Origin of the sequence: Streptomyces sp. CA-181903 (genome assembly GCF_050937075.1) — a bacterium.
Classification (GTDB): Bacteria; Actinomycetota; Actinomycetes; order Streptomycetales; family Streptomycetaceae; genus Streptomyces.
Map to the genome: position 1 here is coordinate 4118394 of NZ_JBNJLY010000001.1, position 114095 is coordinate 4232488.

The 114095-nt window shown below is 72.4% G+C and carries 97 protein-coding genes, 1 tRNA gene and 8 pseudogenes (2 of these 106 cut by a window edge); 54 read left to right on the plus strand and 52 right to left on the minus strand.

The genetic code is table 11. The annotated features are described in order from the left end of the window. Both ACQEVS_RS18435 and ACQEVS_RS18440 read right to left on the minus strand, forming a co-directional pair. Positions 1 to 1026, minus strand: partial view of a methyltransferase gene (locus ACQEVS_RS18435; protein WP_433021732.1) — the 5' portion only. It extends 21 nt beyond the left edge of the window; the window shows 1026 of its 1047 coding nt (coding positions 1-1026); it begins with the start codon at positions 1024 to 1026; its stop codon lies off the left edge, out of view. 1 nt (position 1027) lies between these two features. Continuing rightward, complete coding sequence (locus tag ACQEVS_RS18440; RefSeq protein ID WP_433021734.1) at positions 1028 to 1915, minus strand: phytanoyl-CoA dioxygenase family protein; 888 nt, start codon at positions 1913 to 1915, stop codon at positions 1028 to 1030. Positions 1916 to 2119: 204 nt separating this feature from the next. On the opposite strand from ACQEVS_RS18440, the gene ACQEVS_RS18445 reads away from it, so the two are divergent. Next, complete coding sequence (locus ACQEVS_RS18445; protein WP_433021736.1) at positions 2120 to 3577, plus strand: NAD(P)/FAD-dependent oxidoreductase; 1458 nt, start codon at positions 2120 to 2122, stop codon at positions 3575 to 3577. 186 nt (positions 3578 to 3763) lie between these two features. On the opposite strand, the gene ACQEVS_RS18450 is transcribed toward ACQEVS_RS18445, so the two are convergent. Together ACQEVS_RS18450 and ACQEVS_RS18455 are read right to left on the minus strand one after the other, a co-directional pair. After that, a complete protein-coding gene (locus tag ACQEVS_RS18450; protein ID WP_433021738.1) occupies positions 3764 to 4696 on the minus strand; it encodes an NAD-dependent epimerase/dehydratase family protein in 933 nt (310 codons plus the stop codon). 220 nt (positions 4697 to 4916) lie between these two features. After that, positions 4917 to 5414 (minus strand): annotated as a pseudogene (locus ACQEVS_RS18455) (HAD family hydrolase); the annotation flags it as partial. Between the two features lie 198 nt (positions 5415 to 5612). Between ACQEVS_RS18455 and ACQEVS_RS18460 the strand changes: the two are divergent. Beyond that, on the plus strand, positions 5613 to 6365 hold the full coding sequence (locus ACQEVS_RS18460) for a phytanoyl-CoA dioxygenase family protein (RefSeq protein WP_433021740.1): 753 nt from the start codon (positions 5613 to 5615) through the stop codon (positions 6363 to 6365). A gap of 47 nt (positions 6366 to 6412) precedes the next feature. Here ACQEVS_RS18460 and ACQEVS_RS18465 read toward each other — a convergent pair whose 3' ends face one another. From ACQEVS_RS18465 to ACQEVS_RS18580, 24 genes are all read right to left on the minus strand, one after another. Next, positions 6413 to 7441: a glycosyltransferase gene (locus tag ACQEVS_RS18465; protein ID WP_433021742.1), complete on the minus strand. Its 1029-nt coding sequence runs from the start codon at positions 7439 to 7441 to the stop codon at positions 6413 to 6415. Further along, positions 7438 to 8478 (minus strand): glycosyltransferase family 2 protein, encoded by a 1041-nt coding sequence (locus ACQEVS_RS18470; protein ID WP_433021744.1) that lies wholly within the window; start codon positions 8476 to 8478, stop codon positions 7438 to 7440. The genes ACQEVS_RS18465 and ACQEVS_RS18470 overlap by 4 nt, the downstream gene beginning before the upstream one ends. Positions 8479 to 8495: 17 nt before the next feature. Beyond that, positions 8496 to 9458 (minus strand): alpha-ketoacid dehydrogenase subunit beta, encoded by a 963-nt coding sequence (locus tag ACQEVS_RS18475; RefSeq protein ID WP_433021746.1) that lies wholly within the window; start codon positions 9456 to 9458, stop codon positions 8496 to 8498. Continuing rightward, positions 9458 to 10435, minus strand: a complete 978-nt coding sequence (locus ACQEVS_RS18480; RefSeq protein WP_433021748.1) for a thiamine pyrophosphate-dependent dehydrogenase E1 component subunit alpha — start codon at positions 10433 to 10435, stop codon at positions 9458 to 9460. Before ACQEVS_RS18480 ends, ACQEVS_RS18475 begins: the two co-directional genes overlap by 1 nt. 60 nt (positions 10436 to 10495) lie before the next feature. Next, on the minus strand, positions 10496 to 11293 hold the full coding sequence (locus ACQEVS_RS18485; protein WP_433021750.1) for an ABC transporter permease: 798 nt from the start codon (positions 11291 to 11293) through the stop codon (positions 10496 to 10498). Further along, positions 11290 to 12261 (minus strand): ATP-binding cassette domain-containing protein, encoded by a 972-nt coding sequence (locus tag ACQEVS_RS18490; RefSeq protein ID WP_433021752.1) that lies wholly within the window; start codon positions 12259 to 12261, stop codon positions 11290 to 11292. The genes ACQEVS_RS18485 and ACQEVS_RS18490 overlap by 4 nt, the downstream gene beginning before the upstream one ends. Further along, positions 12258 to 13448: a twitch domain-containing radical SAM protein gene (locus tag ACQEVS_RS18495; protein WP_433021754.1), complete on the minus strand. Its 1191-nt coding sequence runs from the start codon at positions 13446 to 13448 to the stop codon at positions 12258 to 12260. The genes ACQEVS_RS18490 and ACQEVS_RS18495 overlap by 4 nt, the downstream gene beginning before the upstream one ends. Beyond that, positions 13445 to 14278 (minus strand): class I SAM-dependent methyltransferase, encoded by an 834-nt coding sequence (locus ACQEVS_RS18500; protein WP_433021756.1) that lies wholly within the window; start codon positions 14276 to 14278, stop codon positions 13445 to 13447. The genes ACQEVS_RS18495 and ACQEVS_RS18500 overlap by 4 nt, the downstream gene beginning before the upstream one ends. Beyond that, a complete protein-coding gene (locus tag ACQEVS_RS18505) occupies positions 14275 to 15201 on the minus strand; it encodes a phytanoyl-CoA dioxygenase family protein (RefSeq protein WP_433021758.1) in 927 nt (308 codons plus the stop codon). Before ACQEVS_RS18505 ends, ACQEVS_RS18500 begins: the two co-directional genes overlap by 4 nt. Before the next feature lie 10 nt (positions 15202 to 15211). Then, complete coding sequence (locus ACQEVS_RS18510; RefSeq protein ID WP_433021760.1) at positions 15212 to 15892, minus strand: FkbM family methyltransferase; 681 nt, start codon at positions 15890 to 15892, stop codon at positions 15212 to 15214. Between the two features lie 74 nt (positions 15893 to 15966). After that, entirely contained in the window at positions 15967 to 16689 is a 723-nt protein-coding gene (locus ACQEVS_RS18515; protein ID WP_433021762.1) for a class I SAM-dependent methyltransferase, read from the minus strand. Next, positions 16686 to 17699 carry an SDR family NAD(P)-dependent oxidoreductase gene (locus tag ACQEVS_RS18520; protein ID WP_433021764.1) on the minus strand — a complete coding sequence of 338 codons (1014 nt, stop codon included), beginning with the start codon at positions 17697 to 17699 and terminating at the stop codon, positions 16686 to 16688. The genes ACQEVS_RS18515 and ACQEVS_RS18520 overlap by 4 nt, the downstream gene beginning before the upstream one ends. After that, entirely contained in the window at positions 17696 to 18988 is a 1293-nt protein-coding gene (locus tag ACQEVS_RS18525; protein ID WP_433021766.1) for a nucleotide disphospho-sugar-binding domain-containing protein, read from the minus strand. Before ACQEVS_RS18525 ends, ACQEVS_RS18520 begins: the two co-directional genes overlap by 4 nt. Before the next feature lie 47 nt (positions 18989 to 19035). After that, positions 19036 to 19707 (minus strand): phytanoyl-CoA dioxygenase family protein, encoded by a 672-nt coding sequence (locus ACQEVS_RS18530; RefSeq protein ID WP_433021768.1) that lies wholly within the window; start codon positions 19705 to 19707, stop codon positions 19036 to 19038. A gap of 46 nt (positions 19708 to 19753) precedes the next feature. Further along, positions 19754 to 20470 carry a class I SAM-dependent methyltransferase gene (locus tag ACQEVS_RS18535; protein ID WP_433021770.1) on the minus strand — a complete coding sequence of 239 codons (717 nt, stop codon included), beginning with the start codon at positions 20468 to 20470 and terminating at the stop codon, positions 19754 to 19756. A gap of 57 nt (positions 20471 to 20527) precedes the next feature. Continuing rightward, entirely contained in the window at positions 20528 to 21556 is a 1029-nt protein-coding gene (locus ACQEVS_RS18540; RefSeq protein ID WP_433021772.1) for an NAD-dependent epimerase/dehydratase family protein, read from the minus strand. Between the two features lie 119 nt (positions 21557 to 21675). Then, positions 21676 to 22728, minus strand: a complete 1053-nt coding sequence (gene rfbB / locus ACQEVS_RS18545) for a dTDP-glucose 4,6-dehydratase (RefSeq protein WP_433021774.1) — start codon at positions 22726 to 22728, stop codon at positions 21676 to 21678. 29 nt (positions 22729 to 22757) lie between these two features. Continuing rightward, positions 22758 to 23825, minus strand: a complete 1068-nt coding sequence (locus ACQEVS_RS18550) for a glucose-1-phosphate thymidylyltransferase (RefSeq protein WP_433021776.1) — start codon at positions 23823 to 23825, stop codon at positions 22758 to 22760. Positions 23826 to 24016: 191 nt separating this feature from the next. After that, complete coding sequence (locus ACQEVS_RS18555) at positions 24017 to 27796, minus strand: type I polyketide synthase (RefSeq protein WP_433021778.1); 3780 nt, start codon at positions 27794 to 27796, stop codon at positions 24017 to 24019. Positions 27797 to 27866: 70 nt separating this feature from the next. After that, positions 27867 to 28901, minus strand: coding sequence for a ketoacyl-ACP synthase III family protein (locus tag ACQEVS_RS18560; RefSeq protein ID WP_433021780.1), 1035 nt, complete (start codon positions 28899 to 28901; stop codon positions 27867 to 27869). Positions 28902 to 29059: 158 nt separating this feature from the next. Continuing rightward, positions 29060 to 30478 (minus strand): cation:proton antiporter domain-containing protein, encoded by a 1419-nt coding sequence (locus ACQEVS_RS18565; protein WP_433021782.1) that lies wholly within the window; start codon positions 30476 to 30478, stop codon positions 29060 to 29062. A gap of 13 nt (positions 30479 to 30491) precedes the next feature. Next, positions 30492 to 31712: a class I SAM-dependent methyltransferase gene (locus ACQEVS_RS18570; protein ID WP_433021784.1), complete on the minus strand. Its 1221-nt coding sequence runs from the start codon at positions 31710 to 31712 to the stop codon at positions 30492 to 30494. Then, positions 31709 to 32326 carry an NAD(P)-dependent oxidoreductase gene (locus ACQEVS_RS18575; RefSeq protein WP_433021786.1) on the minus strand — a complete coding sequence of 206 codons (618 nt, stop codon included), beginning with the start codon at positions 32324 to 32326 and terminating at the stop codon, positions 31709 to 31711. Before ACQEVS_RS18575 ends, ACQEVS_RS18570 begins: the two co-directional genes overlap by 4 nt. Positions 32327 to 32399: 73 nt before the next feature. Beyond that, on the minus strand, positions 32400 to 32810 hold the full coding sequence (locus ACQEVS_RS18580; RefSeq protein WP_185942343.1) for a cupin domain-containing protein: 411 nt from the start codon (positions 32808 to 32810) through the stop codon (positions 32400 to 32402). Between the two features lie 489 nt (positions 32811 to 33299). Between ACQEVS_RS18580 and ACQEVS_RS18585 the strand changes: the two genes are divergently transcribed. Further along, positions 33300 to 33641: a response regulator transcription factor gene (locus ACQEVS_RS18585; protein ID WP_433021788.1), complete on the plus strand. Its 342-nt coding sequence runs from the start codon at positions 33300 to 33302 to the stop codon at positions 33639 to 33641. A gap of 319 nt (positions 33642 to 33960) precedes the next feature. After that, positions 33961 to 34296, plus strand: coding sequence for a response regulator transcription factor (locus ACQEVS_RS18590; protein WP_433021790.1), 336 nt, complete (start codon positions 33961 to 33963; stop codon positions 34294 to 34296). An 89-nt stretch (positions 34297 to 34385) separates the two neighbouring features. Here the strand turns inward: ACQEVS_RS18590 and ACQEVS_RS18595 are convergent, their stop codons facing one another. Then, complete coding sequence (locus tag ACQEVS_RS18595) at positions 34386 to 35456, minus strand: GDSL-type esterase/lipase family protein (protein WP_433021792.1); 1071 nt, start codon at positions 35454 to 35456, stop codon at positions 34386 to 34388. Positions 35457 to 35627: 171 nt separating this feature from the next. On the opposite strand from ACQEVS_RS18595, the gene ACQEVS_RS18600 reads away from it, so the two are divergent. Continuing rightward, on the plus strand, positions 35628 to 36512 hold the full coding sequence (locus ACQEVS_RS18600; protein WP_433021794.1) for a glycosyltransferase: 885 nt from the start codon (positions 35628 to 35630) through the stop codon (positions 36510 to 36512). A 39-nt stretch (positions 36513 to 36551) separates the two neighbouring features. Here ACQEVS_RS18600 and ACQEVS_RS18605 read toward each other — a convergent pair whose 3' ends face one another. After that, complete coding sequence (locus ACQEVS_RS18605) at positions 36552 to 37520, minus strand: NAD-dependent epimerase/dehydratase family protein (protein ID WP_433021796.1); 969 nt, start codon at positions 37518 to 37520, stop codon at positions 36552 to 36554. Positions 37521 to 37778: 258 nt separating this feature from the next. Here ACQEVS_RS18605 and ACQEVS_RS18610 point away from each other — a divergent pair, with 258 nt between their 5' ends. Then, a complete protein-coding gene (locus ACQEVS_RS18610) occupies positions 37779 to 38531 on the plus strand; it encodes an rRNA methyltransferase (RefSeq protein ID WP_433021798.1) in 753 nt (250 codons plus the stop codon). Positions 38532 to 38632: 101 nt separating this feature from the next. Further along, positions 38633 to 39664: a glycosyltransferase family protein gene (locus ACQEVS_RS18615; protein WP_433021800.1), complete on the plus strand. Its 1032-nt coding sequence runs from the start codon at positions 38633 to 38635 to the stop codon at positions 39662 to 39664. Here ACQEVS_RS18615 and ACQEVS_RS18620 read toward each other — a convergent pair. The 3 genes from ACQEVS_RS18620 to ACQEVS_RS18630 form a co-directional block, all read right to left on the minus strand. Continuing rightward, the gene (locus ACQEVS_RS18620) at positions 39622 to 40479 is read right to left on the minus strand and encodes an RNA methyltransferase (RefSeq protein WP_433021802.1); all 858 of its coding nucleotides are present in this window, start codon (positions 40477 to 40479) and stop codon (positions 39622 to 39624) included. The genes ACQEVS_RS18615 and ACQEVS_RS18620 overlap by 43 nt on opposite strands. 127 nt (positions 40480 to 40606) lie before the next feature. Then, positions 40607 to 40683 (minus strand) — tRNA-Thr (locus ACQEVS_RS18625). A gap of 168 nt (positions 40684 to 40851) precedes the next feature. After that, the gene (locus ACQEVS_RS18630; protein WP_433021804.1) at positions 40852 to 42444 is read right to left on the minus strand and encodes an alpha/beta hydrolase; all 1593 of its coding nucleotides are present in this window, start codon (positions 42442 to 42444) and stop codon (positions 40852 to 40854) included. A gap of 675 nt (positions 42445 to 43119) precedes the next feature. Between ACQEVS_RS18630 and ACQEVS_RS18635 the strand changes: the two genes are divergently transcribed. Both ACQEVS_RS18635 and ACQEVS_RS18640 read left to right on the plus strand, forming a co-directional pair. Next, on the plus strand, positions 43120 to 43449 hold the full coding sequence (locus tag ACQEVS_RS18635) for a hypothetical protein (RefSeq protein ID WP_433021806.1): 330 nt from the start codon (positions 43120 to 43122) through the stop codon (positions 43447 to 43449). 112 nt (positions 43450 to 43561) lie between these two features. Further along, entirely contained in the window at positions 43562 to 44089 is a 528-nt protein-coding gene (locus tag ACQEVS_RS18640) for a hypothetical protein (protein WP_433021808.1), read from the plus strand. 119 nt (positions 44090 to 44208) lie between these two features. On the opposite strand, the gene ACQEVS_RS18645 is transcribed toward ACQEVS_RS18640, so the two are convergent. Then, positions 44209 to 45369: a GDSL-type esterase/lipase family protein gene (locus ACQEVS_RS18645; RefSeq protein WP_433021810.1), complete on the minus strand. Its 1161-nt coding sequence runs from the start codon at positions 45367 to 45369 to the stop codon at positions 44209 to 44211. Between the two features lie 329 nt (positions 45370 to 45698). After that, positions 45699 to 46486: pseudogene (locus ACQEVS_RS18650) on the minus strand (SDR family oxidoreductase). A 101-nt stretch (positions 46487 to 46587) separates the two neighbouring features. Here ACQEVS_RS18650 and ACQEVS_RS18655 point away from each other — a divergent pair. Next, entirely contained in the window at positions 46588 to 47478 is an 891-nt protein-coding gene (locus tag ACQEVS_RS18655) for a sigma-70 family RNA polymerase sigma factor (RefSeq protein ID WP_433021812.1), read from the plus strand. Positions 47479 to 47576: 98 nt separating this feature from the next. Here ACQEVS_RS18655 and ACQEVS_RS18660 read toward each other — a convergent pair whose 3' ends face one another. Further along, complete coding sequence (locus ACQEVS_RS18660) at positions 47577 to 49109, minus strand: IucA/IucC family protein (RefSeq protein WP_433021814.1); 1533 nt, start codon at positions 49107 to 49109, stop codon at positions 47577 to 47579. Positions 49110 to 49151: 42 nt separating this feature from the next. Here ACQEVS_RS18660 and ACQEVS_RS18665 point away from each other — a divergent pair, with 42 nt between their 5' ends. The 4 genes from ACQEVS_RS18665 to ACQEVS_RS18680 all read left to right on the plus strand — a co-directional run bounded on the left by ACQEVS_RS18665 (position 49152) and on the right by ACQEVS_RS18680 (position 54503). After that, the gene (locus ACQEVS_RS18665; RefSeq protein WP_433021816.1) at positions 49152 to 51044 is read left to right on the plus strand and encodes an IucA/IucC family protein; all 1893 of its coding nucleotides are present in this window, start codon (positions 49152 to 49154) and stop codon (positions 51042 to 51044) included. Positions 51045 to 51547: 503 nt separating this feature from the next. Continuing rightward, positions 51548 to 51820, plus strand: a complete 273-nt coding sequence (locus ACQEVS_RS18670) for a DUF1876 domain-containing protein (protein ID WP_433021818.1) — start codon at positions 51548 to 51550, stop codon at positions 51818 to 51820. A 344-nt stretch (positions 51821 to 52164) separates the two neighbouring features. Beyond that, positions 52165 to 53373 (plus strand): cytochrome P450, encoded by a 1209-nt coding sequence (locus ACQEVS_RS18675; protein WP_433021820.1) that lies wholly within the window; start codon positions 52165 to 52167, stop codon positions 53371 to 53373. Positions 53374 to 53384: 11 nt separating this feature from the next. Beyond that, positions 53385 to 54503, plus strand: coding sequence for a type III polyketide synthase (locus ACQEVS_RS18680; protein WP_433021822.1), 1119 nt, complete (start codon positions 53385 to 53387; stop codon positions 54501 to 54503). A 90-nt stretch (positions 54504 to 54593) separates the two neighbouring features. On the opposite strand, the gene ACQEVS_RS18685 is transcribed toward ACQEVS_RS18680, so the two are convergent. Then, on the minus strand, positions 54594 to 55049 hold the full coding sequence (locus ACQEVS_RS18685; RefSeq protein ID WP_004940336.1) for a tellurite resistance TerB family protein: 456 nt from the start codon (positions 55047 to 55049) through the stop codon (positions 54594 to 54596). Positions 55050 to 55204: 155 nt separating this feature from the next. After that, the gene (locus ACQEVS_RS18690) at positions 55205 to 56239 is read right to left on the minus strand and encodes a rod shape-determining protein (RefSeq protein ID WP_433027678.1); all 1035 of its coding nucleotides are present in this window, start codon (positions 56237 to 56239) and stop codon (positions 55205 to 55207) included. 328 nt (positions 56240 to 56567) lie between these two features. On the opposite strand from ACQEVS_RS18690, the gene ACQEVS_RS18695 reads away from it, so the two are divergent. From ACQEVS_RS18695 to ACQEVS_RS18705, 3 genes are all read left to right on the plus strand, one after another. Next, a complete protein-coding gene (locus tag ACQEVS_RS18695) occupies positions 56568 to 56921 on the plus strand; it encodes a UBP-type zinc finger domain-containing protein (RefSeq protein WP_433021825.1) in 354 nt (117 codons plus the stop codon). Positions 56922 to 57176: 255 nt separating this feature from the next. Beyond that, positions 57177 to 58061 carry an NAD(P)-dependent oxidoreductase gene (locus ACQEVS_RS18700; protein WP_433021827.1) on the plus strand — a complete coding sequence of 295 codons (885 nt, stop codon included), beginning with the start codon at positions 57177 to 57179 and terminating at the stop codon, positions 58059 to 58061. Between the two features lie 422 nt (positions 58062 to 58483). Then, on the plus strand, positions 58484 to 58723 hold the full coding sequence (locus ACQEVS_RS18705) for a DUF397 domain-containing protein (RefSeq protein WP_433021829.1): 240 nt from the start codon (positions 58484 to 58486) through the stop codon (positions 58721 to 58723). A 13-nt stretch (positions 58724 to 58736) separates the two neighbouring features. On the opposite strand, the gene ACQEVS_RS18710 is transcribed toward ACQEVS_RS18705, so the two are convergent. Beyond that, entirely contained in the window at positions 58737 to 59225 is a 489-nt protein-coding gene (locus tag ACQEVS_RS18710) for an ATP-binding protein (RefSeq protein ID WP_433021831.1), read from the minus strand. A 316-nt stretch (positions 59226 to 59541) separates the two neighbouring features. On the opposite strand from ACQEVS_RS18710, the gene ACQEVS_RS18715 reads away from it, so the two are divergent. From ACQEVS_RS18715 to ACQEVS_RS18725, 3 genes are all read left to right on the plus strand, one after another. Further along, positions 59542 to 60405 carry a helix-turn-helix domain-containing protein gene (locus tag ACQEVS_RS18715; protein WP_433021833.1) on the plus strand — a complete coding sequence of 288 codons (864 nt, stop codon included), beginning with the start codon at positions 59542 to 59544 and terminating at the stop codon, positions 60403 to 60405. A gap of 81 nt (positions 60406 to 60486) precedes the next feature. Next, positions 60487 to 61953 (plus strand): aldehyde dehydrogenase family protein, encoded by a 1467-nt coding sequence (locus tag ACQEVS_RS18720; protein WP_433021835.1) that lies wholly within the window; start codon positions 60487 to 60489, stop codon positions 61951 to 61953. Positions 61954 to 62052: 99 nt separating this feature from the next. After that, positions 62053 to 62604, plus strand: a complete 552-nt coding sequence (locus ACQEVS_RS18725) for a DinB family protein (protein WP_433021837.1) — start codon at positions 62053 to 62055, stop codon at positions 62602 to 62604. 128 nt (positions 62605 to 62732) lie between these two features. On the opposite strand, the gene ACQEVS_RS18730 is transcribed toward ACQEVS_RS18725, so the two are convergent. After that, positions 62733 to 63101, minus strand: coding sequence for a YbjQ family protein (locus tag ACQEVS_RS18730; protein ID WP_004940357.1), 369 nt, complete (start codon positions 63099 to 63101; stop codon positions 62733 to 62735). Positions 63102 to 63380: 279 nt separating this feature from the next. Here ACQEVS_RS18730 and ACQEVS_RS18735 point away from each other — a divergent pair. After that, positions 63381 to 64060: pseudogene (locus ACQEVS_RS18735) on the plus strand (DedA family protein); the annotation flags it as partial. Between the two features lie 786 nt (positions 64061 to 64846). Then, a pseudogene (locus ACQEVS_RS18740) lies at positions 64847 to 66537 on the plus strand (threonine/serine ThrE exporter family protein). Between the two features lie 120 nt (positions 66538 to 66657). Here the strand turns inward: ACQEVS_RS18740 and ACQEVS_RS18745 are convergent. Further along, on the minus strand, positions 66658 to 67155 hold the full coding sequence (locus ACQEVS_RS18745) for an inorganic diphosphatase (protein ID WP_004940362.1): 498 nt from the start codon (positions 67153 to 67155) through the stop codon (positions 66658 to 66660). 86 nt (positions 67156 to 67241) lie between these two features. Between ACQEVS_RS18745 and dacB the strand changes: the two genes are divergently transcribed. From dacB to folE, 6 genes and pseudogenes are all read left to right on the plus strand, one after another. Then, a complete protein-coding gene (gene dacB / locus ACQEVS_RS18750) occupies positions 67242 to 68705 on the plus strand; it encodes a D-alanyl-D-alanine carboxypeptidase/D-alanyl-D-alanine endopeptidase (RefSeq protein ID WP_433021840.1) in 1464 nt (487 codons plus the stop codon). 263 nt (positions 68706 to 68968) lie between these two features. After that, the gene (locus ACQEVS_RS18755; RefSeq protein ID WP_433021842.1) at positions 68969 to 70096 is read left to right on the plus strand and encodes a zinc-dependent metalloprotease; all 1128 of its coding nucleotides are present in this window, start codon (positions 68969 to 68971) and stop codon (positions 70094 to 70096) included. A 194-nt stretch (positions 70097 to 70290) separates the two neighbouring features. Beyond that, positions 70291 to 71317: pseudogene (tilS, locus tag ACQEVS_RS18760) on the plus strand (tRNA lysidine(34) synthetase TilS). A gap of 118 nt (positions 71318 to 71435) precedes the next feature. Continuing rightward, positions 71436 to 71975 (plus strand): hypoxanthine phosphoribosyltransferase, encoded by a 540-nt coding sequence (hpt, locus tag ACQEVS_RS18765; protein WP_004940393.1) that lies wholly within the window; start codon positions 71436 to 71438, stop codon positions 71973 to 71975. A gap of 302 nt (positions 71976 to 72277) precedes the next feature. Next, complete coding sequence (ftsH, locus tag ACQEVS_RS18770) at positions 72278 to 74290, plus strand: ATP-dependent zinc metalloprotease FtsH (RefSeq protein WP_433021844.1); 2013 nt, start codon at positions 72278 to 72280, stop codon at positions 74288 to 74290. Between the two features lie 155 nt (positions 74291 to 74445). Next, on the plus strand, positions 74446 to 75054 hold the full coding sequence (gene folE, locus ACQEVS_RS18775) for a GTP cyclohydrolase I FolE (protein ID WP_433021846.1): 609 nt from the start codon (positions 74446 to 74448) through the stop codon (positions 75052 to 75054). Between the two features lie 74 nt (positions 75055 to 75128). Here folE and ACQEVS_RS18780 read toward each other — a convergent pair whose 3' ends face one another. Then, complete coding sequence (locus ACQEVS_RS18780) at positions 75129 to 76241, minus strand: alpha/beta hydrolase (RefSeq protein ID WP_433021848.1); 1113 nt, start codon at positions 76239 to 76241, stop codon at positions 75129 to 75131. Positions 76242 to 76411: 170 nt separating this feature from the next. Between ACQEVS_RS18780 and ACQEVS_RS18785 the strand changes: the two genes are divergently transcribed. The 6 genes from ACQEVS_RS18785 to ACQEVS_RS18810 all read left to right on the plus strand — a co-directional run bounded on the left by ACQEVS_RS18785 (position 76412) and on the right by ACQEVS_RS18810 (position 81710). Further along, complete coding sequence (locus ACQEVS_RS18785) at positions 76412 to 78262, plus strand: phosphatidylglycerol lysyltransferase domain-containing protein (protein ID WP_433021850.1); 1851 nt, start codon at positions 76412 to 76414, stop codon at positions 78260 to 78262. Between the two features lie 111 nt (positions 78263 to 78373). Then, positions 78374 to 79261, plus strand: coding sequence for a dihydropteroate synthase (gene folP / locus ACQEVS_RS18790; protein WP_433021852.1), 888 nt, complete (start codon positions 78374 to 78376; stop codon positions 79259 to 79261). Further along, positions 79258 to 79767 carry a nuclear transport factor 2 family protein gene (locus tag ACQEVS_RS18795; protein WP_433021854.1) on the plus strand — a complete coding sequence of 170 codons (510 nt, stop codon included), beginning with the start codon at positions 79258 to 79260 and terminating at the stop codon, positions 79765 to 79767. The genes folP and ACQEVS_RS18795 overlap by 4 nt, the downstream gene beginning before the upstream one ends. A gap of 427 nt (positions 79768 to 80194) precedes the next feature. Next, complete coding sequence (gene folB, locus ACQEVS_RS18800) at positions 80195 to 80554, plus strand: dihydroneopterin aldolase (RefSeq protein WP_185942274.1); 360 nt, start codon at positions 80195 to 80197, stop codon at positions 80552 to 80554. Continuing rightward, positions 80551 to 81144, plus strand: a complete 594-nt coding sequence (folK, locus tag ACQEVS_RS18805; protein ID WP_433021857.1) for a 2-amino-4-hydroxy-6-hydroxymethyldihydropteridine diphosphokinase — start codon at positions 80551 to 80553, stop codon at positions 81142 to 81144. The genes folB and folK overlap by 4 nt, the downstream gene beginning before the upstream one ends. A gap of 77 nt (positions 81145 to 81221) precedes the next feature. Further along, positions 81222 to 81710, plus strand: a complete 489-nt coding sequence (locus ACQEVS_RS18810; protein WP_040888119.1) for a DUF3180 domain-containing protein — start codon at positions 81222 to 81224, stop codon at positions 81708 to 81710. Between the two features lie 28 nt (positions 81711 to 81738). Here ACQEVS_RS18810 and ACQEVS_RS18815 read toward each other — a convergent pair whose 3' ends face one another. Next, the gene (locus ACQEVS_RS18815) at positions 81739 to 82917 is read right to left on the minus strand and encodes an ABC transporter ATP-binding protein (RefSeq protein WP_433021859.1); all 1179 of its coding nucleotides are present in this window, start codon (positions 82915 to 82917) and stop codon (positions 81739 to 81741) included. A gap of 139 nt (positions 82918 to 83056) precedes the next feature. Here ACQEVS_RS18815 and ACQEVS_RS18820 point away from each other — a divergent pair, with 139 nt between their 5' ends. The 4 genes from ACQEVS_RS18820 (at position 83057) to ACQEVS_RS18835 (ending at position 86988) form a co-directional block, all read left to right on the plus strand. Further along, complete coding sequence (locus tag ACQEVS_RS18820) at positions 83057 to 83812, plus strand: ABC transporter permease (RefSeq protein WP_433021862.1); 756 nt, start codon at positions 83057 to 83059, stop codon at positions 83810 to 83812. Next, complete coding sequence (locus tag ACQEVS_RS18825) at positions 83812 to 84549, plus strand: ABC transporter permease (protein ID WP_433021864.1); 738 nt, start codon at positions 83812 to 83814, stop codon at positions 84547 to 84549. Before ACQEVS_RS18820 ends, ACQEVS_RS18825 begins: the two co-directional genes overlap by 1 nt. Before the next feature lie 155 nt (positions 84550 to 84704). Next, positions 84705 to 85691, plus strand: coding sequence for an ABC transporter substrate-binding protein (locus tag ACQEVS_RS18830; protein ID WP_433021866.1), 987 nt, complete (start codon positions 84705 to 84707; stop codon positions 85689 to 85691). A 97-nt stretch (positions 85692 to 85788) separates the two neighbouring features. Further along, a complete protein-coding gene (locus ACQEVS_RS18835; protein ID WP_433021868.1) occupies positions 85789 to 86988 on the plus strand; it encodes a hypothetical protein in 1200 nt (399 codons plus the stop codon). Positions 86989 to 87247: 259 nt separating this feature from the next. Here the strand turns inward: ACQEVS_RS18835 and ACQEVS_RS18840 are convergent, their stop codons facing one another. Next, entirely contained in the window at positions 87248 to 88390 is a 1143-nt protein-coding gene (locus ACQEVS_RS18840; protein ID WP_433021870.1) for an NADH-quinone oxidoreductase subunit D, read from the minus strand. Positions 88391 to 88402: 12 nt separating this feature from the next. Then, on the minus strand, positions 88403 to 89422 hold the full coding sequence (locus tag ACQEVS_RS18845; RefSeq protein ID WP_433021872.1) for an SAM-dependent methyltransferase: 1020 nt from the start codon (positions 89420 to 89422) through the stop codon (positions 88403 to 88405). 161 nt (positions 89423 to 89583) lie between these two features. Here ACQEVS_RS18845 and ACQEVS_RS18850 point away from each other — a divergent pair, with 161 nt between their 5' ends. Continuing rightward, positions 89584 to 90789 carry a DUF7134 domain-containing protein gene (locus ACQEVS_RS18850; protein ID WP_433021874.1) on the plus strand — a complete coding sequence of 402 codons (1206 nt, stop codon included), beginning with the start codon at positions 89584 to 89586 and terminating at the stop codon, positions 90787 to 90789. A 65-nt stretch (positions 90790 to 90854) separates the two neighbouring features. Continuing rightward, positions 90855 to 91538: a response regulator gene (locus ACQEVS_RS18855; RefSeq protein WP_433021876.1), complete on the plus strand. Its 684-nt coding sequence runs from the start codon at positions 90855 to 90857 to the stop codon at positions 91536 to 91538. A gap of 224 nt (positions 91539 to 91762) precedes the next feature. Here the strand turns inward: ACQEVS_RS18855 and ACQEVS_RS18860 are convergent, their stop codons facing one another. Continuing rightward, positions 91763 to 92635, minus strand: coding sequence for a LysR substrate-binding domain-containing protein (locus ACQEVS_RS18860; RefSeq protein ID WP_433021878.1), 873 nt, complete (start codon positions 92633 to 92635; stop codon positions 91763 to 91765). A gap of 111 nt (positions 92636 to 92746) precedes the next feature. Between ACQEVS_RS18860 and ACQEVS_RS18865 the strand changes: the two genes are divergently transcribed. Next, complete coding sequence (locus tag ACQEVS_RS18865; RefSeq protein ID WP_433021880.1) at positions 92747 to 93349, plus strand: short chain dehydrogenase; 603 nt, start codon at positions 92747 to 92749, stop codon at positions 93347 to 93349. Between the two features lie 71 nt (positions 93350 to 93420). On the opposite strand, the gene ACQEVS_RS18870 is transcribed toward ACQEVS_RS18865, so the two are convergent. Beyond that, the gene (locus tag ACQEVS_RS18870; protein WP_433021882.1) at positions 93421 to 94545 is read right to left on the minus strand and encodes a DUF5937 family protein; all 1125 of its coding nucleotides are present in this window, start codon (positions 94543 to 94545) and stop codon (positions 93421 to 93423) included. Positions 94546 to 94644: 99 nt separating this feature from the next. Between ACQEVS_RS18870 and ACQEVS_RS18875 the strand changes: the two genes are divergently transcribed. The 11 genes and pseudogenes from ACQEVS_RS18875 to ACQEVS_RS18925 all read left to right on the plus strand — a co-directional run bounded on the left by ACQEVS_RS18875 (position 94645) and on the right by ACQEVS_RS18925 (position 103556). Beyond that, positions 94645 to 94887, plus strand: coding sequence for a hypothetical protein (locus tag ACQEVS_RS18875; RefSeq protein WP_433021884.1), 243 nt, complete (start codon positions 94645 to 94647; stop codon positions 94885 to 94887). Positions 94888 to 95303: 416 nt separating this feature from the next. Further along, positions 95304 to 96269, plus strand: a complete 966-nt coding sequence (locus ACQEVS_RS18880) for a Rossmann-like and DUF2520 domain-containing protein (protein ID WP_433021886.1) — start codon at positions 95304 to 95306, stop codon at positions 96267 to 96269. Then, on the plus strand, positions 96266 to 97144 hold the full coding sequence (panC, locus tag ACQEVS_RS18885; RefSeq protein ID WP_433021888.1) for a pantoate--beta-alanine ligase: 879 nt from the start codon (positions 96266 to 96268) through the stop codon (positions 97142 to 97144). Before ACQEVS_RS18880 ends, panC begins: the two co-directional genes overlap by 4 nt. Beyond that, a pseudogene (locus ACQEVS_RS18890) lies at positions 97141 to 98790 on the plus strand (L-aspartate oxidase); the annotation flags it as partial. The gene panC and the pseudogene ACQEVS_RS18890, both read left to right, overlap by 4 nt. Positions 98791 to 98860: 70 nt before the next feature. Further along, positions 98861 to 99874 carry a carboxylating nicotinate-nucleotide diphosphorylase gene (nadC, locus tag ACQEVS_RS18895; RefSeq protein WP_433021890.1) on the plus strand — a complete coding sequence of 338 codons (1014 nt, stop codon included), beginning with the start codon at positions 98861 to 98863 and terminating at the stop codon, positions 99872 to 99874. Continuing rightward, a complete protein-coding gene (locus ACQEVS_RS18900; protein ID WP_433027683.1) occupies positions 99874 to 100671 on the plus strand; it encodes a type III pantothenate kinase in 798 nt (265 codons plus the stop codon). Before nadC ends, ACQEVS_RS18900 begins: the two co-directional genes overlap by 1 nt. A 159-nt stretch (positions 100672 to 100830) precedes the next feature. Then, positions 100831 to 101679 carry a hypothetical protein gene (locus ACQEVS_RS18905; protein ID WP_433021892.1) on the plus strand — a complete coding sequence of 283 codons (849 nt, stop codon included), beginning with the start codon at positions 100831 to 100833 and terminating at the stop codon, positions 101677 to 101679. Positions 101680 to 101763: 84 nt separating this feature from the next. Next, positions 101764 to 101946: a hypothetical protein gene (locus ACQEVS_RS18910; RefSeq protein ID WP_398279856.1), complete on the plus strand. Its 183-nt coding sequence runs from the start codon at positions 101764 to 101766 to the stop codon at positions 101944 to 101946. A 164-nt stretch (positions 101947 to 102110) separates the two neighbouring features. Continuing rightward, the gene (locus ACQEVS_RS18915) at positions 102111 to 102506 is read left to right on the plus strand and encodes a BlaI/MecI/CopY family transcriptional regulator (RefSeq protein WP_433021894.1); all 396 of its coding nucleotides are present in this window, start codon (positions 102111 to 102113) and stop codon (positions 102504 to 102506) included. 9 nt (positions 102507 to 102515) lie between these two features. Continuing rightward, positions 102516 to 103052: an amino-acid N-acetyltransferase gene (locus ACQEVS_RS18920; protein WP_433021896.1), complete on the plus strand. Its 537-nt coding sequence runs from the start codon at positions 102516 to 102518 to the stop codon at positions 103050 to 103052. A 165-nt stretch (positions 103053 to 103217) separates the two neighbouring features. Then, complete coding sequence (locus tag ACQEVS_RS18925) at positions 103218 to 103556, plus strand: histone-like nucleoid-structuring protein Lsr2 (protein WP_004949517.1); 339 nt, start codon at positions 103218 to 103220, stop codon at positions 103554 to 103556. On the opposite strand, the gene ACQEVS_RS18930 is transcribed toward ACQEVS_RS18925, so the two are convergent. Further along, positions 103487 to 104320 carry an SCO3374 family protein gene (locus ACQEVS_RS18930; RefSeq protein ID WP_433021899.1) on the minus strand — a complete coding sequence of 278 codons (834 nt, stop codon included), beginning with the start codon at positions 104318 to 104320 and terminating at the stop codon, positions 103487 to 103489. The genes ACQEVS_RS18925 and ACQEVS_RS18930 overlap by 70 nt on opposite strands. Positions 104321 to 104820: 500 nt before the next feature. Between ACQEVS_RS18930 and ACQEVS_RS18935 the strand changes: the two genes are divergently transcribed. Next, entirely contained in the window at positions 104821 to 107346 is a 2526-nt protein-coding gene (locus ACQEVS_RS18935; protein WP_004949520.1) for an ATP-dependent Clp protease ATP-binding subunit, read from the plus strand. 76 nt (positions 107347 to 107422) lie between these two features. Here the strand turns inward: ACQEVS_RS18935 and ACQEVS_RS18940 are convergent, their stop codons facing one another. Further along, positions 107423 to 110698 carry an NACHT domain-containing protein gene (locus ACQEVS_RS18940; RefSeq protein ID WP_433021901.1) on the minus strand — a complete coding sequence of 1092 codons (3276 nt, stop codon included), beginning with the start codon at positions 110696 to 110698 and terminating at the stop codon, positions 107423 to 107425. Continuing rightward, positions 110695 to 111045 (minus strand): trypco2 family protein, encoded by a 351-nt coding sequence (locus ACQEVS_RS18945; RefSeq protein ID WP_185942249.1) that lies wholly within the window; start codon positions 111043 to 111045, stop codon positions 110695 to 110697. Before ACQEVS_RS18945 ends, ACQEVS_RS18940 begins: the two co-directional genes overlap by 4 nt. A 343-nt stretch (positions 111046 to 111388) precedes the next feature. On the opposite strand from ACQEVS_RS18945, the gene ACQEVS_RS18950 reads away from it, so the two are divergent. Next, positions 111389 to 112105 (plus strand): M23 family metallopeptidase, encoded by a 717-nt coding sequence (locus ACQEVS_RS18950; RefSeq protein WP_433021903.1) that lies wholly within the window; start codon positions 111389 to 111391, stop codon positions 112103 to 112105. Positions 112106 to 112173: 68 nt separating this feature from the next. On the opposite strand, the pseudogene cseC reads toward ACQEVS_RS18950, so the two are convergent. Continuing rightward, positions 112174 to 113474, minus strand: a pseudogene (gene cseC / locus ACQEVS_RS18955) (two-component system sensor histidine kinase CseC). An 86-nt stretch (positions 113475 to 113560) separates the two neighbouring features. Next, positions 113561 to 114095 (minus strand): annotated as a pseudogene (gene cseB, locus ACQEVS_RS18960) (two-component system response regulator CseB); it runs 175 nt beyond the window's last position.

A 114095-nucleotide genomic window follows, 5' to 3' on the forward strand; every position in this document is an offset into this window, starting at 1 on the left:
GACGGCCTCGATCAGCCAGAGGTCGGTGCCGTCCAGCGGCGTGAACGCGCCGGCCGTCAGGCCCGCCGCCGCGCAGAGCCGCCCGAAGTCGCCGCGGGTGCGCTCCAGCCCGTTGCCGTTGACGAGCAGGTTGAGGTCGTTGAGGTACGTCGTGGGCACCGCGTCGGCGGGCACGGTGTCGGGCAGCACGTGCTCGACCATGACGACGCGGCCGTGCGCCGGCAGCGCCCGGCGGCAGTGCGTCAGGATCGCCGCGGCCCGCTCGTCCTCCCAGCCGTGGACGACGCTCTTGAGCAGGTAGAGGTCACCGCCCGCGGGCACGGCGGCGAAGAAGTCGCCGGTCTCCACCGCGGAGCGGTCCGCTACGCCCTCCGCCGCGAGCACCTCGTCGGCCCGGGCGGCCCCGGCCGCCGTGTCGTACAGCACGCCGCGCAGCGAAGGGTGCGCGCGCAGCACCGCGGCCAGCAGCGTCCCGTCCCCGCCCCCGACGTCCACGACGGTGCGGACGCCGGAGAAGTCCTGCCGCGCCGCGACCAGGCCGGCGATGCCGCGGGTGCCCTGGCTCATCGCGGCGTTGTAGAGCCCGGAGAGGTCGGGGTCGTCCGCGAGGTGGGCGAAGAAGTCGCGGCCGAAGACCCGGTCGAAGGCCGGGCCGCCGGTGCGGACGCTGTGGTCCAGGTGCTGCCAGGCCGTCGCGACCGCGGGGTCGGTGAGCATCCGGGACAGAGCGTGGAAGGACGGCGTCCGGTCGGCGCGCAGCAGTTCTCCGACCGGCGTCAGCTCGAACACCCCCGGCTCGGACTCGCGGAGCACCCCGAGCGCGGCCAGGCCGCGCAGCAGCCGGTTCATGGCGGCGGGTTCGCCCTCGAAGCGGGCGGCCAGCTCCGCGGTGGTCCGTTCGCCCGCCGCGATCGCGTCGGGCAGCCGGAGCCGTACCGCCAGGCCCACGACCTGGGTGGCCATGCCGCCGAACACCAGCCGGATCAGGTCCGTCCAGGGGGCCGGCGCGTCTCGCTGCTCTTCCATGTCACCGGATCTCTCGTCGGGGAAAGCCCATGCGCCGCGGACCGTCCGTGGCCCGCGGGTCGTCCTTGCCCAGGCCCCGGCGCACGGCTCGTTCGACCGGGGTGTACCGGCCGTCGGACCGGTCGAGTTCGAGCCGCCCCACGGGGAGCAGGTTCGGCTGGGCCATGAACCGCGGGCGGGTGCCGGTGTTGGCCACCGGCGTGTGCACCAGGAAGGGGTGGCACAGATAGGCGTCCCCGGCCTTGCCCGTCGCGGACGCGAGCGGCCGGTCCCGGCCCACCTCGCCGGCCTCCAGGTAGGTGCCCTCCGCGCCGTACGGCGCCAGCAGCGGCGGTACGTCCAGGTGGGACCCGACGCGGAGCAGCGTGGGCGCGTCCTCCTCGCCGGTGTCGGAGAACAGCAGCAGGAGCAGCAGCGCCCGGCCGCGGGACCACACGTTGTACCGGAAGACCTTGTCGTAGTCCGGCGGGACGACGTCCAGCTCACCGGACCAGTCCCGGTCGGCGTCGGCGCCCTCGGCGAGGAAGCTGGCGTCGATGTGCCAGCCGTAGTCCTCGGTCTCCTCCGGCCGCTTCGTCACGGGGAACCGCACCGGGAACGTGCCGACGCGGGTCAGCGGCTGCCAGCGGCCCTCCCCGGCGAGCTGGTCGTAGGCGGCGTGCAGCCTCGGCGTGTTGGCGGCGCGGACGAACACGTCGTCGTCGCGCACCCCGAGCCGGACCACCTCCCGCGTCCAGGTGCTCCGGTCGTCGGGGTCCATGTCCAGCTGCCGCCACAGCAGGGCGCGCGCCTCCTCGGCGAGCTCCCCGGGGAACGCATCCGGCAGGTGGACGAAGCCGTCGGAGACGAAGCCGTCGAGCTGCGCCTCGGTCAGTACGCGGGTTCCCATCACGCTCCTTTGCAGGACGATCGCCGAGCTCGGCACTAATCCCGGAGCGGATGCTACATAGCCGGGCGTGAAGAAGGACTAGAGATTCCACTAGAGCGTCGCCACTACACTCGGAGAAGTATTTCGAAATTGCCCGTTCCCGGCGTCGGCAATCCGTCCGCGACGCGCCGCCATGTGAAACCCGAATTGTTCAGGGGGAACTCGATGCCCAAAAAAGTGCTCGTAATCGGCGGTGGTCCGGCAGGTTCCACCGCGGCCTCCTTGCTCGGCAAGGCCGGAATGTCCGTCAAGCTGCTGGAGCGGGAGACCTTCCCCCGCTACCACATCGGCGAATCGATCGCCTCTTCCTGCCGCACCATCGTCGATCTGGTCGGCGCACTGGAGGAGGTCGACTCCCGCGGTTACACGGTCAAGAACGGTGTGCTGCTGCGCTGGGGCAAGGAGGACTGGGCCATCGACTGGCCGAAGATCTTCGGCCCGGACGTCCGCTCCTGGCAGGTCGACCGCGACGACTTCGACCACGTGCTCCTGAAGAACGCGGTCAAGCAGGGCGCCGAGGTCATCGAGGGCGTCACGGTCAAGCGCGTGCTGTTCGACGGCGACCGCGCGACCGGGGCGGAGTGGACGGACCCGGACACCGGCGAGCTGGTCCGCGAGGAGTTCGACTACGTCATCGACGCCTCCGGCCGGTCGGGCGTCATCTCCCGGCACCTGAAGAACCGCCAGCCGCACGAGATCTTCCGCAACGTGGCGATCTGGGGTTACTGGCAGGGCGGCTCCCTGCTGCCCACCTCGCCCACCGGCGGCATCAACGTCATCGGCGCCCCGGACGGCTGGTACTGGGTGATCCCGCTGCGCGACGACCGGTACAGCGTCGGATTCGTCTGCCACCAGGACCGCTTCCTGGAGCGCCGCAAGGAGCACGACGACCTGGAGGGGATGCTGGCGGCGCTGGTCCAGGAGTCCCCGACCGTCCGCGACCTCATGGCGGAGGGCGAGTACCAGCCGGGCGTCCGGGTGGAGCAGGACTTCTCGTACGTCGCCGACAGCTTCCACGGCCCCGGCTACTACCTCGCCGGCGACGCCGCCTGCTTCCTCGACCCGCTGCTGTCCACCGGCGTCCACCTGGCGCTCTACAGCGGCATGCTGGCCGCGACGTCCGTGCTCGCCACGGTGAACGAGGACGTCACGGAGAAGGAGGCCGGCGCGTTCTACGAGTCCCTCTACCGCAACGCCTACCAGCGGCTGTTCACCCTGGTCTCCGGCGTGTACCAGCAGCAGGCCGGCAAGGCCGCGTACTTCGGCCTGGCCGACGCGATGGTCCCGGAGCGGGCCACCGAGGAGTACGAGCAGGTGGACGGCGCGGTGGCCTTCGCCGAGCTGGTCGCCGGCCTCGCGGACATCCACGACGCCGTCACCGGGACGCACGAGGACCACGCCCACCAGGCGCACGCCCAGGCCGGCGCGCTGCCGGAGGACAACTCCGTCCGCCAGCTGCTCGCCGCGGCCGAGAACGCCCGCCTGATGGCGGAGGCCGGCACGCCGAGCGCCCCGGTCAGCGAGGCCCCCGGCAAGATGGACGCCCACGACCTCTACGACCCCGCCACGGGGCTGTACCTGGTGACCAGCCCGACCCTGGGCATCGGCCGCTCCAGGTCCTGACCGGGCGGTTCCGGGCCGCGGGGCTCGGCGTCGTACGAGACGGCGCACGAGACCGGGGCCCGGAACCACGCCGCGCGCCCCGGGCCCGGGGCGGAGAATGCGAACGGCCTGTGGGGGCCGTTCCGTTCTCCGCCCCGGGCCCGGGGCGCGCGTGGATCGTCCACCGGAACGTCGGGGCGGGACCGGTCAGAGCGTCGAGACGGAAGGCGCCCGCCCGGCGTCCTCCAGCACGTGCGCCCAGCACCGCCGGACGCCCTCCGCCAGCGGGATCTCGGCACGCCAGCCGAACTCGGCGTCGGCCCTCGTGACGTCCAGCCAGTTGCCCTGCCGGTCGAAGGAGCGTCCCCGCTCCCAGCGCACCGCGACGGAGCCGCCGGTCACCTCGGACACGATGTCCAGCAGGCCGCTCAGCGAAGTGGGCACTCCGGAGCCGACGTTCACCACGTCGGGCAGCCGGCCGCCGCCGGCCCGGGTGCGCAGCGCCAGCAGGAACCGGGTGACGTCGTCGACGTTGACGTAGTCCCGGACCACGTGCGGATCGCCGAACACCCGCACGGGCTCACCCCGGACGGCCGCCCGCAGCCAGTGCGGCAGCACGCCGAACCCGCGGACGGGGCGCTGGCCGGGACCGTAGACGTTGCTCAGCCGCGCCACCACGGCGCGGACCGCGTCCTGGCGCCGGAACAGCTCGCGTTCGAGGCGGAGTTTGGCGCGTCCGTAGGCGGAGTCGGGCCGGGCCGGGGTCGTCTCCCGGTACGGCGGCGCGACCTCGGGCGCGTAGACCGCGCCGCCCGAGCCGGCCAGGACGAACACCGGGCGGCGGCCCGCCGCGGCCAGCGCGTCCAACACCTCGACCAGGAGCCGGCGTTCGGCCTCCACCAGGTCGGGCCGCCGCTCGGCCAGGATCGGGCTCAGCCCGGCGGCCAGGAAGTAGACGATGTCGGCCTCGACCAGTCCAGGGGCCGCGCGGCCGCCGGCCACCGGCGGGAACGCCCGGTTGAAGGCGGCCGGGACGCGGGCGTCCTCGTCGGTGAGCGCGGCCGTCAGCCGGGAGCCGATGAAGCCCGTCGCGCCGATCACCGCCGTACGGCCGCCGGGCAGCGGGTCCGCCGTCGTCACAGCGCACCGAGGCGCGCCAGGGGCGACGCGGCCAGCTCGGCGAGGGAGGCGGCCCGCGGCACGTCGTCCCCCGGGGCGCGGTGCGGACCGTGCGCAGCGCGCGGTAGGCCCGGACGATGTCCGGGTGGACGCCGGGTGGCACGCGGTAGCCGTCCTCCGGCAGCACGAACACCGCCGGGCAGCCCAGGGCGCGGGCGGGCGCCACGTCGTGATCGGCGCGGTTGCCCACCACCAGCAGTTCCCCGGCCGGTATGCCCAGCCGGTCCAGGGCGATGCCCAGCAGCCGCGGGTCGGGTTTGGCGACGCCTTCGAAGCAGTCGAGGACCACCGTCTCCAGGACGGCGGTCAGCCCCCACGCGGCGAGCACGCCGGCGCACTCGGGCGGCTGATTGGCGACCACGGCCGTCGGTATTTCCCGGGCGAGCGCCTTCGTCGCCGCAATGGCGCCGGGAATCTCCTGGGCAAGTTCTCCCCAGGCCCGCAGGATGCGGACCCAGCTCTCGTCGGCGGCCGCCGAACCGAGAATGTCCGGCCGGCCCGCGGGGACTTTTCCGCCCAGATAGAAACGCTCGGTGTCCTCGATGAATTCTCGGAGGGTGAGGCTCGGATCAGCGGTGACCGCGAGGTCGAAGGTCCCCTGAAGCCAAGCCAGTTCGAAAGGCTCGTCGTAGTAGATGACGCCTCCGACATCCAACGCAATCGCACTGTGTCCAGTCATAGCAACCCGCTCCCGTATTTCACATACGTCGCGCCGAGAGTATTGCACGCGTTTCGCCGGGGTCGCCGCCGACGGCCGGGGGAATTGCCGTCGGCGGCCAGAGTCTAGTCAATTCACTATTCTCCGGCCAAAGGCGATGCCCTATTCCGGGAAGGAACGTATCGTACTCGTCGAATACCTGACGAAAGGAGCCGCCGTATGGGGGCCGTGGAAACCGTGATCGACGAGGAACTCCTCGCAGCCTTCCGGGACGACGGATTCGCGGCGCTGCCGCGGCTCGTGGACGACGCGGAACTGGAGTGGCTGCGCGGCGTCTACGACCGGCTGTTCTCCGAGCACGCCGACTTCGCGACGGGCGACTACTTCGACATAGCCGCCCGGCAGGATTCCGACGGGCCGGCCCGGCTGCCGCAGATCGTGCGCCCGGAGAAATTCGCGCCCGAACTGGTCGAGAGCGAGCACTTCAAGCGCTGCCGGGCCATCGCCGCACGGCTGCTGGACGTTCCCGAGGACGAGCTCGACTTCTACGGGCACGCCATCCTGAAGCCGCCGAACTACGGCGCGGAGACGCCCTGGCACCAGGACGAGGGCTACATGGACCCGCGCTGGCACCGGCGCGGACTCAGCGTGTGGACCACGCTGGACGAGGCCACGGTGGACAGCGGCTGCCTGCACTACCTGCCCGGCGGCCACCTGGGCCCCGTCCAGCCGCACCGGCACATCGACGACGACGACCGCATCCGCGGGCTGGTGACCGACGCGGTGGACCCCGCCGCCGGGGTGGCCGTCCCGCTCGCCGCGGGCGAGGCCGTGGTGCACACCCTGCGGGCCCCGCACTACGCGGGCCCCAACCTCACCGGCCAGACCCGGCGGGCCTACGTGCTCGTCTTCATGGGGCCGGTCGAAGAGGTGGCCGACCCCGAGCCGCGCCCCTGGCTGGACGCGCGCTGACGACGCGCCGGGGTCCGGGCGGCATACCCGCTCCGGACCCCGGCACCTCACGTCCAGGTCACCCCGGAGAGCAGCCTGCGGTACTGCTCCACATACCGGCCGGCGATCTCCACATGGCCCCACAGCCGGACCGCCGCGCGCCGGACCTCGCCGGGCGACGGCAGTCCGTCCAGGATCCGGCGGGCCTCGTCGGGCGCGAAGTCCGTGCCGTACCCGACGACCCGGCCGACCGCCGGCACGATCTCCGCCAGGCAGCCGTTGTGCGTGCCCACGACGGGGGTGCCGCTCACCGCCGCCTCGGAGACCACCGTCGCGCCCGGTTCGCACCAGGTGCCGCCCCACGGCCCTTCGACCGCCTGGGACATGGCCAGCACCGCGTGCGCGGAGGCGAGCAGGTCGAGCCGCCGCTCGGCGCCCACCTCCCCGATCGGCTCGACGGCCGAGCCGTACCGTGAGGTGATCTCCGCGAAGTAGTCCGGCTCCCAGGCGGGTCCGGCCAGCACCAGGCGCCGGCCGCACGCCGCCGCGAACGCGGCCGCCTCCAACGCCCCCTTGTGCGGCGAGATCCGGCCCATGAAGAGGAGGAAGTCCTCCTTGGGCACCGCGTCCGCCGCCGTCCGGTAGCGGGCCGGGTCGACGGGGATCGGGATGACGGGCGCGTCGGCGCCGCCCCCGCAGTGCGCGCGCTGCGCCCGTGAACTGTACGTACAGCCCGCCGGGTTGACCGGCCGGGTGGTGAAGTGGTGCGAGCTGATGAACGCGGTGCCCGGACGCAGCCCGGCCGGGCCGATCAGGCCGCCGCTGTGGTCGTGGACCACGTCGACGTCCGACTCCCGCAGCCACCGCTGGATCTCCTCCGGCTCGCCCACCGGCACGACGGTCAGCCCCGGCGCTCCCGCCGGGCTGCCCGGGGCGCCCAGCAGGAACACCTCGTGGCCCAGTTCGAGCAGCCCGTCCATCAGGTTGGCGACGACCCACTGGATCCCGCCGTACCCCTGCGGCGGCACGGTGATCCATTCGTCGCCCCCCGGGACCCGGAGCGGGATGTTGACCAGCGCGACCTTCAACGGTCTCATCGGGACGCCCCCTTTGCGCTGTTCCGACCGCCGCGGGCCCGCAGCACGCGGTGGCTCCGGCGCCGGGACCGCATGGTCGGCACCCGGCCGGCGAGCCAGCGCAGCGCCTCGGCCGTCTCCCGCGCCCCCGTCGCCGCCGGGACGCGGCCGACGACGCTGTGGCCCATGAGGTCCGCCACCAGCCAGCGCCCGGCGAGCCGGGCGGCCTTCGCGGGGTGCCAGTCGATGTCCGTCAGGAGGTAGTAGTAGCGGTTGCGCCGCATGTGGACCCGGCTGTACGTGCTGGGTACGGCGGCACCGCCGCCGCCCCGGTGCTGGATGCCCAGGTCCAGGTGGAGCGCCACCCGCCAGCCCGCCCAGCGGGCCCGGCGGCACAGGTCGGTCTCCTCGTAGTAGGTGTGCAGCACCTCGTCGAAGAGCCCGGTCTCGCGGAGCATCGCGGTCCGGGCGAAGAGCGCCGACCCCTGGACGTAGGCGTGCTCCAGCGTCCGCGGGGCCCGGCCTTCGGCGGGGCCGGCGGTGGAGGGGTGGGCGATGCCGTCGCCGGCGAAGGCGTGCTGCTCGCCCAGCCACAGGACCGTGTGCGTCCAGTCGTTGAACTCGTCGAGCGCCGTGGAGTCGCAGTCGTAGCGGTACTGCAGCGGGCCGAGGATGCCGTACTCCGGCCATTCCTCGGCCACTTCGGTGAGTCCGCGCACCAGGCCGGGCGGCGTCCAGGTGTCGGGGTTCACGAGGAACACGTAGTCCGCGCCGGACTCCAGGGCCCGGCGCATGCCGACGTTGTTCGCCCCGGCGAAGCCCAGGTTGCGGTCGTTGCGGATGACCGTCGCCCGCGGGTACTTCGCGCGCACGTGCTCGACGCTGCCGTCCGCCGAGTCGTTGTCGACGTAGCAGACCTCCAGGTCGATCCCGGTGGTGTCGCTGTCCAGCAGGGAACCGAGGCACCGGTCCAGCCAGCGCAGCTCGTTGGTCCCGACGGTGATCGTCACGACCTTCGGCCGGCGCTCGGCGTCCATCTTCTCTCCCGTTCTCGTCACGGCCCGGTCCCGTCCGGTCACTTCAGGACGGCGCGGATCGCGTCGGTCAGCTGGTCCCCGTTGGGCAGCAGCGCCTGGTCGAGCACCAGTGCGTAGGGGATGACCGCGCCGTCCGGCCGGGTCACCCGCCGGGGCGGGGCCACCAGGTCGAACTGCTCGGCGGCGGTGGCCAGGACCTCGCCGGCGAAGCCGCTCATCCGGTTGGCGTCGTCGATCACGACCAGTCGGCCGGTCTTCTCGGCCGAGGCCCGGATCGTCTCCCAGTCCACCGGGTAGATGGTGCGCGGGTCGACCACCTCGATCGACACCTCGTCCGCCATCGCCTCCGCGACGGCCAGGGCGGTGTGCACGCACTGGCCGGTGGCGACGACGGTCACGTCCTCGCCCGCGCGGTGGATCCGGGCGGAGCCGAGCGGCACCGGGCCGAGCTCGCCGGTCACCTCCTCGACCGTGCCCATCAGCGCGCTCGGCGCGAAGACGGCCACCGGGTCGGGGTCGCGGAGCGCCGAGAGGAGCAGGCCGTAGGCGTCCGAGGCGGTGGCGGGCAGCACGGTCTTGATGCCGACGTGGGCGAAGAGGCTGTAGGGGTGGTCGGAGTGCTGCCCGGCCATGCCGGACCGCGAACCCGAACCCGGCACCAGATAGGTGACGGGGACCTCCACCTGCCCGCCGGTCATCAGCGAGAACTTGTGCGCCTGGTTGGCGATCTGCTCGAAGACCAGATACAGCAGCGACGGGATCTGGTACTCCACGACCGGCCGCTGCCCGGCCATCGCCGCGCCGGTGGCCAGGCTGGTGAACGCCTGCTCCGACAGCGGCGTGTCGACGACGCGGCCGTCGCCGAAGCGCTCGTGCAGGCCCTTGGTGGTCTGGGTCAGCCCGATCCGGACGTCCTCGCCGAAGACGCAGACGCGGTCGTCGCGCGCCATCTCGTCGTGGAGCGCCTGGTTCAGCGCGGTGATATACGCAAGTGCACCCATCAGATCATCACTCCGGGCCGTGTCGTCGTGCCGTCGGCATACAGGTGGTCGAGCGCCTCGTGGGGCTCGGGGGCGCGGCCCGCGCGGGCGAACTCCACGGCCTCGTCGATCAGCGTGGAGATCTCGGCGTCGACGGCGCGGACCGTCGCGGCGTCCACCCGGGTGCTCTGGGTGCGCAGCGGGTCGCGGGCCCGCCAGTCGCCCACCTCGGCGTCGTCGCGGTAGTTGAGCGCCACCTGCTCCTCGTAGGAGTGGTGGCCGTGGAACCGGTAGGTCCGGCACTCCAGGTAGGCCGGGCCGCCGCCCGCGCGGCAGCGCTCGACGGCCTGGGCGGCCGCGTCGGCGACGGCCTCGGCGTCCATCCCGTCGACCGCGCGCGCCGCGAGGCCGAACGCGGCCGCCCGCTCCACCGGGTCGCCGGCCAGCGCCCGGCCGACCGGCAGGCTGGTCGCGTAGCCGTTGTTCTCGCAGACGAACACCACCGGGAGCCGCCACAGGGCCGCGAGGTTGAACGCCTCCAGCACCACGCCCTGGCTGAGCGCGCCGTCGCCGAAGAAGGCGACGGCCACCCGGTCCTCGCCGCGCTGCCGGAACGACCAGGCCGCGCCGGCCGCGATGGGCGCGCCCGCGCCGACGATGCCGTTGGCGCCGTAGACGCCGAGGCCGACGTCGGCGGCGTGCATCGAGCCGCCGCGGCCGCGGTTGAGGCCGTCGGTGGTGCCGAGCAGCTCGGCCAGCATCCGCTTGGGGTCGGCGCCCTTGGCGAGGACGTGGCCGTGCCCGCGGTGGGTGCTGGCGACGACGTCGTCCTCGGTGAGCGCGGAGCAGACGCCGGCGGCCACCGCCTCCTGGCCGATGTAGGGGTGGATGCCGCCGACGATCTCGCCGGTGAGCGACATCGCGAGGCAGCGTTCCTCGAATTCTCTGATCAGGCGCATCGTCCGGTAGAGCCGGACGGCACGTGACTCGGCGCCCATCGCCGGTCCCCCTTTTTTTCTCGTGGTCGGCGGCTGAGCGTCGTCATCCGCCGGGCGTGGTCAGCGGCTGAGCGTCCGGTAGCGGCGGACCGACAGCGGCATGAAGATCACCAGCAGCACTACGGGCCAGGCGACGGCCAGGGCCACGGCGTGGTCGGTGACCCAGGAGTCGCCCCCGACGCCCGGGTTGCCGAACAGCTCGCGGCAGGCGGACACCGTGGACGACAGTGGGTTCCACTCCGCGATGTGGCCCAGCCAGCCGGGCATCTTCTCGGGCGAGACGAAGGTGTTCGCCAGCATGGTCAGGGGCAGCAGCGGCACGTACGCCGCTCCGGCGGCGTCCGGGGGCAGCAGCAGGCCCAGGTAGATCCCGACCCAGATGAGCGAGTAGCGCCAGAGCAGCAGCAGGCCGAGCGCGGCCAGCGCCTTGCCGGGGCCCTCGTGCCAGCGCCAGCCGACCAGCAGGCCGCAGACGAGGAGGATCGTCAGCTCGATCACGGAGCTGAACATGTCGGCGAAGCTGCGGCCCATCGCGACGCCCGACTGGGCCATCGGCATCGAGCGGAACCGGTCGGTCACCCCCCGGGAGACCGCGCTGGTGACGGCCAGCATGCTCGTCACGACGCCGAACATCATCGCCTGCCCGAACAGGCCGGGCATCAGGAACGCGCGGTAGTCCCCGCCGCCCTCGACCGACATGGCGCTGCCGAAGACGTAGCCGAAGACCACCGTCATGATCGGGAACATCATGCAGTAGAAGATCAGTCCGGGGTTGCGGCGCCAGTTGATCATGTTGGCGCGGCCGACCACCCAGCCATCGGTGACGGCCCACCGGGCCCTTCCCAGCACGGCCCTCATCCGACCGGCTCCTTCCTTCGACCGGCACGGTTGGTCACGTGCAGGAACACGTCGTCCAGCGTCGGGCGGCGCAGCGACACGTCCGCCACCTCGTGGCCCCGGTCGCGCAGCGTCCGCACGATCTCCACGAGGTCGCCGACCCGGTCCCGTACCGCCGCGTCGACGCGGCGGGCCTCGGTGTCCACGTCGGGCTCGGTGTCCGTGAGGCGGGCGATCTCGGCCGCGGCGGCGGGCAGGTCCGCGCCGGCCGCCAGGGTCACCACGATGCGGTCGCCGCCGACGAGGGACTTCAGGGTCTCGGGCGTGCCCTCGACGACCCCGCGTCCCGCGTCGATGACCGAGATGTGGTCGGCGAGCCGGTCGGCCTCCTCCAGGTATTGCGTGGTGAGCAGCACGGTCGTGCCCTGCCCGACCATCGAACGGACCATCTTCCAGACCTCGTTGCGGTTGCGCGGGTCGAGGCCGGTGGTGGGCTCGTCCAGGAAGAGGACCTTGGGGAGGGTGAAGAACCCGGCGGCCAGGTCGAGCCGGCGCCGCATGCCGCCCGAGTAGTGCTTGAGCCGCTTGTCGGCGGCGTCCGTCAGGTCGAACAGCTCCAGCAGTTCGTCCGCGCGGCGCCGGGCCTCCTTGCGGCCCACGTGGTACAGGCGGCCCCACATCTCCAGGTTCTCGCGGCCGGTCAGGATCTCCTCGACGGCCGGGTACTGGCCGGTGACCCCGATGTTGCGGCGCACCTCGGCGGGCTCGCGGGTCACGTCGTGGCCGGCCACCACGGCACGGCCGCCGTCCGGCTTGAGCAGGGTGCTGAGGATGCGCACGGCGGTCGTCTTGCCCGCGCCGTTGGGGCCGAGCAGGGCGCACACGGTGCCCTCGGGCACGACGAGGTCGAACCCGTCGAGTGCCGTGCCGGTCGGGTAGGTCTTGCGCAGGCCCTCGGCGACCAGGGCGGCGTCGGCCGAGCCGCTCATGCTCCTCCTTCGGGGATCAGTCGGGACGGGTCGGCGGCGTTCATGAACGCGCTCAGCGCCCGCAGGTGCTTGGCGGGCTTGGCCCAGTCCAGGCTGTCGCACCACTCGGCCAGGTCGGCCAGTTCGACGGTCGCCCGCCGCTTCTCCTCGTCCGGGAGGTTGGCGACGGAGTAGTCGTCGGGCCACTGCACGACGTTGGCGAGGTCCGCGTCGAGGCCCTCCTCGCGGGCGAAGCGCAGCAGGTCCCGCAGCCCCCACAGGTTGAGCCGCTGGGGCGCGACCTGGAGCCAGAGGTTCACCTCGGTCTTGGCCCGGCGGAGGTTGGCGACGAACACGTCCCACTTCGCGGGTTGCCGGATGCGCTCGAAGACCTCGCCGACGCCGTCGCAGGACGCGCCGATGCCGACGCTCTTGAAGTGCGGGAAGCGGTCGAAGACCTTCTCCGGGAGCACCGTGAGGTTGGAGTTGTAGACGATGTCGACGTTGCCCGCGTTGCCGGTCTCGATCAGCAGGTCGAGCAGCGCGAAGTGGCCCGGCTGCATGAACGGTTCACCGCCGGCGAAGTACAGCCGGCGGATGAGGTGGGCGTTCTCGCGGAGCGTCGCCCACAGCTCCTCGTCCTCGCGGTACGGGTCGATCACGGCGGACGACCACGACGGCCGCTTCTTGGCGCCCCACCCGGAGCTGACCGGGTAGGCGCACATCACGCACCGCAGGTTGCAGGTGTTGCCGAAGCGGATGTCGAGGAAGAACGGGAACTCGTCGAACGAGCCGTCGGGAGCGGTCCGTTCGGCGAGGTCCGCGAAGTCCACCGTGTCGGCGAACCGCTCGTTGATGCTCTGCCGGTACGAGGTCGCGCCCCGGTCCTCGCGGTGGTAGCAGTAGTCGCACGCGGACACGCGCTCGCCGGCCAGCATCTTCAGCCGGGTCCGCCGCATGTTGGGGCTGTTGAACGCCTCGGTCAGCCCGCGCACCTCGTCCGGGTTGTCCTTGGCGTAGCGCGAGTTGGGGGCGCAGCCGAGGGCGTCGGCGTTGAGCTTGAAGACGGGCTCCTCCACGGAGTCGTACAGCTCGTTGTGGTACATGGAGTCGTCCACGCAGCACCGGCCGTAGACGCCGTCGATGGAGGCGCACTGGTGGATCCACGGCAGCACGCACATGGTGGGGCTGGGCGGGGGCTGGGTCATTTCGCGTCCCTCTCCGGCGTCTCCGGTGCGCTCGGCTTGGTGGCGGTCAGCAGGATGTCCAGGTAGAAGGGCTCGGCCGGGCCCTCGACACGGCCCAGGCCGCCGAAGACGCGGTCGAGGTAGTCGTCGACGAGGCGCGGGCGCAGCCGGTCGGCCAGCGTGAGGGTCCGCAGCAGCAGGCCCACCGGCCCGCCGGCCGGCCAGCCGTGCTGCCGGCCGTGGTGGCGCAGCAGGAGCAGCAGGCCGCGGGGGCCGCAGGTGAGCTTGACCGCGCGGTCCACGGTGAACCCGGACCGCTCGGCCTGGGCCGCGAGTCCGTCGGCCGTCCAGCGCCACAGATCCTGGCCGCCGTGCTCCTCCCACACGCCGTGCGTGGAGAGCACCAGCCTGCCGCCCGGCCGGAGCAGCCGGAGGGCCTCCCGCAGGTGGGTGTCCGGGTCCGTCACGTGCTCCAGGACCTGGGTGGAGAGGATGCCGTCGAACGAGCCGTCCGGCAGGGAACTCATGCCGTCCGCGTCGAGCTCGTGGTCGGCGGTCAGGTCCTCGCCGCCGCGCATCTCGGCGGTCTCCAGCCGGGCGCCCGGGAGCAGGCCGCGGTAGGGCGAGGTGCCCGCGCCGAAGTCGAGCCAGCGGCCCGACGCCCCGCGGAGCTCCTCGGCCAGCGCGTCGCGGAGGTCGAGCAGGTGGGCGTAGGCCCAGTCGCCGGGGCGCGGGTCGGTCCGCTCGCGGTAGCGCTCGGCGACGACCTCGTCATGGGTGGGTTCGCGGCGCGGGCGGGCCGGGGCCCCGGTCAGGGCCCCCAGCAGCGGCAGCCGGTTCAGCAGGTTCACCACCGCCAGTACTCCTCGTGCGGGAACCGCAGGCCGGAGATGGCGGGGGACTCGTCCCACAGCCGGTACGACTCCGCCGGGCGGTACGCGAAGGGCTCCTCGCCCCGGTGCTCCTCGGCCGCGGCGCGCTGCTCCAGGCAGGAGCGCAGCACCTGCTGCTTGAGCCCCACGTACTCGGGCGTGTGCGGGCCCAGTTGGCGCTCGACCTCGCCGGGCCGGTACTCGTAGTAGACGACCCGGCGCTGCTTGCCGACCACCGCGGGGGCGCCGTGCAGCGTGAGGATGTTGTGGAACAGGGCGTCGCCCGGCTCCATCACGGCGGGGACGGCCCCGGTGGTGTCCCACTCGGTGGCGTTCATCCGGTCGGCGGTCTCGGTGATCCGCTCGTCGTCCCAGTAGTTGGACTGCGGGATGGCCCAGACGCAGTTGTCCTCGGGCGCGGGGTCCAGGTAGACGCCCACGTCGATCACGCGGCCGCCGCCGGTGACGGCGACGGCGTCGCGGTACATCTGGCCGTCGCGGTGCCAGGCCAGCCGGGGCGCGCCGGCCGGGGTCTTGAACACCATGCTGTCCCAGGTGGGGATGAAGTTGGGGCCGACCAGGGACTCCATGGCGCCCAGCAGCAGCGGGTGGCCCGCGAGCCGGGCCAGCACCGGGGACTTGTCCATGACGTACTCGATGCGGACCGGGGCCGCGTCGGGGTCCTCGGGCTCCAGCGTCCAGATGGTGTCGTGCGGGGACCGGGTGCGCCAGGCGTCGTCGATCAGGCCGGCCGCCGCCTCCTGCGCCGCCGCCAGCTCGGCGGGGGTCAGCAGGCCGCGCACGGCCAGCACGCCCTCGCGCCGGAAGGCGGTGATGTGCTCGGGGAGCAGGCCGGTCTCCCGGATGTGGCATTCGGGGACCGCTGGGGTGGTGTCGGTCACGGCGGTTGCACTACTCCTCGGGGGTACGGGCGGACAGGGGCCCGCGGGCGGCGACGAAGTACCACTGCGTGCGCAGCTCCTCGGCGAAGGCGGCCCGGTCGAGGCCGGGCTCCGCGGCCAGCCAGCCCGCCAGGGTGTGGATCGTGTAGCCGAGGTCGTCGACCAGCAGTGCCCACAGGTCGTCGCTGGTGGTGCCGTAGTCGCGCATCGCGTGGTCGCCGCCGTGCTCGAAGACGACGACGGGGGACTCCCGGCGGAGCAGTTCGGCCGCGCCGCGCAGGGCGCCCACCTCGCCGCCCTCCACGTCCACTTTCACCAGGTCGACGCGGGCGTCGGCCGGGACGACGTCGTCGAGGCGGACGGTGTCCACCGCGATCTCCACCAGCGTCTCGTCGGCGCGGTCGTACGGCCGGCGGCGCAGGCCGCTGTAGCCGGGGTTGGAGACGACGTGGACGAAGCTGTCCCGGCCCTCGGTGGCGGCCGCGGCGGCCTGCCACACCGTGACCTCGGGGAAGTCCCGGCGCAGTCCCTCCGCGTAGTGCGGCAGTGGCTCGACGGCGAAGTGCCGGCCCGGGGGGCGGCCCGGCGCATGTGCGCGAGGATCTCGCCGCCTCCGGCGCCGATGTCGAGGCAGCCGGAGTCGGGGGCGCAGACCCGCTCGATGATCTCGACGGTGAGTTCGTCGTACCACTCGTTGAGCCGGTCGACGGGTATGTGCTCAGCCACGGTGGGCCCCCCGCGTGCGCGTCCGCGCGGTGCGGGGCTTCACGCGGCCTCCTCTTCTCTGCGCAGGGTGAGGAAGCAGACGCCGCCCTGGTCGTCGAGCGACCCGGGGACGGGCGTCAGTCCGGCCTCCGCCGCGAGCTTGCCGACCACGTCGGTGCCGAGCCAGGACATGAACCCCTTCACGGCGACCGGGTGGGCGCCCGGGTAGCTCGCCACGTACTCGTGGAACTGCGGCCTGGTGACGTCGCCGAAGTCCAGGTAGTTGAAGAGGAACCGGCCGCCGGGGCGCAGCACGCGGCGGATCTCGCGCAGGTAGAGGAAGACCTCGAAGGCGTTCAGGTGGATGAACACGTTGAGCGCGAACCCGGCGTCGAACGAGGCGTCCGGCAGTCCGGCCAGATAATCGTTCTGGATGTGGTGGTAGTCGACGTTCGGGATCCCCGCGCAGGTGGCGCGGGTCTTGTCCAGGAACGACTGGCTGACGTCCGCGCACAGCAGGCTGTTGACCCGGGGCGCCAGCTCGCGGGCCATGACGCCCTCGCCGCTGCCGATCTCGAACAGGTCGACGCCCTGGTGTAGGGAGAGCGCCTCCGTCAGCTGCCCGATCCGCTCGGCGCGGTCGCGCAGGTACTCGTCGCGCGGCTGGTAGCCCGCGAGCCGCACCTGCATGCCCTCGGCGTCGTCCCATTCCCAGACGACGTTGAGGTCCTCGACGCTCCGCGGCATGCGCACGCCCTTGCCGGCCGGTGTCTCGCTTGTCATGCCGCCTCACTCCTGATGTCGCTCGAACCATTCACGCCGTCGCGGGCGGTGTCCCGCGGGTAGGCGGTCTGCCACCAGTCGAGGGTGCGCTTGATGCCCTCGGCGAGCGGCACTTCGGGCCGCCAGCCCAGCTTCGTCCTGGCGGTCTCGATGTCGGGGCGGCGCCGGCCCGGCTCGTCCTCCGTGGGCGGGCGGTATTCGGTCCGCAGCTCCACCCCGGCGTGCGCGGCGATCGCCTCCGCGATCTCGCGGACGGTCATCTCCACGGTCGCGCCGATGTTGACCGGGCCCGGGAAGGACGACTCCATCAGGGCCAGCAGCCCCCGCACGGTGTCCTCGACGTAGCACAGCGAACGGGTCTGCTCGCCGCTGCCGTTGATGGTGAGCGGCTCCCCCGCGAGCGCCTGGTCGATGAAGGTCGGCACCACCCGCCCGTCCTCGCGCCGCATCCGCGGACCGTAGGAGTTGAACAGCCGGGCGATGCCGGTGTCCGCGCCCAGCGTGCGGGCGTAGGCGGCGGTCAGCGCCTCGGTGAACCGCTTGGCCTCGTCGTAGACCGACCGCGGGCCGATCGGGTTGACGTTGCCCCAGTAGGTCTCGGGCTGCGGGTGCTCCAGGGGGTCGCCGTAGACCTCCGAGGTGGAGGCGACCACGAAGCGGGCGTCGTGCTCCAGCGCCAGCCGCAGCGCGTTCTCGGTCCCGGCCGAGCCGACGCGCAGCGTCTCCAGCGGCAGCGCCAGGTAGTCCAGGGGGGACGCCGGCGACGCCAGGTGGACGACGTGGTGGACCGGCCCGTCGACGTGGAACGGCTCGGTCACGTCGGCCACCAGCAGGGTGAACCGCTCCTCGCCGGCCAGCGCCTCGACGTTGGCGGCCCTGCCGGTCGACAGGTTGTCCACGGCGACCACGAACAGGCCCCGCTCGACGAGCCGTTCGCACAGGTGGGAGCCGATGAATCCGGCACCCCCGGTGACCACGGCCCGCTGGCCCTTCTCCAGTCCGATCGTCACGCGACCCTCCGAAGCTCGTTGGCGTTCCCCACGGCCTCGGCGACGTCCTCCGCCGAGAGTCCGCCGTCGGCCACCAGGCGTTCCAGCAGTCCGGCGATCACGGCGGGCGAGGGCGCCCGCTCGACGCCGTCCCGCAGCTTCTCCGCCGCCAGGCGGTAGCGGTGGTCGAACAGCACGCCACGCAGCGCCTCGTCGATCTTCTCGGCGGTGGCCTCCAGACCGGAGAGGGTCACCGTCGCGCCGGTGGGGTCGACGCGCCGGCCGCAGACCAGCGTGTCGTAGTTGAGGGCGAGGGAGAGCTGGGGGATCCCCGCCACGATGCCGTTCATGTAGCAGTTGGCGCTGCCGTGGTGGATGAGCAGGTCGCAGTACGGAAGGATCAGCTCCAGCGGGCAGTTGCGCAGCACGCGGACGCCGTCGGGCAGCGATCCCAGCTGCTCCACCTGCTCCGGCGGCGCCGTGAGAACGACCTCCGCGCCCTGGCGCACCGCCGCGTCGATGGCGTGCCGCAGTGCCGGGACGTCGGAGCCGAAGATGCCCGACGCCGAGTTGCCCCAGACCACGCAGACGCGCTTGCCGCGGACCGGCCCGAGCTGCCAGGGGTCGGCGCCCTGGGCGCCGTTGTACGGCACGTAGCGCATCGGCAGCCGCAGCGCGTCGCCGAGCGGCGGGATCGCCGAGTCCGGCGAGGGGTCCACCGCGTACCGGATCCGGTCGCGGCCCCAGTCGACCCCGTACTTCTCGAAGCACGACAGCGGGTCCGCCGAGACCAGGTCGAGGCCCGGCTCGGTCTCCACGGTCCCGATGAACCCGGGGGAGACGTAGACGCTGGGCACGCCCCGGAGCGCGGCGACCAGCGCGCCCTCGACCGCCATGATGTCGTGCACCACCAGGTCGGGCTTCCAGTGGTCGCCGAAGCTCACCGCGTTGTCGTAGCTGCGCTGCACCGCGTCGATCGACTTCTGCCAGAAGTCGCGCAGGTCGGAGGCGTCGAAGTCGTTGAGCGACTCCATCCGCTCCCCGGTGAACGGGTGCAGCGGCAGCGGCCGCGGGCCGGACTGCGGTGGCGTGTACATGGCCTGTACGTAGAACGCCAGCCGCGCGCTCTCCATCATGTCCGGCGCGTCGAGCACCGGGACCGGCATCAGGCCGGCCGCGGCGACCCCGCGCACCTGCGACGGCGGGCACGCCACGCGGATCTCGTGCCCCGCGCCGCGCAGCGCCCAGGCCAGGGGCACCATGCACATGTAATGTCCCGCCCAGTTCGAGGCGGTGAACATAATCCTCATCCGAAAGACTCCCTGACCTGCCGTTCGATGTCTGCCTGGCCTGCGGCTCAGGGCGCCGGCGGTGCGGCCGGGTCGGCGTACTCGATGACGATGGTCCGCCGCCAGCGGCCGCCGGCGTTCGGGCCGGAACCGTGGACGAGCCGCACGTCGTGCACCACCACGTCGCCCTGGCGCACCGGGACGTGGGCGACGGGCCCGGCGGCCCGGACCTCCGCCACCACCGCGTCGTCGGGGAGCAGGTGCGACCCCGGGACCGCCGTCAGACAGCCGTTCTCCGGGCTCGCGTCGTCCAGGCAGATGCTCAGGTTGCAGACCCTGTGCGGGCCGACGTTGACGCGGTCGCGGTGCCAGGGCACCTCGGCGGCCCGGTACGGCTCCTTGAGGACGAGCGCGTAGGCGGTGGGGACGACCGGGCCGTCCACGAACGCGGCGGCGAGCGCCGCCAGTTCCTCGCTGTGGAGCAGGCCCCGCTCCGGGGCCCAGTCCTGCTTCTCCAGGTTGTGCACGCGGTAGAGGACGGGGCGCTCGTCGCCCTCGACGGGGAAGTTCCAGTAGTCGTCGGAGCGCAGGCCCTCGTCGGTGAAGCGGGCGATGAGCCGCTCGGCTCCCGCCTTGAGGCGGTCGATCGCCTCCGGTTCGAGGACCGGGCCCGCGTTCGCGAAGCCGTCCCGCCGGAACCGTTCGATCGCCGAGGCGCGGTCGTGCGTCGCCGTGGTCATGGGGTCATCCGTCCCTTCGCTCCGTCCTCGCCTCGTCCTCTTCGCGTCACGGGCGGGGCACGCCGGGCTTGCGGGCGGCCGCGACGATGTTGCAGACCTCGGGGGTGACCCGCTCCTGGAGGATTTCGACGTCGGTGAAGCCCGCCCGCTCCAGGGCGCGCATCAGCGACGGCCGGTCCAGCCAGCGCACGTCGACGCTGAGACCGCGGGCCTGCGGCTCGGGGTGGTCCTCGCGGACGGGGTGGAACGCGTAGCCGTCGACGACGTCCAGGCCCTCCGAGCTGCCCCAGTAGTGGGTGGAGAGGTAGAGGCAGTCGGAGACGGAGCCGATGTCCGCGAGCAGCTCCCAGGGGCGCCGCACGTGGTAGAGGAGGCCCGCGCACAGCGTGGCGTCGAAGTGGCCGAGGGCGGCGAAGTCCATGGACTCCACGTCAGCGAGGCGCAGTTCGACGTTGGAGACGCCGTGCAGCTCCATGACGAACTCGGCGCGGCGCAGGTTCTCCTCGCGGCCCTCCAGGGCGAGGATCTCGACGCCGTCCTGCCCGGCCATGGCGAGAGTGTCCGCGCCTTCCAGCGCACCGAGCTCCAGGACGCGCTTGGCCTGCGGGAACGCGCGGAAGAAGGCGTCGGCCCGGTCCTGCGGCGGCTGGCTCAGCAGGTAGTCGCGGGTGGACGCGGTGGCGTACCGGACCCCGTTGTAGACGAAGTCGCCGACCCACGGCTCGAGTTCGGTCACCCGGCGCTGGATCTCAAGGTCGTTCACTGCGGTGTTCCTCCACTGTCAGGTGCGTTGCGGCGCGGGACGGGCTGGGGCGGGGGTTCAGCGGCCGGCGGCGCTCAGCCGGTCGGCCACGCACTGGGCCCACTCCGGGACGTGCTCCCCGCCGATCTCGAGGGCGAACGAGGGGCTCAGCTCGGCGGGGCCGACGGAGGCGGCCCAGGCGGCGGTCCGGGCGAGCCCGTCCGCCAGCGGGGTGTCCGCCCAGTCGCCGAAGACCTCGCGGGCCTCGTCGGTGGCGGTGTAGGCGACCATCACCTCGTCGCGGGCGGGCAGGTGCGCGATGGGGTGGTCGGGGGTGCCGGCCGCCCGGCGCACGGCCTGGGCGAGCTCCAGCACGGTGTTGGTGCGGGACGAGCCGACGTTGAAGGCCCGGCCCCAGGCCGCCTCGGTCTCGGGGGCGCGGACGATGACGTCCACGATGTCCTTCACATAGCTGAACGCCCGGACCTGGCCGCCGTCGCCGTAGACGGAGATCGGCTCTCCGCGCAGGATCTGGTTGAAGAAGATGGCGACCGCGTTACGGTACGGATCGCGCATGTTCTGCCACTCGCCGTACACGTTGTGCATCCGGAACGCCGTGAAGGGCAGGCCCTGGGTGCGCATGGTCGTTTCCAGCTCGCGCTCGACCGTGAGCTTGGCGTTGCCGTAGCTGTCGGCCGGCACCGGGATCGACGACTCCCGCATCGGGGTCTCGCCGTGGCCGTACACCGCGACCGAGGACGCGAAGCAGAAGAAGGAGACCCCGTGGTGCAGGGCGGCGTTGACGAGGTTCACGCTGCCCATGACGTTGGTGCCGTAGTTGAGGCTCTTCACCGAGTGGCTGATGGCCTCGGCGGCGAACGCCGCGAAGTGGAAGACGCGGTCGAACCGCTGCTCGGCGAAGAGCTTGTCGACCAGCTCCGCGTCGGTCACCGAGCCGACGAACAGCTCCGCACCGTCGGGTACGCGCTCGGCGGTGCCGCCGCTGAGGTCGTCGAGGACCGACACCCGGTGCCCGAGGCCGAGCAGGGCCTCCGCCACGTGCGAGCCGATGAAGCCGGCTCCGCCGGTCACCAGACAGTGCGCCATCAAAAACTCCTGGATGTCACGCGAAAAGGGGGATGGGGTCAGGGAAGGGGTGGCGGTTTTTATGCGAACCGGTTGTACGCGGGCCGGTTGTACGCGGGCCTTTTTTACGCGGGCCGTTTCTACGCGGACTGGCCGGCGACGGCCGGCGCCGCGGCCTCGGACCGGGCGCGCTCGGCGAGCGGCTCCCACCAGTCCCGGTTCTCGGCGTACCAGCGCACGGTGTCGGCCAGGCCCTGCTCGAAGGGCACCCGCGGCGTGTAGCCGAGCGCGCGGAGCCGGGCATCGGAGAGCGAGTAGCGGCGGTCGTGGCCCTTGCGGTCGGCGACGCGCTCGACCCGGTCCCAGCCGGCACCCAGCGCGTCCAGCAGGTGGCGCGTGAGCTCCAGATTGGTCAACTCGGCGGTGCCGGCGATGTGGTAGACCTGCCCCGGCCGTCCGCGCTCGGCGACCAGCCGGATGCCGCGGACGTGGTCGGAGACGTGCACCCAGTCGCGGACGTTGCCGCCGTCGCCGTACAGCGGGATGCCGTGCCCGTCCAGCAGCCGGGTGGTGAACAGCGGGACGACCTTCTCCGGGAACTGGTAGGGCCCGTAGTTGTTGCCGCACCGCGTCACGCTCACCGGCAGCCCGTGGGTCCGGGCGTAGGCCAGGGCGACCATGTCGCCGCCCGCCTTCGACGCCGCGTAGGGCGAGTTGGGGGCGATCAGCGCGTCCTCGTCCCAGGAGCCGGTCTCGATGCTGCCGTACACCTCGTCGGTGGAGACCTGCACGATCCTCGGCGTGCCGGCCTCCAGGCACACCTGCATCAGGGCCTGGACGCCCAGCACGTTGGTGCGGATGAAGGGGGCCGCGTCGGCGATCGACCGGTCGACGTGCGACTCCGCCGCGAAGTTGACCACCAGGTCGTGGCCGGGGACGACGTCGGTGAGCAGCCGGGTGTCGCAGATGTCGCCGTGGACGAAGGCGTACCGGCCCGCGACCGGGTCCAGGTTCGCCATGTTCCCGGCGTAGGTCAGCTTGTCCAGCACGGTCACCCGCGCCGGTCCGCCGTCCCGGATCAGTTCGCGCACGTAGTGGGAGCCGATGAAGCCCGCCCCGCCGATGACGAGGACGTTGCGTCCCCGCTCGGCGCCCGTGCCGCCGTCCCGCTTCTCTTCGCCGCCCGCGTTCACCGTCGTGTCCCCCGCTTCCGCAAGCCCGTTCAACAGCCGACCCGGACCCGGCTGTGGTCTCCCAGCACCAGGCGGTGCGCGGTCGACGTCCGGGGGGCGGCGTTCACCTCGGTCTCGCGGCCGATGACCGAGTCCTCGACCCGGGCGACGCCCTCGATCGAGGCGCCGCGCAGGACGATGGAGTACTGGATCTCGCTGTGCGCGATCCGGCAGTTCCCCTCGATGGAGGTGAAGGGGCCGACGTAGGAGTCCTGCACCACCGTGTCGGCGCCGATGACGGCGGGGCCGACGATGCGGGAGCCGGTGATCTTCGCCCCGGCCTCCACCACGACCCGGCCCACGAGTTCGCTGGCCTCGTCCACCTCGCCGTCGACGCGGCCGTCGACGGTCTCCAGCACGTGCCGGTTCATCTCCAGGACGTCGGTGACACTGGCGATGTCCTTCCAGTACCGGTCGATGACCGTGGAGCCGACCACGTGCCCCCGGTCCACCAGCCACTGGACCGCGTCGGTGATCTCCAACTCGTCGCGCCAGGAAGGCTTGATGCCGGCGACGGCCTCGTGCACCGCCGGGCCGAAGGCGTAGACGCCGACGACCGCCAGGTCGCTCCGGGGATCCTGGGGCTTCTCGACGACGGCGGTCACCCGGCCGTCCGCGTCCAGCTCGGCGACGCCGAACCGGCGCGGGTCGTCGACCCGGGCGAGCATGACCTGCGCGGCGGCCTCGCCGCGGCGGAAGTCGTCGACGAAGTCGACGATGCCGTCCACGACGTAGTTGTCGCCCAGGTACATGACGAAGTCGTCGTCGCCGAGGAAGTCACGGGAGATGAGCACGGCGTCGGCCAGCCCGCGCGGGGCGTCCTGCTGGAGGTAGGTGACGTCCAGCCCGAACTGCGCGCCGTCCCCCACGGCCTCCCGGATCTCCGTGGCGGTGGCCCCGACGACCATGCCGACCTCGGTTATCCCGGCCTCCTTGATGGAATTCAGCACATAGGAGAGAACGGGGATATTGGCCACCGGAATCAGCTGTTTGGCCGAGGTGTGCGTGATCGGCCGCAATCTCGAACCGACCCCGCCCACCAATATGAGCGCCTTCATATCCCGCACCTTACGATCAGCGTCGTTGGCTCGACTCGTTTCAAGGGAACTCCAGGTGGCATTGGCTTTCTCCGCTCAAGAACGATCGTAGTGGCGCGTCCTTCGGGTTTTCCCTAAGTTTCGGGGCCGTTGGCGGCGGGGTATTCACCCCGCCGCCGTCCCTTCCGGACGCGCGGCGCACCGTCCGTGAATCAGGACGCCCGGACGTCCTCCGCCGGGCCGCCGGCGAGGCGTTCGGCCAGGTGGTCGGCGATGTCGCTGATGGTGGGCAGCTTCCAGAAGACGTCGGCGGGCACGTCCCGGCCGACGCGCTTCTCCAGCCGGCGGCGGACGACCACCGTCATCACCGAGTCGAGTCCCTGCTCCACCAGCGGGCGGCGGACGTGCAGGTCCGCCGGCGCGAGTCGCATCTCCTGCGCGATCTGCGCGCGCACCTCGTCGAGCACCCGCTGCCGCAGCTCGTCCGGTGCCAGGCCCGCGAACGACACCGCGTCCGCGTCCGCCTGCCGCCCCGGCTCGTCGGCGGCCGGCGCGGCCGGCTGCTCGACCACCGGGTAGCGCAGGCCGCGCAGGCTCGCCACCGGGCGGCCGTCCGGGTCGGTGACCAGGGCGTGCACGGTGTCGGCGACGCCGGGATCGAGGACGACCTCGACCGTCGCCGCGTCCGGGGGTGTGCCGTGGACGGTGATCTCGTCGATCTCGACGACCATGCGGAGCCGGGGGAGACCCATGAAGGCGGCGGGCGCGATGGACATCACGGCGTCCAGCAGCGGGGCCCAGGAGCCGGTTTCGGGCGAGGCGACGCGGGCGTGCAGCACGCCGAAGCCGGCGGACAGTTTCTCGACCGTCCAGTCGAAACCGGTCGAGGGCACGCCCACCTCGGCCAGCCGCCGCGCGACCAGCCCGGGGTCGGCGGGTTCGAGCCGGTGCTCGGCCGGGTCCAGGAGCGACCGCGACGCCAGGGCGGCGAGGTCGGGTGTGGCGGTGCCGGACGCGCAGTGCACGAGCCAGGCGGGGTTCGGGTCCGACGCGTCCGCGACCGTACGGGAGGCCAGCCGGACCACGTCGCCCTCGTGGACGACCTGGATCTGCCGCTGCCCTGCGGTGAGCACGGGGTGGGTCATCGTCATGCCCCGCAGGGCGCGGGCCTCGCCGTCCTCGGCCGCCGCGGCCAGGAACGTGACCGCCAGCACGGCGGCCGGGACGATCTCCACGCCGTTGAGGGCGTGGCTGCCCGGGTACGGGCGGCTGTCGTCGTCCAGTGTGCTGTGCCACAGCCGCACGGCGCTGCCGGCGACGGCGGCGGGGGTGCCCAGCAGGGTGTGCGACGTGACGTCGTGGCCCCGCCCGGCCGTCCGCGTCCCGGCGATGGAGCGCCAGAGCGAGCGGTGCCGCCAGGGGTACGGCGGCAGGTCCGCCAGGTCCCCGTTCGGCTGGAGCGCCGACCAGTCGACGGTCACGCCGTGGCAGTGGGCCGCGCCCACGGCCGCGTCGAAGGTGCGCGCCTCGGGCTTGTCACGCCGCAGCGTCGTGCCGACGAACACGTCCTCCACGCCGCGCTCGGCCAGCGTCTCGTGGACCGAGTGCGTGACCACGGGGTGCGGGGCCAGCTCGACGAACGCCCGGTGGCCGTCCTCGGCCGCGGCGGTGACCGCCGCGGCGAGCCGCACCGGGTTGCGCAGGTTGCCCGCCCAGTACGCGCCGTCGGCGGTCATCGCGGCCCGCGGATCCGTGAGCGCCGTCGTGTAGAGGGGGGTGTGCGGGGTGCGCGGACGCAGCTCGGCGCAGGCGGCGCGGAGCCGGTCCAGCAGGGGGTCCATGTGCGGGCTGTGGAAGGCCACGTCGGAGGCGACGCGCCGGACCACCAGCCCCTCCTCCGTCCAGCGGCCGACGACCTCCTCCACCGCGCCGGGGTCGCCCGAGACGACGGTGGACGACGTCGAGGACGCGATGGCGGCGACGACCGCGGCGTTCCCCGCGAGCCGCTCGGCGACCTCGTCGAACGGCAGGTTCACCATCGCCATCGCGCCGCGCCCGGCGGCCTCGCGCAGCAGCAGCGACCTGCGGCAGATCAGCCGGGCCCCGTCGTCCGTGGTCAGCGCGCCGGCGGTGACGGCGGCGGCGATCTCGCCGACCGAGTGGCCGATGACGGCGGCGGGTTCGACGCCCCGGGACCGCCACAGCGCGGCGAGCCCGAGCTGCATCGCGAAGATCATGGTCTGGGCGCGGTGGACCTCGGTGTGGTCGCCCTCCACCAGCACCTCGCGGGGCGAGAAGCCGATCTCCTCCTTGAACACCGGCTCCAGCTCGTCGATCGCCGCGGCGAACACCGGCTCGGACTCCAGCAGTTCCCGGCCCATCCCGGCCCACTGGGAACCGTGGCCCGAGAACACCCAGACGGGACGGGCGGTGTCCGGCAGCACGGCCCCGGTGACGAGACCGGGCGCCGGCTCCCCGGCGGCCAGCGCGCGCAGCCCGGCGGCCAGTTCGCCGCGGTCGGCCGCCACGACGGCCGCCCGGTGGGCGAGCGGGGACCGCCGGTGGGCCAGGGTGTGGCCGAGCGAGGCCGGGTCCATGCCCTCCTCGACCAGGCCGGCGAGCGCGCCGGCGTGTTCGCGGAGCGCCTCGGGAGAGGCGGCGGAGAGCGGGAACACGGTTCCGGCCGGCTCCGGCGCGGGGCGGGCGGGCGCGGCGGGCGCCTGCTCCAGGACCACGTGGGCCACGGTGCCGCCGTAGCCGAACCCGGACACCGCGGCGCGGCGGGGGTGCGGGCGCTCGGGCCACGGCACCGCGCCGGTGGCCAGCCGGATGGCGTGGCCGTCCCAGTCGATCTCGGGGTTGGGGTCGCCGTCCAGCGGGCTGGCCGGGATCCGGTCCCGCCCCAGGGCGAGGACCGCCTTGATGACCCCGGCGACGCCCGCGGCGCCTTCCAGGTGGCCGATGTTGGACTTCACCGTCCCGACCACGCACGGCTCCCCGCCCGCGCGGTCCTTTCCGTAGACCGCGCCGATCGCACCGATCTCCATGGGGTCGCCGAGGCGGGTGCCGGTGCCGTGGGCCTCCACGTAGTCGACGGTGCCGGCGTCGACGCCCGCGGCCGCCAGGGCGCGCCGCATGACGTGCTCCTGGGCCTGGCCGCAGGGGGCCATGATGCCGTTGGTGCGCCCGTCCTGGTTGACCGCGCTGCCGCGCAGCACCGCCAGCACCCGGTCGCCGTCGCGTTCGGCCTCCGCCAGCAGCTTGAGGACGAGCACGCCGCAGCCCTCGCCGCGGCCGTAGCCGTCGGCCGACGCGGAGAACGGCTTGCTCCGGCCGTCGGGCGCCAGCGCGCCGGCCGCGCCCAGGGCGACCGTCTGGCCGGGCGACACCAGCAGGTTGACGCCACCGGCCAGCGCCAGGGTGCACTCGCCGAGCCGCAGGCTCTGCGCGGCGGTGTGCAGCGCCACCAGCGAGGCGGAACACGCGGTGTCGACGGAGAGGCTGGGCCCGCGCAGGTCGAGCGCGTGGGAGACGCGGTTGGACACGGCGCACACCGCCGCGCCGATCCCCGTCCAGGCGTCGATGCCCGGCAGGTCCTCCAGCCGGCCCGCGCCGTAGTCGTAGGTGCAGACCCCGGCGAACACCCCGGTGTCGGTCCCCGCCAGGGTGTGCGGCGCGATGCCCGCGTGCTCCAGTGCCTGCCAGGCCACCTCCAGCATGAGGCGCTGCTGCGGGTCCATCAGCTCGGCCTCGCGCGGGGAGATGCCGAAGAACTCGGCGTCGAAACCGGCGATGTCGCCGTCCAGGTAGCTGCCGGAGCGGATGGCCTTCCGCAGCGCGGCGTCGAACCGCGGGCCGAAGTCCCGGTACTCCTCCCAGCGGTCGGTGGGCATGTCGCCGACGGTGTTGCGGCCGGCCGCCAGCAGGTCCCAGAACCCGTCGGGCGATTCGACGCCGCCGGGGAACCGGCAGCCGATCCCGACCACGGCCACCGGGGGAGGGAGTCTGCCGGCTGTGCGAGGGGTGTCACGGGCGTGTTCCGTTCGTCGTTGCCGGTATTCGTCATGCGTCCCAGCCCGGCGATTCGAGGACCTGGAGGACGGCGCTGGACACCACGAGGCCCGGAGCGGTGGCGAGTTGCAGGACGTGGTCGCCGGGGGCGAGCTCACCGGTCCGTACGAGGTGTTCCATGGAGAGCAGGTGGTCGCTGGCCCCGCAGTGGCCGATTCCCCGGCCGAACTCCCAGGTCGAACGGGACAGCGGCAGCCCCCAGGCCGCCATGCAGCGCTGTTCGACCACTTCCCGCGAGTAGTTCATGAAGGAGACGCGGGCGACGTCCGCCATCCCGATGCCGGCGTCCGCGAGGGCGCGTTCGGCGATCTCCGTCATGTGGTCCTGGATGTCGGCCATCGCGAGGGACGCCGGGCTCCGGGTGGCGAACTGCTGGCCGATGCGGGCGCTGAAGTCGGTCGGACGGCCCCGGGTGATGCTCGGCGGGAACAGCGGCTCGTCGCCCCGGTGCAGCGCCTCGATCTCCGGCAGGCCCTTGGACGCCAGCGAGCGGAGCCGGGCGAAGCCGGGCCGCTTGGTCAGCACCAGGGCCGAGGCGGCGTCGCCGCCGATGAAGCCGGGACCCATCCGCCACCGGTCGACCAGCGGCGTCCCGTAGTTGTCGGCGGCGACGATCAGCGCGCTCGTACGGTGCGGATCGGCCTGAAGATAGGCGGCGGCGAGTTCCAGCGCGCTGAAGACGCCGTTGCAGCCCTGCCGGATCTCCAGGGCGAGCATGTCCCCGCCCACCAGGTGCCGCTGGAGGTACGCCTGGGGCGGCCAGCCGTCCGGGCCCTGGTGCCAGGTGCTCGCGTACAGCAGCAGATCGAATTCCTTCGGCGATCCGCCCCACCGTTTCACCGCCTGCTGCGCCGCCCGCAGGGCCATTTCCGGAGGGGGTATGTCGCCGGCGATCGCGACTCCGCCGAGTTCGTGCGCCTCGGCTTCCTCGGCCGGGTAGAGGCCGCGTTCCACGGCCCATTCGACGCTCACCACGGGCGGTACGAAAACGCCGAGAGCACCGATGTACAGGTCGGCTGTCTGCACCAACCCACCTCCCTGATTTCAGGTTTACTGGACCCGGCGCGCACAGCAGGTCATTCCGCGCCGATCATAATCAGCGGCACGCCGGCATTTTCGAAGGAATCACCTAGATCCGGCCCCGGTATTTCGCGTCCGGAATTCGCGATGTCACCGGGTCCCCGTCAGCGGACCGCGGCCGCCGCCTTCGCGGGAGCGGGTGCGGCGCGGCGCGCTTCCGCGCGGTCGAGCAGGTCGAGCAGTGGGGCGGTCATGACGGTGGCGCACAGGGTGACCAGGACCAGCATGGTGAACAGCGCCGGCGACAGGACGCCGAGGTCGAGGCCGATGGTGAGGATCACCAGCTCGGTCAGCCCGCGGCAGTTCATGAGCACGCCGATGCGCAGGGCGTCGACGCGGTCCACCGACATCAGCGCCGCCGCGGCCGCGCTGCCCGTCAACTTCCCGGCCACTGCGACCAGCAGACCGACGCCGGCCCACACCCACAGGGCCCCGCCGCCCTCACCGAGCCGCAGCAGGTCGGTCTTCACGCCGACCGAGGCGAAGAACGGGGGCAGCAGAACGGCCGTGACGAGTTCCTGGAGCTTGCCGCGGGCGTTCTCCAGGGCCGGTGCCGTCTTGGGGCAGATGGCGCCGAAGAGGAAGGCGCCGAAGATGAGGTGGATGCCGATGAGTTCGGTGGCGACCGCCGACAGCAGGACGCCGGGGACGATCAGGGTGAGCACGCCGCCGTCGGCGAGCCGGCGCTCGGATCCCTCCAGGACCCGGCGCAGGGCGGGGCGGACGAGCACCACCATGACGCCGAAGAAGGCCGCGGTGAGCGCGAGGGTGCGCAGCACGCCCAGGGGCGAACCGCCGCGCAGCAGCGCGACCAGGCCCGCGAGCAGCAGCCAGCAGGCGAGGTCGGCGGTGGCGGCGCCCACGATGGCGTACGCGCCCGCCCGGGACTGGAGCATGCCGCGTTCCATCAGCAGCCGCGCCAGCACGGGGAAGGCGGTCACGCTCATGGTGATGCCCAGGAAGAGGGTGAACGGCAGGAAGCCGACGCCTTCCGGGGCGTAGCCGGTGTACAGCGCGTACCCCAGGCCGCAGCCGAGCGCGAACGACAGGCAGACGCCGACGACGCCCACGGCGACGCCGGTGCGGCCCGCGTCCTCGTGTGGGGTGTCGCCGAACTCCATGCCGATCAGGAACATGAACAGCGCCAGCCCGATCTGGGCGACGAGGTTGAGGTACGAGTGGAGGGCGGCGGGGAAGAGGGCGTCGTAGGCCCGGGGGGCGACGAGGCCGAGCACCGAGGGGCCCAGGACGATCCCGGAGATCATCTCGCCCACCACGCGCGGCTGCGCCAGGTACCGGCTCGCCAGCGTCCCGAGGCCCCGGGCGACGGCCACCACCACGGCCAGGGCGAGCAGCAACTGCCATGCTTCGACGGGCGATCCGCCCCGCTCGGTCCCGCCGGAGCCGGATCGTCCGCCGCCCTTGCCCGCGGTCCCGTGCCACAGCAGCAGGGCCGCGGCCAGCAGCGGCAGGACGGACAGCAGGCAGACGGCGAGCAGGCGGGCGCCGCCGCGCGTTCTCATCCCCGGCACCGCGTCACACCACTTCCAGGGTGGGCAGCGGGAAGACGAGGTTGCCTCCGGAGGCCAGGAAGCCGCGTTCCCGGGCGATCATCGCGTCCCGGTAGATCCACGGGAGGACCAGGAACCGGTCGGGACCGAGCGCCCGGGCCTCCTTCTCGGAGACGATCGGGATGTCCGTACCGGGCGTGTAGCAGCCGAACTTGTCCTCGTTCACCTCGGCGATGCAGGGCAGGAGCGTCTCGTCCACACCGCAGTACTGGAGGATGACGTTGCCCTTGGTGGAGGCGCCGTATCCGAGGGTGCGCAGTCCCTTGTCGCGCGAGGCGGTGAGGAAGTCCATGAGCCGGTCGCGGGATTCCTCGGTCCGCCGGGCGAACTCCGCGTAGGGCAGGTCCGTCTCGCCGGCGCGGATCCGGGCCAGGGCCCGCTCGTCGGCCGCGCGCGGGGAGTCGCTCCGGGCCAGGACGAGGGAGAGGCTCCCGCCGTAGACGGGGGTCAGCTCGGCGTCCACGACCTTCAGGCCGGTGCGTTCGGCCATCCACTCGATCTGGCGGAGCCCGTAGTAGTCCAGGTGCTCGTGGCAGACGACGTCGTAGGCGGCGGCGTGCAGCATCGACGGCAGGTAGCTCTGCTCGGTCACCCAGATGCCGTCGTCCGCCAGGACGTCGCGGATCTCGCGCATGAAGTCCATGGGGCGGGGCAGGTCGTAGAACATCGCGATCGAGGTGACGACCTTGGCGCGGCGGCCGCCGAGCAGCCCGGCCGCGAAGAAGTCGGGGATCAGCTCGGCGCCCGGCGGGTACGTCCCGGCGAAGACGGTGGCGGCGGGGTCGACGCCGACCAGGGAGGGGCCGGAGGGGTAGGCCGCCAGCAGGGTGCCGTCGTTGCTGCCGATGTCCAGGACGAGGTCGCCGGGGCCGAGGTCGACGGTCTTCGTGATGGCGGCGACCTTGCCGCGCAGGTGGTCCGCCATGGAGCGGTTGAGGCTGGACCGGTAGCCGTAGCCCTCGCCGTACATGAGGCCGAAGTCGGCGGTGTGCCGCAGCTGCACCAGCTCGCAGCCGGCGGGCGAGCAGCGCACCAGCTCCAGGGGGACGTACGGGACGTCCTCGCCGCGGCTCCGCGGGAACACACCGGTGAGTGCCTGCGGACCGAGGTCGAGCACGGGCAGCAACTCGGTGTTGTCGCAGATCCGGCAACGGTCGATCACTGTCGAGTGACCGGTCGTGGTCATGATTCTCCAGTCAGTGCTCTGCTACGGGCCCCGAGCCAGCCGATGACATCGGCGGCGTCCGGCCAGTCGGGCCGGCTGTCCAGGGGGAACTGGTCGTCCTTCCGGGTGCCGGCGAAGACGGAACGCGAGCCGACCGCGTCCCTGATCTCCCGCAGGCCGACCGTCGTCCGCGCGCCCACCTCCCACAGCCCCTCGGCGTCGAGGTGCGAGGCCACCCAGCGGCCGCACCACTCGACCGGCGCGAAGCTCTGCCGTGAATCGCCGTGCGCGTACACCGGCCGGTCCGCGAGGAAGTCCATGAGGACGCCCTTGGTGTTGGCGTCGCCGTACATGGGACCCAGGCGGACGATCAGGTGGTCCGCGCAGAGCTCCTCGGCCTCGGCCCGGTTCCTGCCGTAGGGGATGTCCGGTTGGGTGCGGGCGGAGATGGTGCTGATCTGGACGAAGCGGCCCCACTCCCAGTCACGGAGGAGCGCCCGGGTCTTGTCGACCGTCTCGCGACGGTCCTCGTCGGGGTGGTGCCGGGCCCAGTAACGCCGGGACGGACAGGCGGCGTTGACCAGGACGTCGAAGGGGCCGCTGCGGCGGGCCTCCTCGTAGGTCGCACGGGTCACGGGAACCGCGTCGGGTCCCAGGGCCCGGGTGATGGCGGTGCCGACGAATCCCCGGCACCGACCACCGCGACCCTCACTTGCGCTCCAGGGTGTGCGGCAGCGGCTCGACCTGGACCAGCGGCGGGTCGCACTCGTCCCAGGGCTTGGTGAGCATGGCGATGAACGTCAGCGGTGTGATGGCGTGGACGGCGTGCATGATTCCCGCCGGCGTCCTGGTGCAGATGCCGCGCGAGACGTGGATGAACTCCTCCTCGCAGTCCGGGTCGTCGGCGTCGTCCTTGGTGACCAGTACGCCCGAGCCCTCGACGAAGAGCAGGTATTCGACGAAGTGCGGGTGATAGTGCAGACCGCGCACCTTTCCCGGATACAGATGCAGCATATTGAATTCCAGGATGGGTTCCGGGGGAACCCAGGTGAAAATTCCGCCGCGACCGTCCCGCACCGTGTCCAGGTTGCAGGTCGGCTGGAGCACCTCGATTTTCATGCCGTCTCCCCTCGTTCCGCCACAGATTCGCAGGCGTTGAGGATAAGGCGTACATGTATGAGGAATTTGCTAGTCCTGCCCGGGCGCCCTCCCGGGGGCCGGGGTTTCCGTCCGCCAACGGCGCCACTTGCCGCCCGCGGGCTCCCCGGCCGGCCAAGCGCCTTGTTACTCGCGGTTATGCGGCCAGAACGGACAAGTGGCGACGCGGGTCGCCGGCCGGGGTGACCCGGCACAGTTTTTGCTACGGCTTGGCGGGCGCATGGAAGTTGTGGGCCGCCGTGCCCGTGAAGTCCGTTCCCCAGGTGCGGGATGCCGGGATCCGCCCCATTTGCTCGGACAATTCAATACCTGTGAACTGTGGCTTCCACTTGTACGAAAGTCCACTACTCGCCGTGTTCGACTTGTGGGTAGAAATGGACCCGCCGCCGGTACCCGGGTCCGCTACGGCGCCCTCCCCCTCTCAGCGCTCTTCCCTCAAGGGAGTACTAGGTGAACACCGCCCCCACGACGTTATCCACCCTGGACGCCAAGATCATGGAGCGCATCGCCGCAGGTGAGCGCACCACTTGCATCGCGAACAAGCTCTACCTCAGCCGGCAGGGCGTCGAGTACCACGTCAGCAAGATGATGGAGCGCTTCCGGGTGCCCAACCGCACCGCGCTCGTCGCCAAGGCCTACGCCATGGGAATCCTGGGATCGGAGGCCTGGCCCCCAGGGTCTTGCAGGACCGCATCAATTGAACCGCCGTCGCGGGCGATAGCGGGCGGCTTCCGGCCGGGCTGGACAAAACGCACATATGGCCGATGCGAGTTTTGTCGAAACCGGCTTTGACGCCGCCCGCTGCCGCAGTGGCGCCAGGCGGGTGCGAAGTCCCCTTCCTGGCAACGCAATTGCCGCGCGCGTGCGGGCGCGGGACGCCTTGTCCATGCCGCCGGCCGGCCCACGCGTAATCGGTTGGCCACACCAAGGAATCCGGCCGTGGATGCGATAAGATGATCTGAGTGGGTTATGTTCTGGGGTCATTCGTCGCTTAGGCGGTATCGCGGCACGAACGCATTGTCCGGCGACACTCTTTCGGTGCCGTGCCGCTCGATGCGTCGGATGACCTCTTAGGGGATGCAAGGAACACAGGCTCATACGGGGGCCAATTTTGCTGTATTCCGAATGCGACACCGGTCATTCTGTCGACGATCGGGTCCTCCGCGAGGACGGGTTCCCTTGGCTGGAAGGGCTGAGCCAGGTACACCTGCTCTCCGAGCGTGAGCTCCAGGTCTTCTGCCTGCTGAGCCACGGCTACTCCAACCGCGAGATCGCGGCGCTGCTCGGGGTGACCGAGCGCACCGTCAAGGCCCATATGGCGCAGATCCTCGCGAAGCTGAGGGTCGAGTCACGCCTGCAGGCCGGGCTGGTCTCCTTCGCGCACGGGCTCACGGCGTTCATCGGCGATTCACCGCGGACGCCCGGGGTCTCCGCCGCCGTGCCGTAGCCCCGTCGCCTTGCCGTAGGGGTGCTCCTCCGCCATGCCGCGGAGGCGTCCCCGGCGCCGGGCCCGCGTTCGGCGGAGGGGCCCGGCCGCTACGCCCGCGCCAGGTCCGGCACCAACTCCTCGACCTTGCGCCGGAAGGCGGCCGCGAGCAGATCGTGCCCCTCCTGGTTGAAGTGCAGCGGGTCGAGGTGCCGCGGCTCCACGTACAGGTGGGCGGTCTCCGGGCCGGCGAGGCTCGGGCCATGGACGTAGTGCAGGTTCTCGTCGCCGTCCGCGCGCAGCAGCTCGACCGCCTCACGGGTCTGCTCCCGGACTTCCGCCAGGGACAGGTATCCGTCTCCCTTCAGCGGGTCGTGCCACGGGGAATGGTGGTGGGACGCGATCAGCACGGGGGTCGAGGGGTGCCGCTCACGGATGATCCGGATGAAGCCGATCAGGTTGGGCCGGTAGGTGAACTGGTTGAGGGCCCGGGAGCCGTAGATGTTGATGCCGACCATGCACGTGATCAGGTCGGCGGGCAGGTCGCGGAGCAGGGTCGCGAAGAGCGGCTGGAGGTAGCAGCCCGCCCCGATCGCCAACGACGTCAGATCCAGGCCGAGTTCCGTCGCCACGGTCGCGGTCCAGTTCCGGCCGGGCGACAGCGCTCCCCGGCCCTGGGACTCCGAGGAGCCGTAGTGGAGCCAGCGGGGCGCGGTCGCGGTGTCCGCGCTCACCTCGGCGTCCGCCGGCACCTCCACCCCGTGCAGGGTGAACTGGTTCAGGCAGGGCAGCCACAGCTCCACGAGGCGGCCGCTGCCGGCGCCCGGCAGGGATTCCACCCGGCAGGCGTGGATCCCCTGGTCGGTCACCAGCGGAAGGCTGGTGAACGGCTTGCCGTCCACGCGCACGTCCACCTGGGGATTCTCGGGCGGACCCGGCATCTCGTGGGCGGGACGGGCGGCGTAACGGAAAAGGAACCCCTCCGCGTCCGTCCGGAAAGTGACCCGCACTCCCGACGGCATGGCGGCGCGTCCCACGCTTCCCTCGGGAAAGAAGAGATGCCGTTCCCGAAAAGGTATTCGCCAGGGCAGTATTCCGCCGTCGACCTCCTGGAGGGAGACCGCACCGCGATAGGTCAGCACCGGGTCGTCCGCCTTGATGAGGCGCCCCGCTTCCAACATCCGTCACCTGTCCAGTCGTTCCGATGGCCGACTCCCCGACACTAACAGCAGTCAATGCAGTTGAGGCCGCCGATTCTCTAGTGCATTTCTTAGAAAGCGGTTCCTACAATGAATCCCGACCGGCACCCGTGAGTGCCCCTCCAACGGAACGCGGCCATACCTGGAGTGACTGTGGACAAGAAAGAGACCGCGGACCGGGGCACCCCCGGGCAGCGCCCCATGGTGGTGGCGGTCTGTGCCTTCCGTCCGGAGAACGTGCGCCGGCATCTGCGGCACAATCTCGACCAGTTGAACGGCGACGAATACCTCGTCCTGCTGGACCGGCCGGTGACCCCCGAGGCCGAGAAGATCGCCGCCCAGGTGAACGAGGCCGGCGGGACGATGCGCGTCCTGGGCGCCACGCGCGGGCTGTCGGCGTCCCGCAACACGGTGCTGCGGGAGTACGCCGGGCGGCACGTCCTGTTCGTCGACGACGACGTGCGGCTCGACGCCTCCGCCGTGGACGCCGTCCGCGCCGCGTTCCGCGCCGGGGCACACGTGGTCGGGGCACGGCTGCGGCCACCGCGCGACATGCGCCGGCTGCCCTGGTTCCTGTCCTCGGGGCAGTTCCACCTCGTCGGGTGGCACCGACCCCGCGGGGACATCAAGATCTGGGGCGCTTGCATGGGCGTCGACGCCGACTTCGCGCACCGCCGGGGCCTGCTCTTCGACCTGGGCCTCAGCCGCACCGGCGGCAACCTCAAGTCCGGCGAGGACACCACGTTCATCGCACTGATGAAGGAGGCGGGCGCCGTCGAGCGCCTGCTGCCCGGGCACGCGGTCGTCCACGACGTCGACCCCGGCCGGCTGACCCTCCGCTACCTCCTGCGCAGGGCCTACTGGCAGGGGCACTCGGAGGCGCGGCGGCACCAGTCGGTCGCGGGGCTCCGCAAGGAGCTGAACCGGCACCGCACGGCACCGGAGTCCCGCTGCACCCCGCTGTTGTTCTGCCTGTACGGCGCCGCCACCGCGATCGGCGTCGGCCACGGGCTCGTACTCCGTCTGCGCGGTAAGTGAGCACCGGGCCGGAGGCGTTGACCGCCCCCGGCCGCCGGGTCAGGCCCGCCGCCGGACGGGCGAGCCGGAACGGATCCAGTCGTAGGTGGCGGCGATGCCCTTCTCCAGCGGCACGGACGCGGCCCAGCCCAGGTCGGCGGCGGCGCGGGTGACGTCCAGCGTGCTGTGCCGGATCTCGCCCGGCCGGCGGGGCGCGAAACGGGGACGCAGGTCGCGCCCGGAGGCGGCGGCGATGTGGTCGAGGACCTCCAGCACCGTGCTCCCCTCGCCCGTGCCGATGTTCCAGACGCCGGGCGCAGGATGCCGGAGGGCCGCGAGGAACGCCTCGGCGACGTCGCCCACGTACACGTAGTCGCGGGTCTGCGCGCCGTCGCCGAACACGGTGGGCACCCCGCCGTCGCGGGCCACCCCGCAGTGGATCGCGATGACACCCGCCTCTCCGCCCGGACTCTGCCGGGGCCCGTACACGTTGCCGAGCCGCAGCACGCTGTGCCCGGTCCCGTGCAGCCGGTTGAAGAGGCCGACGTACTGCTCCGCGCAGTACTTGGCGGTGCCGTAGGGCGCCTGCGGCCGGGGCGGCGTGTCCTCCGCGGTCGGGACCGGGACGCCCTCCCCGTAGAGGGCCCCGCCGGTGGAGGCGAACACGACCCGCGCGCCGACGGCCCGGGCCGCCTCCAGCACGTTGACCGTCCCCTCCACGTTCACCCGCGCGTCGGCGGCCGGGTCGGCCACCGAGACCCGGACGTCGATCTGGGCCGCGAGGTGGCAGACGGCGTCGGGGCGCACGGACCGCACCGCCTCGTCGAGGGCGGCGGCGTCGGTCACGTCGACGCGGCGGAGGTCCGCCCGCGGGTCCAGCCGCTCCGGATCGCCCGTGGTCAGGTCGTCGAGGACGGTGACCTCGGCCCCGGCCTCCAGCAAGGTGTCGACGACGTGCGAGCCGATGAAGCCCGCCCCTCCGGTCACCAGCAGACGCGTTCCGTCCGAGAACCCCGGGAACATGGACATGGCCGCCCTTCCTCGCGACTACCGCTGCGGCTGCAGCGTCCGAGCGCGGCGATCGTAAGGCGGGGGACGTTCGGGAAAACCTCAGAGATTCCCCGCGGGGACCGCGCGGGACCAGCCCGCTCCACCTGGGACAATGGACAGACCCGGACGCGCCGGCGCCATCCGGGCCCGACGGCGGCGGCGGGCCTCGCCGGGGCGCGCCATATGATCGCCGCAGGGCCGCGACGGAAGCGGTTCCGAGTTGCTGGGAGTGGACAGGTGAGTTCGTACCGCCACGCCGTCGAGCGGAGCGACAGTTCCGACCTCGCTTGCGGCGTCGTGCTCCACTCCGCGCCGGGCCACCCCGCGTTCCCCGTCCGCCTGGCGACCGAGATCTTCCTGCGGGCCCAGGCCAGGCTCCCGGGCGACGGTCCGGTGACGCTGTGGGACCCGTGCTGCGGCAGCGGTTACCTCCTGACGGTCCTGGGGCTGCTGCACCGCGGCTCGCTCCGGCAGGTGATCGCCTCCGACGTGGACCCCGCCCCGCTGGAACTCGCGGCCAAGAACCTCGCCCTGCTCTCTCCCGAGGGGCTGACCGCGCGCGAGGCCGAACGGCGCGAGCAGAGCGAGCGCTTCGCCAAGCCCGCGTACCTGGAGTCCGCGGCCGCCGCCCGCAGACTGCGGGACCGCCTGGAGGCGGCCGGCGGTGCGCTGCCGTACGCCGTCGGCGCCGCGGACGTCTTCGATCCGCGGTCGCTGTCCGCGGTCCTCGCCGGGGCCGCGCCCGACGTCGTGCTGACCGATCTGCCGTACGGCGAGCGGACGCACTGGGACGGGGCGGTGCCCGGGCAGCCGGTGGCCGGCATGCTGCGCTCGCTCGCGTCGATGCTGCCCGCGCACGCGGTGATCGCCGTCACCGACCGCAGCCGGAAGATCCCGGTGGCCCCGGTGCCCGTCCTGGAGCGGCTGAAGATCGGCACCAGGTCGGCCGTCCTGGTCCGGGCGGCCGACGTGCTGGACGCCTGCTCCTGAGCCCCGGCCCGAATACGCGGCCGACCTGGGGTTTTCCCCAGTTCCTTTTCCCTAGACTCGCCACGCCAGGATGGCTTCAGGTGTGTTCTTGGGAGGGCGGAATGGCGGGAGCCCGGGTGCTCATGGCCGGGAATTTCCATTGGCAGGCGGGGTTCAGCCAGACCGTCGCAGCCTATGTGGAGGCGGCGGGCGAGGCGGGCTGCGAAGTCCGCGTCAGCGGCCCCCTCTCGCGGATGGACGACCAGATCCCGCGGCACCTTCCGGTGGAGCCGGACGTGCGGTGGGGAACACATCTGGTGTTCATGTTCGAGGCCCGGCAATACCTCTCCGACGAGCAGGTCGAACTGGCCTGCTCCATTCCCCGGGACCGGCGCCTGATCATCGATTTCGACGGCCACTGGGGCGGCGTCGCCACCGCCGGCGACAGCTCCGTCGGGACCCATGCGGTCGAGGACTGGCAGCGGCTCTACTCCACGCTCGGCGACCTCGTCCTGCAGCCCAAGACGGGCCCCCTGCCGGACGGCGCGGAGTTCTTCCCTTGTTTCGGCATGCCCGGCCTGGTGCGGCACCCCCTGGAACTCGGCCGCGAGCGGGACTACGACCTCCAGTACATCGGCAGCAACTGGGGGCGCTGGGAGCCGTTCGTCGAGGTCGTCGAGGCCGCGCGGCGGGCCCGGCTGCGGCGGATACGGGTCTGCGGACGGTGGTGGGACGACGAGACCTGCCCCGGGTTCGAGGACATCACCTCCGGCGAGCCGGAACGGCTGGCCGGCGTCGAGGTCGCGCCGCCGGTGCCGTTCGGGCACGTCGTCGCGGAGATGGGCCGGGCGGCGATCACACCGGTGCTGGTCAGCCCGCTCGTCGCCGACACCGGACTGCTCACGGCCCGGGCGTTCGAGACCCTCGCCTCCGGCTCGCTGCCGGTGCTGCCGGCCGAGGCGGAGTTCATGTCCCCCCTGTACGGCGGGGGAGCGGAACCCCTGATGCTGGGCGCGGACCCCGCCGCGGCGCTCGGCCGGCTGGCGGGCGACTTCGAGCGGCACGCGGAGCTCGTGGGACGGATCCAGGAGCGGGCGCGGGCCCGGTACAACTACCCCAGGCTGCTCGCCGAGTTGCTGGCGTTCTTCCGCTGACCGACCCGCTGCCGGACGGTCTCGTAGAGGACCGCGGTCGCGGCGTTCGCGGCGTTCAGCGAACTCGCCGAGCCGGTCATCGGGATGCTGACCGTGTGGTCGCACAGGTTGCGCCAGGTGTTGCTGAGCCCGGACGTCTCGTTGCCGACCAGCAGCAGGGTCGGCTGGGTGAAATCGAAGTCGAAGACGTCGCACTCGCCGTCCTCGTCCGTACCGACCAGGACGATCGGCGTCCCGCCCGCCCGGCGGGCCTCCACCCACTCCATCACCTCGGCCGGCGACGGCACTCGGACGGCGGGCAGGGAGAACAGCGATCCGGTGCTCGACCGCACCGCCTTGGGGTCGTAGACGTCGGCGGCGTGCCCGGCCACGATCAGGCCGTGGGCGCCCAGGGCGTCCGCCGAGCGGATGATGCTGCCGATGTTCCCCGGGCTGGTCGGCCGGTCGAACAGTACGCCCAGGAAGTCCTCCCGGACCGGGATCCGGCCCAGGTCGTCGGCGGGCATCTCGACGACGGCGATGACCTCGGGCGGGGCCTCGCTCTTCTCGCCCAGCTCCATCATCAGGTCCGAGCCCATCGCGACCTGCTCCGTCCGCACCGTGCGGAGGAGCTCCCGCGCCCACTTCGACAGCTGCCGCTGCCCGTCGTAGAGGAGCGTGCGGACGGGCCAGCCCTGCTCCACCGCGAGCGAGACCGGGCGGACGCCCATGACCAGGAACTCACCGGCGCGCGTGCGCTTGTTGCGGTTGCCGAGCAGCGCCTGCCACTGCTGGAAGCGAGCGTTGCGTGAGGTGATCCGCCGAGCCGCCGGCATCCGCACTCCCTGTGATCTTGCCGTTTTGCGCGAGCTTATAGCCCGGCCGAGCGCCGGCCGTGCCGGGCCCGAGTTTGCCGGGCTCTACGACAAAATCCCAGGCCAGAGACTCTGGCCTGGGATTCTTTGGAGCCGCCTGCGGGATTTGAACCCGCGACCTACGCATTACGAGTGCGTTGCTCTGGCCAACTGAGCTAAGGCGGCAAGCTGCCGGGCCAAGACTGGCATCAGCAGCGGACCTAAGTCTACACAGGTCCGGAGGGTGCTCCGTACCGGGCGGTCCTATGGGCGTATGAGTGGGCCGGGGCTGACTGGGGCGGACCGGTGCGGGCCGGGGCGGTCGCGGGAGAGAGGGGCGAGGGGGCGGAGGGATCAGGAGCAGCGGAGGCCGGAGCGCGGCGGAGTGCCGTTGAGGAGGTACGCGTTGATCGCGGAGTCCACGCAGGAGCTGCCGCGGGTGTAGGCGGTGTGGCCGTCGCCCTCGTAGGTGAGGAGGCGGCCGGAGGAGAGCTGGGAGGCGAGGGCGCGGGCCCAGGGGTACGGGGTGGCGGGGTCGCGGGTGGTGCCGACGACGAGGATGGGGGCGGCGCCGCGGGCCGTGATGCGGTGCGGGTGGCCGGTGGGGTGCGTGGGCCAGTACGCGCAGCTCAGGGAGGCCCAGGCGAGGGCTTCGCCGAGCACCGGAGAGGCTTTGCGGAACGCCGGGAGCGCTTGCCGGACGTCTTCCGGCCCGTGGAAGGCGGACGGCGCGTCCAGGCAGTTCACGGCGGCGTTGGCGGCCATGAGGTTGGAGTACGAGCCGTCGGCGTTCCGCTCGTAGTAGGCGTCGGAGAGGGCGAGGAGCACGGAGCCGTCGCCGGCGGCGGCCAGGGCCAGGGCCTTGCGGAGGACGGGCCACCCGGCCTCGTCGTACATGGCCGCGATCACCCCCGTCGTCGCCAGCCCTTCGGTCAGTCGGCGGGACTGGCGGGTGGGGAGCGGACGGGCGTCGATCCGCTCCAGGAACGACCGCAGGCGGTTCCCGGCGTCCGCCGGCCCGGAGGTGCCCAGCGGGCAGTCTGTGTGCCGCGCGCAGTCGCGGGCGAAGGCGGTGAACGCGGTCTGGAAGCCGGCCGTCTGCTCGCGGTTGACGCGCTCCGCGTCGAGCGACGGGTCCAGCGCGCCGTCCAGCACCAGCCGGCCGACGCGGGACGGGAAGAGCTCCGCGTAGGTGGCGCCGAGGAAGGTGCCGTACGAGGCGCCGACGTAGTGCAGCTTGTCGTCGCCGAGCAGGGCCCGCAGGACGTCCATGTCCCGGGCCGCCTCGACGGTGGAGACGTGCCGCAGGATCCTGCCGGAGCGGGACGCGCAGCCGTTGGCGAACTTCTTCAGGTTGGCCACGAAGCGGCGGGTCTCCGCGGCGTCCCTGGGGGTGGGGTCGGACTGGGCGTAGCCGTCCATCTCGCTGTCCGACAGACAGGTGACGGGGGTGCTGCGGCCCACTCCGCGCGGGTCGACGGCGACGAGGTCGTAGCGGGCCCGGACGGACGACGGGTACTTCGCGGCCGCGTGGCCTTGCAGGTAGCCGATCGCGGACCCGCCGGGGCCGCCCGGGTTGACCAGCAGGGACCCCAGGCGTTTGCCGGGGTCCGCGGCCTTTTTGCGGGAGACGGCGAGGGTGATGTCCCCGCCGCGGGGGACGCGGTAGTCGAGCGGGACCTTCATGCTCGCGCACTCGAACGCGGCGCTCTTCCCGCCGCCGCAGGAGTGCCAGCGCAGTTTCTGGCCGTAGTACGGGCGCAGGGGGTTCGCGAGGGCGGCGAGGTCGGTGTCGGCGGTGGTCGTCAGGGCTGACGCGCCGGGTCCGGCGCTGTCTCTCGGCGCGGCGGCGGCCGGGCCGGGCCCGCCGGCGGCCAGGGCGGAGAGCAGGAGGGCCGCGGTGGCGGCCAGGGTGCCGGAGGTACGGAGCAGGCGGCTGGTGTCCATCGGCAGGTCCCTCTGTGTGGCAGACAGGTGGGCGTGCGGCGTACGGCGTGTGGCGACCACCGGGGGTGCGGTGGTTCCGGTCGCGTGCGGTGAAGCGGGCGAAGCGGCAGGAGTGGGGGAGCGGGTGGATTCACACGGATTCGTGAGCCGCACGGGGCCGGGCACGGGTGTACGGAGAGTATCCGGACGCATACCGGATAGGGGTCGTATGAACGGTCAGGTCGGCTCGTACGAGTGAGGATTCACTCGGGTTGTGGTGTCCTCGGGCCTCCTGTGCTGGGCCGGTCGGCGGGGGCCCCCGCGGGAAGTGCGCATGGGGTGCACCAATTTCGCGAACCTCTTGACTCCGGATATATGCGGAGCAGACTGGTCATACACCAGCCAACGGTGAGAGCCGCACCGTCGATGAAGACGTTCATCGGCCCGAGTGACCCCCATCTCGTCGACTGGCCAGGCCCCCGGGAGGGTTCCTGCCGGGATCGGTGCCGCGGGCGACGGCCCGGGTTCGCGGTCCGGCGTGGAGCACCGGGGGCTGTCGCATGCCTGTGACGCTGCGGCGTGCCGGTGGTAGCCGGGCGGGGCCGGCGCCGGAGCACGGACCGTCTGCCGCGGGGGCGTGAGGGGCGCGTGCGTCGGATGGAGGCGCGGAGACCGGCGCACCGGCGCACAGCCGGAATGCCGGCCGCCGGCCCGGGGCAGGACGGCGAGGCGGCGTCCGAAAGGCCCGGCAGCGCCGCGAGAGGAGCTCACCATGCAGCGCGTTCCCCCGCCCTCCGTGCCCTCGGCGGTCCGCGCGGCGTCCGCGTCCGCCGGACGCTGACGACGGCCGCCGCCACCGCGTTGCTCGGCCTGGGCGGCGTCGCCCTCGCGACTCCGGCTCAGGCCGAGGCGGATGTGCACCTCTTGGGCGGTGTGGCGGACGCCGTCGTGAACCGGACCATCGGCGCGCAGCTCCTGCGGACCGAACTCGTGCGTACGGACGACCCGTTGCGTGGCATCATCTGAGCCGGTCCGCCGGGCTGGCCGGAATCGTCTCCCGCCCGTTGCCGGGCACTCCTTCCTCCGCGATGATCACGTCTCGCAGCGATTCGATCACGCAGAGGACTGGAGATCGGACATGGCATTCCGCATCGCGCTCCGCACCGCCGCCACCGCCTTGGCGGCCGCCGCGCTGACCGTCGCCGTCGCGCAGGGCGCCCCGGCATCCGCGGCGGAGCACGGGACCATAGCGGCGCATACGGCATCGAGCGCGGCCGCCGGGCTTTCCGGGCTTCCGTCGGCGAAGCAGACCGCCCCGGCCGACGACAACCCGTTCCGGGCCATGGAGCTGGACGGCCTGAAGGCGGAGTTCCGCTTCATGTGCCCGGCCGGGCGCTGTGTGGGCTACTGGTCGCTCGCCCTCACCGAGGACCGCCTCAAGCGCCACTACCAAGGCGGGGAGTTCTTCGCCTACGCGCCGGCGAAGGGCGAGTTCGGCTTCTTCCTCGACACCGACATCGCCTACCGCACGGTCAAGGACCCGCGGCGGGTCCGGCTGGTCGACAGCGACTTCACCCGCCGGAACCCCCGCGTCGAGATCCGCTACGGCAACCCGGACCGGCCCCGCGAGGCGGACGTGGTCGCCACGGCCACGACGTGGATGTGACGCGGCGGCGAACCGCGGGGTGAGGAACCGCTCCGCGACAGGGCCCGCCTTCACCCCTCGACGTGCCCCGTCCTCACGCAGCGGCCTGACCCGCCCTCACTCCGCGACGCGGCCCGCCCTCACTCCTCCCGGGCGGCGAACGGGCCGCCGGCGCCGAAGACCCGCTCGGCGAAGCGCTCGCCTATGCGGCGGTGCCCGGCGTCGTCCGGGTGGAGGCCGTCGGGGAGCGGCACTTCGGCGAAGTCGGACTCGCCGTAGAGCGCGAGGCCGTCCAGGTAGTGCAGGTTCGGGTCCTCGGCCGCCCGCTGCGCGGCGATACGGGCGAGCTCGTTCCGGATGACGGTCAGCGTCAGCCGCGTGGGGTCGGACGGGTCGCCGAGGGCCCGGAAGGTCATCCGGTCGCCCTCGAACTCGGGCATGAGCGGCCCCGGGGTGGTCTCCTGGGCCGGGCAGAAGACCGGGGACACCACCAGCAGCGGCACGTCCGGGTGCCCGTCGCGGATGGTGTCGAGGAAGCCGTGGACGGCCGGGGCGAAGGCCCGCAGCCGCATCAGATCGGTATTGACCACATTGATCCCGATCTTGACACTGATCAGGTCCGCGGGCACGTCCCGCATCGTGCGCGCCATGAACGGGTCGAGCAGGGCGTTGCCGCCCAGGCCGAGGTTGATCAGCTCGACGCCGCCCCGGGCGGCGGCCAGCGCCGGCCAGGTCGCGGTCGGCTGCGTGGCGGCGGAGCCGTGGCTGATGGAACTGCCGTGGTGCAGCCACACCTTGCGGCCCCGGTCGGGCACGGGCTCCACGGGCGCGTTCGTACGGAGGGCGACCAGTTCCGTCGTCTCGTCGTGCGGCAGCCAGATCTCGACGTCCTTCGGCTCGCCCGGCAGCCCGTCGAACCGGAGGGTGCCGGTCGGGCCGGGGGTGACGGAGAAGGAGCCGGAGGCCATGTCGACCGTCCGCACGTCGCCGCCCTCCGCGCTCGCCCGCCCGGCCGGACGGCCGTCGACGAGCAGGACGTACGTGCCGGAGGGGCGCGGCGGCAGGCCCGGGTACACGGTTTTCGTGGGCAGCACGTCCAGTTCGACGGCGGTGGCGCCGGTCCGGAAGGCCAGCCGGACGCCGGAGGGCTGGGACTCCATCGTCAACAGGCGGTCGTCCGGGAACCGCTGCCGGACCCCGGCCGGCAACCGGTGCGGCAGCAGCCCGCGTTCGGTCCGTTCCAGCTCCAGGGCGCCGCGCAGGATGCGGGTGTCGATCGGGGTGGTGATCCAGTCGGTCACTTCGGTCTCCTACGGGCAGCGCTGCGCGGGGTGCGTGTCCTGAACTCGTCGTGGGGCCGACCGCGTCCGTCCTGAGTCCTTGCCGCCGGCCCGCACTTCCGTCCGCCCTCCGGCCGTGGAGGACGAGACACCTTCACCCTAAGCGGCCCCACTGACAACGCCCGCCCGGCCCCGTATGAAGCCCTGCCCCGTGTGCAGCCCGGCCCCACGCGCAGCCCGGCCCCACGCGCAGCCCGGCCCTGTGTGCCGCCCGGCCCGGCAAGCCGCGCCGCCTCGGCGGTCCGGCGGTCCGGCGGCCGACGGGTCCGCCCGCGCGCCGGGTCCCGCCCCTACTTCCCGGCGCGGGCGTTCGCGGTGTGCGCGTCCAGGAACTCCTCCCAGGTCCGGGTGCCGAACGACGCTCCTTCCAGGGACAGGTTCTCGGCGGCGCGGTAGGCGCGCCCGACCCTTCCGGGCAGGCGCACCGGCAGCATCGGCCGCCGCTTGCCGTGCGCCCGGAGGTAGTCGCGGGCGAGTTCGCCCATGCCGTGGACGGCCGGGCCGGCCAGGTCGGGGACGAGGCCGGCGGGCTCGCCGAGGGCGAGTTCCACGAGGCGTACGGCCACTTCGCGGGCGTCGACGGGCTGCATGCGGATGCCGCCGGGGACGGGCACCACCGGCATCTTCGCCATCGTGCGCACCGCCTTCAGGACCAGGTCGTGGAACTGCGCCGCCCGCAGGGTCGTCCACGGCAGGCCCGACTCGGCCACGGCCCGCTCGGCGCCCAGCTTGGACCGGAAGTAGCCCAGCGGGATCCGGTCCGCGCCGATCACCGAGATGTACACGAAGTGCCGCACCCCGGCTTCCGCCGCGGCCCGGACGAGGTTGCGGGTCGCGACGTCGTCCCCCTTCGGGCCGCCCGCGAGGTGGAGGACGGTCTCGACGCCGTCCAGCGCCGCGGCGAGGGCCCGGCCGCCGTCCTCCGCGAGCAGGTCGCAGGCGACGTACTCGACGCCGTCCGCCGCCTCGCGGGCGTGCCTGCTCAGTACGCGCACGTCGCGGCCCGCCCGCCGCAGGAGGGGAGGACATGGCCGCCCAGCGTGCCCGTGCCGCCGGTGACGAGGATGGGTGACGTCATGACTGCTCCACTGTGCTCGGACCCGGAGGCGAACCTCCGGGCGCGTCCGCCGGTTTCGGTGATCTACTGCTCTGACCCGCAGGGGGAAGGGAATGTGACAGGTGGACGAGAGCGATTTCCCGGCCGTCCGGTTCGAGGAGCACCGGAGCCGGCTGCGCGCGGTGGCGTACCGCGTGCTGGGCTCGCTGAGCGAGGCCGACGACGCCGTTCAGGAGGCGTGGCTGCGCTTCGACCGGACGGACGTGAGCGAGGTGGAGAACCTCGGCGGCTGGCTGACGACCGTCGTCGCGCGCGTCTGCCTGAACGTCCTGCGCACCCGTGAGCACCGACGTGAGGACCCGCTCGACGCCGTTCCGCGCCTGCCCGATCCGCTGATCGGCCGGGAGGACGCGGCCGACCCCGAGCAGGAGGCGCTGCTGGCCGACTCGGTGGGGCTGGCGATGATGGTGGTGCTGGAGTCGCTGGCGCCGGCGGAGCGGCTGGCGTTCGTCCTGCACGACATGTTCGCCGTGCCCTTCGACGAGATCGCGCCTTTGCTGGAACGTTCCGCCGCGGCGACGCGCCAGCTCGCCAGCCGGGCCCGCCGGCGCGTCCGGGGCCAGGCACCGGCACCCGACCGCGACCTCGCGCACCAGCGCAAGGCGGTCGACGCGTTCTTCGCCGCGGCGCGCGACGGCGACTTCGACGCCCTCGTCGCCGTCCTCCACCCCGACGTCGTCCTGCGCTCCGACGGCGGTGCCGCGCGGGCCCGCCGGACGGCCGTCCTGCACGGCGCCCGCACGGTCGCCTCGCAGGCGGTCACCTTCTCGAAGCTCTCCCCGTTCGTCCGCCCGGTGCTGGTCAACGGCGCCGCCGGTGTCGTGGTCGTCATGAAGGGGCGGTTGCTGACGGTCATGGCGTTCACGGTGGTCGACGGGCGGATCGCGGCCGTGGACGTGCTGATGGATCCGGAGCGGCTGGCCGGGGTCGATGTGCCGGGGGCGGACGAGTGAGGCCGGCGGGGCGCTTCACCGGCTGATCCGCCCGCACCGGCCGGCGGGGCGCTTCACCGGCTGATCCGCCCGCACCGGCCGGCGGGGCGCTCCACCGGCTAGCCCGCCCGCACCGGATTGGGCAGACCGGTCCACAGGTCACCCTGCCCGCCTGTGGACAGCCGCATGGCCGTCAGGGCCTTCGCCGGGAGGGGAGCCGTCAGGAGCGCGCGGACCTCCGGGGTCCGCGGGAGGTCCCGGGCCGCGGTCTCCAGGAGGGTCGCGAGGGCGGGGGCGTCGCCGGCCAGGGGGGCCAGGGCGCCGGTGACCAGGCAGCCGACGACCTTGCGGCGGAGGACGGCCGGGTCGTCGGTCAGCAGGCGTCCGGTCAGCGGAGGAGCCGGGATGCCGTGCCGGGCGAGCCGCGCCGGGCTGATGCGGATGTCGGCGAGGTCGCGGTAGACGAGGCGCAGGGGGCGGTCGTCCCGGTCGACGACGACGAGGAGGTTCTGTCCGTGCGCCTCCAGGGCCACTCCGGTGTCGAGCAGGTCCAGGCAGACGCCGAGCGCCAGGCGGGCGAAGGCCACGGCTCGCGCGAGACGTTCGCCGGGCGGCCGGGAGTCCAGCAGCGCCGGCAGGACGGCCGCCGGGACGACGCGCTCGCCGGCCGCCGTGTCCCCGTACCCGTACGGCGACTCGCGCAGCACCGCCGCCAGATCGGCCGTGCCTGCCCCCGCCGCCGCGAGGGTACGGGCGATGTGCAGCCGGCCGTCCAGCCGGCGGGCCACGCGTTCGGCGAAGTCGGAGGTGGCGAGGGCGTGGGTGACCGAGTACGGCGAGATGTCCCGGACCGCCGACGTCAGTTGGGTAGTGACCGCCGTTTTGACGTGCACGTTCCCGCCCATGTCGAGCGTGCGCAGGGACAGCAGGGGGTGCGCCGGCGGGCCCGGGCGCAGTGGGCGGCCGTCGAGGACGTGTGCGGCCTGCCAAGGGTGGACCGGTATCAACAATGCGCTGCCGTCACGCAGTTCACTCGGCCACGCTCCCGTCACCGTCCCGTCCGGCACGGCCGTCAGGCGCAGCTCCACCACCGGCCGGTGCTCCGGCGCGTACGCGAGCTGTTCGGCGGCGGAGAAGCCGGGGCGCGCGCGACAGGTGGGGTGGTAGGGGTGGCCGTCCGTCGGCCACTGCTCCCACTCCCAGGGGGACCGGACGGCGAACGGCGTGCCGCGCTCGTGGCGGGCGGCGCGGGAGAGGGCCAAGGAGGCGGCGCTGTGGTCGAGTTCGGCGGCGAAGCGCGGCCCGTTCGGCAGGCCGAGCCGTGCCGACAGCTCGGTCATCAGCTCCGACGGGTGGTCGTGGCGGGCTCCGCCCAGGTCCAGCGCGGTGACGGTGGTGGCCGTCGACCAGGGGTCGGACGGCGGGCCGTGCAGCCGCCCGCCGTCGGACAAGCGCAGGGTGACGCCGTCGTGGCCGTCCGCGCGGGCGGTGATCCAGGGCAGGGGCTCGTGGACGAGGCCGCGCCACAGACGGGTCAGCACGGACGCCCTGGCGCCGGGCAGGAACGCACGGTAAGCGGACGCCACATCGGGCGCGGCGGCGGCGAGTTCCCTGGCGAGGATTTGCTCGGCGGAGGTCCGGCACACGCGCATGTCCTACCGCAGGGGAACACCCTCCACACATACTGATGGCCGATGAATGCACTCACTCGGGCCGCTGACGCGCTGGCCGTGACGCCACTGCTCAACTGTCTGCTCAGAGAAGCCGCCGAGCTGGCCGACGCCCCCGGGCCGGCCGGGCCCGCCGCGTCCCCGGCCGTGCCGCCGGGCGGGGCGCCGGCCGCGGGCCCGGACGCGGTGAACGGCTCGCCGAGGATCGCGGCCGCACAGGGCTTACCGGTGCCGGTGGCCTCGGCCTCCCCGCTTCCCATGGCTCCCAGGGCCCCCACGGACCCCGCCACCCGCAGAGCGGCACTCACGGCACCGCCGCCCCTGACGCCCCTGCCCGAGGACCGGCCGTATCCCGCCGAGCCCCCCTCCTCGAACGCCCCCCGCTCCGTCTACCGACTCCGCGCCTCCGGCCGCCTGTTGCGCGTCCGCGCAGGGCACCGCCCGTCCGAGCCCGAGCTGTGGACCGGACGGAGCTGGCGGCCGCTGCGCCACGCGGGCCTCGTGTCCCTCGCGGCCCAGGAGATGCGCGCCGCCACCGGGGTGGCGAACCGCGCGCTGCCCGCCGAGATGACCGCCGGCCGGGCCGCGGTGGAGGCGGTCCTCGCCGCCCGGGTGCACGCGGCGCCGCCCGATGACCCATGGCTGCGGTCAGAACAGGCCCTCGTCATGGGGCACCCCTTCCACCCGGCGCCGAAGGCGCGCAGCGGTGGCGGCCCGCCCGCCGCCTGGTTGCGGTACGCGCCGGAGGCGTACGCCCGCTTCCCGCTCGTCCTGCTCGGGGTCCGGGAGGACGCGGTCGTGGAGGACGGCGACACCCGGGCGCTGGACGCCTTGGGCGAGGCGCCGCCCGGTTACCGTCTGCTCCCCGCCCACCCCTGGCAGCTGGAACTCGCAGGCGGCAGGCCGGAGATGCGGGCGGCGTTCGCCGACGGGCGGCTGGTCCGCCTCGGTCACACGGCCTGGCAGGCCCGTCCCACGGCCTCGGTGCGCACGGTGTACGTACCGGGGGAGACGCCGCGCGGGGCCGGGGGCTCCCGCCGTCGCCCGCCGGTCGCCCGGGCGGCCGCCGGGGACCTCTTCCTGAAGTTCAGCCTGGACGTCCAGATCACCAACGACGTCCGTCGCATGCGCCGTCACGAACTCCGCCACGTCCGTCGCACCGACCCCCTGGTCACCGCCGCCTTCGCGGCGATGGGCGGCCCGGCGGCCTGGCTCAGCGAACGCTGCCACCGCACCGTCGACGGCCTCTTCGAGACCTGCGCCGTCCTCGCCCGCGAGGGGCTCTCCCGGCACCTGCTCCCCGGTACGACCGCCGTCCTGGCCGCCGCGCTCGCCGAGGGCTTCGACGGCAACCCCCTCGACCGGATCGTGGAACCGCTGGCCTGGTGGACGGCGTACGTGCGGTGTGTCGTGCCGCCCGTGCTGGAGGCGTTCGCGCGGTACGGCGTCGTGGTGGAGTGCCACCTGCAGAACACCCTGATCGCCGTGGACACCCAGGGCACGCCCGTGCAGTCCGTGTTCCGTGACGCGGAAGGGGCCAAGGTGCTCGCCGAGATGCCGCGGGCGCCGGCGTGGCGGCGGCTCGCCTACTGCCTGGTCGTCAACAACCTCAGCGAGGTCGCGGGGGCGCTCGTGCACCGGTTCCCCCGGTGCGGCGCGGAGTTGTGGGCCGCTGCCCGGGACGAGTTCGAGCGCTGTGACACGCTGCCGGACCTTCCCGTCCTCCCCGAACTCGGCGCGCTGCTCGCCGCGCCCACCCTCCCGGGGAAGGCCAATCTGCTCTCCCGCTGGATCGGCGCGGACGGCACCGACCCCCGCTACCTGCCCGTCCCCAACCCGCTCGCGCCGCGCTCCGGCGCCGCCCCGAGCCCGGCGCGCGCCGCCTCGCGCGGCCGGCCGCCGTCGCCCGCTCCCTGACCCCGGGCCGGCCGCCGGGGCCGGGGCGCCCCCGGAGCGCTGTTGGCGCCAGAGGTCGCCGGTACGCCTTGGGGTGCTCGTGGCGCGCTCGTGGCGCGCCTCCGCACAACCCCTTCGGCAGGAGGGGAAGAGGTGTACGAGGGGAAGGTTCGTCACCAGAGATTCACATTCCGTAATCGACTGATGGAGGACCGCCATGGCCCTGACCCCTGTCCCCGGCCTGAAGCAGACCCCGGCCCCGGGCCCCGGCTCCGAGCCCGGCCCGCGCCGGGATCACCTGAGCGTGGTGGGCTCTCCTGCCGGCGCCCTGGTGGCCGTGCGGGGCGGCGTCGCGTCCGGGCCCGACCGGCGGCCTTCCCGGGTCCGCCCCGGCCCGGTACGCCGGGCGAGCCCGCCCCCGCGGTCGGGCGCCCGCGTGCGACCGGTGGGGCGCGGTGTGACGATGGTGATCGGGGGTGTGTCCGGAGTGTGTTCATGCTGAGCGGCTGGAAGAGGGTGCTCCCATGACCGGCATGAAGAGCTGGAACGTACAGATCAGCATCAAGGAGAACGCCGAGACGGTGAACGCGGAGGCGCGGCTGAGCGGGGCCGCCGCCGGGACGATGGTCGGCGAGGGAGTGGCCCGCTGCAATCCCGCCGACGAGAACGTGCCGGAAATCGGCGACGAGCTCGCCGTGGCCCGCGCCATGTCGTCGTTGTCCCACCAGTTGGTGAACACGGCGGCCTCGGATATCGAGCGCCACACCCACAAGCCGGTTCAGGGCCTCGGGGTCTGAGCGGCGGCGCCGCGAACCAGCCGGCGCCGCACCGCCTCGCGTCGTTTCTCCGCGCCGGGTCCCCATGGCGAACACGGACGTCGTCCCCGCATCGCACCGTGCGGGAAGAAGCGGCGTCCGTGATTTCGCGCCCCGCCCCGCTCCGGAGAGCTTCCGCCCGGGGTCACCTACTTGGGTGAACAGCTCTGGTGCGTTCGACGGGTACCTGTTTGATTTACACGGGTAAGTCCACAAATCGAGTGAATCATCCGGGTACAGGTGTGGCGTGCTTGCCCCTGCGGAATCGGTCTGTAGATATCGGCGCGCCACCAAGGCCGTGCCCTTGGGTATGGGGAGTGCTTCGCATGACCACTGAGGAATCCGAACGGACGTGTCCCTTCCGTCACGATGAAGCGCTGGAACCTGACCCGTTCATGGAGCGGATGCGGACCGAGGCCCCGGTCGCCAAGGTCCGCATGCCGTACGGCGAGGGCGAGTGCTGGCTGGTGACGCGGTACGAGGACGTTCGTACGGTCACCCAGGACCGTCGCTTCAGCCGGGCCGCGCTGATCGGGAAGGACTTTCCACGCATCACACCGGCGCCGATCGCCCAGTCGGAGGCGATCAACCTGATGGACCCGCCGGCGCTGAGCAGGCTGCGCCGCCTGGTGACCACCGGGTTCAGCAATAAGCAGGTGGAGGAGTTGCGGCCGAAGACGCAGCAGCTCGTCGACAAGCTGCTGGACGCCATGGAGGACGAGGGCTCGCCCGCCGACGTGGCCCACCACCTGGCGGGGAAGCTGCCGCTGATGACCATCTGCGAGCTGCTGGCCGTCCCGATGGAGGACCGTCCGCAACTGCGCGCCTGGGCCATGGCCATGATGTCCATGAAGCCCGCGGACAAGGAGGCGGCGACCGAGGCCAAGGCCGGCCTCCGGCAGTACTTCGCCGGCCTGACGGCCGAGCGCCGCCGCAATCCCGGCAGCGACCTGCTGAGCTCCCTGGCCACGGCACGGGTCGGCGAGGAGATGCTCGACGAGAAGGAGCTGGCCGTCATGGGCATGCTCCTCCTGGTCACCGGGCACGACACCAGCACCTACGAGATCTGCAACATCATCTACACGCTCCTGACCCACCCGAAGCACCTCGCACAGCTCCGGGAGCGGCCCGAGATCATGCCGCGGGCCCTGGAGGAGCTGCTGCGGTACATCCCGTTCCGCCAGGGCGTCGGCATCCCCCGGGTGGCGCTGGAGGACGTCTCGTTCAACGGCGTGACGATCCCGGCCGGGGACGTCGTCCACGTCTCGTACCTGTGCGCCAACCGCGACGGATCGGTCTACGAACGCGCGGACGAGCTCGACTTCGACCGGGAGGACCCGGTACCGCACATGACCTTCGGCCACGGCTCCCACCACTGCCTGGGTGCCCACCTGGCCCGGATGGAACTCCAGATCGCCATCGGCACGCTCATCAACCGTTTCCCCGAACTGCGCTTGGCCGTACCGGCGGAGGAGGTGCAGTGGAACACCGTGTCGATCTGGCGCTATCCGCTCACCCTGCCGGTCGCCTGGTGAGGAGGCCGACCATGGCGACTCTGTGCAGACCGGCCATCGCCGTCCCGGAGCACATCATCACCAGGGAAGAGACCCTGGAACTGGCGCGCACCCTGCACGCGGACCATCCGCAGCTGGAGCTGGCGCTGCGGCTCATCGGCAACACCGGGGTCCAGACCCGGCACCTGGTGCAGCCGATCGAGGCCACCCTCAAGCACCCGGGCTTCACCGCCCGGAACAACCTCTACGAGGCGGAGGCCAAGGCGCGGGTGCCCGACGTGGTGAACCGGGCGCTGGAGCACGCGGAACTGACCGTCCGGGACATCGACATGATCGTGTACGTGTCCTGTACGGGCTTCATGATGCCCTCGATGACCGCGTGGCTCATCAACACCATGGGCTTCCGGAGCGAGACCCGCCAACTGCCCATCGCCCAGCTCGGATGCGCGGCCGGAGGGGCGGCGGTCAACCGCTCCCACGACTTCTGCAGCGCCTACCCCGGGGCCAATGTGCTCATCGTGGCCTGCGAGTTCTGCTCGCTGCTCTACCAGCCCACCGACCTGGGGGTCGGCAACCTGCTCTCCAACGGCCTGTTCGGCGACGCCATCGCCTGTGCCGTGGTCCGCGGGGACGGCGGTACGGGAGTGAAGCTCGAACGCAACGGTTCGCACCTGGTGCCGGACACCGAGGAGTGGATCTCCTACGGGGTGAAGGACACCGGGTTCCACTTCATCCTGGACAAACGCGTGCCGGGCACGATGGCGATGCTGGCCCCGGCGATGCGGGAGATGGCCGAACCGTACGAGTGGGACGTCTCCGAGCTGGACTTCTACATCGTGCACGCGGGCGGCCCCCGCATCCTCGACGACCTCGGCAAGTACCTGCGGCTGGAACAGTCGATGTTCCGCTACAGCAGGCAGACGCTGGTCGAACGGGGGAACATCGCCAGCGCGGTCGTCTTCGACGCGCTGGAGCGGCTGTTCCAGGACGGCGGCGCCGAGCACGCGGCGCGCGGTGTGATCGCCGGCTTCGGGCCGGGCATCACCGCCGAGATCGCCCTGGGCACCTGGTCGGGCGCGGTCACCGGCAATGGCCACCGCGCCCGGAAGACGTCCGCCGGCCGGAACTCTTCCGTGACACTGCCGGCCTGAGCGGACGCGGGAGCGCGGGTCACCTTCCCTCTCGGTGACCCGCGCTCCTCGCTGCGCGCCTCGGTGTGACGCGTCGCCTCGGTACGGCTCTTACAGGTCGAACTCGGAGGGCGCGATGCCCACGGCGAAGCACGCCTCACGGACGACGGCCTGCTCCTCCTTGTCGAAGTCGCCGTCCGCGCCGCCGATGACGATGCCGATCTGGATGACGGCACGCGCCTCGGTGGGCTTCTTCTGCACCTTGCCGATGGTCTGGAGCAGGCTGACCTTGCCGAAGTCGAAGTCGGCGGCCAGCTTCTGGCAGTAGTCCGTGAACTTCGCGTGCAGGTCGTCCGCCGGGAAGTTCTGCAGCACCTCGTTGGTGGCGATCAGCGAGGCGACGCGCTGCCGCTCCGAGGCGTCCACCGAACCGTCGGCCGCCGCCACCAGCGCGCACATCGCCATGCTCGCGTCGCGGAACGCACCGCTCTTGAGGTCGTTCTTCTTCGCGACCAGCTGGCCCTGCATCGTCGTGGCCGATTCCTTGAGCCGGTCCCAGAGCGCCATGTGCGTTTCTCTCCTTGTGAAAACGGGGGGTAGCACTGGCAGAACTGACCGGAAGGCACAGAAGTTCCCCCTGGGACGACGCCGTTCCTCTCCCCCGTGCCCCGTGCGCCCCCGTGGCCCCCGGCCTCCGTCGCCCGCGCTCGGACCGCCGCCCCTCACCCCGTCGCCAGCGGATCCAGCACCATCGGCTTGACCTTCCCCTCCATCATCGCCCCCAGCCCCAGCACCGAGCAGTGGTCCGGATTGGCCGCGATGTGCACGGTCATCCCCGTCGCGTCCTCGATCATCGTGTCGAGCCCCGGCATCAGCGCACTGCCGCCGGCCAGCATCACGCCGCGCGTCCCCAGGTCCGCGACCAGGTCCGGCGGGCAGTCCCGCAGCACCCGCCCTATGGCGTCCAGCACGACGGTGAGCGGCGTGCGCACCGCCTCGCGCACATGCGCCGTGCTCACCAGCACGGTGCGGGACAGCCCCGTCGCCACGTCCCGGCCGCGGACCTCCGTCTCGGTGCCGCCGCCCATCCGGTCCGCGCGGAGGGCCATGTGCAACGGGTAGAGGCCCTGGGTGGGCAGCATCAACTCGTGCTCGCTGCGCAGGTGCTGGACGATCGCGTAGTCGATGGCGTCCCCGCCGACCTGCACCTTCTCCGCCGCCACGATGGAACCGAGGGAGAGCACGGCCACCTGGGTCGAGGCCGCTCCACAGACGATGATCATCGTGGCCTCGGGCAGCTCCACCGGCAGTCCGCAGCCGACGGCCGCCGCGACGAGCGTGTCCACCAGCTCGACCCGCCGGGCGCCGAGCCCGGTCAGCGTCTCCACCGCCGCGCGCTGCGCGATCGGCTCGGCGTCGTGCGGCAGACAGACCGCGGCCCGCAGCAGCGGCCTCCGCCGCCAGGCGCGGCGCAGCTTGTCGCTGATCAGGTGGCGCAGCATGCGCTGGGCCATGTCGACGTCGACGACCGTGCCGCCGGAGACCGGGCGGACAACGCGGATGTGGGCCGGCGTCCGGCCGGCCATGCCCTCGGCGAGGGCGCCGACGGCGATGAGCGAGCCCGTCCTGGTGTTGACCGCGGCGATGCTCGGCTCGTCGACGATCAGGCCGGTGTCGCGGGCGTAGACACGCGTGCGGGACGCGCCGAGGTCGACGGCGATGGTGCAGCGGCTCAGCTGGGCGAGGCTGAGGGTCATCACGGGCTCATCTCCCCGGCGGCGGTGCGGTGGCGGGGAACCGCCAAACGGCGGCCCCTGGGGCCATCGTGCGGTGCGGCACGGCGCGTCGCCCGCCGGAGTGCGCCACTCGGAGGAGCGGACCCGCCGGCGGCCGGGCGCACCGGGGCTCGCGGAGGTGGACACCCCCGTCACCCACCTCCACGGCCCCGGTGCGAAGAAGTCTGCCAGGGGGGTCTGACAACGCCGTCGACCTGCGGGTTCACAGGAATCCGCCGGTTCCGGGCGGGACCGCGCCGGACCACCGCCCCGACGCGCGCCCGGCCCCCGCCCGCCCTACGCTCGGACCATGAGCGCGTCGAAGAGGGAGCCGGACGGACCGCGGGGGCCGGCGGCGTGGCAGGTCGCCGCCGACGTCGAGGGCCGCCCCGCGGACCGCACCTGCGGTCACCTGGCACAGATCCGTCCCGTGACCCCCAACACCCCCGAAGGATGCGAGGAATGCCTGCGCATCGGGAGCACCTGGGTGCACCTGCGCGAGTGCCTGGTCTGCGGCCACGTGGGCTGCTGCGACAGTTCGCCGCACCGGCACGCGAGCGCGCACGCGCACGGGACGCCCGGTCATGACCTCGCGCGCTCCATCGAGCCGGGTGAGGACTGGGCCTGGTGCTACGCGGACGAGTTGCTGCTCCTCCCGTCGTAGCTGACGGCCTTCAGGAGGGCGCGTCGGCACAGGCAGCGGACGACGGCCAAATCGCGGAGCACGGACCGCCCTCGGGCCGCCCGGCACTCATCGTTAATGAAAACCATTTCCATACCCTACCTTGATCGATGCTGCCCGCCAGGGGGCGCGTACCGGACAAATGGCCAAGGCGCGCCATTGCGGGCGGAAGCCCCGACCCCTGACAATCGGGGACGCGGCGGACGCGCGGGCGGGTGTGCCAGGGACGGGGGCGGCATGGACACCGAGGTGAGCGTCATCGGTCTGGGGGCGATGGGGTCGGCGCTGGCCGGCGCGTTCCTGACGGCGGGGCACTCGACGACGGTCTGGAACCGGACACGCGACACGGCGCCGCCGCTCGTCGTGCGGGGCGCGGTGGAGGCCGCCTCGCCCGGAGCGGCCGTGGCCGCCGCCCCGCTGGTCGTCGTCTGCCTGTCGACGTACGAGGCCGTGCGCGAGGTGCTGTCGCCGTGCGCCGCCGGGCTCGCCGGGCGGACGCTGGTCAATTTCGCCTCCGGTTCGCCGGTACAGGCGCGGGACGCGGCCGACCGGGCGGGCGCGCTGGGCGTCCGCTACCTCGACGGCGCGGTCCTGACGACGCCGTCCCACGTGGGGCGGCCGGACTCCCTCCAGCTCTACGGCGGGCCGCGCCCCGCCTTCGACGGGCACCGCGGCGTCCTGGCCGCCCTCGGCGACCCGGTGTACCTGGGCGACGACCCGGCCCTGCCCGCCGTCCACGACATCGCGCTGCTCGGACTGCTGTGGTCCACGCTCACCGGCTGGCTGCACGGCGTGGCGCTCACGGGCGCGGACGGCCCGGGCGGCGGGGTGTCCGCGACGGCCTTCACCGGGGTCGCGGGCCGCTGGATGAAGACCGTCGGCCGGCTGATGGAGGAGTGCGCCCCGCAGGTCGACGCGGGTGAGTACCCGGCCGGGGAGTTTCCGTTGGGCCAGCACCTGATGCTGATGGGGCTGTTGCGGCACGCCGGCGAGCTGCGAGGGGTGGAATCCGGTCTTCCGCAGGCGTTCCTCAAGCTGGCGGGACGCGCGGTGGAGGACGGGCACGGCGCCGACGGCTACGCCCGCCTCATCGAGTACGTCCGGGGGCGCGCCGCCCGGTGACGTCCGCCCGGCGGGAACGCCCCGGCGGGCGACGGCGACGAGTACGCGCCGGGAGAGACGGGACGGGACGAGGCGCGAGCGACGCGATGCGACGACGAGACGCCCAGTTCCCGCACGCGCGTCCCGGCGCCCGGCTCAATGCGCGTCGGACCGTAAAAGAGGGGCCGCCGGATGAATCGCGTACCGTGGGCTTCGGCACGCTATCCGGAGGATTCGCGTCAATGGCGGCCGCGACAGCGGCAATTGTCCCGGGCAAGCGGAAATGGGCATGGGAAATCCGCCCCGCGACGTAGTGGCGGCACCACCCTCAGTGCACGTGCATCTGCTCGTGCCGGGGAATGTGAACCGCGGCTATGATCCGAAGAAGTTGCCATCCCCGTAAACGAATGGGGATGCCCCCTGCGGCGATCCGGGAGACTCCAGTGCCACACGTCTACAACGGCATGGTTGCATCGGGCATCGATGGAGTCGTCTGGCGGAAGAGCCGGCACTCCAACTCACAGGGCTCGTGTGTGGAGTTCGCGAAGTTGCCGGGTGGCGGGGTCGCCGTACGCAACTCCCGCCACCCGGATGGCCCCGCTCTCATCTACACCCCCGCGGAGATCGAGGCCATGCTGTCGGGCGTCAAGGACGGTGAATTCGACTACCTGGTGGCCGAATGACCGCGAAACGCGGTTATTCGCGCGGCAGTCGGAACAGCGCCCAGACGACCTTGCCGTGCAGTGCGCCCGCCAGGGGGTGCCAGCCCCAGGCGTCGCTGAACGAATCCACCAGCAGCAGTCCGCGCCCGTGCTCGTCGCCAGGGGCCGCTTCCCCCGTGAGCGGCCCCTCCTCACTCGGATCGCGTACCGCGCATACCAGCCGCGTCGTCCACCGCATCAGGTGCAGGCGTACGGGAGGCTCATACCTTCCGTCGACGCGGCCGGTCGGTGTGGCGTAGCGCAGGGAATTGGTCACCAGTTCGGAGACCACCAGCGCCACATTGTCGAAGATGTGCTGGACCCCCCACTGCGACAGGGTGATTCCGGTGAACCGCCGTGCCGTACGGACGGCTTCGAAGCGCGGCGGCAGGGCGCAGGAAGCGGAGTTCGACACCGCGGATGAGTCGAACCGGGGCAGCCCCCGCCAGACGGGGGAGAGCACAGTCGATCCTTCGGTACCCATCCGAGGCACTCCTGCAATCGTGGACGTGACGTGCACGTGTGCGGGCTCCATCGTTTCGGATGCGCAGTGCGGATGCAAGGGCAGATGCACGTGCACGTGGGGGATTTGGGGGCGCACAAGGGGATTGGGGAGCAATTATTCCTACGCCCCTCGCCGTAGCACACCGGTCGTTGGCCGGTATCCGTAACCGGATGTGCACACAACGATGCCCGGGGTGGCAGACTTCGGCGCCGAGGGGAGCGGGGGTCACCCTCGGAAGGGTGAGCGGAACGGCGGACGGACAGGCCGGACCAGACCGGAAGGAAGGGTCGACGAGATGACCACGAGCGAGTCGAGCGGTTCCGTGGTGCGGCGCATACTCCTCGGCTCCCAGCTGAGGAAGTTGCGCGAGTCCCAGGGGATCACCCGCGAGGCGGCCGGGTACTCGATCCGCGCGTCCGAGTCGAAGATCAGCCGCATGGAGCTCGGCAGGGTGAGCTTCAAGACGCGGGACGTGGAGGACCTCCTCACCCTCTACGGCATCCACCGGGAGACCGAGCGCGAGGCGCTGCTCGGCCTGGCCAGGGAGGCCAACGTCGCCGGCTGGTGGCACAGCTACGGCGATGTGCTGCCCAGTTGGTTCCAGACCTACGTCGGCCTGGAGGGCGCGGCCTCGCACATCGGGATCTACGAGGTGCAGTTCGTCCACGGCCTGCTCCAGACCGAGGGCTACGCGCACGCCGTCGTCGTCCGGGGCCAGCCCACGGCCGATCCCGCGGAGGTCGAACGCCGGGTGTCGCTGCGCATGGAGCGGCAGAAGCTGCTCTTCTCCGAGCGGGCGCCGCACTTCCACGCCGTCCTCGACGAGGCCGCGCTGCACCGCCCGTACGGTGACGCGGAGGTGATGCGCGGACAGCTCCAGCACCTCGTCGACCTCTCCGAACAGCCCAATGTGACCCTTCAGGTGATGCCCTTCCGGCACGGTGGTCACGCGGGTGAGAGCGGGGCGTTCACCGTGCTCCGCTTCCCCGAGTCGGACCTGCCGGACGTGGTGTACCTGGAACACCTCACGGGCGCCCTCTACCTGGACAAGCCGGACGAGGTCGCCCAGTACGAACGCGTCATGGGGCGGCTGCGCGCGGACAGCCTCTCCCCGTCGGGGACGCGCGACCTCATGCGGCGGCTGCTCCAACTCGCCTAGCGCGTCAGTACGATGACGGGCAATCAGCAAGTCTGGACCAGCCCGGCCGGACGGCCGGGCTCCGGCAGACAGGGATGACGCATGTCGTACTCCTCCGCGTTCAAGGACCTCGCGTACCAGTACATCGACGGCCGCTGGCGGCCCGGTACCGGCTCGTGGGACATCGTCGACTTCAACCCGTACGACGGGGAGAAGCTCGCCTCCATCACGGTGGCCGGCGTGGACGAGGTCGACGAGGCGTACCGGGCGGCCGAGCGCGCCCAGGCGGCGTGGGGGAGCACCAACCCGTACACCCGGCGGCTGGTCTTCGAGCGCGCGCTGCGGATCATCGACGACCACGAGGACGAACTCACCTCGGTGATCATGGCGGAGTGCGGCGGGACGGCGCTGAAGGCCGGCTTCGAGCTCCACCTGGCGCGGGAGTTCCTCCGGGACGCGGTCCAGATCGCGCTGCGGCCCGAGGGCCGCATCCTGCCCTCGCCGGACGACACCCGCGAGAACCGGCTCTACCGCCTGCCGGTCGGGGTCGTCGGTGTGATCAGCCCGTTCAACTTCCCGTTCCTGCTGTCGCTCAAGTCCGTGGCGCCCGCCCTGGCGCTCGGCAACGCGGTGGTGCTCAAGCCGCACCAGAACACGCCCGTCTGCGGCGGCGGGCTGCTCGCCAAGGTGCTGGAGGACGCGGGGCTGCCGCCCGGCGTGCTGAACGTCCTGGTCACCGACATCGCGGAGATCGGGGACGCGCTGATCGAACACCCGGTGCCCAAGGTGCTGTCGTTCACCGGCTCCGACAAGGTCGGCCGGCATGTGGCGACCGTCGCCGCCTCGCACTTCAAGCGGGTGGTGCTCGAACTGGGCGGCAACAGCGCGCTGGTCGTGCTCGACGACGCGGACGTGGACTACGCCGTGGACGCGGCGGTCTTCAGCCGGTTCATCCACCAGGGGCAGGTCTGCATGGCCGCGAACCGGGTGCTGGTGGACCGTGCCGTGCTGGACGAGTTCACCGAGAAGTTCGTGGCGAGAGTGAAGTCCCTGAAGGTCGGTGACCCCTCCGACCCCGCCACCCACATCGGCCCCCTGATCAACTCCGGTCAGGCGGAGGCGATCACGACCCTCGTGGACCAGACGGTCGCGGAGGGCGCCACCGCCCTCGTCCGGGGCCGCACGGTGGGCACCCTGGTGGAGCCCAGCGTCCTGACCGACCTCCCCGAGGACTCCGCCGTCCTCCGCCAGGAGATCTTCGGTCCCGTCGCGCTGATCATCCCGTTCTCCGGCGAGGACGAGGCCCTGCGGTTCGCCAACGCCACCCCCTACGGGCTGAGCGGCGCCGTCCACACCGGGGACGTCGAACGCGGCGTCCGCTTCGCCCAGCGGGTGGAGACCGGCATGATCCACGTCAACGACGGCACCGTGCACGACGAGGCGATCGTGCCGTTCGGCGGCGAGAAGCACTCGGGTCTCGGGCGGCTCAACGGGGACGCGATGGTGGACGCCTTCACGACCACGAAGTGGATCTCCGTGCAGCACGGGCGCAGCACGTTCCCGTTCTGATCGCTTCCGGCCCGGGAGTCCAGTAGGTCAGGAGCTGACCTACTGGACTCCTACTGTTGGCCCGTCAGCAGGAAGCGACGGAAGGAACGGTGGGGTCCTATGCCTACTCTTGTGATCGAGAAGGACGTCAGCGACGAGCGGGGCACGCTGCTGGCCTTCGTGGACGCCCAGCGCGGCGGCGTCCGCCGGGCGCTCCTCGGCCTGACGGAGGAGCAGGCCCGCTCCCGCCCCAGCGCGAGCGAGATGTCCCTGATCGGCCTGCTCAAGCACGTCATGCACGCGGAACGCGGCTGGCTGGAGCTCGCGAGCGGCACGAGCCCCGACATCGACGCCGACGAGGCGGCGAAGCGCTTCCTGGCGGCCTGGCACCCCGAGGAGAGCGAGACCGTTCCCGCGCTCCTCGCCGCCTGGGAGGAGCAGGCCGCCGAGGTGGAGCGCTTCGTCCGCGCCCTGCCCACCCTGGAGGAGACCTTCGCCCTCCCGCCGGCCCCCTGGTTCCCCAAGGACACCCGGGTGTCGATGCGGTGGTTCCTGATGCACCTGGTCGAGGAGATCGGCCGGCACGCCGGGCACGCGGACATCATCCGCGAGTCGATCGACGGCAGGACGGCGTTCGAGCTGGTCGACGCGGAGCAGCGCCAGGCGGACTGACGCGCGCCGGAACGGCCGGGGCGCTCACGGGAGTCGCGCGCCCCGGCCGCCCACCCGCGCCCCGGCAGGCCGCCCTGTCCGGGAGGCAGGCCCGGCCACGGGAGGGGAAGGGGCGGGGCGGGGGTGCTTCAGGAGTGGGGTGCGATCACCACCGCCGTGCCGTACGCGCACACCTCCGTGCCGACGTCCGCCGCCTCGGTGACGTCGAAGCGGAACATCAGGACCGCGTTGGCGCCCCGGGCCCTGGCCTGCTCGACCAGGCGCTCCATGGCCTGGTTGCGGGTCTGGACCAGCGTCTTGGTGAGTCCCTTGAGCTCGCCGCCGATCAGCGACTTCAGGCCGGCGCCGATCTGGCTGCCGACGTGCCGGGAACGCACCGTGAGGCCGAAGACCTCGCCGATCACGCGCTCGACCCGGTAGCCGGGCACGTCGTTCGTCGTGACCACGAGCACATCGGCCTGCTCGTGCTGGCCGCCGCCATACTCGTCGATGCCCATCCCTGCCACCTTCGTCCGTTCGGTCTGTACGGAGATTCTTCCGCCTGACGAGCGGGACGCACACCGGTGGCACGGGGTTGCCCCGGCCGGGCGAAGCGCGACGGCGGGCGGGGGCGCGGGCCGGGCGGGCCGAGCGGGGGGAGTGCGGGCGGGGCGACTGGAACCGGGGGGTTCCCGGCCGCGTTGCTACCGTTGAGCGGCACGCGTTCTCCCCCCGCCTGTGCCCGGGCCTCGCACGAGCCTGCGCCCTCGACCCAGGAGCCTGTCACCGTGACCCCCGTGACCACACTCGCGCTCGGCCCCCAGTGGCTGGACGCGGACTACCTGATCGGCCAGTTCGGCCTGCTCGGTGTGCTGGCGATCGTCTTCGCCGAGTCCGGCCTGCTGATCGGTTTCTTCCTCCCGGGTGACTCGCTCCTCTTCACCACGGGTCTGCTGGTGACCACGGGCAAGCTGAACGACTACCCCTGTGGGTGGTGTGCGTCATGGTCGTGCTCGCGGCGGTCCTCGGCGACCAGGCGGGCTACCTCTTCGGACGGAAGGTGGGCCCCGCCCTCTTCCGGCGCCCGGACTCCAGGCTCTTCAAGCAGGAGAACGTCGAGAAGGCCCACGAGTTCTTCGAGAAGTACGGGCCGAAGTCCCTGGTCCTGGCCCGGTTCGTGCCGATCATCCGCACCTTCACGCCGATCATTGCCGGCGTGAGCCGGATGAACTACCGCTCCTTCCTGATCTTCAACGTCATCGGCGGCACCCTGTGGGGCGCCGGTGTGACGCTGCTGGGCGCGGTGCTCGGCAAGATCGAGTTCGTGCGGACCAACATCGAGATGATGCTGGTCGCCATCGTGCTGGTGTCGGTCGTGCCGGTCGCGATCGAGCTGCTGCGCGCCCGCTCCAAGTCCCGCGCGGCCGGTCCGGCGCCCGACGCCGACGGGGTGCCCAGCGGGCCCCAGCCGCCCCGCCAGTACACCCAGGTGCCGCCGCACTACCAGGACGTGCAGCCGTACCCGTTGCGGCAGCCCGAGCAGGGGCGGCAGCGGCAGACGGGGAAGCGGAAGCCCGCGCCCCAGCCGGGGGCCGTCCCGCAGTCCGGGCCGACGCCGGGGGCCGGCCCGCAGCCCGGCCCGCAGCCGGGAGCCGCGCCGCGGCCCGGGCCGATGCCGGACGACGTCCGTGACGTGCGGCGGCCGGAGGCGGGCGGGCCTCCGCAGGCCGCCTCTTATCCGCAGCAGCCGGGCCCGTACCCGCCGGCGCGGCACCCGCAGCCTCCGCAGGCGCCGCAGCCCCCACAGAACGTGCCGTACCCCTACGCGCCGGCCGGGCAGATGCCTCCGGTCCCGCAGAGTCCGCAGGGCCTCCACACGCCCCCGTACTCCCCGTATCCCGAGGCCGCGCAGCACCCGCAGCGACCTGCGCAGTCGCAGCAGCCCCTCTACGGCCGGGAGCAGCCGCAGCCCGGGGAAGACCCCCGGTACTCCCCGTACACCGAGCCCTCCCAGCCTCCCTTCCAGTCCTCACAGGACACGCAGTCCCCGCAGGACGCGCACGATCCGCAGGACCCGCACCGCGGCCCCCGGGGCCGGCACGCGCGCCGCTGACGTCCGTCCCGGCGTCTCCCCGCCATCTCCCCGCCATCTCCCCGGCGGTCCTCCCGCCCGTCCACCGGCGAGGGGCCGTTCACCCACACAGCCACCGCACCTCTCACGCGTCTCCCCACCCCCATTGGGCACTCGTACTCCTGATCGGGCATGGTTGACCTGGGCAGGAGGCGTGAGGAGCGCGTGGTGGCTGATCGGCAGCGGGGCGGCGGCCCACCGGATCCCGGCGAGGACCGCAAACCGCAGAGCGACGAGGCGCGCAGCGCGTTCACCCCGCCACTCGGGGTCCCTCTGCCGGCGCCGACGGAGGACGAGCATCCGACGTCGGAGTTCGCCGTCCCCGAGGGCGTGGCCGAACCGGAGGATCGCCGCCCGGAGGGTTCGGCCTTCAGCCGGCCCGCCTCGCTCTCGTTCCCGGAGATCACCCCGCCGCTCGGCACCCCCTCGTCAGCCTCACCAAGGACGCGCCCTGGCAGGACCGGATGCGGACCATGGTCCGGATGCCGGTCGGCGAGCGGCCGCTGCCGGAACGCGCGGTCAAGGAGGAGGAAGCCGGGCCTGCCGTCCCGCGCGTGCTCGACCTGACCCTGCGCATCGGCGAACTGCTGCTCGCGGGCGGCGAGGGCGCCGAGGACGTCGAGGCGGCGATGTACGGCGTCGCGCACGCGTACGGGCTGCACCGGTGCGAGCCGAACGTGACGTTCACCCTGCTCTCGGTCAGTTACCAGCCGTCCCTGGTGGACGATCCCGTCACCGCCAGCCGCACCGTGCGCAGGCGTGGCACGGACTACACCCGTCTCTCGGCCGTCTTCCGCCTCGTCCACGACATCACGTCCCAGGGGCTCACCCTGGAGGAGGCGTACCGCGGTCTCGCCGAGATCCGCCGCAACCGGCACCCGTACCCCGGCTGGGGCCTGACGCTGTCCGCCGGGCTGCTCGCCGGCGCGGCGAGCATGCTGGTCGGCGGCGGGGTCGTGGTGTTCCTCGCGGCGGCGGTCGGCGCCATGCTGGGCGACCGGCTGGCGTGGCTCGCCTCGGGGCGGGGGCTGCCGGAGTTCTACCAGTTCGTGGTGGCCGCGATGCCGCCGGCGGCGATGGGCGTCGCGCTCAGCACCGCCCAGGACTACGTGCACGTACAGGCGTCCGCCGTGATCACCGGTGGGCTGTTCGCGCTGATCCCGGGACGGGCGCTGGTCGCGGGCGTCCAGGACGGCCTGACCGGCTTCTACATCACCGCCTCGGCGCGGCTGCTGGAAGTGGGCTACCTGATCGTCGGGATCGTCTGCGGCGTGATGATGGTGCTGTACGGCGGTGTGCGGATCGGCGGCACCACCCTCGACCCGGAGGCGGCGCTCAAGCACCAGGAGCGGCCCGTCGTACAGATCATCGCGGCGATGCTGCTGGCCTTCTCGTTCGCCGTCCTGCTCCAGCAGGAACGTCACACCGTGCTGTACGCGACGCTCAACGGCGGCGTCGCCTGGGTGGTCTACGGGGCGCTGGCGGACGCCGGCGGCCTCGACCCGGTGCCCGCCACGGCCATCGCCGCCGGGCTGGTGGGCCTCTTCGGCCAACTGCTCTCGCGCTACCAGTACACGTCGGCGCTGCCGTACGTCACGGCGGCGATCGGGCCGCTGCTGCCCGGTAGCGCGGTCTACTTCGCGCTGCTCAACTTCGCCCAGAACAAGCTGGACACCGGCATGGCCAGCCTCACCAAGGCGGCCGCCCTGGCCCTGGCCATCGCCATCGGGGTGAACCTGGGGTCGGAGATGGCCCGGATGTTCCTGGTGGTGCCGGGCGCGGCGGCGTCGCGGCGCGCGGCGAAGCGGACGCGCGGCTTCTGACCGCCGGGGGCGCCCCGAAAACGCGGACGCGCGGCCTCCGAGGGACCCTTCCAGGTCCTCGGGAGCCGCGCGTTCCGTACCGGCGCGATCAGCGCTTCCGGCGCGTCAGACCGCCACGGATCAGTGGTGGGAGCCGCCCGCGGCCTCCAGGCGCTTGTAGGACGCCTCGATCTCGGCCTCGGCCTCCGCGCGGCCGACCCACTCGGCGCCCTCGACCGACTTGCCCGGCTCCAGGTCCTTGTAGACCTCGAAGAAGTGCTGGATCTCCAGGCGGTCGAACTCCGACACGTGGTGGATGTCGCGCAGGTGCTCGACGCGCGGGTCGTTGGCCGGGACGCAGAGCAGCTTGTCGTCGCCGCCCGCCTCGTCCGTCATGCGGAACATGCCGATGGCGCGGCAGGTGATGAGGCAGCCCGGGAAGGTGGGCTCGTCCAGGATGACAAGGGCGTCCAGCGGGTCGCCGTCCTCGCCGAGGGTGTTCTCGACGAAGCCGTAGTCGGCGGGGTAGCTGGTGGAGGTGAAGAGACGGCGGTCCAGACGGATGCGACCGGTCTCGTGGTCCACCTCGTACTTGTTCCGCGAACCCTTCGGAATCTCGATGGTGACGTCGAACTCCACGAGTGGCTCCTTCATGATCAACACATACGTCTGGTGATTAAGTGTCCCCTACGCAGGTGTGTGGTGGCGAAAGGGGCTGGTCCGTCATGCCCGGGAGCGTCCGTCGGCAGGCCCGCTGGTGGCCTGCCGCCTTGCCGCCGCGGTCCGGTACCGGGCGGTTCGTCGCCGCCTCGACCGCGGTGGGACTGCTCGCCGCGGCCGGGGCGGTGGCCGCCGCCGGGCCCTGGGACGGCGGACAGCGTACGGCCGAACGGGTACGCGCCGCAGCCGCCGACCGGGGGGCGTACGCCCGGGGCGCGCCCTACGGGGCTTCGCGGGCCGGGCCGGTGCTCGCGGGGGTGCCGGAGGAGCCCGGCAGAGCCTTTGGGACAGGCGGGTCCGGCGGGGCGCCCGCCGCGGCCGGTCTCGCCACCGCGCTGGAGCCGCTGCTCGCCGACGCCGCGCTGGGCCCCCGCGTCGCGGCCTCCGTCGTCGACGCGGCCACCGGAGAGCGGCTGTTCGGAGCGAACGAGGCCGCACCGGTCACTCCCGCCTCCACCGTCAAACTCGCCACTTCCGCCGCGGCGCTCTCCGCGCTCGGCGCGGACCACCGCATCGAGACCACGGTGACGCTCGGGACCGACGGGATCGTGCTCGTCGGCGGCGGCGACCCCACCCTCACCGCCCGCCCCTCCCCTCCCGGCCGTGAGCCCACCGGCCTCCCGGCCCTGGCCGACGCCACCGCCCGCGCGCTGAAGGCGCTCGGCACCGGCCACACGGCGCTCCGGTACGACGTCTCCCGCTACACCGGGCCCGTACCGCACCCGATCGGCGCCAACGAGAACCTCGCGCCGGTCAGCGCCCTCATGGTGGACGAGGGCCGGCTGGACGACAGCGACCACGGCCCCGCGGAGCGTACGGACGACCCCGCCGGGGACGCCGCACGGAAGTTCGCCGCCCTGCTGGGGGAGCGGGGGGTACGCGTCGAGGGCGAGCCCGCCGAGGGCCGCTCGCCCGCCGGCGCCCGCCGGCTGGCCGCCGTCTCCTCCGCCCCGCTCTCCGACCTCGTCGAGCGGGCCCTGACCCACAGCGACAACGACATCGCCGAGGCGCTGGCCCGGCAGACCGCGCTCGCCGACGGGCAGCCGGCGAGCTTCGAGGGCGCGGGGCGGGCGGTGGCCGCCCGGCTGGCGCGGCTCGGCCTGCCGACGGCGGGCTGCCGCTTCGCCGACGGCAGCGGCCTGGACCGGGCCGACCGGGTCTCCGCCGACCTGCTGGCCCGGCTGCTGGCCCGTGCGGGCGACCGGGGGGCGCCTGAGTTGCGGGCGGTGCTCACGGGGTTGCCGGTGGCGGGGTTCAGCGGGACGTTGCGGGAGCGGGTGGTCGGGGGACGGGGCGTGGTGCGGGCCAAGACAGGGACTTTGTCCGGGGTGAACGCGTTGGCCGGGACGGCGGTCGCTGGAGGTGGGCGTTTGCTGACGTTCGCCTTTCTTGCAGACGCGACATCGGATTCGGAGGGGGCGCAGCGGGCGTTGGACGCGCTGGCGGCGGCTGTGGCCGCCGCGCGTTGAGGGTGCCCCGGACCCGCCCCTTCCCGTTTCTTGCAGGGGCTGCGCCCCCGCACCCCCGAACCGCGCTCCGCGCGGTTGTCCTCAAACGCCGGACGGGCTGAAGTGCGTGCCCGGGCGCGGTATCCAGCCCGTCCGGCGTCTGAGGACGAGCGGCGGAGCCGCGACGAGCGGGGTCTGGGACGCAGCCCCGGGAAGCGGTGAAGGGGTGGGACCGGGGCCTCCGCCCCCCTCCGCAACCGCGCCGCACCACGTACCGTGAACCCATGACGAGCATCGGTGGTGCGGAGATGGTCGACTGGAAGCTCGCGGTGGCGACCGCGACGCGGCTCGTGCGGCCGGGGCCGGAGGTGAGCCGGGACGAGGCCCGCGCGGTGGTCGCGGAGTTGCGGCGGCACGCCAAGGCGTCGGAGGAGCACGTCCGGGAGTTCACCGGGATGACGCCCTCGGGCGCCGAAGCGGACACCCCGGTGCTGGTGGTGGACCGGGCGGGCTGGATCCGGGCGAACGTCGCCGGGTTCCGGGCGGTGCTCGGGCCGCTGCTGGAGAAGATGGAGAAGCGCCGGGGCGGCCTGCCGGGCGGCGCGGTGCTGGGCGCGGTCGGCGGCAAGGTGACCGGCGTGGAGCTGGGCATGCTGCTGTCGTTCCTGGCCTCGCGGGTGCTGGGCCAGTACGAGACGTTCGCGCCGTCCACCCGGGACCTGCCGGGCGGGGCCGGCGGCGGCCGGCTGCTGCTGGTGGCGCCGAACATCGTGCACGTGGAGCGCGAACTGGAGGTCGACCCGCACGACTTCCGGCTGTGGGTGTGCCTGCACGAGGAGACGCACCGCACCCAGTTCACGGGTGTGCCGTGGCTGCGCGACCACATCGAGGGCGAGGTCCAGGCGTTCCTCGCCGAGACCGACATCGACCCGGCCACCCTGCTGGAGCGGCTCCGCGAGGCCCTCCAGGCGCTGGCCGGCGGGCGTCCCCCGGAGGACGACGGGGAGCGGGGCGGGCGCAGCATCGTCGAGCTGGTGCAGACCCCCGCCCAGCGGGAGGTGCTGGGGCGGCTGACGGCGGTGATGTCCCTGCTGGAGGGGCACGCGGACTACGTCATGGACGGGGTGGGCCCGCGGGTCGTGCCGTCGGTGACGGAGATCCGTGAGAAGTTCCAGCAGCGGCGGGCCAGCGGCGCGGGCCGGCTGGACCAGGCGCTGCGCAAGCTGCTGGGTCTGGACGCCAAGCTGCGGCAGTACCGTGATGGCGAGCGGTTCGTCCGGGCGGTGGTGGACCAGGTCGGCATGGAGGGCTTCAACAGGGTCTGGACCTCGCCGAACACCCTGCCGACCAAGGCCGAGATCGCCAAACCCGCGGACTGGGTCGCGCGGGTGCACAGCCGGGCCGACGGGTGACGCGGGCACGCCCCTGACGGACGAACGCTCCCGTTATCACCCGTCCGAGGGACCGTGTGCCAGGGGTGGGCGTGCGATGCTCGGGTAAAGGCTCATCTCTGTCACCATCTACGCACACAGCGTGACGATGCAGCCCGCACGTCCCCACAACCCCTTCCCGTCAGCTCCTCGTTGGAACGATTGGACACTCGGACATGGGTCCACACCCCGCGGTCGCGGCGATACGCCTGGCGGTCCGCCGCGTTCTCCACGACGTCCTCACCCTCGCTCCGTCCGAAACCGCAACCGGAAGCGCCCCCGGCGGCTCCAGGCCCCCGCTCGTCCTGGCCGCCTGCTCAGGCGGCGCCGACTCCATGGCGCTCGCCTCCGCCCTCGCCTTCGAGGCCCCCGGCTCGGCCTCCGCGCCGGCGGCGTCACCGTCGACCACGGCCTCCAGGAGGGTTCCGACCTCCGCGCCGCCGAGGTGGTGAGCCGCCTCCTCGCCCTCGGCCTCGACCCCGTCGAGGCGCTCCCCGTGACCGTCGGCCGGGAGGGCGGTCCCGAGGCCGCCGCCCGCGACGCCCGCTACGCCGCCCTCGACGACGCCGCCGAACGGCACGGCGCCGCCGCCGTGCTCCTCGGCCACACCCGCGACGACCAGGCCGAGACCGTCCTCCTGGGGCTGGCCCGCGGCTCCGGCACCCGTTCGCTGTCCGGGATGGCCGTGGCCTCCGGCGTCGGGGGCCGCTACCGCAGGCCGTTCCTGGGTCTCGACCGGCAGACCGCGCGCAAGGCGTGCATGGTGCAGTCGCTGCCGGTCTGGGAGGACCCGCACAACGCCGACCCGGCCTACACCCGCTCCCGGGTCCGCCACGAGGCCCTGCCGGTGCTGGAGAAGGCGCTGGGCAAGGGCGTCGTCGAGGCGCTGGCCCGGACCGCCCAGCTGTCCCGGGACGACGCGGACGCCCTCGACTCCTGGGCCGTCGCCGTGGAGCCGTCCGTGCGGGACGACACGGGCGCACTGGAGGTCGCCAAGCTCTACGCGCTGCCCCCGCCGTCCGCCGCCGGGTGCTGCGCCGGGCGGCCATCGAGGCCGGTTCCCCGGCCGGTTCGCTGTTCGCCCGGCACATCGAGGAGGTCGACCGGCTGATCACCGGCTGGCGCGGCCAGCGGGCCATCAACCTCCCCGGGCGCGTCGCGGTCCACCGGCATGGTGGCAGACTGGTCCTTCGGCAGGGCTGAATCGAACGACCGTGAGTGACCGCGGGCAGGCCCGGCCGGACCCTGGCCGGGCGGCAGGCGCCCGGACGGCCGGATGAGCCCCAATCGAACGAGAGTGGCGCGGGTGGACGAGAAGGACATGGGCACCGACCTCAAGTCGGTGCTCATCACCAAGGAAGAGATCGACGCGAAGCTGGCCGAGCTGGCCGCGAAGATCGACGCGGAGTACGCGGGCAAGGACCTGCTCATCGTCGGTGTCCTCAAGGGCGCCGTGATGGTGATGGCGGACCTGGCGCGCGCGCTGTCCAACCCCGTCACCATGGACTGGATGGCCGTGTCGTCCTACGGCGCGGGCACCCAGTCCTCCGGCGTGGTCCGGATCCTCAAGGACCTCGACACCGACATCAAGGGCAAGCACGTCCTGATCGTCGAGGACATCATCGACTCCGGTCTGACGCTGTCCTGGCTGCTGTCGAACCTCGGCTCCCGCGAGCCGGCGTCCCTCAACGTCGTCACCCTGCTGCGCAAGCCGGAGGCGGCCAAGGTCGCCATCGACGTGAAGTGGGTCGGCTTCGACATCCCGAACGAGTTCGTCGTCGGTTACGGTCTCGACTTCGCGGAGAAGTACCGCAACCTCCCCTTCGTGGGAACCCTCGCGCCGCACGTCTACGGCGGCTGACCACCCCCGACCAGGGCGGACGGCATTCCCCCCGAAGGGCCCGGCGATTGCCGGGCCACCGGGAACCCCTCACGGTTTTCCGCCGTTGGAGGAGGGGAAGACGGATTTGTTGACCGTCTGCGGCGGCGTCGGGTGACAATGCTGGGGTACCGTCCGAAGGTCAGTCTTTTCAAGCATTCTTTAGCAAGCACCGCAAGCAAGCACTGCAAGGTCGAGCAGAACACCGTACGCACAGGCACCCCGATCGAGGGGCACCGTGCCTCACTGTGGCAGGAGGGACGGGGCGCTCGCGCCCCGTATGGATGGACGTGAAGCGCTACTTCCGTGGGCCGGTCATGTGGATCGTGCTGGCCGTCCTCGCCGTGGTCGTGTTGATGCAGGTCGTCGGCTCGTCCGGCGGCTACAAGTCGGTGGACACCAGTCAGGTTGTCGCGGCCATCCGCGACAACAGGGTGAAATCGGCCGAGCTGACCACGGGCGACGAAAACAAGATCAAGGTCGAGCTCAAGAGCGGCCAGAAGATCAAGGGCAGCAGCAAGGTCCAGGCGAACTACATCGGTGACCAGGGCGTCCAGCTGTCCGCGATGCTCCAGAAGGCCGTCGACCAGAAGGACAAGGACGTCCTGCCCGAGGGCTACAACGTGGCGACGTCCAAGCAGAACCCCTTCATCGGGGTGCTGCTGTCCCTGCTGCCCTTCGTCCTCATCGTCGTTGTCTTCCTGTTCCTGATGAATCAGATGCAGGGCGGCGGCTCCCGGGTGATGAACTTCGGGAAGTCCAAGGCCAAGCTGATCACCAAGGACACCCCGAAGACGACCTTCGCCGACGTGGCCGGGTCCGACGAGGCCGTCGAAGAGCTCCACGAGATCAAGGAGTTCCTGCAGGAGCCCGCCAAGTTCCAGGCCGTCGGCGCCAAGATCCCCAAGGGTGTGCTGCTCTACGGCCCGCCCGGCACCGGCAAGACGCTCCTGGCGCGCGCCGTCGCCGGCGAGGCCGGCGTGCCGTTCTACTCGATCTCCGGCTCCGACTTCGTCGAGATGTTCGTCGGCGTGGGTGCCTCCCGGGTCCGCGACCTGTTCGAGCAGGCCAAGGCCAACGCCCCGGCCATCGTCTTCGTCGACGAGATCGACGCCGTCGGCCGGCACCGCGGCGCGGGCCTCGGCGGCGGTCACGACGAGCGCGAGCAGACGCTCAACCAGCTGCTCGTCGAGATGGACGGCTTCGACGTCAAGGGCGGCGTCATCCTGATCGCGGCCACCAACCGGCCCGACATCCTCGACCCCGCGCTGCTGCGCCCGGGCCGCTTCGACCGGCAGATCGCCGTCGACCGTCCCGACATGCAGGGCCGTCTGGAGATCCTCAAGGTCCACCAGAAGGGCAAGCCGGTCGCCCCGGACGTCGACCTCGCGGCCGTCGCCCGCCGTACCCCCGGCTTCACCGGTGCCGATCTCTCCAACGTGCTGAACGAGGCCGCCCTGCTGACGGCCCGCAGCGACATGAAGCTGATCGACAACCACATGCTGGACGAGGCGATCGACCGCGTCGTGGCCGGACCGCAGAAGCGGACCCGGATCATGAGCGACAAGGAGAAGAAGATCACCGCGTACCACGAGGGCGGTCACGCCCTGGTCGCGGCGGCTTCGCCCAACTCCGACCCGGTGCACAAGATCACCATCCTGTCCCGGGGCCGCGCGCTCGGCTACACCATGGTGCTGCCGGACGAGGACAAGTACTCGACCACCCGCAACGAGATGCTCGACCAGCTGGCCTACATGCTGGGCGGCCGCGCGGCCGAGGAGCTGGTCTTCCACGACCCGACCACGGGCGCCGCGAACGACATCGAGAAGGCCACCGCCACGGCCCGCGCGATGGTCACCCAGTACGGCATGACCGAGCGGCTCGGCGCGATCAAGTTCGGCTCCGACAACTCCGAGCCCTTCCTGGGCCGCGAGATGTCGCACCAGCGCGACTACTCGGAAGAGGTCGCCGCGCTGGTCGACGAAGAGGTCAAGAAGCTGATCGAGACCGCGCACAACGAGGCGTGGGAGATCCTGGTCGAGAACCGCGACATCCTCGACAACCTCGTTCTGGCCCTCCTGGAGAAGGAGACGCTGAACAAGGAGGAGATCGCCGAGATCTTCAAGCACGTCGTGAAGCGCCCGGCCCGCCCGGCGTGGACCGGCTCCTCGCGCCGTACGCCGTCCAGCCGCCCGCCGGTGCTCTCCCCCAAGGAGCTCGCCCCGAGCAGCAACGGCGCCACCGGTGCCACCGGCGTCGACTCGGTGGATCTGCCGGAGGACATCCGCCCGGAGTGATCCGCGCCCCAGGGCCCGGAATGGATGCCGCGTCTCCCAGGTTCTAGCCTGGGGGCGCGGCATCGCGCTTTGTGCGCGCTCCTCCGGCCGGGTGAACGGCCGAGTGGCCGGGGAGGGCCGCCGAACGGCGCGTACGCACGAGAGAACGAGGCAACATGATCGATCCGGTGACCCTGGACGGCGAGCGAGCCATCGGGCCGTTCGACGAGAAGCGGGCCGAGCAGGCCGTCCGCGAACTGCTGATCGCCGTCGGCGAGGACCCGGACCGTGAGGGCCTGCGGGAGACCCCCGCCCGCGTGGCGCGCGCCTACAAGGAGATATTCGCCGGCCTGCGGCAGGAGCCGGCCGACGTGCTGACCACGACCTTCGACCTGGGCCACGACGAGATGGTGCTGGTCCGGGACATCGAGGTCTACAGCACCTGCGAGCACCACCTCGTCCCGTTCCACGGCGTGGCGCACATCGGCTACATCCCCGCGACCAGCGGCAAGATCACCGGCCTGTCGAAGCTGGCCCGGCTGGTGGACGTCTACGCCCGCCGCCCGCAGGTGCAGGAGCGGCTCACCACGCAGATCGCGGACTCCCTGGTGGAGATCCTGGAGGCGCGGGGCGTCATCGTGGTGATCGAGTGCGAGCACATGTGCATGTCGATGCGGGGGATCCGGAAGCCCGGCGCGAAGACGATCACGTCCGCGGTGCGGGGCCAGCTGCGGGACGCGGCGTCCCGCGCGGAGGCGATGAGCCTCATCGTGTCGGCCCGCTGAGCCGGCGCGGTCCCCGGGAAACACGAAGGCCGCCCGCTGCGCTGCGGGCGGCCCGGCCGGGGGTCGGGAGGGCGTCAGGCGCTGAGGCGGCTGCCCATCCACTGGAGGGTGCCGGGGATTTCGCGGCGCCAGGTGTTGAAGTTGTGACCGCCGCTCTCCAGGATCATCGAGGAGACCCGGGTGGGGTGCTTGGCGGCGAGGTCGATGAACTTCATCGTGTCCTTGTAGTTGTGCTCGCCCTGCTTGCTGCTGGTGACCAGCATCGAGATCTTGGGCAGCGGCTTGTGCTTCAGCCGCCAGATCAGGTTGTTCTCGTCCTCCAGCTTCTTGCTGCCGCCGAAGAGGGAACCGGTGGTGGGGTCCTGCGGGGCCTTGTAGTAGCCGGACAGCGCGGCGGCGGCGCCGTACGCCTCCGGGTGGCGCATGGCGAGCTTCAGCGCGCAGTAGCCGCCGGTCGAGTCGCCGATCATGCCCCAGTTGGCGGCCTTGGTGCCGATCCGGTACTGCTGCGCCATGGCCTTGCGCAGGTCCTTGGTGAAGAAGGTCTCGGTCTTGGGGCCGTTGGGTATGTCCATGCACTCCGTGTCCCGGGGCGGGGCGACGGTCGGCCGCATCATCACCAGGATGGTGGGCTGCATCTTCTTCTCTTTGGCCAGCTTGTGCGCCGTCTGCGGGTAGTGCAGGCCCTTGATCAGCGCCTCGGCGGTGCCCGGGTAGCCGGTCAGCACGACGGAGGCCGGAAAGGTGCGCTTGGCGAACTCGGGCTGGAAGTACTCCGGCGGCAGGTACACGAAGGCCGGGCTGGCGATCCGCGACTCGGGCCCCTGGATGTTCACCTGCTCGATCCGGCCGGCCACCCGGGGGACGGAGGCCCGGGGCACGTTCACCTGCTGGGTGCCGATCACCTGGACCCGGTGGGCGCCGGAGCTGTGGTCCACCACCACGCCCTTGTCCTGCTCCTGGCCGAAGAGGTCGGCCCACGAGGCGTAGAAGCCGAACGAGTAGTTCGCGTAAAGGCCGATGGCGGCGAACAGGGACAGCTGGGTGACGAGCAGCATGCCGACGCGGCCCAGGATGGAACCCACGCTCTTCTTGCCGAGCCGCGGCCAGAGCCAGACGGTACACGCGAAGAGCACTACCGCCAGCACGGCGGCCAACAGCAGAACTGTCTTGCTGGTGAGACCCATGAGGTGCTTTCTGCCGAGCGACCCGGCAACGAGTCGCGGAATGGTTACTTCTATCCGGGCCCGCCGCCGGCGGAACCTCAGCCCCTGAACCGTCGTCCTACAGGGCGCACATTGTCCGGAGCGGTACGGCCAGATGCCGTATGCCCACTCGACATGGACGACGGGAAGAGATGTCTGTCAGGGAAGATGGCAAAAAGTCCGATGGGGTTCCTTCGGGTCCGAAGTGGCTGTCGGTGCTTGCCCGGATGGCCAAGGGGCCTCGGCCGGAGCGCGTTCCGGCCGTCGTAGGCACGGTCGCGGCGGTCATCGGTCTGATGGACATCGTCGCCGGCGTCGTCCCGCGCTTCCGCTTCAGCAAGATCCATACTTTGGCAGAGGTGCTGCCGGGTGCCGTCACCCAGTTGGCCGCCGCCGCGTCGATCGTCGTCGGCATCCTGCTGCTGCTGCTCGCCCACGGCCTCAAGCGCGCGAAGTCGCGTGCCTGGTGGGCCGCGGTCGTCGTGCTGCCGGTGGGTGCCGCCGCGCACCTGATCTACCGGCACTCCATCGTGGGTGCGGTCTTCTCGCTGCTCCTCTTCGCCTACCTGGTGCGGCACAGGAATGCGTTCACCGCGCTGCCCGACCCGCGCAGCCGCTGGAAGGCGCTGGCCAACTTCATCCTGATGGGTGGCGCCAGCTTCGCCCTCGGCTGGGTGATCGTCGGCTCGCATCCCGACCAGATGGTCGGCGACCCGCCGGTGCTGGAGCAGATCGAGCACGTCCTGTGGGGTCTGTTCGGCTTCGAGGGCTCGGTCCGCTACACCGGCGGTGTGGACTACGTCGTCGGCTACTCGCTCGGCGCCCTCGGCCTGCTGACCGTCGCCACCACCGCGTTCCTGGCCTTCCGGCCGGAGTACCCGGCGGCCGTCCTCACCGAGGAGGACGAGGACCGGCTGCGCGAGCTGCTGGCCAAGCACGGTGACCGCGACTCGCTGGGCCACTTCGCGCTCCGCCGCGACAAGAGCGTCGTCTTCTCCCCGTCCGGCAAGGCCGCCGTCTCCTACCGCGTGGTCTCCGGCGTCATGCTCGCCAGCGGCGACCCGATCGGCGACGTCGAGGCGTGGCCGGGCGCGATCGAGCAGTTCATGGAGCTGGCCAAGCGCCACTCCTGGACCCCCGCCGTCAACGGGTGCAGCGAGACCGGCGGCGAGGTCTGGACCCGTGAGACGGGTCTGGACGCGCTGGAGATGGGCGACGAGGCCATCGTCGAGGTCGCCGACTTCAGCCTCAGCGGCCGGGCCATGCGCAACGTCCGCCAGATGGTCAAGCGGATCGAGCGCAACGGCTACAGCACCAAGGTCCGCCGCGTCGGCGACCTGAGCCCCGAGGAGCTCGCGGTCGTCCAGCAGGCCGCCAACGCCTGGCGCGACACCGAGGAGGAGCGCGGCTTCTCCATGGCGCTCGGCCGGATCGGCGACCCGAAGGACCTGGACGCCATCATCGCCACCGCCCACAAGGATGTCGAGGAGGGCGAGACCGCCCCCTTCGGCGACCTGCGCGCCATGCAGCACTATGTGCCGTGGGGCAAGGACGGCAGCTCCCTGGAGCTGATGCGCCGCGACCGCAGCGCCGACCCGGGCATGAACGAGCTGCTGATCGTCGCGTTCCTCCAGGCCGCGCCCGAGCTGAAGATCAAGCGCCTGTCGCTGAACTTCGCGTTCTTCCGCTCCGCCCTGGAGCGCGGGAGCAAGCTGGGCGCCGGACCGGTGGTCCGGATCCAGCGCGGAGTGCTGATCTTCCTGTCGCGCTGGTTCCAGATCGAGTCGCTGTACAAGTTCAACGAGAAGTTCCGGCCGCGCTGGGAGCCCCGCTTCATCGTCTTCCCGAACAGCCGCGACCTGCCCCGCATCGGCTTCGCGATGATGCAGGCGGAGGGCTTCCTGGAGCTGCCGCGGCTGCTGCGCCGCCGCCCGGCGCCGCCAAAGCCGAGCTTCGACGAGGACGCGTCGGTGGAGCAGGCGGAGGTCACGCGCGCCGCGTGAGCCGCGCCCGCGGGCCCCTGTGAGAGCCCTTCCCGGAACCGCTTCCGGGGAGGGCTCTCGCCGTGTCGGCCGGTCGTCGCCGCCTGGGACCCACGGCCTACGCTGGTGGGCATGAGTACCTTGCACGCTCGTATCGGGCCCGTCGGTCTGCCGCGGTGGGACCGCTGTGCGGTGATGGGCGTGGTCAATGTGACGCCCGACTCGTTCTCCGACGGCGGCCGCTGGTTCGACACCGCCGAGGCGGTCAAGCGGGGCCTGGACCTCGTCGCCGGCGGTGCCGACCTGGTCGACGTCGGCGGCGAGTCCACCCGGCCGGGAGCGCTGCGGGTGGACGAGGCCGAGGAGCGGCGCCGGGTGGTCCCGGTCGTCCGGGAGCTGGCCGGGGAGGGCGTCGTGGTCTCGGTCGACACGATGCGGGCCTCGGTCGCGGAGGCGGCCCTGGAGGCCGGCGCCGGGCTGGTCAACGATGTGAGCGGCGGGCTCGCCGATCCGGCGATGGTCCCGATGGCGGCGCAGGCCCGGGTGCCGTTCGTGGTCATGCACTGGCGGGGCTTCAGCGAGGACATGAACAGCCGGGCGGTCTACGGCGACGTGGTCGGCGAGGTGGTCGACGAGCTGCGGCGGCGGGTGGACGCGGTCGTGGCGGCCGGGATCGAACCGGAGCGGCTGGTGGTCGACCCCGGTCTGGGCTTCGCCAAGAACGCCGGGCACGACCTGGCCCTGGTCGCCCGGCTGGACCGGCTGCGGGCGGAGCTGGGATTGCCGCTGCTGGTCGCGGCGTCCCGCAAGCGCTTCCTGGGCCGGGTGCTGGCGGGCCCGGACGGCGCCCCGCCGCCGGCCCGGGAACGGGACGCGGCGACCGCCGCGGTCTCGGTACTGGCGGCGCGCGAGGGCGCGTGGGCGGTGCGCGTGCACGAGGTGGGCGCGAGCGCGGACGCCGTGCGCGTGGTGAGCGCCGTGGACGCCGCGCGCTCCGAAGCCCCCGAGGGGGCGGTGTGAGCTCGGCGCGCACGGACGCCGAGCGGGTCGAGCTCGCCAACACGGCCCTGTACGAGGCGGTGGAGCGCGGCGACACCGAGGCCATGCGGCGGATGTGGCTGGACGACCCCGGTACCGAGGTTTCCTGTGTGCATCCAGGCTGGCCGGTGCTGCGCGGCCGGGGCGAGGTGCTCCGCTCGTACGCGCTGATCATGGCGAGCACCGACTACATCCAGTTCTTCCTGACCGACGTCGAGGTGGCGGTGGCCGGTGACACGGCCCTGGTCACCTGTACCGAGAACATCCTCAGCGGGGCGCCCGCGGAATCCGAGGGCGAGCTGGGGCCGCTGGTGGGCCAACTGGTCGTGGCGACCAATGTGTTCCGGCGGGTGGGGTCGGAGTGGAAGGTGTGGTCGCACCACGGGTCGCCGGTGCTGGCGGGCCGGGAGGACGAGGAGTACGGGGAGCGCGAGGAGGGTCCGGAGGACCTGGACGGGGGCCCGGGGCCGGTCGGGCCGCTGGGCTGACGGGCTCTTCGGCGGCCCATTCGGGGCCATTTCGGGGTGCTTTGCGGGTGCCTTGCCGGACGTCTTCCCAGGCGTCCTCCCGGGCGTACTTCCGCGTGATTCCCGGTGGGGACGGGCCGGGCCCGTCTTCCTCGCGCGTCAGTGTGATGGATCCGTGACCACTCGTTCGAGCTGCTTCCCCGGCGGGTATGGGTGCTCATACGCCGGCCGGGGAACGCGGCGGACGCCGGTGACCAGCGTCACGGCCGTTCCCGGGCCGGGGCACCCGCGCCCGGGCGCTGTCGGTGCTCGCAGGTAGATTCGACGTTGGGTATCCCGGTCGAAGGCCGGGGACGGGTGACGCCCCGGCCGCCGCCGGACGTCCCTCCCCCGTGGCCGCGAGGGCACGGGCGGTACCCGTCACCGACGACCAGCAGGAGTGATTCGTGTGGACCGTGTCGCGCTGCGCGGCTTGAAGGCTCGCGGGCACCATGGGGTCTTCCCCCGAGAACGCGAGGAAGGCCAGACCTTCGTCGTCGATCTCGTGCTGAGCCTGGACACCCGGCCCGCCGCGGCCGGCGACGACCTCACGAAGACCGTCCACTACGGCATCGTGGCCGAGGAGGTCGTCGGCATCGTGCAGGGCGAGCCGGTCGACCTGATCGAGACCCTCGCCGAGCGGATCGCCGAGCAGTGCCTGAAGCACGACCCGGTACGGGAGGTCGAGGTGGTCGTGCACAAGCCGGACGCCCCGATCACCGTGCCCTTCGACGACGTGACCGTAACGATCACCCGGAGCCGAGTATGAGCAGCAGCGACCCGACCGTGCAGCCGGTGCCCGCCTCCGTGGTGGAGCAGGTGGACGCCGCCGATGTGACCCTGAGCAATCCGCAGTGGGCCGTCCTGTCGCTCGGCAGCAACCTGGGCAACCGCCTGGAGACGCTGCAGGGCGCCGTCGACGCCCTGGAGGACACACCCGGCCTGCGGGTGAAGGCTGTCTCCCCGGTCTACGAGACCGAGCCCTGGGGCGTCGAGCCCGGCTCCCAGCCGGCCTACTTCAACGCGGTGGTGCTGGTGAAGACCACGCTCCCGCCGGCCTCGCTGCTGGAGCGCGGGCACGCCATCGAGGAGGCGTTCGAGCGCGTCCGCGACGAGCGCTGGGGGCCGCGGACCATCGACGTGGACATCGTCACCTACCAGGACGTGATCTCCGACGATCCGCTGCTGACGCTTCCGCACCCGCGCGCCCACGAGCGTGCCTTCGTGCTCGTTCCGTGGTACGACGTGGATCCGGATGCTGTTGTTCCGGGACGCGGGCCGGTCGCCGACCTGCTGGCCGGGCTGGCCCGCGAGGGCGTACGGCCGCGGGTCGACCTGGAACTCCGGCTGCCCGAGTAGCCGTTGGGCGAGTGGCGGCACGGGCGCCCATGTGTACGGCTGGTGATGTATGACGACGACAAGGGGCTGACGGCTCGGTGAAGCAACTTCGGATCGGGGTGCTGCTCGGCCTGTTCGCCGCGGCCGGAGTGCTGTCCTGGGCGGGTGCCCGGCTCTGGGACGCCTTCGGCACGCTGCCGAGCGTGCCGGTCGCGGCGCCGATCGTGCTGGCCGTGATCGCCGTCGTCCTCTTCGCGACGGCCGTCTCGCTCCGCGCCCGGCTGCGAGCCCAGCGCGAGCGGCGGCCCGGCGCCAAGGGCGTCGACCCGCTGCTGGCGGCCAGGGCCGTGGTGTTCGGCCAGGCCAGCGCCCTGGTGGCGGCGCTGGTGTCCGGCGCGTACGGCGGGGTGGGGGTCTTCCTGCTGCTGGACGGCATGGAGACGGACGCCCGGCGGGAGCAGACGATCTACGCCGGGGCCTCGGTGCTGGCCGGGGCCTGTGTGGTGGCCGCGGCGTTCTTCATGGAGCGGGTCTGCAAGCTGCCGGAGGACGACGACGAGGGGCCGGGCGAGGGGAAGCCCGCCTAGGCTCCTCGGGGCGCGCCGCCCCGCGCGCTCAGCTCGGTGAGGGCGTCCGCAGGCCCCCACCGGACGGCTCCGTCCGGTCGGTCCGCCGCGCGTCGTCCCCGACCGAGCGGCGCAGGGCCCCGTGCAGGCTCGTCGGGGTGAGGACGCCGAGGAAGTGGTCCCCGCGGTCGCCGTCGAGCACCGCGATCCATCCGGCGTCGTGCTGGAGCATCGTGCTGAACGCCTGCTTCAACGACGCCCCCAGGGGCAGCCAGGCTTCCATGCGCCGGGCGTGGTCCCGCACGGTGCCGCCGTTCGCGCGGACGATCGCGTCCGCGGCCACCCAGCCGTGCAGCTTCTCCCCGTCGTCGAGGACGACGGCCCAGTCGGCGTTCTGGCCGGCGAGAACGCCGAGGGCGGCCTCCACCGGGTCGTCCAGGTGGACGACGGGAGGCTGCTCCAGGTCGCCGCGTTCCATCGGGGTGACGGAGAGCCGCTTCAGGCCGCGGTCGGCACCGACGAAGTCGGCGACGTAGGGCGTGGCGGGGGCGCCGAGCACCACCGAGGGCGCGTCGAGCTGCTCGACGCGGCCGTGGCCGTAGACCGCGATGCGGTCCCCCAGCCGGACGGCCTCCTCGATGTCATGGGTGACGAAGAGCACGGTCTTGCGCACCTGTGACTGAAGTCGCAGGAATTCGTTCTGCAGCCGTTCGCGGACGACCGGGTCGACGGCGCCGAACGGCTCGTCCATCAGGAGGACGGGCGGGTCGGCGGCGAGGGCGCGGGCGACGCCGACGCGCTGCCGCTGGCCGCCGGAGAGCTGGTCGGGGTAGCGGCCGCCGTGCACGGCGGGGTCGAGGCCGACGAGCTCCAGCAGCTCGGCGGCGCGGTCGCGCGCCTTCTTCCGCTGCCAGCCGAGCAGGTACGGCACGGTCGCGGTGTTGTCGAGCACCGTCTTGTGCGGGAACAGCCCGACCTGCTGGATGACATAACCGATGCGCCGGCGCAGGGCGACCGGGTCGGTCTCCGCGATGTCCTCGCCGTCCAGCAGGATCCGGCCCTCGGTCGGCTCGATCAGCCGGTTGACCATCTTCATCGTGGTGGTCTTGCCGCAGCCGGACGGCCCGACGAGCGTGACCAGCTCGCCCTCCGCCACTTCGAAGGACAGGTCGTCCACGGCGGTCGTGCCATCGGCGTAGCGCTTGGTGACGTGCTCGAATCGGATCACGCCCCCCATTGTTGCCACATCTTCCCCTGTCATGACGTGCCGGAGCCCTGGCTGTGCGACGGCCCACAGGCGATTGTCAGTGGTGGGCGTTAGGGTCGCCAGTAACCGTCGGTGAAGGCCAAGGGGGAGGTGAGCGCGCATGGCGGGGCAGGGCGGCAATTGCCTGATCGACAACGACTGGATCTGCGGCGAGTACGTGCGGACGCGGAGCCACGAGCTCGTGGACGCGACCCTGCAGCACATCGGCATCACGCTGGCGTCCGTCGGCATCGGGCTGCTCGTCGCGTTCCCGCTGGCGCTGGCGGCCCGCCGCTGGCGCGGTGTGGCGGGCCCGGTGCTCGGGCTGACGACCGTGCTCTACACGGTGCCGTCGCTGGCGATGTTCTCGCTGCTGGTGCCGGTCTTCGGGCTCTCGGCGGCCGTGGTGATCACCGGTCTGGTGCTCTACTCGCTGACGATCCTGGTGCGGAACATCCTCGCCGGGCTGGCCGCCGTGCCGGAGGAGGCCCGCGAGGCGGCGCGCGGCATGGGGTACGGGCCGATACGGCTGCTGTTCGGGGTGGAGCTGCCCCTCGCCCTGCCGGCGGTGATGGCGGGGGTCCGGATCGCCACCGTGTCCACGGTCTCGCTGACCACCGTCGGCGCGCTCACCGGCTACGGCGGGCTGGGCAATCTGATCTACGAGGGGCTGCACAGCGTCTTCAAGGCCCAGGTCCTGACCGCCTCGGTGCTCTGCGTGCTGCTGGCCGTCGTGGCGGACCTGCTGCTGCTGGGGCTCCAGCGGCTGCTGACCCCCTGGACGAGGAAGCCCCGGGCGCGGCGGGGAGCGGGCGCAACAGGGGGAGCCGGGGGAGCGCGAGTGGCGCGCGGTGAGCGGAAGAAGGCGGTGGCCTGATGGACGTCGTCTCCAGGACGTGGACGTGGCTCGCCACCGGATCGCACTGGTCAGGCCCGGACGGGGTCTGGCACCGGCTCGCCGAGCACCTCCAGCTCACCGTGGTGTGCCTGGCCATCTCCTGCGCCATCGCCCTGCCCCTCGCCATCGTGCTGGGGCACACGGGCCGGGGCGGCGCCCTGGCCGTCAACCTCTCCAACGCGGGCCGGGCCGTGCCCACTTTCGCGGTACTGGTCCTGCTGACCCTGGGCCCGCTGGGTACGTACGACTCGTGGCCCACCGTCATCGCCCTCGTCCTCTTCGCGATACCCCCGCTGCTGACCAACGCGTATGTGGGCATGCGCGAGGTGGACCGCGACGTGGTGGAGGCCGCGCGGGGGATGGGGATGTCGGGCCGGCAGATCATCGGCCGGGTCGAACTCCCGCTGGCGATGCCGCTGGTGATGACCGGAGTGCGGTCGGCGGCCGTGCAGGTGGTGGCGACGGTCTCCATCGCCGCGATCGTCGGCGGCGGCGGTCTGGGGCGGATCATCACGGCGGGCTTCCGTCTCACCGACACCCCCCAGGTGGTGGCCGGCGCCGTGCTGGTGGCCGCTCTCGCGCTGCTGGTGGAAGGGGCGTTCGTGTTGCTGGAACGCCGCCTGGGGCGCCGGCGGCGGCGTGGGGCCGCCGGGGCGGACCGGATATCCGACGCGCCCGCCGCCGACACCGTTCCGACCGCCGGGAGCGCCACCTGAGCCGGAAGTGGCTCGGCGGTGCCGCCTGCCTGACGGCCTGTCAGCTGACGCAACGTCACGTACGCAACGTCACATTTGCATCGTCATACACGGGACGTCCGGGTGCGCCGGGTGACGGCCGCGCCGGGCGTCCGCCGACATGGATGGAGTGCCGCATGATCAGCACCACCCCGCGCCGTGCGCGGACCGCCCGCGCCGCGCTGGCGGCGGCGGGAGTCGCCGCCCTGACGGCGGGCCTGGCCGCGTGCGGCGGGGACAGCCTGGAGAAGTCCGGGGGCGGTGACGGGGGATCCAGTGCGTCGGGCCGGGGATCGCTCGTGATCGGATCCGCTTCGCTCACCGAGTCGAAGGTGCTCGCGGAAATATACGCGGGCCTGTTGAAGGACGCCGGATATTCCCCCTCGGTCAAGACGGTGGACACGCGTGAGCTGTATGAACCGGCGCTGGAGAAGGGACAGATCGATGTCGTCCCGGAGTACGCGGCGACGCTCGCGGAATTCCTGAACAAGAAGCAGAACGGGAAGGACGCCCCGCAGGTCGCCTCCGCGGACTCGGACACCACGCTGAAGGCGCTGCGGAAACTCGCCGAACCGCGGGGACTCAAGGTGCTGGACGCCGGCCGCGCCGTGGACCAGAACGCGTTCGCCGTGTCGGCCGAGTTCGCGGGGAAACACCAGCTCAAGACGCTTTCGGACCTCGGCGCGTCGAAGGAGTCGGTCAAGCTCGCGGCAGGGGACGAGTGCACCGAGCGGCCGTTCTGCAAGCCGGGCCTGGAGAAGACCTACGGCATCCGCGTCGCGGGCATAGACCCCTTGGAGGTCGGCAGTACCCAGGCCAAGCAGGCGGTCAGGAACGGCAAGGACCAGATGGTCCTCACGACGACCACGGACGCCACGTTGGAACAGTTCGGTCTTGTCGTGCTCAAGGACGACAAGAAACTGCAGAACTCCGACAACGTGCTTCCGGTGGTGAATGCGCGGAAGGCCGGTTCACCGCAGGTCGTGGAAGCGCTCGGCAAACTCAACAAGGTGCTGACCACGGAGGACCTCACCGAACTCAACAAGAAGGTGGACGCCGAGCGGCTCAAGCCGGCGGATGTGGCCGCGCAGTACCTCAAGGACAAGGGGCTGCTGCGGAAGTAGGAGCCCACCGGGAGACGCGTAGGGGACAAGTAAGATGAAGGGAACGGTTTGGTGCCGGAGTCACACTTTCGCCGCAACGCACGGTAAGTTTCTGGCCATGCCACGAGGACGCCACCGCCATTCCACATCCCTGCACCGGCTTCTTCCCTCTTCGCTGGTCGCCGCGACCTCGGTCGCCTGCGCGGCCGGAGCCTGGACAGTGGGCGAAACGGTCGTCATACGCGGCCTCGCCGCGGGTGCCGCCGTGGCGGCCGTGGTCGGCTCGGTGCTGATGCGCCGTTGGGACCGGTCGGCGGGCAAGCAGGTCGCCCAGCTCACCGCGGCCCGCGCCCGCGAGGAGTGGAAGACGGACGAGCGCCTCGCCGAGCTCGAGACGGACCTGGAGGAGACCCGCCAGGCCCGCGCCCGCCTGGAGACCAAGCTCCGCGGCAAGCGCGCCGAACTGGCCGGGCTCCGGACCGAGCACGCCGACCTGCTGCGCCGCTACGCCACCGCCGAGACCGAGCGGGCCAGCGCCCTCGAAGGCCGGCGGCTGCTGGAGACGGAGCGCTCCACGGCCGAGGTCGCCGGGGACGACGCCGCAGGGGACGACGCCGAGAAGGCCGGCGTGCCCAAGGCCGCGCGGGCGCTGGAGACCGCCATGCAGGCCCGCTCCCTGGTGCGGGCCCGCTCGGACGGGCGGGTCGGCGAGCGCGAGTACCGCCGGGCGGCGGACGCGCTGCGGGATCTGGCGCGGAACGGGGCTGTGCAGCGGGAGGCGGAGGAGCGGGCTTCGGCTTCTGCCTCCGCCTCCGCCTCCGCTTCGGCTGCGGCTGTGAGCGTGCCGGCTGTTCCGGTGCCGGCCGCTCAGACCCCTGCCGCTCAGACCCCTGCCGCTCCGGCCCCTGCCGCTCCGGCCCCTGCCGCTCCTGCGCCCGCTGTTCCGGCGCCGGCCGGCTCGGCGCCTGCCGCGTCTGCCGAGCCTGTCGCGTCTGCCGAGCGTGCCGTGCCCGCCGCGCCGCCCGCCGCGCCCGTTGCCGCCGAGAGCGGCGCGGCCCTGGCCGTCCGCGACGCCCGGCCCGCCATGCCCGTGCGGCGGCCCGCGCCTCCGGTGCGGCGTGCCACGGGCGGGTTCGACTTCTTCGGGACGCAGCACCAGGCCAAGCAGGCCGCTGCCGCGGCGAAGTCGGCTGTCGAGGAGCAGGATCTCGCCGATGTCGTGGGCGAGGAGGCGTTGGCCGCGGAGCGGGTCATCGATCTGACGGCTCATGACGAGACCGAGCAGATCGATGTGGTGGAGCTGCGCGACGCGATCTGACGCGCCTGCGGCGGGCTGTGCCCCGGTCCCTCCCCCAGAGGGGGCACCCCCATTCACCGTTTCTTGCGGGGGCTCCGCCCCCGCACCCCGAAGCGCGCTGCGCGCGCTGTCCTCAAACGCCGGACGGGCTATATAAGCCTGTCCGGCGTTTGAGGACGAGCGGCGAAGCCGCGACAAGCGGGGTCTGGGGCGCAGCCCCAGGAAACGGCGAAGGGGCGGGACCGGGGCACACCCAACAGGCCGTCCCCAACAGACCCCGCTACTTGTCGATGTCCCCCACCACAAAGAACAGCGACCCCAGAATCGCCACCATGTCCGCCACCAGCGTCCCGGGCAGCAACTCCACCAGCGCCTGAATGTTGTTGTACGAAGCCGACCGCAGCTTCAAGCGATACGGCGTCTTCTCTCCCTTGGAGACCAGGTAGTACCCGTTGAGCCCCAGCGGGTTCTCGGTCCACGCGTAAGTGGCGCCCTCCGGAGCCTTGAGGACCTTGGGAAGGCGCTGGTTGACCGGGCCGGGCGGGAGGTCGGCCAGGCGGTCGAGGCAGGCGTCCGCCAGGGCCAGGGAGTTGTGCGTCTGGTCGAGCAGGCACTCGAAGCGCGCGAGGCAGTCGCCCTCCTCGCGGGTGACGACCTTGAGGACGTCGGCCAGCTCGCCGTAGGCCAGGTACGGCTCGTCGCGCCGGAGGTCGAAGTCGACGCCGGAGGCCCGGGCGATGGGGCCGCTCACGCCGTACGCGTGCACGGTCTCGCGGGACAGGACGCCGACGCCGCGCGTCCGGCCGCGGAAGATCTCGTTGCCGAGCACCAGGCGGTCGTGGACGTCCATGCGGGAGCGGACCTCGGCGATGGCCTGCCGGGCGCGGCCGGTCCAGCCGGCGGGCAGGTCCTCCTTGAGGCCGCCGACGCGGTTGAACATGTAGTGCATCCGGCCGCCGGAGACCTCCTCCAGCACCGCCTGGAGCACCTCGCGCTCGCGGAAGGCGTGGAAGACGGGCGTGATGCCGCCGAGCTCCAGCGGGTAGGAGCCGAGGAACATCAGGTGGTTGAGGATCCGGTTCAGCTCGGCGAGCAGGGTGCGGAGCCACACCGCGCGCTCGGGCACCTCCATGCCCAGCATGCGCTCGACGGCCATCACGACGCCGAGCTCGTTGGAGAACGCGGACAGCCAGTCGTGGCGGTTGGCGAGCATGACGATCTGCCGGTAGTCGCGGGCCTCGAAGAGCTTCTCCGCGCCGCGGTGCATATAGCCGATGACCGGCTCGGCGGTGCGGATGCGTTCCCCGTCGAGGACGAGGCGCAGCCGCAGCACTCCATGGGTGGAGGGGTGCTGCGGGCCGATGTTGAGCACCATGTCGGTGCTCTCCGCCGCGCCGCCGATGCCGACTGTCGTCTCCGTCATGGGAACAGTTTCTCAGCCGGGCCAGGGCGGTCGCGCGCTCGTGTCCTCCGTGAGGAGGTCCGCGCACTCGGGGCCGACGGGCTGGAGGAGCCAGCGGAAGCCGCCCATGCCGCCGGGTGAGGTCAGTTCGCCGGCCTCGCTCGCCGCGCCCAGGGCCCGGACGTAGGCGGCCGGGTCGGAGGAGGCGAGGGCGAGCGGCGGGCGGCGGCCGTCCACGCCGAGGGCCCGGAGCGCGGCGCGCTGGCTGAGGAGTGTGGCGCCGGGCCCGGCGCAGGCGTCGAGGGCGACGTGGGCGGTGATGTCGCAGCTCCCGTCGGGCACCGGGCGGACCTCCCGGCCCTCCCGGAAGCCGGTGAGGGTGCCGAAGGGCGGGCGGGTGGCGCGCTCGTGCGCGTAGTCGGCGGCGACGGCCAGGCCGGACCGCAGGGTGCCGACGGCCCGGGACCACGCCTCGTCCCGCGTCCGGCCGATCTCCGCGCGGCTGCCCGGCGGCGCGTCCTCCAGCGGCCACCAACGGGCCAGCCAGTCCGCGTCCGCGCCCGACACCGGGTCGCCCGGCAGTTCCTCGCCGTCCTCCTGGACGAGCACCAGGCGCGGGGTGCCGCCGCCGTCCGTCTCGGCGACGTCCACCGGGACGTTGTCCAGCCACTCGTTGGCGAAGAGGAGTCCGGTCACCCCTTCGGGTGGTGCGTCCCGCCAGACGACGCGTCCGTCCAGGCCGTCGGGGCGGCCGGCGCGCTCCACGGCGTACGGGCGGAGCCGGCCGGCCAGCGCGGGCGGGCACTGCGCGAGCACCTCGGTGATCAGTTCGCCGCGCCCGGCGCCCATGTCGACGAAGGCCAGTTCCTCCGGTGATCCCAGGGCGCTGTCGACCCTCCGCAGCAGCTCGGCGATGGCGCCCGCGTAGAGCGGGGAGGCATGCACGGCGGTACGGAAGTGACCGGCGGGACCCTCGGGGCGTCGGTAGAAACCGTGAGGGCCGTAGAGGGCGGTTTCGGCCGCCGCCCGCCAAGTACGCGTCCCGGATGTCATGTCCCCACGCTATGCGTCCCCGGCCGTTCGCATCGCCTCGGCCCTCCCAGCGTCCCCCGGCGTCCCCCGACCTCCCTCCACCTTGGGGAGTAGGCGGAGCGGACCGGGATCGATCGCCGGAGGGACCCCGGCACAGGGGCGGGGTGCCTACGCTGGGTGACGTGCACCGCCTCTACGAATTCCTCCGCAGACACCCCACAGGTGTGGACAGCTTCTGGGCCGTGTTGCTGCTGGGGCTGTGCGCCCTGACGCTGACCGAGAACACGACGGAGAGTCCGGCGCAGCGGGCCGGCGCGGTCGGCGTCTCGCTGCTCATGTGCACGGTGCTGGCGCTGCGGCGCCGGATGCCGGAGAAGATGCTGTTCCTGGCGATCGTCGTCGGGCTGGCCCAGCTCGCTTTCGACGTCGGGGTCAACATCTACGACGTCCCCATGCTGGTGATCGTCTACACGGTGGCGTCCGGCCCCCGCCGCTGGGCCTCCCGGGTGGCGCTGGCGGGCGGCGTGCTGGCGCCCGTCCTGTACTCCTGGCGCTGGCCCGACAGGTCGAGCGACTCCGTCACCCACGCCCTCCTCGGCCTCGCCTTCGCCGCCTTCCCCTTCCTCCTCTCCTGGGTGCTGGGCGACCGGATGCGGACCCGCCGCGCCTACTGGGACCAGTTGGAGGAGCGTGCCGCGCGGCTGGAGAAGGAGCGCGAGCAGCAGGCGAAGATGGCGGTCACCGCCGAACGCGCCCGGATCGCCCGCGAGCTGCACGACGTCGTCGCGCACAACGTCTCCGTCATGGTGGTGCAGGCGGACGGCGCCGCCTACGTCCTCGACTCCTCGCCCGAGCAGGCCAAACAGGCGCTGGAGACCATTTCGGGCACCGGCCGGCAGGCGCTCGCCGAGATGCGCCGGCTGCTGGGCGTGCTGCGCACCGAGGACGGCTCCGCGCCGGCCGGCGAGTACGTGCCGCAGCCGGACGTCGAGCAGATCGAGGAGCTCGTCGAGCAGGTGCGCGGCGCCGGCCTGCCGGTCGACTACCGGGTCGAGGGCAGCGCCCGGCCGCTGCCGAGCGGCGTGGAGCTGACCGCCTACCGCATCGTGCAGGAGGCGCTGACCAACACCCGCAAGCACGGCGGCCCCGACGCCGGTGCCAGCGTCCGGCTCACCTACTTCGACGACGGGCTCGGGCTGCTCGTCGAGGACGACGGGCGGGGCGCGCAGCACGAGCTGTACGAGTCGGGCGGCGCCGACGGCATGGGCCACGGGCTGATCGGGATGCGGGAGCGCGTCGGCATGGTCGGGGGCACGCTGGACGCGGGGCCGCGCCCCGGCGGAGGATTCCGGATCAGCGTGCTCCTGCCCGCCAAACCGGGCCGCTGACCGCGCTCACCCGTTCATTTGCGAAAGTTCAGTGGGACAGTCCAGTTGGGAAAGGGAACCTCCGCATGGCGATCCGCGTGATGCTCGTCGACGACCAGGTGCTGCTGCGCACCGGCTTCCGCATGGTGCTGGCCGCGCAGCCCGACATGGAGGTCGTCGCCGAGGCGGGCGACGGCGTGGAGGCCCTGGAGGTGCTGGCGGGCACCGAGGTGGACGTGGTGCTGATGGACGTCCGGATGCCGAGGATGGACGGGGTCGAGGCCACCCGCCGCATCTGCGCCCCCGAGGACCGCGAGCGGGCGCCCAAGGTGCTGATCCTCACCACCTTCGACCTCGACGAGTACGCGTTCTCGGCGCTCAAGGTCGGGGCCAGCGGCTTCATGCTGAAGGACGTGCCGCCCGCCGAACTGCTGGGCGCGATCCGCGCGGTGTACAGCGGCGACGCGGTGGTGGCCCCCAGCACCACCCGCCGCCTGCTGGACCGTTTCACCCCCATGCTCCCGGGGACCGCCCGCGAACCCGTCAACGCCGAGATCGACCGTCTGACGGGCCGTGAGCGCGAGGTGATGCTGCTCGTCGCCCAGGGCCTGTCGAACGGCGAGATCGCGGCGCGCCTGGTGCTGTCGGAGGCCACGGTCAAGACGCACGTCGGACGCATCCTGACCAAGCTCGGACTGCGGGACCGGGTGCAGGTGGTGGTGATGGCCTACGAGAGCGGCCTGGTACGGGCCGGGGGCGGCGCCGGCTGAGGCGCCCGCCGGGGCCGCGGGCTCACCGCCGGGCCGCCCGCAGGGCCTCGGGCGCGGCGCCGACGATCAGGGCCGTCATCGCGACGGCGACGTGGGACGCGCGGCCGCCCGTGGACTCGGCCCGCGCGCCGGGTCTGTACCTTCCAGGAAGCCGGGGACCGGGGAGTCGTCATGAACGGCCGGTCCCGGCAGGCCCCTTCGAGCCCGCCTGTCACGGACGTCGCTCACACCGCGGGAAACGCGTCCCCGCTCACCAGTTCCTCCACCGCCACCACCAGGTCCTGCGTGCTCGGATGCGTGGGCTGTGCCGGGTGGACGAGGTAGACGGTGGCCGGTTCCGCGTCGGTGAGGCGGACGAAGCGGACGCCGGGGTGGGTGTGGCTCTCGGCGGTGCCCGCGGCGGCGACGCCGATGCTGTCGCCGACGGCGATGACGTTCAGCCACTCGTCGACGTCCTGCACCGAGGCCCCGGTCGCCGGCCGCCTCATGCCGTCCCACAGGGCCGGTCCCGAGGTGCTGTCCTCGCGCCACAGGGTCAGCGTCTCGTCGGAGAGTTCGGCGAGGGTGACCTCCGGCCGGGCGGCCAGCGGGTGGTTGTCGGGGAGGGCGGCGAAACGGTCCTCCGTGTAGAGGGGGAGGACGCGCAGCCGCGGGTCGCCGGGGTCGGCGCGGACCACGGCCGCGTCGGTCTCACCGGTGGCCAGCCCGGCGGTGCCCTCGTCCCGGCGGCGCAGTTCCAGCGGGACGTGCGGGTGGTCGCGCCGCCAGGACCGCAGCAGCGGCACGGTGGACCGGCCGAGCACCGCGCAGGAGTAGCCCAGGCGCAGCGGGCGCGAGACGGCGGCGGTGTCGGCGAGGGCGGCGTCGACGTGCGCGAGGATCGCCCGGCCGTGGTCGTACAGGGTGCGCCCGGCGGGGGTGAGGGCGAGCCGGCGGGAGGAGCGGTCGACCAGGGGCACGCCGACGTGGTGCTCCAGCCGGGCGAGCGTGCGGGACAGGGCCGGCTGCGTCAGGTGCAGCCGGGCGGCGGCGGCCGTGACGGTGCCCTCGTCGGCGATGGTCACGAGGGCGCGGAGATGACGCAGTTCGACATCCATGCGTGGGGAGCATAGTGCCTGTGCAGACGGCATTTCCCGGTGTGCGGCGGGCTCCGTACGGTCGTTCTCGGCAGTCAGTCCGCAACTCGTGACCCAGGGAAGAGAGCCCCCGTGAAGATCCTCCTCGTCGGCGCCTCCGGCACCATCGGCCGCACCGTCCACACCGTCCTGACCGGGCGCGGCCACCAGGTCGTGACCGTCGGCCGCACCGGCGGCGACCTGCGCGCCGACGTCTCCGACCCCGCCGCCGTCACCCGGCTCTACGAGCAGGTCGACGGGCTGGACGCGGTCGCCGTCGCCGCCGGTGACGCCGTCTTCGCGCCGCTCGGCGCGCTGACGTACGACGACCTCGCCGCCACGCTCCGGAGCAAGGCGCTCAGCCAGCTCGAACTGGTCCGGCAGGGCGCCCGCCACATCGCCCCCGACGGCTCGTTCACGCTGGTCACCGGCGTGCTCACGCACGAGCCCATCCCCGCGGGCGCGGCCGCCGCGGCGGCCAACGGCGCCGTGGACGCCTTCGTCCGCGCGGCGGCGGTGGAGCTGGCGCCGCAGCGGGTGAACGCCGTGAGCCCGGGCGTCGTCGCGGAGTCGGGGGACGCGTACGACAGCGTGTTCCCCGGGATGGGGACGGTGCCGGCGGAGCAAGTGGCGCAGGCGTACGTGCGGTCGATCGAGGGGCGGCTGACGGGGCGGACGTTCCGCGTCGGGTACTGAGCGGCATCTTTCACCGCGTTGACGTCCTGGGCCTGCTCAGCCGCGTTGTCGCTCTGGGCCTGGCGCGCCCCCTACCGCAGGATCCCCTCCAGGAAGTCGCTCCCCAGCCGCGCCACCACCGTCAGGTCGAGCTGGTGCAGGACGTACCGCCCCCGCCGCCGGGTCGTGACCAGACCCGCCTTCTTCAGCACCTTGATGTGCCGCGACGCCTCGGGCGCGCTGATGTTGTGCTCGGCGGCGAGCTCGCCGGTGGTGTAGGTGCTGCGCGCCAGCCACCGGCACAACCGCAGGCGCATCGGGTGCGCCAGGGCGTCCAGGCGGCGTTCGATCAGTTCCAGGGAGGCGGGGCCGGCCGCCTCGGGGGAGTCGATCGGGTAGTGGATCACCGGCCGCCACCCCGGCGCGGACAGCACCAGCAGGTGGGGCCAGCCGAAGGCGGACGGGAGGAAGGTGATGCCGGGGGTGACCGCCGGGTCCAGGGCGGTGGTCCGGCCGGACGACAGCTTGTCCACCCGGATCCGGGTGGACGCGGCCTCCTCCTCCAGCGTGACCGCGGGCGACACCTCGGCCAGTGCCCCGCGCAGCCCCTTGCGGCGCAGCAGTTCGGTCTTGTGCCGGACGTCGGTCGCGAGCTGGATGCCCACCCGGCGCCAGACGTCCCCGAAGAACGCCTCCTCGCAGTCCTCGAACAGGCGGCGCAGCCAGGCCCGGACGTCCTGCGGGTCGTCCAGCATGCGGTGCGCGAACTGCAGTTGGCGCGGGCCGCGGGCCGCCGCGCGCTCCAGGGCGCGGTCGCGGGCGACCGGGTCCCGCAGCGGCGAGTCGGAGTTCGGGGCGTAGTAGTTCGAGCAGGCGAGCTCCAACGCCGCCGAGACGTACTGCTCGTCGTCGAGCCGGTCGAGCAGGTCGAGATCGTCCTTGAGAGTGGCGCCCGGACGGCCGCCGGTGTCCGGGACGGCGGCGAAGGCGTCGAAGACGTCGGAGATCCCCGTCGTCCACAGGAAGTCGGCCTCGCAGAGCCGGTCCGCGAGGTCCGGCTTGAGGCCGGCCGCCGTGGCGGTCACCCAGCCGTGCAGTCCGGGGTGGTGCTTGGGCTCCGCCAGGACGTGCAGGGCGTGCCCCAGCTCGGTGAGGGGCGACGCGGCGAAGACGACACGCTCGGGCGGCAGGCCCGTGACGTCGATCATCAGGCTCATGCCCCTCATTCTGTGCGCTCCGCCGGCCGGCTCCCGTTCGATTGACGGTCCGCGTCAATCGACGCGCGCCGGAGCGGGGTCGCGGCGCACCGTGGAGGCATGGACGCAACGCAGCAGCAGATGTTCGACAGCTACCGCGCGGCCCGGCGGGGCGAGTCCGCCCCGCCCGCGCCGGGGACGTACGAGGTGGAGGCGGTCCGGCAGATCCGGATGTGGCGGGAGTTCCTGGCCGTACTGGACGGACGGGTGAAGTGGGGCAAACGGGGACGGCCGGTGCGGCGGCCCACTGGTGCGGCGGTACCGCAGGTACCGGCGGGGAGCCGGGGGCCCGTGGGGTGCTGAGTCCGCGGGCGGGGGCGTGTATGGGCGCGGCACGGGGCGACGCGGGCGGGCCCGGCTCGGACCCTGTCCCGCCGGACCCTGTCCCGCCCGGCGTACGTCCCGGGCCGGCCCGTGCGGACGTCCGCCGTCCGTCGCGGCGCGTGCCCGACGGTCCGTGCGCAGGCGGACCGCCACCGTCCCCGCACGTGACGCGGAGCCTGGTCCGGAACGCGGCGGAGCTTCGGGTCCGGTCCGGCGCGAGTCCGGAAAGCACCGCCGGGCACGGCCCGTAACGAGCCGGGACGGTCCCGCCGACGGCCCCGAACTCCCCTCTCCGCGGCCCGCCGCCGTCCTCCTCACGGCCGATCGGGAGCGCGTAGCATGACAGCGGAATCGTCCGGTACCCCCGCGGACTGGAACGGAAGGCACCCCGCCGCGTGAACGCACAACCAACCCCCGACCGGCCGAGCCCGCAGGACCGGCCCGCCCGCCTCACGGTCGGCGTCGTCGGCGCGGGCCGGGTGGGCCCCGCCCTCGCCGCGTCGCTCAAGCTCGCCGGGCACCGGCCCGTCGCCGTCTCGGGCGTCTCCGACGCCTCGCTGCGGCGCGCGGCCGAGATCCTGCCGGGCGTCCCCGTCGTCCCGCCCGCCGAGGTGCTGGCGCGGGCCGAACTGGTCCTGCTCACCGTCCCGGACGACGTCCTCCCGGCGCTCGTCGCCGGGCTGGCCGAGACCGGGGCCGTCCGCCCCGGGCAACTGCTCGCCCACACCTCCGGACGGCACGGCGCGGCCGTGCTCGCCCCGGCGACCCGGGCCGGAGCGCTGCCCCTCGCCCTGCACCCCGCCATGACGTTCACCGGTACGCCGGTGGACGTCCAGCGGCTGGCCGGCTGCTCGTTCGGCGTCACCGCGCCCGAGGAGCTGCGGCTCGCCGCCGAGGCGCTGGTGATCGAGATGGGCGGCGAGCCGGAGTGGATCGACGAGGCCGCCCGGCCGCTGTACCACGCGGCCCTGGCCATCGGCGCGAACCACCTGGTCACCCTGGTGGCCCAGGCCATGGAGCTGCTGTCCGCGGCGGGCGTCGGCAGCCCGTCCCGGATGCTGGGCCCGCTGCTCGGCGCGGCCCTCGACAACGCGCTCCGCAGCGGTGACGCCGCGCTGACCGGCCCGGTCGCGCGCGGCGACGCGGGTACCGTCGCCGCCCACGTCGCGGAGCTGCGCCGGCACGCGCCGCAGGCGGTCGCCGGGTATCTGGCGATGGCCCGGGCGACGGCGGACCGCGCGCTCGCGCACGGCCTGCTCAAGCCGGAGCTGGCGGAAGACCTGCTCGGCGTCCTGGCCAACGAGGCGGGCGGTACGGACGGAACGGCCGGTTCCGGCCCTGCGGACGGAGAACAGCAGTGACCACCCGCCTCGTACGCGACACCGCGGAGCTCCGCTCCCTCCCGCGCGACCCCGCGGCCCGCCGCGCCGTCGTCATGACCATGGGAGCCCTCCACGAGGGCCACGCCACCCTGATCCGCGAGGCCCGCCGGCTCGCCGGGCCGGACGGTCAGGTCGTCGTCACGGTCTTCGTCAACCCGCTCCAGTTCGGCCCGAACGAGGACCTGGACCGCTACCCGCGCACGCTCGACGCCGACGTCGCCCTGGCGGAGAAGTCCGGCGCGGACGCCGTCTTCGCCCCCTCCGTCGCCGAGGTCTATCCGGGCGGCGAGCCCGAGGTGCGGATCAGCGCCGGGCCCATGGGCGAACGTCTCGAAGGCGCCCACCGCCCGGGCCACTTCGACGGCGTGCTGACGGTCGTCGCCAAGCTGCTGCACCTCAGCCGCCCGGACACCGCCCTCTTCGGGCAGAAGGACGCCCAGCAGCTGGCGATGATCCGGCGCATGGTCCGGGACCTGAACTTCCCGGTGGAGATCGTCGGCGTGCCGACCGTCCGCGAGGCCGACGGGCTGGCCCTGTCCAGCCGCAACCGCTACCTCTCGGCGGCCGACCGGGCCTCCGCCCTGGCGCTCTCCCGGGCCCTGACCGCCGCGGCCGGCGCCGCGGACCGCGGCCCGTCCGCCGTCCGCGAGGCCGCCCGCGCGGTCCTGGACGGCGCGGCGACCCTGGAGCCCCCGGTCGTCCTCGACTACCTGGCGCTGGTCGACCCGGCCGACTTCACCGAGGTGCCCGCCGGGTTCACCGGCGAGGCGGTCCTCGCGGTCGCCGCCCGGGTCGGCACCACCCGTCTCATCGACAACATCGTGCTGGACTTCACCCCGGGGGAACGGTCATGACCGGCATACGACTCGCGGCTCCGCGCCCGGGCTGGTCCGTCGACGCGGACGTCGTCGTCATCGGGTCGGGCGTCGCCGGCCTCACCGTCGCGCTGCGCAGCGCGGCCGCCGGCGCGCGGGTCGCGGTCGTCACCAAGGCCCGCCTCGACGACGGCTCCACCCGCTGGGCGCAGGGCGGCATCGCCGCCGCCCTCGGCGAGGGCGACACCCCGGCGCAGCACCTCGACGACACCCTCGTCGCCGGTGTCGGCCTCTGCGACGAGGAGGCCGTCCGCACGCTCGTCACCGAGGGCCCGGACGCCGTCCGCCGGCTGATGGCCACCGGCGCCCGCTTCGACGCCGACCCCGCCACCGGCGAGGTCCAGCTGACCCGCGAGGGCGGCCACCACCGCAACCGCATCGTGCACGCGGGCGGCGACGCGACGGGCGCCGAGGTGTCGCGCGCCCTGGTCGCGGCCGTCCGCGCGGCGGAGGTCCGGATCATCGAGCACGCCCTCGTCCTCGACCTCCTCAAGGACGCCACCGGCCGGGCGGCCGGGGTCTCCCTGCACGTCATGGGCGAGGGCCAGCACGACGGCGTCGGCGCCGTCCGGGCCCGGGCCGTCGTGCTCGCGACCGGCGGCATGGGCCAGGTGTTCGCCGCGACCACCAACCCCGCCGTCTCCACCGGCGACGGCGTCGCCCTGGCGCTGCGCGCCGGCGCCGAGGTCTCCGACCTGGAGTTCGTCCAGTTCCACCCGACCGTGCTCTGGCTCGGCCCGGACGCCGAGGGCCAGCAGCCGCTGGTCTCCGAGGCGGTCCGCGGCGAGGGTGCCCACCTGATCGACGCCGACGGCGTCCGTTTCATGACCGGACAGCACGAGCTCGCCGAGCTGGCGCCGCGCGACGTCGTCGCCAAGGGCATCCTGCGCCGGATGCGGGAGACCGGCGCCGAGCACATGTACCTGGACGGCCGGCACTTCGGCGCGGCGATGTGGGCCGAGCGCTTCCCCACCATCCTGGCCGCCTGCCGCGCGCACGGCACCGACCCGGTGACCGAGCCGATCCCGGTCGCCCCGGCCGCGCACTACGCGTCCGGCGGCGTCCGCACCGACCTGCACGGCCGGACGACCGTGCCCGGCCTGTACGCGTGCGGCGAGGTCGCCTGCACCGGCGTGCACGGCGCGAACCGGCTGGCGTCCAACTCGCTGCTGGAGGGCCTGGTCTTCGCCGAGCGCATCGCGGCCGCCGTGGCCGCGGACCCGGCCGTGCCCGGCGAGCCCGTGCCGGCGGACGGTCCCGGCGACCCGCTCGTCGCCCCCGAGGACCGCCACACGATCCAGCGGATCATGACGCGCGGCGCCGGAGTCCTCCGTTCCGCCGACAGCCTCGCCGAGGCGGCCGACCGGCTCGACGCCGTCCGCCGCGCCGCGCACACCGACGGCAAGAGCGCCGAGCCCGGCACTGAGGCATGGGAGGCCACCAACCTCCTGCTGGTCGCCCGCGCCCTGACGGCCGCCGCGCTGCGCCGCGAGGAGACCCGCGGCAGCCACTGGCGCGAGGACCGCCCGGACCGCGACGACGACCGGTGGCGCCGCCACCTCCTCGTCACCCTCCGCCCGGACCGTACGCTTGCGGTCTCCACCACGGAGACGACCGCCTTCCCCCGGTTTCCCCGCCCTCCCCTCCTTCCCCTCCTTCCCCTCCTTTCAAGCCTTCCGCACCGAGGAGCACCGCGTGACCACGCCCGACGACCTCCAGTACCGGCTCACCACCCTGACCGACGAACCGGGCTGCGGCGGCGACTGCGCCTGCGGCGAGGGGGCCTCGGCCTACGAGTGCGGGCTCGACGACGGCCTCGCGGCGCTGCTCGCGGACGCCGGTCTCGACCCGCTGCTGGTCGAGGAGATCGCGCACATGACGGTCGAGGAGGACCTGGACGGCGGCGTGGACGTCACCTCCGTGGCCACCATCCCCGAGGACGCCGTCGCCACCGGCGACTTCACCGCCCGCGAGGCCGGCACGGTGGCCGGGCTGCGGGTCGCCGAGGCGATCCTCTCCGTGGTCTGCACCGACGACTTCGAGGTCGAGCGGCACGTCGAGGACGGCGACCGGGTCGAGGCCGGGCAGCGCCTGCTGTCCGTCACCACCCGCACCCGCGACCTGCTCACCGCCGAGCGCGGCATGCTCAACATCCTCTGCCGCCTCTCCGGCATCGCCACCGCCACCCGCGCCTGGGCCGACGCCCTGGAGGGCACCGGCGCCGCGGTCCGCGACACCCGCAAGACGACGCCCGGCCTGCGTGCCCTGGAGAAGTACGCGGTCCGCTGCGGCGGCGGCGTCAACCACCGGATGTCCCTCTCGGACGCCGCGCTGGTCAAGGACAACCACGTGGTCGCGGCGGGCGGTGTCGCCCAGGCGTTCCGGGCCGTCCGCGAGCGGTTCCCCGAGCTGCCGATCGAGGTCGAGGTCGACCACCTGGAGCAGATCCCGCCGGTCCTCGCCGAGGGCGCCGACCTGATCCTGCTCGACAACTTCACCGTCGAGCGGACCCGCGAGGCCGTCGCCCTGGTCGCCGGCCGCGCCCGGCTGGAGTCCTCCGGCCGGCTCACCCTGGCCAACGCGCACGAGTACGCCGCCACCGGCGTGGACTACCTGGCCGTCGGCTCGCTCACGCACTCCTCGCCGATCCTCGACATCGGCCTGGACCTGCGGGAGCGGGACGCCCGGGAGCAGGGGGGTGCCGCCTGATGCTGCTCACCATCGACGTCGGCAACACCCAGACCGTCCTCGGCCTGTTCGACGGCGAGGAGATCGTCGAGCACTGGCGGATCTCCACCGATCCCCGGCGCACCGCCGACGAGCTCGCCGTCCTCTTCCAGGGCCTCATGGGCCGCCACCCGCTGCTCGGCGACGACCTGGGCGACGGCATCGAGGGCATCGCCATCTGCTCCACCGTCCCCTCGGTGCTGCACGAGATGCGCGAGGTGACCCGCCGCTACTACGGTGACGTCCCTGCCGTCCTGGTCGAGCCCGGTGTGAAGACCGGCGTGCCGATCCTCATGGACAACCCCAAGGAGGTCGGCGCGGACCGCATCATCAACGCGGTCGCCGCCGTCGAGCTCTACGACGGCCCCGCCATCGTCGTCGACTTCGGCACGGCCACCACCTTCGACGCGGTGAGCGTCCGCGGCGAGTACGTGGGCGGGGTGATCGCGCCGGGCATCGAGATCTCCGTCGAGGCGCTGGGCGTCAAGGGCGCCCAGCTCCGCAAGATCGAACTGGCCCGGCCGCGCAGTGTGATCGGCAAGAACACCGTCGAGGCGATGCAGTCCGGCATCATCCACGGCTTCGCCGGCCAGGTGGACGGCGTCGTCAACCGGATGGCGCGGGAGCTCGCGGACGACCCCGACGACGTCACCGTCATCGCCACCGGCGGCCTGGCGCCGCTGGTGCTCGGCGAGGCCACGGTGATCGACGAGCACGAGCCCTGGCTGACGCTGATCGGCCTGCGGCTGGTGTACGAGCGGAACGTGGCGCGGACGTAGCGACGGAACGGGGCGGGGGCGTGGCGACGGAACGTGGCGTGGACGTGGCGACGGGTCGAGGCGGGGGCGTGGCGAGGGCCGACCCGGGGGGCGTGTTCGAGCCACGCCGCAGGGGCCGCGCTAAGCGAAAATTGTCCGTTTAGCACTTAAAGTCGGCCCATGCCTACGCCCTATGGATCCCACGGCGGCATGGCGTTCAGCGCCGACGAGCTGCGCGTGCTCCGCCGTGCCCTCGCCATCGCCCTCCAGCCCCGCACCGAGCACGCAGAGAAGCAGAGCTGCCTCCGGCTCGCGCAGGCCGTGGACGAAGCGGCCAGGGAAGGCGGCAGGCTGCGCGCCTTCCTCCGCGCGGACCTCGCCCGCTACCGCGCCGCCCTCCCCGGCACCGCGCCCGGCTACGTGGAACGGCTCCAGGACGCCCTGGCGGCCGGCCACCGCCCGGGGGCGGAGGACCTGGCCGCCCTGCGCGCCCTGTGCGCCGCCCCGGCCGGCGCCGCCGAGACGGGCCGCCGCCGCTCCCTCCTCCAACGCTGCGAGCGGCTCGCGGAAACCGCCGTACGGAGCCGGCTCGCCGACTGCACGGCCCCCGGAGCCCGCGGCACCGCCGCGAGCGCCCTCCTGGGCGCCTCCACCGCCTCCGCCTCCGTCGCCACCTCCGTCTCCCCTTCCGTCTCCGTCTCCGTCGCCACCGCCGTCCCCGCCGCCCGGCCGCGCCTCGGCGCGCACGACGCGCTGCCGCCCGCGGCGGGCCCGGAGGCGCCCAAGCCGGGCGCCCGGCCGGTCGCGAAGCCCGGACCGGCGCCGGGCTCGGCGCCCGGTTCCGAGCGGCCGAAGGTGCCGCCCGCGCCGGCGCCCAAGGCCCCACGGCCCGGCGGCCGTCCCATCCCGACCCCCGGCGAGGTCTTCCCGCCGCGCCGCAAGCCGGCGCCGCCCGCCGAGGGGATGGGCCGCCGGGACGCCGGGTGCGGGACGGAGGTCCCCGGCGGGCCGCCGTTGGCGCGCGCGTAATCTGGACGGGGCGCCCGGCCGCGTCCGGGCCCTCGGGCACGTGCGCCCCTCCAGACCCCTCCCACCCAGAAGGAGCCGACGGCCATGGACTATGTCGCCGCGCTCGTCCCGCCCGTGGTGATGGCGATCGCCTTCACCGCGCTGGTCGTGACGATCGTCAAGAGCCAGGGCGGTGCGAACAAGGCCAAGGAAGACGCCATCGTCGACGCCATGGCCCGCACCGAGGCCGCCGGCGGTTCCCCGGAGGCGAAGACCGCGGGGGCGTGAACCACGCCGGAAACCCGGCGGCGGACAAGGGCGTGCGGCCCGGGGAGTATTTCCCGGGCCGCACGCCCTTTTCGCGACCGGCTTCGCGGACCCCTTCGCAGTCCTCTTCGCGGGCCGCGGCCCGATAAACCGGCATTCGAGACATCTCCCACTATTATTCGCGTGTGGTTCGACGCCTCGGTGATCTGGAAGACGCCGTCATGACGCGCGTGTGGGAGTGGAACCGGCCGGTCACTGTTCGAGAAGTCCTCGAAGACCTTCAGCAGGAACGGTCGATCGCCTACACCACCGTCATGACCGTAATGGACAACCTGTATCAGAAGGGCTGGCTGCGCCGGGAAGCCGAAGGACGGGCCTATCGATATGAGGCGGTGTCCAACCGGGCCGCCTACTCGGCCGCACTGATGAACGAAGCCTGGTCCGTCAGTGACAACCCCGCGGCCGCTCTCGTCGCCTTCTTCGGCATGATGTCGGCCGAACAACGGGAAGCCCTCCGGGACGCGATCCGCGTCGTCCAACTCGGTCGGCCCGGGGAGGACGAGCCGCCGTCGGGGCGATAGCGTCCGCTTATGCCCGCAGCTTCCGACCGGCCCGCCCCCGCAAAAGTCCTCACCGTCCGCAGGGCCCGGACCTCCGATGTGCCCGCCGTGCGCCGGCTCATCAACACCTACGCCCGCGACAGCATCCTGCTCGACAAAGCGACGGTGACCCTTTACGAGGACATCCAGGAGTTCTGGGTCGCCGAACGCGACGAAGACGGTACGGTCATCGGATGCGGCGCACTGCACGTGATGTGGGAAGACCTCGCCGAGGTCCGCACGCTGGCCGTCGCCCCCGAGGTCAAGGGCGGCGGTGTCGGTCACGCGGTACTCGACAAGCTGCTGCAGACGGCGCGCTGGCTGGGGGTGCGGCGCATTTTCTGCCTCACCTTCGAAGTGGAGTTCTTCGCCAAGCACGGCTTCGTCGAGATCGGTGAGACCCCGGTGGACGGTGATGTCTACAGCGAGCTGCTGCGCTCCTATGACGAGGGTGTTGCCGAGTTCCTGGGTCTCGAACGGGTGAAGCCGAACACCCTTGGCAACAGCCGGATGCTTCTGCATCTGTGATCGCCGGTCTCTATGTCCGAATCGCGCCCCTATCGTGCCGTCCTGGAAGCCGTGGTTCCCGCGTGGAAGGGCGACTGAACCTTCCCCGGGGGTTTGTGTTTTTCCGGGAAAGGCGGTTTGCTATTCCTCCGTAATCCCTTTTCTGCTGATGAAAGGAATCCCCCCGTGGCGCAGAAGGTTCAGGTCCTTCTTGTCGACGACCTCGACGGCGGCGAGGCGGACGAGACGGTGACGTTCGCTCTGGACGGCAAGACGTACGAGATCGACCTCACCACCGCCAACGCCGACAAGCTGCGCGGGCTGCTGGAGCCGTACGCCAAGAACGGCCGTCGCACCGGCGGTCGCTCGGCGGGCCGCAGCCGTGGTGGCCGGGCCGCCTCCGCAGGGGCGAGCCAGGACACCGCGAAGATCCGCGCGTGGGCCAAGGAGAACGGTTACAACGTCAACGACCGGGGCCGCGTCCCCGCCGAGATCCGTGAGGCGTACGAGAAGGCCAACGGCTGATCCCCCGTCGGCCCCCTGCGCGACCGTCCGGCGCGCAGCAGCCGGGCTCGGTGGCACTCCGTGGCCGCCGCGCTCACCAGCCGTACGTAATCGGGGGCGAGCCTGCCGCCCCCGAGGCCGGTCACCGGAAGTGTCGGCTCCACCTCGCGACCAGGCCGGGGAGGCCGCAACCACACGGCCTCCCGCGGATCGGAAGGGCCCCTTTCCCGGGGCTGCCCCTTTCCCGGGGTTTCCGGGTGTTCCCGGCTTTCCCGGGGCGCGCGGCTCTCACGGTCCTCTCGGGCCTGCCGTTCCGGCCGGGCCGTTCCGTCGGCCCCGCTCGTACGGGACCGGGGGAACCGGACGCCCACGGGCGCCGGCGCGGGAATCCGGCCGCCGGAGCCCAGCGCCGTGAGGTCCAGGGCGACGCCGTCCCACTCCAGCCAGCGCAGCAGCCCCGGCAGCTCGTCGGCGCTGCCCACGGCGGTCAGGAACCACAGCGTCCCGGCCCGCCGGTCGAGCGCCACGGGCCCGGTGGGGCGTACCCGCGCCAGCACCGCGACGCCCGCGTCCGCGGGGAGGCCCAGCGCGTCGAAGCGCAGCCCGGTCGGCAGCCCGAGCGGTTCGCCGCCGGTGGTGGGCCAGCCGAGCTCCTGCTCGTACCAGCGCCGCCGGCGGTCCGCCGGGAGGGCGCGGGAGCGGTCTCCGGCGAGGCGGCCGCTGAGGTCTCCGGCGAGGTCTTCGGTTGAGTCTCCGGTACGGGGTTCCGGCAGGGCTGGGGCCATGAACGGTGCAACTGAGCCGACCCCTTGAGGTTACGCGCTGTCCACCGGTGGGCACTCTCTGTACAGGAAGAGTGGGGCGCACAAGCGCTCCGGGTAGCGCGAGGGTGTTCGCCCGTAGCGGAGTACGCCGGCCCGCGCCGCATGGAGCGTGCGCCCCCGGGGGTAGGGATCCCACCATGGGGAGAGGCGGTACCGCAGGGCTCGTGGCGCGTCCGCCGGGAAGATCCGGGGGTGCGGCCGGTCCGGCCGGACCAGGGGTGCGTTCGCCATCGGCGTAGTGGCGGTGGGCGTATATGCCTGGCCTGCGGGAACATCGTCTCCCACCATCGGGTTGGAGGAGTTGTCGGCTGTTCGGCAGCAGGTTTCCCCGTCGACGCGGGGGTGATCCGGACGGATGTCGGCAGTTGGAATGAGCTGTCCCGTCCCGCGGGACTAGCATGCGGAAGGACAGGGAGGGGACCGACCCCTTACTGCCTGACCGCTCTGAGGAGCGATTAACGATGTTCGAGAGGTTCACCGACCGTGCGCGGCGGGTTGTCGTCCTGGCTCAGGAAGAAGCCCGGATGCTCAACCACAACTACATCGGCACCGAGCACATCCTCCTGGGCCTGATCCACGAGGGTGAGGGTGTCGCCGCTAAGGCCCTGGAGAGCCTCGGGATTTCGCTCGAGGCGGTCCGCCAGCAGGTGGAGGAGATCATCGGCCAGGGCCAGCAGGCCCCGTCCGGGCACATCCCCTTCACCCCCCGTGCCAAGAAGGTCCTGGAGCTGTCGCTCCGCGAGGCCCTCCAGCTCGGCCACAACTACATCGGTACGGAGCACATCCTGCTCGGCCTGATCCGCGAGGGCGAGGGCGTCGCCGCCCAGGTCCTCGTGAAGCTGGGCGCCGATCTGAACCGGGTGCGGCAGCAGGTCATCCAGCTGCTCTCCGGCTACCAGGGCAAGGAGGCCGCCACCGCCGGCGGTCCGGCCGAGGGCACCCCCTCGACCTCGCTCGTCCTGGACCAGTTCGGCCGCAACCTCACGCAGGCCGCCCGCGAGTCCAAGCTCGACCCGGTCATCGGGCGCGAGAAGGAGATCGAGCGGGTCATGCAGGTGCTGTCCCGCCGTACCAAGAACAACCCCGTCCTCATCGGCGAGCCCGGCGTCGGCAAGACCGCCGTCGTCGAGGGACTGGCCCAGGCCATCGTCAAGGGCGAGGTGCCCGAGACCCTCAAGGACAAGCACCTCTACACCCTCGACCTCGGCGCCCTGGTGGCGGGCTCCCGCTACCGCGGTGACTTCGAGGAGCGCCTGAAGAAGGTCCTCAAGGAGATCCGCACCCGCGGCGACATCATCCTGTTCATCGACGAGCTCCACACGCTCGTCGGCGCGGGTGCCGCCGAGGGCGCGATCGACGCCGCCTCGATCCTCAAGCCGATGCTGGCCCGCGGCGAGCTCCAGACCATCGGTGCCACGACGCTCGACGAGTACCGCAAGCACCTGGAGAAGGACGCCGCGCTGGAGCGCCGCTTCCAGCCCATCCAGGTCGCCGAGCCGTCGCTGCCGCACACGATCGAGATCCTCAAGGGCCTCCGCGACCGGTACGAGGCGCACCACCGCGTCTCCATCACCGACGAGGCCCTGGTCCAGGCCGCCACCCTGGCCGACCGCTACATCTCCGACCGCTTCCTGCCGGACAAGGCGATCGACCTGATCGACGAGGCCGGTTCCCGGATGCGCATCCGCCGGATGACCGCGCCGCCGGACCTCCGCGAGTTCGACGAGAAGATCGCCGACGTGCGCCGGGAGAAGGAGTCCGCGATCGACTCGCAGGACTTCGAGAAGGCCGCTTCCCTCCGCGACAAGGAGAAGCAGCTGCTGGCCGCCAAGGCCAAGCGGGAGAAGGAGTGGAAGGCCGGCGACATGGACGTCGTCGCCGAGGTCGACGGCGAGCTGATCGCCGAGGTCCTGGCCACCGCCACCGGCATCCCGGTCTTCAAGCTGACCGAGGAGGAGTCCTCGCGTCTGCTCCGCATGGAGGACGAGCTCCACAAGCGCGTCATCGGCCAGAAGGACGCCATCAAGGCGCTCTCCCAGGCCATCCGGCGCACCCGCGCGGGTCTGAAGGACCCGAAGCGTCCGGGCGGATCGTTCATCTTCGCCGGCCCCTCGGGTGTCGGTAAGACCGAGCTGTCCAAGACGCTCGCCGAGTTCCTCTTCGGCGACGAGGACGCGCTGATCTCCCTCGACATGTCGGAGTTCAGCGAGAAGCACACCGTCTCGCGCCTCTTCGGCTCGCCCCCCGGTTACGTGGGCTACGAAGAGGGCGGCCAGCTGACCGAGAAGGTGCGGCGCAAGCCGTTCTCGGTGGTCCTCTTCGACGAGGTCGAGAAGGCCCACCCGGACATCTTCAACTCGCTGCTGCAGATCCTGGAGGACGGTCGCCTGACCGACTCCCAGGGCCGGGTCGTGGACTTCAAGAACACGGTCATCATCATGACGACCAACCTCGGTACCCGGGACATCTCCAAGGGCTTCAACCTGGGCTTCGCCGCCCAGGGCGACGTCAAGACCGGCTACGAGCGGATGAAGGCCAAGGTCAACGAGGAGCTCAAGCAGCACTTCCGGCCCGAGTTCCTCAACCGTGTCGACGACACGGTGGTCTTCCACCAGCTGTCGCAGGAAGACATCATCCAGATCGTCGACCTGATGATCGCCAAGGTCGACGAGCGGCTGCGCGACCGCGACATGGGCATCGAGCTGAGCGGCGACGCGAAGCAGCTGCTCGCGAAGCGCGGCTACGACCCGATCCTGGGCGCCCGTCCGCTGCGCCGGACGATCCAGCGCGAGATCGAGGACATCCTCTCCGAGAAGATCCTCTTCGGTGAGCTCCGGCCCGGCCACATCGTGGTCGTTGGCACCGAGGGTGAGGGCGAGGAGAAGAAGTTCACCTTCCGCGGCGAGGAGAAGTCGGCCCTGCCGGACACCCCGCCGGTGGAACAGGCGGCCGGCGGCGCCGGGCCGAACCTGTCGAAGGACGCGTGAGGGCGCGGAGCGCCCTGTTTGAGCGCTGAGTAGGGCTGTCGGCCCCGGGACCGTTGGACGGTTCCGGGGCCGGTCGTCATGGGGGGAAGACGACCTCGCTCGTGAGCCTTTCGCCGAAGCGCTTCGCATCGATGATGCGCGGGTGCGTGCCGATTCGCTGGACTTCGACCCGAAGGTCGGGGAGGCCGTGTAGCACGCCGAGATCCAGGCAGCCCGACGAAAGCGGCGTCTCATCGGTCACCCGGACTCTCGTCAGACCGGGGAAGAGACGCCGGACCGGTACGGTCAGGGTGGGGTCGCGGATGATCAGCCCGAGTTCCCGGATATTGGGGAACGGCGTGATGCCTGCACCGCCCAAGGCGCGTTCACGCAGCGTAAGGCAGGTGAGGCGGGGGAGTTCGTGAAGTTGCTCAAAGAGGTTTTCGGGTCCCGCCAGTGTGGCGTTGACAAAGAGGTCTTCTACCATTGTCCAGCGTCCGATGCCCTCCAGGTCCAATGGCGTCTCGCCACCGAGCGAGAGACAAGTGACACGAGGTGGCGGGTCTGGCAGACCGACCTTCCGTCCACCGTGCACAAGGGTGAGGCTCAGCTCCTCCAACGCGCTCAGCCTTGGTAAGACCTCCCATGCACGTGCGCTGCAATGGAAAAGCCACAAGCGTCTCAGGTCGAGCTCTGTCAGGACTGATATGTCGTGCAGCCGTGAGCAGTCGGGAAGACCCAGCTCTTCCAGCTCCTGGTGGTCGCCGAGGAAATCGAGGTCAGTAAGCAAGCCGTCGCGGTCAGCGACCACAAGTCGCTTGATCTTCCGGCCGAACAGTACCGCTCGGATGGCTTCAGCGTCGTGGTGTCCGGTGAACTGGATCCCGGCGGTATCGCCCAAGCGCGGAAGGAGGGCGCATTGGGCGGCGTCGGACAGTCGGATGAACAGGTCGTCGAGCCGCATTCCCTTGAGGACCCTGTCCGCGAACAACCTGGTCGGCATGGCGTCCCAGGCGTAGGCGACCTGCTGGCGCACGCCTGCCGAGGGGAATTGCCCGTAATGCTGGAGCAGTGGGATCGCAGGCTCGCCCATGGCACGGAGAACCCTGGCGTAGGACCTCGCCGTGCTTGCGGATAGCCCTGCGGGACCGGGAATGACCCGTAGGGCCTCGGCGCCCAGCGAGCAGAGGCAATCGACTTCGCGCTGATCCAGCGGCTCCCCCAGTGCCTTGACGAGATCCCACGCCAGACTGAGGAGGTCGTCGTCGATCGCCGTCGCGCTGGCCGCGCACTCCGCGGCGAGCGCCCGCAGGGACCACAACGTTTTTCGCTCGTCGAGTCTGTCTCCGACGGCTATGAGGCCGTTGACGACGCGGCGAACCTCACTGCGGCTGCAGTGCCCGATGGCCAGCCTGATGACATCCTGCCATTGCTCCTCCGCCGCGTGATCGAGCAACTCGTCCAAGCAGTCCGCATCCTGGAATTCCTTCGCGGCGAGGAAGTCCTGGAACGTTCGGTGGATGAACTGGATGGAGTCCGACGACCGTTCCTGGAGAAGACCGCTGCGGTTCAGCAAATGCTCCAGGAGTCTCTCCGGGGAATCGTCCCGCAGTCGTCGCAGGCTGAGCGTGGCTCGGCCGATCTGGCGGACGGCCTGTTCACGGGTGAGCTCCGTCTGCCTGTTCCGCACGAGCCACACCGCGACACGTTGGAGGAGTTGCTGGGCTTCCTCGGACTGCATGACGATGCCCTCTGGCGCCCTGATGCCGCGCTGCTCGTCGCGGTCGCCGAGAAGCATCGCGAGGGCCGCCCGGTACAGGGCCCAGCGCGTATGCGGCAGAAGGCCGCTGCGGCGGCGGTGGAGGGCGCAGATGACGGCGCAGAGGAGGGGCGTGCGGGCCAGGTCGCGGAGCACCTTGTTGCGCTCGAACTCCAGCTTCAGGTCGCGTTCCAGCTCGTCCAGCCGGGTCCGTTCCTCCGCCGACCAGCGGACCGCGGGAAGGCCGTCGCATTCGAGGCGCGCCGCGTTGTGCCAGGCGGTGACGAATTCCTGGATGTCCGCGTCGCTCATCGGCAGCAGCCGGAGTTCCTCGAAGCCCTGCCAGTCCAGCCAGCCGTCCTCCACCGCGCGCGGCCGGACGGTCGCCAGGCAACGGATCAGCGGGTAGCGGCGGAGGAACTCGTCGAGCCACTGGCGGGCGGGGGCGCGGGACTCGCGGGGGAGTTCGTCCAGGCCGTCGACCAGGAGCAGGACCCGGCCGGAGTCGAGGACGCGGCCCGCCCAGCCGTCGGGCGGGTCGTCCTCGACCAGGCCGGCGATGCCGGGCAGCTCGGCCGGTCTCGGGGCGGTGATGCCGAGTGCGGCCAGGCGGCGCATCGGGACGACGAACGGGACCAGGCCGTTCAGCGCGGCGAGCTTCTTGGGGAGGGTCTGGCACGCCGCGTGCGCGGCCAGCCACCACACCAGCGTCGTCTTGCCGGCGCCCGCCTCGCCGCGGAGGACCGCGCGCGGGTGCAGGGCCAGCAGGTCCTCGACGCGGCGGGGTTCCTGGGGGAGCCGGTCGCGGCCGGGTGCCGGCTCCGCCTGGAGGCTCAGGTACGCCGTGTCCAGGTCCCAGCGCTTCTCGTGCTCGCCCAGGTCGTCGAGGCCGAAGACCTCCAGCCGGCTGTAGCGGGCCTTGACCGCCGCCGCGTAGCGCGCCTCGTACGCGAAGTCGTCGACGCGCGGGTGGTGCAGGGGGATGGGGGCGGGCGCGTCGGGCCAGTGTTCGGCGAGGGCCGCCGCGAAGCTCGGTTCACCCAGGATCCGGAACAGGGGGACGGCCTCGATGGCCGAGTGCTGCCAGCCGCGCGGGTCCTCGGCCACCACACCCACCAGCAGCGGGCCGGCGTACACCGGGCCGCCGGACAGGCCGGCCCAGGGCGAGCCGCCGGGGCGGCGGGCAGCGGGTGGGTGGTGGGTGGTGCGCAGGACCGACCGGCCGCGGACGCGCGCCGAGCCGGGGGTGAGGGTTCCGGGTATCTGGGCGACGTCCAGGTCGTCGTCGCCGAAGCGGGCGACGTCGGGGAAGCCGAGGGCCTGGCAGCCGGGGACCGGCTCGCGGGTGGAGAGGACGCCCCAGCGGAGCGGCGGCAGCGCGTCCGCGTCGACGAGCGGGTCGCGGGCCCTCAGCAGGGCCGCGTCGCAGCGGTCGGGCAGGCCCCGCCAGAGGACGTCGCAGACGGCCGGTGCCTCGCCCCCGAAGGCGATGGCCTCGGCGGTGCGTTCCCCGCCGATGACATGGGCGCTGGTGAGGACGAGCTCGGGGGTGAGCAGGACGCCGCTGCCCTGGTCCGCCGCGAAGACCGCGACCACCCGGTCCTCCGGGCTCACTGCCCCGGCTCCACCGTCCCGAAGTTCGACACCCCGCCCGGTCGCTGGTTGCCGACCTTCCAGCCGGTGCCGGTGCGCATGTCCTTCGGGGTCAGGGTGAAGGTGACCTTGTGGGTGCGGGAGGAGCCGCGGGTGGCGTCCGTGCCCGCGTCGACGACCCAGGCGCGGACCTTGCCGGAGCCCTTGAGCTCGCGGCGCATCTCGATGCCGAACTCCATGGTGATGTCGCCGACCTCGAAGCCCAGGTCCTTGCCCTCGCCGGTGGCGGCGGCGCTGGTCAGGCCGGTGCGGATGGCTTCGACGGCCTCCGCCAGTTCGATGCCGTCGAAGGGTGATGCGTCGGTCATGTCGTGAGCCCCCGGGCGTCGCGGTGCGTGTGCGGGTGTTGACGCGGAGCGTACCGGCGGCGGGGGGTCTTTGGTCCCGGAACGGGGGAGGCGGAGGTCCTGGCGCGGTGACAAGGCACACAGGCCATTCCCGGATTACTATCCGCTTTAGCAGGAAAGGCGCCTCCGGAATTACGGGAAGCGCACCCGGAATTCCGGGGGATGAGGGGCCGGTGCATTTCGGCGCCGCTACTAGGGACGGCCGTAGTAAGGCCACTTGGAGCGGCTGGGAAGCGGCGGCTATCAAGGTAGGGCGATCCCGGTCCGCAGCCGGGATCGATTCCTGTCTTGGAGGTTTTTCTTTATGTCGAAGCGCAACGTTTTCCGTACCCGCCGCACCGCCACCACCCTGGCCGTCGGCCTGGGCGCGTCGCTGGCACTGGGTGCGGGCGTGGCGCTGGCCGCGGAGCCCGTCGTCCAGGGGGTCTCCGTGCTGTCCGCCGACTCCGCGACCGCCTTCGGCGAGTCGCTGAAGGCGCAGGCCGAGACGCAGAAGAAGGTCGCCGACAAGGAGCACGCCGAGAAGGCGGCCAAGGCGGAGAAGGACAAGCGGGCGGCCGAGAAGGAGCGGGCCGACCGGTCCCAGGTCCGGAATCTCGCCGACGCCTGGGTGAAGCCGGTGGACGGTTACGTCATCGGTCAGCCGTTCGGCAAGGACGGCAACATGTGGGCCCACAAGCACAGCGGTCAGGACCTGGTCGTGCCCAGCGGCACCGCCGTGAAGGCCGTCCACAAGGGTGTCGTCGTGAAGGCCGGTGCGAACGGCGGCGGTGACGGTGCCGCGTACGGCAACGCCATCGTGATCAAGCACGACGACAACACGTACTCGCAGTACGCGCACCTGTCGTCCGTCGCCGTCCAGGTCGGCCAGAGCGTGACCGCCGGCCAGCAGATCGGCCTGTCGGGCTCGACCGGCAACTCGTCCGGTCCGCACCTGCACTTCGAGATCCGTACGACCCCGAACTACGGCTCCTCCGTCGAGCCGCTCGGCTTCCTGAGCGGCCACGGCGAGAAGCTCTGACGCACGCCGGCCGGTGAAAAGGCGGGGAACCCCACTTCAGGGGTTCCCCGCCCTTTCGTGTGACGGGCTCAGTCCGGCACCCGGATGATGGGAAACGTCCCCGTGCTCGTCGGCGACGACTCCGGCAGCCACAGCACCGCGATGGCCCCGCCGCCGCCCGCAGCCTCCGGGTCCGCGTTGCGGAAGGTGAGGCGGGCGCCGAGCACCCGGGCCTGGCCCGCCGCGATCGTCAGGCCGAGGCCGTGGCCCTTGCCGGAACGGTCCTCGCTGCCGGTGCGGAAGCGGCTGGGGCCTTCCCGCAGCAGGTCCTCGGGGAAGCCCGGGCCGTGGTCGCGGACGCGCAGCACGCGGCCCTCCACGGTGACCTCGATGGGCCCCCGGCCGTGCTTGGCGGCGTTGGCGAGCAGGTTGCCGAGGATGCGTTCCAGCCGCCGGGGTCGGTGTTGACGTAGGCGTGCCGGACGACGGTGACCCGGGCCTCGGGCGAGAAGGTGCGCACCCGGCGCACCACGAACTCGCCGAGTTCGATCTCCTGCATCTCGGCCCGTTCGGCGAAGCCGTCCAGCCGGGCCACCTCCAGGACGTCCTCGACGAGGGTCCGCATGGCCTGGGCGCGGTCCCTGACCAGCTCGGTGGGGCGGCCGGGGGGCAGCAGTTCGGCGGCCGTGAGCAGGCCGGTGACGGGGGTGCGCAGCTCGTGGGCGATGTCGGCGGTGACCCGCCGTTCCGCCTCCAGGCGGTCCTGGAGGGCCTGCGCCATGCCGTCGACGGCGCGGGCGAGGTCGTCCGTCTCGTCGCGCACCCGGCCGCCGATGGCCTCCCGCACCCGGACATCGCGGTCGCCGGCGGCGAGCTTGCGGGCGGCGGCGGACGCCTTGCGCAGCCGGCGGGAGAGCTGGCCGCCGATGAGGATGCCCAGCGCGCAGCCGCCGAGGACCACCGAGACCGAGCCGATGATCAGGGCCCGGTCCATCTCGTCGAGGATCTTCAGCCGGTCCTGGAACGGCTGGTGCATGGAGAGGATCTTGCCGTTGGCCAGCGGGACCGACGCCCAGACCTGCGGGGCGGAGCCGCCGCTGTCCTGGACGAAGGTGGCGCGCTGCCCGAGGGCGGCGGCCTCCCGCAGCTGCTCGGGCAGCGCGGGGTCGTCCACCTTGGCGTGCAGCGTGGTCCGGCCCTGGCTGGTCCGGTAGTAGCGCTCGGCCAGCTGGATGCGCTGGTCCATCACGTCCCGGCTGCTGTTGATCATGGAGGCGCGGGCGGCGTTGTGCACGACCAGGCTGAGCGCGACCGCGATCAGCGCGCCGACGCCGGCGATGGCGAGGCTGACCTTCCAGCGCAGTCCGCTGCGAAGGGTGAGGTTCACCATGGCGGGTGGGGCTCCTCGGGGAGCGCGTCCCTGCGGAGGGGGGCGACGCGGAGGGGTGCGACCTGGTGGGGGCGGGTCACGAAAGTTCAGCCTCTGAGTTTGTAGCCGAAACCGCGGACCGTCTCGATGCGGTCCTGACCGATCTTGCCCCGCAGCCGCTGCACGTGGACGTCCACCACGCGGGTGTCACCGCCCCAGCCGTAGTCCCAGACGCGCTCCAGCAGCCGGTCGCGGGACAGCACGGTCCCGGGGCCGACGAGAACTCCAGCAGCAGCCGCATCTCGGTCGGGGTCAGGGCGACGGGCGCGCCGCCCTTGCGGACCTCCATGCCCTCCGTGTCGACCTCCAGGTCGCCGAAGCGCAGCAGGCCGCCGCCTTCTATGCCGCCCTGCTCGTCCCCGCCCGACGCCCCGGCGGCGCCGCTGGCGTGTCCGAAGCGGCGCAGTACCGCGCGGATCCGGGCGACGAGGACGGCGCCGTCGAAGGGCTTCGTCACATAGTCGTCCGCGCCGGCCTCCAGGCCGAGGACGACGTCGATGGAGTCGGCGCGGGCCGACAGCATGATGACGGGGACGGTGGACTCGTCGCGGATGCGCCGGCAGAGGCTGACGCCGTCCAGGC

Coding starts and splice junctions, on each gene's coding strand:
- ACQEVS_RS18440 (WP_433021734.1), bottom strand. CDS start 1,915: ATGGGAACCCGCGTACTGACCGAGGCGCAGCTCGACGGCTTCGTCTCC.
- ACQEVS_RS18445 (WP_433021736.1), top strand. CDS start 2,120: ATGCCCAAAAAAGTGCTCGTAATCGGCGGTGGTCCGGCAGGTTCCACC.
- ACQEVS_RS18460 (WP_433021740.1), top strand. CDS start 5,613: ATGGGGGCCGTGGAAACCGTGATCGACGAGGAACTCCTCGCAGCCTTC.
- ACQEVS_RS18465 (WP_433021742.1), bottom strand. CDS start 7,441: ATGAGACCGTTGAAGGTCGCGCTGGTCAACATCCCGCTCCGGGTCCCG.
- ACQEVS_RS18475 (WP_433021746.1), bottom strand. CDS start 9,458: ATGGGTGCACTTGCGTATATCACCGCGCTGAACCAGGCGCTCCACGAC.
- ACQEVS_RS18480 (WP_433021748.1), bottom strand. CDS start 10,435: ATGGGCGCCGAGTCACGTGCCGTCCGGCTCTACCGGACGATGCGCCTG.
- ACQEVS_RS18485 (WP_433021750.1), bottom strand. CDS start 11,293: ATGAGGGCCGTGCTGGGAAGGGCCCGGTGGGCCGTCACCGATGGCTGG.
- ACQEVS_RS18490 (WP_433021752.1), bottom strand. CDS start 12,261: ATGAGCGGCTCGGCCGACGCCGCCCTGGTCGCCGAGGGCCTGCGCAAG.
- ACQEVS_RS18495 (WP_433021754.1), bottom strand. CDS start 13,448: ATGACCCAGCCCCCGCCCAGCCCCACCATGTGCGTGCTGCCGTGGATC.
- ACQEVS_RS18515 (WP_433021762.1), bottom strand. CDS start 16,689: ATGACAAGCGAGACACCGGCCGGCAAGGGCGTGCGCATGCCGCGGAGC.
- ACQEVS_RS18525 (WP_433021766.1), bottom strand. CDS start 18,988: ATGAGGATTATGTTCACCGCCTCGAACTGGGCGGGACATTACATGTGC.
- ACQEVS_RS18530 (WP_433021768.1), bottom strand. CDS start 19,707: ATGACCACGGCGACGCACGACCGCGCCTCGGCGATCGAACGGTTCCGG.
- ACQEVS_RS18540 (WP_433021772.1), bottom strand. CDS start 21,556: ATGGCGCACTGTCTGGTGACCGGCGGAGCCGGCTTCATCGGCTCGCAC.
- ACQEVS_RS18550 (WP_433021776.1), bottom strand. CDS start 23,825: ATGAAGGCGCTCATATTGGTGGGCGGGGTCGGTTCGAGATTGCGGCCG.
- ACQEVS_RS18565 (WP_433021782.1), bottom strand. CDS start 30,478: ATGAGAACGCGCGGCGGCGCCCGCCTGCTCGCCGTCTGCCTGCTGTCC.
- ACQEVS_RS18570 (WP_433021784.1), bottom strand. CDS start 31,712: ATGACCACGACCGGTCACTCGACAGTGATCGACCGTTGCCGGATCTGC.
- ACQEVS_RS18580 (WP_185942343.1), bottom strand. CDS start 32,810: ATGAAAATCGAGGTGCTCCAGCCGACCTGCAACCTGGACACGGTGCGG.
- ACQEVS_RS18595 (WP_433021792.1), bottom strand. CDS start 35,456: ATGTTGGAAGCGGGGCGCCTCATCAAGGCGGACGACCCGGTGCTGACC.
- ACQEVS_RS18605 (WP_433021796.1), bottom strand. CDS start 37,520: ATGTCCATGTTCCCGGGGTTCTCGGACGGAACGCGTCTGCTGGTGACC.
- ACQEVS_RS18615 (WP_433021800.1), top strand. CDS start 38,633: ATGGCGGGAGCCCGGGTGCTCATGGCCGGGAATTTCCATTGGCAGGCG.
- ACQEVS_RS18620 (WP_433021802.1), bottom strand. CDS start 40,479: ATGCCGGCGGCTCGGCGGATCACCTCACGCAACGCTCGCTTCCAGCAG.
- ACQEVS_RS18630 (WP_433021804.1), bottom strand. CDS start 42,444: ATGGACACCAGCCGCCTGCTCCGTACCTCCGGCACCCTGGCCGCCACC.
- ACQEVS_RS18635 (WP_433021806.1), top strand. CDS start 43,120: ATGCCGGCCGCCGGCCCGGGGCAGGACGGCGAGGCGGCGTCCGAAAGG.
- ACQEVS_RS18640 (WP_433021808.1), top strand. CDS start 43,562: ATGGCATTCCGCATCGCGCTCCGCACCGCCGCCACCGCCTTGGCGGCC.
- ACQEVS_RS18660 (WP_433021814.1), bottom strand. CDS start 49,109: ATGCGCGTGTGCCGGACCTCCGCCGAGCAAATCCTCGCCAGGGAACTC.
- ACQEVS_RS18665 (WP_433021816.1), top strand. CDS start 49,152: ATGAATGCACTCACTCGGGCCGCTGACGCGCTGGCCGTGACGCCACTG.
- ACQEVS_RS18670 (WP_433021818.1), top strand. CDS start 51,548: ATGACCGGCATGAAGAGCTGGAACGTACAGATCAGCATCAAGGAGAAC.
- ACQEVS_RS18675 (WP_433021820.1), top strand. CDS start 52,165: ATGACCACTGAGGAATCCGAACGGACGTGTCCCTTCCGTCACGATGAA.
- ACQEVS_RS18680 (WP_433021822.1), top strand. CDS start 53,385: ATGGCGACTCTGTGCAGACCGGCCATCGCCGTCCCGGAGCACATCATC.
- ACQEVS_RS18685 (WP_004940336.1), bottom strand. CDS start 55,049: ATGGCGCTCTGGGACCGGCTCAAGGAATCGGCCACGACGATGCAGGGC.
- ACQEVS_RS18690 (WP_433027678.1), bottom strand. CDS start 56,239: ATGACCCTCAGCCTCGCCCAGCTGAGCCGCTGCACCATCGCCGTCGAC.
- ACQEVS_RS18695 (WP_433021825.1), top strand. CDS start 56,568: ATGAGCGCGTCGAAGAGGGAGCCGGACGGACCGCGGGGGCCGGCGGCG.
- ACQEVS_RS18700 (WP_433021827.1), top strand. CDS start 57,177: ATGGACACCGAGGTGAGCGTCATCGGTCTGGGGGCGATGGGGTCGGCG.
- ACQEVS_RS18710 (WP_433021831.1), bottom strand. CDS start 59,225: ATGGGTACCGAAGGATCGACTGTGCTCTCCCCCGTCTGGCGGGGGCTG.
- ACQEVS_RS18715 (WP_433021833.1), top strand. CDS start 59,542: ATGACCACGAGCGAGTCGAGCGGTTCCGTGGTGCGGCGCATACTCCTC.
- ACQEVS_RS18720 (WP_433021835.1), top strand. CDS start 60,487: ATGTCGTACTCCTCCGCGTTCAAGGACCTCGCGTACCAGTACATCGAC.
- ACQEVS_RS18725 (WP_433021837.1), top strand. CDS start 62,053: ATGCCTACTCTTGTGATCGAGAAGGACGTCAGCGACGAGCGGGGCACG.
- ACQEVS_RS18730 (WP_004940357.1), bottom strand. CDS start 63,101: ATGGGCATCGACGAGTATGGCGGCGGCCAGCACGAGCAGGCCGATGTG.
- dacB (WP_433021840.1), top strand. CDS start 67,242: ATGCCCGGGAGCGTCCGTCGGCAGGCCCGCTGGTGGCCTGCCGCCTTG.
- ACQEVS_RS18755 (WP_433021842.1), top strand. CDS start 68,969: ATGACGAGCATCGGTGGTGCGGAGATGGTCGACTGGAAGCTCGCGGTG.
- hpt (WP_004940393.1), top strand. CDS start 71,436: ATGGGCACCGACCTCAAGTCGGTGCTCATCACCAAGGAAGAGATCGAC.
- ftsH (WP_433021844.1), top strand. CDS start 72,278: ATGGACGTGAAGCGCTACTTCCGTGGGCCGGTCATGTGGATCGTGCTG.
- folE (WP_433021846.1), top strand. CDS start 74,446: ATGATCGATCCGGTGACCCTGGACGGCGAGCGAGCCATCGGGCCGTTC.
- ACQEVS_RS18780 (WP_433021848.1), bottom strand. CDS start 76,241: ATGGGTCTCACCAGCAAGACAGTTCTGCTGTTGGCCGCCGTGCTGGCG.
- ACQEVS_RS18785 (WP_433021850.1), top strand. CDS start 76,412: ATGTCTGTCAGGGAAGATGGCAAAAAGTCCGATGGGGTTCCTTCGGGT.
- folP (WP_433021852.1), top strand. CDS start 78,374: ATGAGTACCTTGCACGCTCGTATCGGGCCCGTCGGTCTGCCGCGGTGG.
- folK (WP_433021857.1), top strand. CDS start 80,551: ATGAGCAGCAGCGACCCGACCGTGCAGCCGGTGCCCGCCTCCGTGGTG.
- ACQEVS_RS18820 (WP_433021862.1), top strand. CDS start 83,057: ATGGCGGGGCAGGGCGGCAATTGCCTGATCGACAACGACTGGATCTGC.
- ACQEVS_RS18825 (WP_433021864.1), top strand. CDS start 83,812: ATGGACGTCGTCTCCAGGACGTGGACGTGGCTCGCCACCGGATCGCAC.
- ACQEVS_RS18830 (WP_433021866.1), top strand. CDS start 84,705: ATGATCAGCACCACCCCGCGCCGTGCGCGGACCGCCCGCGCCGCGCTG.
- ACQEVS_RS18835 (WP_433021868.1), top strand. CDS start 85,789: ATGCCACGAGGACGCCACCGCCATTCCACATCCCTGCACCGGCTTCTT.
- ACQEVS_RS18840 (WP_433021870.1), bottom strand. CDS start 88,390: ATGACGGAGACGACAGTCGGCATCGGCGGCGCGGCGGAGAGCACCGAC.
- ACQEVS_RS18845 (WP_433021872.1), bottom strand. CDS start 89,422: ATGACATCCGGGACGCGTACTTGGCGGGCGGCGGCCGAAACCGCCCTC.
- ACQEVS_RS18855 (WP_433021876.1), top strand. CDS start 90,855: ATGGCGATCCGCGTGATGCTCGTCGACGACCAGGTGCTGCTGCGCACC.
- ACQEVS_RS18860 (WP_433021878.1), bottom strand. CDS start 92,635: ATGGATGTCGAACTGCGTCATCTCCGCGCCCTCGTGACCATCGCCGAC.
- ACQEVS_RS18870 (WP_433021882.1), bottom strand. CDS start 94,545: ATGAGCCTGATGATCGACGTCACGGGCCTGCCGCCCGAGCGTGTCGTC.
- ACQEVS_RS18875 (WP_433021884.1), top strand. CDS start 94,645: ATGGACGCAACGCAGCAGCAGATGTTCGACAGCTACCGCGCGGCCCGG.
- ACQEVS_RS18900 (WP_433027683.1), top strand. CDS start 99,874: ATGCTGCTCACCATCGACGTCGGCAACACCCAGACCGTCCTCGGCCTG.
- ACQEVS_RS18905 (WP_433021892.1), top strand. CDS start 100,831: ATGCCTACGCCCTATGGATCCCACGGCGGCATGGCGTTCAGCGCCGAC.
- ACQEVS_RS18910 (WP_398279856.1), top strand. CDS start 101,764: ATGGACTATGTCGCCGCGCTCGTCCCGCCCGTGGTGATGGCGATCGCC.
- ACQEVS_RS18920 (WP_433021896.1), top strand. CDS start 102,516: ATGCCCGCAGCTTCCGACCGGCCCGCCCCCGCAAAAGTCCTCACCGTC.
- ACQEVS_RS18930 (WP_433021899.1), bottom strand. CDS start 104,320: ATGGCCCCAGCCCTGCCGGAACCCCGTACCGGAGACTCAACCGAAGAC.
- ACQEVS_RS18935 (WP_004949520.1), top strand. CDS start 104,821: ATGTTCGAGAGGTTCACCGACCGTGCGCGGCGGGTTGTCGTCCTGGCT.
- ACQEVS_RS18945 (WP_185942249.1), bottom strand. CDS start 111,045: ATGACCGACGCATCACCCTTCGACGGCATCGAACTGGCGGAGGCCGTC.
- ACQEVS_RS18950 (WP_433021903.1), top strand. CDS start 111,389: ATGTCGAAGCGCAACGTTTTCCGTACCCGCCGCACCGCCACCACCCTG.